Source organism: Alteromonas sp. CyTr2, assembly GCF_947311905.1.
GTDB lineage: Bacteria > Pseudomonadota > Gammaproteobacteria > Enterobacterales > Alteromonadaceae > Alteromonas > Alteromonas macleodii.
Window position 1 is genome coordinate 1 of sequence record NZ_CAMZMZ010000010.1, and the last position, 111486, is coordinate 111486.

The 111486-nt window shown below is 44.7% G+C and carries 97 protein-coding genes, 2 tRNA genes, 1 other RNA gene, 2 pseudogenes and 1 riboswitch; of the genes and pseudogenes, 58 read left to right on the top strand and 44 right to left on the bottom strand.

The genetic code is table 11. The features are described 5' to 3' along the window. Nucleotides 1-242: 242 nt before the first annotated feature. The gene (locus tag QME20_RS07625; protein ID WP_014948689.1) at nucleotides 243-710 is read right to left on the bottom strand and encodes an Lrp/AsnC family transcriptional regulator; all 468 of its coding nucleotides are present in this window, start codon (nucleotides 708-710) and stop codon (nucleotides 243-245) included. A 308-nt stretch (nucleotides 711-1018) separates the two neighbouring features. On the opposite strand from QME20_RS07625, the gene QME20_RS07630 reads away from it, so the two are divergent. Both QME20_RS07630 and ffs read left to right on the top strand, forming a co-directional pair. Beyond that, nucleotides 1019-2077 (top strand): Glu/Leu/Phe/Val dehydrogenase dimerization domain-containing protein, encoded by a 1059-nt coding sequence (locus QME20_RS07630; RefSeq protein ID WP_014948690.1) that lies wholly within the window; start codon nucleotides 1019-1021, stop codon nucleotides 2075-2077. An 86-nt stretch (nucleotides 2078-2163) separates the two neighbouring features. Beyond that, an RNA gene (gene ffs, locus QME20_RS07635) (signal recognition particle sRNA small type) lies at nucleotides 2164-2260 on the top strand. Nucleotides 2261-2275: 15 nt separating this feature from the next. Here ffs and QME20_RS07640 read toward each other — a convergent pair. Beyond that, on the bottom strand, nucleotides 2276-2557 hold the full coding sequence (locus tag QME20_RS07640; RefSeq protein WP_014948691.1) for a late competence development ComFB family protein: 282 nt from the start codon (nucleotides 2555-2557) through the stop codon (nucleotides 2276-2278). A gap of 236 nt (nucleotides 2558-2793) precedes the next feature. On the opposite strand from QME20_RS07640, the gene QME20_RS07645 reads away from it, so the two are divergent. The 6 genes from QME20_RS07645 (at nucleotide 2794) to QME20_RS07670 (ending at nucleotide 11579) form a co-directional block, all read left to right on the top strand. Next, a complete protein-coding gene (locus tag QME20_RS07645; protein ID WP_281715718.1) occupies nucleotides 2794-3882 on the top strand; it encodes a tryptophan 2,3-dioxygenase family protein in 1089 nt (362 codons plus the stop codon). A 452-nt stretch (nucleotides 3883-4334) separates the two neighbouring features. Next, nucleotides 4335-7229, top strand: coding sequence for a TonB-dependent receptor (locus QME20_RS07650; RefSeq protein ID WP_281715719.1), 2895 nt, complete (start codon nucleotides 4335-4337; stop codon nucleotides 7227-7229). 92 nt (nucleotides 7230-7321) lie between these two features. Continuing rightward, nucleotides 7322-8452: a 2OG-Fe(II) oxygenase gene (locus QME20_RS07655; RefSeq protein WP_281715720.1), complete on the top strand. Its 1131-nt coding sequence runs from the start codon at nucleotides 7322-7324 to the stop codon at nucleotides 8450-8452. 5 nt (nucleotides 8453-8457) lie between these two features. Continuing rightward, nucleotides 8458-8730 (top strand): hypothetical protein, encoded by a 273-nt coding sequence (locus tag QME20_RS07660; protein WP_281715721.1) that lies wholly within the window; start codon nucleotides 8458-8460, stop codon nucleotides 8728-8730. 51 nt (nucleotides 8731-8781) lie between these two features. After that, nucleotides 8782-9771, top strand: coding sequence for an aspartyl/asparaginyl beta-hydroxylase domain-containing protein (locus QME20_RS07665; RefSeq protein WP_281715722.1), 990 nt, complete (start codon nucleotides 8782-8784; stop codon nucleotides 9769-9771). After that, nucleotides 9771-11579, top strand: a complete 1809-nt coding sequence (locus QME20_RS07670) for a tetratricopeptide repeat protein (RefSeq protein WP_281715723.1) — start codon at nucleotides 9771-9773, stop codon at nucleotides 11577-11579. The genes QME20_RS07665 and QME20_RS07670 overlap by 1 nt, the downstream gene beginning before the upstream one ends. A gap of 9 nt (nucleotides 11580-11588) precedes the next feature. Here QME20_RS07670 and QME20_RS07675 read toward each other — a convergent pair whose 3' ends face one another. Beyond that, on the bottom strand, nucleotides 11589-12143 hold the full coding sequence (locus tag QME20_RS07675) for a 2OG-Fe(II) oxygenase (RefSeq protein ID WP_281715724.1): 555 nt from the start codon (nucleotides 12141-12143) through the stop codon (nucleotides 11589-11591). Nucleotides 12144-12697: 554 nt separating this feature from the next. Between QME20_RS07675 and QME20_RS07680 the strand changes: the two genes are divergently transcribed. From QME20_RS07680 to QME20_RS07705, 6 genes are read left to right on the top strand one after another with little or no spacing between them, the layout of a single operon-like run. Continuing rightward, nucleotides 12698-13459, top strand: coding sequence for a DUF3450 domain-containing protein (locus tag QME20_RS07680; protein WP_014948702.1), 762 nt, complete (start codon nucleotides 12698-12700; stop codon nucleotides 13457-13459). Nucleotides 13460-13465: 6 nt separating this feature from the next. Beyond that, nucleotides 13466-14824: a MotA/TolQ/ExbB proton channel family protein gene (locus QME20_RS07685; protein WP_014975938.1), complete on the top strand. Its 1359-nt coding sequence runs from the start codon at nucleotides 13466-13468 to the stop codon at nucleotides 14822-14824. A 1-nt stretch (nucleotide 14825) separates the two neighbouring features. Beyond that, on the top strand, nucleotides 14826-15350 hold the full coding sequence (locus tag QME20_RS07690) for a MotA/TolQ/ExbB proton channel family protein (RefSeq protein WP_012517736.1): 525 nt from the start codon (nucleotides 14826-14828) through the stop codon (nucleotides 15348-15350). Nucleotides 15351-15361: 11 nt separating this feature from the next. Next, nucleotides 15362-15760, top strand: coding sequence for a biopolymer transporter ExbD (locus QME20_RS07695; RefSeq protein ID WP_012517737.1), 399 nt, complete (start codon nucleotides 15362-15364; stop codon nucleotides 15758-15760). Nucleotide 15761: 1 nt separating this feature from the next. Continuing rightward, on the top strand, nucleotides 15762-16373 hold the full coding sequence (locus tag QME20_RS07700) for an energy transducer TonB (protein WP_014948704.1): 612 nt from the start codon (nucleotides 15762-15764) through the stop codon (nucleotides 16371-16373). Between the two features lie 2 nt (nucleotides 16374-16375). Beyond that, nucleotides 16376-17641, top strand: coding sequence for a tetratricopeptide repeat protein (locus QME20_RS07705; RefSeq protein ID WP_014975939.1), 1266 nt, complete (start codon nucleotides 16376-16378; stop codon nucleotides 17639-17641). A gap of 229 nt (nucleotides 17642-17870) precedes the next feature. Here the strand turns inward: QME20_RS07705 and QME20_RS07710 are convergent, their stop codons facing one another. Then, nucleotides 17871-20132 carry a GNAT family N-acetyltransferase gene (locus tag QME20_RS07710; RefSeq protein ID WP_281715725.1) on the bottom strand — a complete coding sequence of 754 codons (2262 nt, stop codon included), beginning with the start codon at nucleotides 20130-20132 and terminating at the stop codon, nucleotides 17871-17873. A 59-nt stretch (nucleotides 20133-20191) separates the two neighbouring features. On the opposite strand from QME20_RS07710, the gene QME20_RS07715 reads away from it, so the two are divergent. The 10 genes from QME20_RS07715 (at nucleotide 20192) to QME20_RS07760 (ending at nucleotide 28132) form a co-directional block, all read left to right on the top strand. Continuing rightward, nucleotides 20192-20617, top strand: coding sequence for a hotdog domain-containing protein (locus QME20_RS07715; protein WP_039233250.1), 426 nt, complete (start codon nucleotides 20192-20194; stop codon nucleotides 20615-20617). 130 nt (nucleotides 20618-20747) lie between these two features. After that, nucleotides 20748-20851: riboswitch (TPP riboswitch) on the top strand. A gap of 55 nt (nucleotides 20852-20906) precedes the next feature. Then, nucleotides 20907-22997: a TonB-dependent receptor gene (locus QME20_RS07720; RefSeq protein WP_187447333.1), complete on the top strand. Its 2091-nt coding sequence runs from the start codon at nucleotides 20907-20909 to the stop codon at nucleotides 22995-22997. A gap of 17 nt (nucleotides 22998-23014) precedes the next feature. Next, nucleotides 23015-23278, top strand: a complete 264-nt coding sequence (locus QME20_RS07725) for a hypothetical protein (RefSeq protein WP_281715726.1) — start codon at nucleotides 23015-23017, stop codon at nucleotides 23276-23278. Further along, nucleotides 23278-23922 carry a nicotinamide riboside transporter PnuC gene (gene pnuC / locus QME20_RS07730; RefSeq protein ID WP_014975944.1) on the top strand — a complete coding sequence of 215 codons (645 nt, stop codon included), beginning with the start codon at nucleotides 23278-23280 and terminating at the stop codon, nucleotides 23920-23922. The genes QME20_RS07725 and pnuC overlap by 1 nt, the downstream gene beginning before the upstream one ends. Continuing rightward, the gene (locus QME20_RS07735) at nucleotides 23879-24730 is read left to right on the top strand and encodes a phosphotransferase (protein WP_239238665.1); all 852 of its coding nucleotides are present in this window, start codon (nucleotides 23879-23881) and stop codon (nucleotides 24728-24730) included. The genes pnuC and QME20_RS07735 overlap by 44 nt, the downstream gene beginning before the upstream one ends. Before the next feature lie 211 nt (nucleotides 24731-24941). Next, nucleotides 24942-25018 (top strand) — tRNA-Trp (locus QME20_RS07740). A gap of 293 nt (nucleotides 25019-25311) precedes the next feature. Next, a complete protein-coding gene (locus tag QME20_RS07745; protein WP_187447335.1) occupies nucleotides 25312-26040 on the top strand; it encodes an alanine acetyltransferase in 729 nt (242 codons plus the stop codon). 8 nt (nucleotides 26041-26048) lie between these two features. After that, entirely contained in the window at nucleotides 26049-26549 is a 501-nt protein-coding gene (gene rimI, locus QME20_RS07750) for a ribosomal protein S18-alanine N-acetyltransferase (protein ID WP_281715727.1), read from the top strand. Between the two features lie 128 nt (nucleotides 26550-26677). Next, on the top strand, nucleotides 26678-26974 hold the full coding sequence (locus QME20_RS07755) for a hypothetical protein (protein ID WP_014975948.1): 297 nt from the start codon (nucleotides 26678-26680) through the stop codon (nucleotides 26972-26974). A gap of 228 nt (nucleotides 26975-27202) precedes the next feature. Then, nucleotides 27203-28132, top strand: coding sequence for a DMT family transporter (locus QME20_RS07760; protein ID WP_281715728.1), 930 nt, complete (start codon nucleotides 27203-27205; stop codon nucleotides 28130-28132). Between the two features lie 7 nt (nucleotides 28133-28139). Here the strand turns inward: QME20_RS07760 and QME20_RS07765 are convergent, their stop codons facing one another. Then, on the bottom strand, nucleotides 28140-29036 hold the full coding sequence (locus QME20_RS07765; protein ID WP_014948715.1) for a LysR family transcriptional regulator: 897 nt from the start codon (nucleotides 29034-29036) through the stop codon (nucleotides 28140-28142). A 192-nt stretch (nucleotides 29037-29228) separates the two neighbouring features. On the opposite strand from QME20_RS07765, the pseudogene QME20_RS07770 reads away from it, so the two are divergent. From QME20_RS07770 to QME20_RS07780, 4 genes and pseudogenes are all read left to right on the top strand, one after another. Further along, a pseudogene (locus QME20_RS07770) lies at nucleotides 29229-30427 on the top strand (MFS transporter). Between the two features lie 80 nt (nucleotides 30428-30507). Continuing rightward, a pseudogene (gene dkgB / locus QME20_RS19705) lies at nucleotides 30508-30645 on the top strand (2,5-didehydrogluconate reductase DkgB); the annotation flags it as partial. Between the two features lie 30 nt (nucleotides 30646-30675). Beyond that, nucleotides 30676-30891, top strand: a complete 216-nt coding sequence (locus QME20_RS07775; RefSeq protein WP_049587705.1) for a hypothetical protein — start codon at nucleotides 30676-30678, stop codon at nucleotides 30889-30891. Further along, nucleotides 30878-31069, top strand: coding sequence for a hypothetical protein (locus QME20_RS07780; RefSeq protein ID WP_231506428.1), 192 nt, complete (start codon nucleotides 30878-30880; stop codon nucleotides 31067-31069). Before QME20_RS07775 ends, QME20_RS07780 begins: the two co-directional genes overlap by 14 nt. A 193-nt stretch (nucleotides 31070-31262) precedes the next feature. Here the strand turns inward: QME20_RS07780 and QME20_RS07785 are convergent, their stop codons facing one another. The 6 genes from QME20_RS07785 to QME20_RS07810 all read right to left on the bottom strand — a co-directional run bounded on the left by QME20_RS07785 (nucleotide 31263) and on the right by QME20_RS07810 (nucleotide 38087). Continuing rightward, a complete protein-coding gene (locus QME20_RS07785; RefSeq protein WP_281715729.1) occupies nucleotides 31263-32294 on the bottom strand; it encodes a DUF2955 domain-containing protein in 1032 nt (343 codons plus the stop codon). 9 nt (nucleotides 32295-32303) lie between these two features. Beyond that, on the bottom strand, nucleotides 32304-33377 hold the full coding sequence (locus QME20_RS07790; RefSeq protein ID WP_101563754.1) for an HlyD family secretion protein: 1074 nt from the start codon (nucleotides 33375-33377) through the stop codon (nucleotides 32304-32306). Next, nucleotides 33374-33829 (bottom strand): MarR family transcriptional regulator, encoded by a 456-nt coding sequence (locus QME20_RS07795; protein WP_014948722.1) that lies wholly within the window; start codon nucleotides 33827-33829, stop codon nucleotides 33374-33376. The genes QME20_RS07790 and QME20_RS07795 overlap by 4 nt, the downstream gene beginning before the upstream one ends. A 219-nt stretch (nucleotides 33830-34048) precedes the next feature. Next, on the bottom strand, nucleotides 34049-34777 hold the full coding sequence (btsR, locus tag QME20_RS07800) for a two-component system response regulator BtsR (protein WP_156086087.1): 729 nt from the start codon (nucleotides 34775-34777) through the stop codon (nucleotides 34049-34051). Between the two features lie 2 nt (nucleotides 34778-34779). Continuing rightward, the gene (locus tag QME20_RS07805; protein WP_156086088.1) at nucleotides 34780-36471 is read right to left on the bottom strand and encodes a sensor histidine kinase; all 1692 of its coding nucleotides are present in this window, start codon (nucleotides 36469-36471) and stop codon (nucleotides 34780-34782) included. 122 nt (nucleotides 36472-36593) lie between these two features. Beyond that, nucleotides 36594-38087 (bottom strand): carbon starvation protein A, encoded by a 1494-nt coding sequence (locus QME20_RS07810; RefSeq protein WP_168463373.1) that lies wholly within the window; start codon nucleotides 38085-38087, stop codon nucleotides 36594-36596. Nucleotides 38088-38433: 346 nt separating this feature from the next. Here QME20_RS07810 and prfC point away from each other — a divergent pair, with 346 nt between their 5' ends. The 4 genes from prfC (at nucleotide 38434) to QME20_RS07830 (ending at nucleotide 44821) form a co-directional block, all read left to right on the top strand. Further along, the gene (gene prfC, locus QME20_RS07815) at nucleotides 38434-40023 is read left to right on the top strand and encodes a peptide chain release factor 3 (RefSeq protein WP_014948726.1); all 1590 of its coding nucleotides are present in this window, start codon (nucleotides 38434-38436) and stop codon (nucleotides 40021-40023) included. 33 nt (nucleotides 40024-40056) lie between these two features. Then, nucleotides 40057-41787: an arginine--tRNA ligase gene (gene argS / locus QME20_RS07820; RefSeq protein ID WP_281715730.1), complete on the top strand. Its 1731-nt coding sequence runs from the start codon at nucleotides 40057-40059 to the stop codon at nucleotides 41785-41787. 288 nt (nucleotides 41788-42075) lie between these two features. Then, entirely contained in the window at nucleotides 42076-42642 is a 567-nt protein-coding gene (locus QME20_RS07825) for an NAD(P)H-dependent oxidoreductase (RefSeq protein ID WP_014975958.1), read from the top strand. A 220-nt stretch (nucleotides 42643-42862) separates the two neighbouring features. After that, on the top strand, nucleotides 42863-44821 hold the full coding sequence (locus QME20_RS07830) for a tetratricopeptide repeat-containing sulfotransferase family protein (protein ID WP_281715731.1): 1959 nt from the start codon (nucleotides 42863-42865) through the stop codon (nucleotides 44819-44821). A gap of 86 nt (nucleotides 44822-44907) precedes the next feature. Here the strand turns inward: QME20_RS07830 and QME20_RS07835 are convergent, their stop codons facing one another. The 5 genes from QME20_RS07835 to QME20_RS07855 form a co-directional block, all read right to left on the bottom strand. Then, complete coding sequence (locus QME20_RS07835; RefSeq protein WP_014948730.1) at nucleotides 44908-45576, bottom strand: pentapeptide repeat-containing protein; 669 nt, start codon at nucleotides 45574-45576, stop codon at nucleotides 44908-44910. 65 nt (nucleotides 45577-45641) lie between these two features. Beyond that, nucleotides 45642-47492: a methanol/ethanol family PQQ-dependent dehydrogenase gene (locus QME20_RS07840; protein ID WP_014948731.1), complete on the bottom strand. Its 1851-nt coding sequence runs from the start codon at nucleotides 47490-47492 to the stop codon at nucleotides 45642-45644. A 243-nt stretch (nucleotides 47493-47735) separates the two neighbouring features. Continuing rightward, nucleotides 47736-48371, bottom strand: coding sequence for a response regulator transcription factor (locus QME20_RS07845; protein ID WP_049585783.1), 636 nt, complete (start codon nucleotides 48369-48371; stop codon nucleotides 47736-47738). 105 nt (nucleotides 48372-48476) lie between these two features. Next, nucleotides 48477-49733 (bottom strand): DUF2891 domain-containing protein, encoded by a 1257-nt coding sequence (locus tag QME20_RS07850; protein ID WP_168463369.1) that lies wholly within the window; start codon nucleotides 49731-49733, stop codon nucleotides 48477-48479. A 36-nt stretch (nucleotides 49734-49769) separates the two neighbouring features. Further along, nucleotides 49770-50819, bottom strand: coding sequence for a PLP-dependent cysteine synthase family protein (locus QME20_RS07855; protein WP_168463368.1), 1050 nt, complete (start codon nucleotides 50817-50819; stop codon nucleotides 49770-49772). Nucleotides 50820-51121: 302 nt separating this feature from the next. Here QME20_RS07855 and QME20_RS07860 point away from each other — a divergent pair, with 302 nt between their 5' ends. After that, complete coding sequence (locus QME20_RS07860; protein ID WP_281715732.1) at nucleotides 51122-52336, top strand: endonuclease/exonuclease/phosphatase family protein; 1215 nt, start codon at nucleotides 51122-51124, stop codon at nucleotides 52334-52336. Between the two features lie 102 nt (nucleotides 52337-52438). After that, a complete protein-coding gene (locus QME20_RS07865) occupies nucleotides 52439-55297 on the top strand; it encodes a diguanylate cyclase (RefSeq protein ID WP_348648754.1) in 2859 nt (952 codons plus the stop codon). A 61-nt stretch (nucleotides 55298-55358) separates the two neighbouring features. Here the strand turns inward: QME20_RS07865 and QME20_RS07870 are convergent, their stop codons facing one another. Next, nucleotides 55359-56237: a DUF417 family protein gene (locus QME20_RS07870; protein ID WP_168463366.1), complete on the bottom strand. Its 879-nt coding sequence runs from the start codon at nucleotides 56235-56237 to the stop codon at nucleotides 55359-55361. A gap of 246 nt (nucleotides 56238-56483) precedes the next feature. Here QME20_RS07870 and QME20_RS07875 point away from each other — a divergent pair, with 246 nt between their 5' ends. Further along, nucleotides 56484-56942, top strand: a complete 459-nt coding sequence (locus tag QME20_RS07875; protein WP_061094544.1) for a hypothetical protein — start codon at nucleotides 56484-56486, stop codon at nucleotides 56940-56942. Between the two features lie 70 nt (nucleotides 56943-57012). Here the strand turns inward: QME20_RS07875 and QME20_RS07880 are convergent, their stop codons facing one another. Both QME20_RS07880 and QME20_RS07885 read right to left on the bottom strand, forming a co-directional pair. Next, entirely contained in the window at nucleotides 57013-57384 is a 372-nt protein-coding gene (locus QME20_RS07880) for a hypothetical protein (protein WP_061094545.1), read from the bottom strand. Nucleotides 57385-57614: 230 nt separating this feature from the next. Further along, nucleotides 57615-58526: a LysR family transcriptional regulator gene (locus QME20_RS07885; RefSeq protein WP_101563783.1), complete on the bottom strand. Its 912-nt coding sequence runs from the start codon at nucleotides 58524-58526 to the stop codon at nucleotides 57615-57617. Nucleotides 58527-58633: 107 nt separating this feature from the next. Here QME20_RS07885 and QME20_RS07890 point away from each other — a divergent pair, with 107 nt between their 5' ends. Both QME20_RS07890 and QME20_RS07895 read left to right on the top strand, forming a co-directional pair. Continuing rightward, the gene (locus tag QME20_RS07890; RefSeq protein WP_281715734.1) at nucleotides 58634-59491 is read left to right on the top strand and encodes an SDR family oxidoreductase; all 858 of its coding nucleotides are present in this window, start codon (nucleotides 58634-58636) and stop codon (nucleotides 59489-59491) included. Nucleotides 59492-59634: 143 nt separating this feature from the next. Continuing rightward, nucleotides 59635-60072 (top strand): DUF2177 family protein, encoded by a 438-nt coding sequence (locus QME20_RS07895; protein WP_014948742.1) that lies wholly within the window; start codon nucleotides 59635-59637, stop codon nucleotides 60070-60072. Here the strand turns inward: QME20_RS07895 and QME20_RS07900 are convergent. Together QME20_RS07900 and QME20_RS07905 are read right to left on the bottom strand one after the other, a co-directional pair. Further along, nucleotides 60050-61204, bottom strand: a complete 1155-nt coding sequence (locus tag QME20_RS07900; RefSeq protein ID WP_081099348.1) for an acyl-CoA desaturase — start codon at nucleotides 61202-61204, stop codon at nucleotides 60050-60052. The two genes, QME20_RS07895 and QME20_RS07900, sit on opposite strands and share 23 nt — an antisense overlap. Then, nucleotides 61201-62259, bottom strand: coding sequence for an FAD-binding oxidoreductase (locus QME20_RS07905; RefSeq protein ID WP_281715735.1), 1059 nt, complete (start codon nucleotides 62257-62259; stop codon nucleotides 61201-61203). Before QME20_RS07905 ends, QME20_RS07900 begins: the two co-directional genes overlap by 4 nt. Before the next feature lie 289 nt (nucleotides 62260-62548). On the opposite strand from QME20_RS07905, the gene QME20_RS07910 reads away from it, so the two are divergent. Then, nucleotides 62549-63634 (top strand): alkene reductase, encoded by a 1086-nt coding sequence (locus QME20_RS07910; RefSeq protein ID WP_049585804.1) that lies wholly within the window; start codon nucleotides 62549-62551, stop codon nucleotides 63632-63634. Between the two features lie 225 nt (nucleotides 63635-63859). Here the strand turns inward: QME20_RS07910 and QME20_RS07915 are convergent, their stop codons facing one another. Next, a complete protein-coding gene (locus QME20_RS07915; RefSeq protein ID WP_014948746.1) occupies nucleotides 63860-64078 on the bottom strand; it encodes a hypothetical protein in 219 nt (72 codons plus the stop codon). Nucleotides 64079-64389: 311 nt separating this feature from the next. Here QME20_RS07915 and prfB point away from each other — a divergent pair. Together prfB and lysS are read left to right on the top strand one after the other, a co-directional pair. Continuing rightward, nucleotides 64390-65488 (top strand): peptide chain release factor 2 gene (prfB, locus tag QME20_RS07920; RefSeq protein ID WP_152910863.1). Its coding sequence is split into 2 segments (ribosomal slippage): nucleotides 64390-64464 and nucleotides 64466-65488, totalling 1098 coding nucleotides; the frame shifts between segments, so codons are not numbered across the junction. Nucleotides 65489-65511: 23 nt separating this feature from the next. Then, nucleotides 65512-67080, top strand: a complete 1569-nt coding sequence (gene lysS, locus QME20_RS07925) for a lysine--tRNA ligase (protein WP_281715736.1) — start codon at nucleotides 65512-65514, stop codon at nucleotides 67078-67080. Between the two features lie 40 nt (nucleotides 67081-67120). Here the strand turns inward: lysS and QME20_RS07930 are convergent, their stop codons facing one another. The 3 genes from QME20_RS07930 to QME20_RS07940 all read right to left on the bottom strand — a co-directional run bounded on the left by QME20_RS07930 (nucleotide 67121) and on the right by QME20_RS07940 (nucleotide 69473). After that, nucleotides 67121-68062: a 2-dehydropantoate 2-reductase gene (locus tag QME20_RS07930; protein WP_281715737.1), complete on the bottom strand. Its 942-nt coding sequence runs from the start codon at nucleotides 68060-68062 to the stop codon at nucleotides 67121-67123. Between the two features lie 92 nt (nucleotides 68063-68154). Beyond that, nucleotides 68155-68907 carry a pseudouridine synthase gene (locus QME20_RS07935; protein ID WP_239636093.1) on the bottom strand — a complete coding sequence of 251 codons (753 nt, stop codon included), beginning with the start codon at nucleotides 68905-68907 and terminating at the stop codon, nucleotides 68155-68157. After that, nucleotides 68907-69473 (bottom strand): Hpt domain-containing protein, encoded by a 567-nt coding sequence (locus QME20_RS07940; protein ID WP_014948751.1) that lies wholly within the window; start codon nucleotides 69471-69473, stop codon nucleotides 68907-68909. Before QME20_RS07940 ends, QME20_RS07935 begins: the two co-directional genes overlap by 1 nt. Before the next feature lie 337 nt (nucleotides 69474-69810). Here QME20_RS07940 and QME20_RS07945 point away from each other — a divergent pair, with 337 nt between their 5' ends. The 6 genes from QME20_RS07945 to QME20_RS07970 all read left to right on the top strand — a co-directional run bounded on the left by QME20_RS07945 (nucleotide 69811) and on the right by QME20_RS07970 (nucleotide 76632). Then, nucleotides 69811-72696, top strand: coding sequence for a pitrilysin family protein (locus QME20_RS07945; RefSeq protein ID WP_281715738.1), 2886 nt, complete (start codon nucleotides 69811-69813; stop codon nucleotides 72694-72696). 74 nt (nucleotides 72697-72770) lie between these two features. Next, a complete protein-coding gene (gene gshA / locus QME20_RS07950; RefSeq protein ID WP_239636095.1) occupies nucleotides 72771-74369 on the top strand; it encodes a glutamate--cysteine ligase in 1599 nt (532 codons plus the stop codon). A 67-nt stretch (nucleotides 74370-74436) separates the two neighbouring features. After that, a complete protein-coding gene (locus QME20_RS07955; protein ID WP_014948754.1) occupies nucleotides 74437-75075 on the top strand; it encodes a hypothetical protein in 639 nt (212 codons plus the stop codon). A gap of 282 nt (nucleotides 75076-75357) precedes the next feature. After that, nucleotides 75358-75816, top strand: coding sequence for a hypothetical protein (locus QME20_RS07960; protein WP_049585818.1), 459 nt, complete (start codon nucleotides 75358-75360; stop codon nucleotides 75814-75816). Between the two features lie 98 nt (nucleotides 75817-75914). After that, on the top strand, nucleotides 75915-76328 hold the full coding sequence (locus QME20_RS07965; protein WP_156078075.1) for a hypothetical protein: 414 nt from the start codon (nucleotides 75915-75917) through the stop codon (nucleotides 76326-76328). A gap of 178 nt (nucleotides 76329-76506) precedes the next feature. Continuing rightward, a complete protein-coding gene (locus tag QME20_RS07970; protein WP_012517787.1) occupies nucleotides 76507-76632 on the top strand; it encodes a hypothetical protein in 126 nt (41 codons plus the stop codon). Nucleotides 76633-76661: 29 nt separating this feature from the next. Here the strand turns inward: QME20_RS07970 and smrB are convergent, their stop codons facing one another. Further along, entirely contained in the window at nucleotides 76662-77312 is a 651-nt protein-coding gene (smrB, locus tag QME20_RS07975; RefSeq protein WP_014948757.1) for an endonuclease SmrB, read from the bottom strand. 152 nt (nucleotides 77313-77464) lie between these two features. Between smrB and prmB the strand changes: the two genes are divergently transcribed. The 3 genes from prmB to QME20_RS07990 all read left to right on the top strand — a co-directional run bounded on the left by prmB (nucleotide 77465) and on the right by QME20_RS07990 (nucleotide 80878). After that, nucleotides 77465-78400, top strand: coding sequence for a 50S ribosomal protein L3 N(5)-glutamine methyltransferase (prmB, locus tag QME20_RS07980; RefSeq protein ID WP_061094557.1), 936 nt, complete (start codon nucleotides 77465-77467; stop codon nucleotides 78398-78400). 9 nt (nucleotides 78401-78409) lie between these two features. Next, entirely contained in the window at nucleotides 78410-79507 is a 1098-nt protein-coding gene (aroC, locus tag QME20_RS07985; protein WP_156078076.1) for a chorismate synthase, read from the top strand. A 153-nt stretch (nucleotides 79508-79660) separates the two neighbouring features. Further along, complete coding sequence (locus QME20_RS07990; protein ID WP_202285452.1) at nucleotides 79661-80878, top strand: MFS transporter; 1218 nt, start codon at nucleotides 79661-79663, stop codon at nucleotides 80876-80878. A gap of 28 nt (nucleotides 80879-80906) precedes the next feature. Here the strand turns inward: QME20_RS07990 and QME20_RS07995 are convergent, their stop codons facing one another. The 4 genes from QME20_RS07995 to sodB form a co-directional block, all read right to left on the bottom strand. Continuing rightward, nucleotides 80907-82454 carry a SpoVR family protein gene (locus tag QME20_RS07995; protein WP_281715739.1) on the bottom strand — a complete coding sequence of 516 codons (1548 nt, stop codon included), beginning with the start codon at nucleotides 82452-82454 and terminating at the stop codon, nucleotides 80907-80909. 1 nt (nucleotide 82455) lies between these two features. Further along, nucleotides 82456-83742, bottom strand: a complete 1287-nt coding sequence (locus tag QME20_RS08000; RefSeq protein ID WP_281715740.1) for a YeaH/YhbH family protein — start codon at nucleotides 83740-83742, stop codon at nucleotides 82456-82458. Nucleotides 83743-83827: 85 nt separating this feature from the next. Further along, nucleotides 83828-85750: a PrkA family serine protein kinase gene (locus QME20_RS08005; protein WP_014975982.1), complete on the bottom strand. Its 1923-nt coding sequence runs from the start codon at nucleotides 85748-85750 to the stop codon at nucleotides 83828-83830. Between the two features lie 240 nt (nucleotides 85751-85990). Beyond that, nucleotides 85991-86572 (bottom strand): superoxide dismutase [Fe], encoded by a 582-nt coding sequence (sodB, locus tag QME20_RS08010; RefSeq protein WP_014948764.1) that lies wholly within the window; start codon nucleotides 86570-86572, stop codon nucleotides 85991-85993. Between the two features lie 349 nt (nucleotides 86573-86921). Here sodB and QME20_RS08015 point away from each other — a divergent pair, with 349 nt between their 5' ends. The 5 genes from QME20_RS08015 (at nucleotide 86922) to QME20_RS08035 (ending at nucleotide 95119) form a co-directional block, all read left to right on the top strand. Further along, on the top strand, nucleotides 86922-87272 hold the full coding sequence (locus QME20_RS08015; RefSeq protein ID WP_281715741.1) for a Grx4 family monothiol glutaredoxin: 351 nt from the start codon (nucleotides 86922-86924) through the stop codon (nucleotides 87270-87272). 333 nt (nucleotides 87273-87605) lie between these two features. Next, nucleotides 87606-90194 (top strand): TonB-dependent receptor, encoded by a 2589-nt coding sequence (locus QME20_RS08020; RefSeq protein WP_281715742.1) that lies wholly within the window; start codon nucleotides 87606-87608, stop codon nucleotides 90192-90194. An 82-nt stretch (nucleotides 90195-90276) separates the two neighbouring features. Next, nucleotides 90277-90909, top strand: coding sequence for an RNA polymerase sigma factor (locus QME20_RS08025; RefSeq protein ID WP_014948766.1), 633 nt, complete (start codon nucleotides 90277-90279; stop codon nucleotides 90907-90909). A gap of 1 nt (nucleotide 90910) precedes the next feature. Next, on the top strand, nucleotides 90911-91966 hold the full coding sequence (locus QME20_RS08030) for a FecR domain-containing protein (protein WP_014948767.1): 1056 nt from the start codon (nucleotides 90911-90913) through the stop codon (nucleotides 91964-91966). A 219-nt stretch (nucleotides 91967-92185) separates the two neighbouring features. After that, nucleotides 92186-95119 carry a TonB-dependent receptor gene (locus tag QME20_RS08035; RefSeq protein ID WP_281715746.1) on the top strand — a complete coding sequence of 978 codons (2934 nt, stop codon included), beginning with the start codon at nucleotides 92186-92188 and terminating at the stop codon, nucleotides 95117-95119. Between the two features lie 261 nt (nucleotides 95120-95380). Here the strand turns inward: QME20_RS08035 and QME20_RS08040 are convergent, their stop codons facing one another. Then, a complete protein-coding gene (locus tag QME20_RS08040) occupies nucleotides 95381-95575 on the bottom strand; it encodes a bacterioferritin-associated ferredoxin (RefSeq protein ID WP_014948769.1) in 195 nt (64 codons plus the stop codon). Nucleotides 95576-95850: 275 nt separating this feature from the next. Here QME20_RS08040 and QME20_RS08045 point away from each other — a divergent pair, with 275 nt between their 5' ends. Then, nucleotides 95851-96456, top strand: coding sequence for a peroxiredoxin C (locus tag QME20_RS08045; RefSeq protein WP_014948770.1), 606 nt, complete (start codon nucleotides 95851-95853; stop codon nucleotides 96454-96456). Nucleotides 96457-96529: 73 nt separating this feature from the next. On the opposite strand, the gene rnt is transcribed toward QME20_RS08045, so the two are convergent. After that, entirely contained in the window at nucleotides 96530-97165 is a 636-nt protein-coding gene (gene rnt / locus QME20_RS08050; protein ID WP_061485153.1) for a ribonuclease T, read from the bottom strand. A gap of 341 nt (nucleotides 97166-97506) precedes the next feature. On the opposite strand from rnt, the gene QME20_RS08055 reads away from it, so the two are divergent. After that, nucleotides 97507-98379 (top strand): OmpA family protein, encoded by an 873-nt coding sequence (locus QME20_RS08055; RefSeq protein WP_014975986.1) that lies wholly within the window; start codon nucleotides 97507-97509, stop codon nucleotides 98377-98379. A 37-nt stretch (nucleotides 98380-98416) separates the two neighbouring features. Here QME20_RS08055 and glpQ read toward each other — a convergent pair whose 3' ends face one another. From glpQ to QME20_RS08070, 3 genes are all read right to left on the bottom strand, one after another. Then, the gene (gene glpQ, locus QME20_RS08060) at nucleotides 98417-99613 is read right to left on the bottom strand and encodes a glycerophosphodiester phosphodiesterase (protein WP_281715743.1); all 1197 of its coding nucleotides are present in this window, start codon (nucleotides 99611-99613) and stop codon (nucleotides 98417-98419) included. 135 nt (nucleotides 99614-99748) lie between these two features. Next, nucleotides 99749-100144 (bottom strand): lactoylglutathione lyase, encoded by a 396-nt coding sequence (gene gloA / locus QME20_RS08065; RefSeq protein WP_014948774.1) that lies wholly within the window; start codon nucleotides 100142-100144, stop codon nucleotides 99749-99751. 266 nt (nucleotides 100145-100410) lie between these two features. Next, the gene (locus QME20_RS08070) at nucleotides 100411-101121 is read right to left on the bottom strand and encodes an SDR family oxidoreductase (protein ID WP_239218422.1); all 711 of its coding nucleotides are present in this window, start codon (nucleotides 101119-101121) and stop codon (nucleotides 100411-100413) included. A gap of 337 nt (nucleotides 101122-101458) precedes the next feature. Between QME20_RS08070 and QME20_RS08075 the strand changes: the two genes are divergently transcribed. After that, entirely contained in the window at nucleotides 101459-101671 is a 213-nt protein-coding gene (locus QME20_RS08075; RefSeq protein WP_014948776.1) for a cold-shock protein, read from the top strand. A gap of 168 nt (nucleotides 101672-101839) precedes the next feature. Then, nucleotides 101840-102019, top strand: a complete 180-nt coding sequence (locus tag QME20_RS08080) for a hypothetical protein (RefSeq protein ID WP_039233139.1) — start codon at nucleotides 101840-101842, stop codon at nucleotides 102017-102019. 105 nt (nucleotides 102020-102124) lie between these two features. Here the strand turns inward: QME20_RS08080 and QME20_RS08085 are convergent, their stop codons facing one another. The 9 genes from QME20_RS08085 to QME20_RS08125 all read right to left on the bottom strand — a co-directional run bounded on the left by QME20_RS08085 (nucleotide 102125) and on the right by QME20_RS08125 (nucleotide 111486). Beyond that, nucleotides 102125-103543 (bottom strand): M20/M25/M40 family metallo-hydrolase, encoded by a 1419-nt coding sequence (locus tag QME20_RS08085; RefSeq protein WP_014948778.1) that lies wholly within the window; start codon nucleotides 103541-103543, stop codon nucleotides 102125-102127. Between the two features lie 196 nt (nucleotides 103544-103739). After that, on the bottom strand, nucleotides 103740-104462 hold the full coding sequence (nth, locus tag QME20_RS08090; RefSeq protein ID WP_014975990.1) for an endonuclease III: 723 nt from the start codon (nucleotides 104460-104462) through the stop codon (nucleotides 103740-103742). Between the two features lie 34 nt (nucleotides 104463-104496). Continuing rightward, nucleotides 104497-105189 (bottom strand): electron transport complex subunit E, encoded by a 693-nt coding sequence (locus tag QME20_RS08095; RefSeq protein ID WP_281715744.1) that lies wholly within the window; start codon nucleotides 105187-105189, stop codon nucleotides 104497-104499. 1 nt (nucleotide 105190) lies between these two features. Beyond that, nucleotides 105191-106075, bottom strand: coding sequence for an RnfABCDGE type electron transport complex subunit G (locus QME20_RS08100; RefSeq protein WP_281715745.1), 885 nt, complete (start codon nucleotides 106073-106075; stop codon nucleotides 105191-105193). Beyond that, nucleotides 106075-107157 carry an electron transport complex subunit RsxD gene (rsxD, locus tag QME20_RS08105; RefSeq protein WP_061485157.1) on the bottom strand — a complete coding sequence of 361 codons (1083 nt, stop codon included), beginning with the start codon at nucleotides 107155-107157 and terminating at the stop codon, nucleotides 106075-106077. Before rsxD ends, QME20_RS08100 begins: the two co-directional genes overlap by 1 nt. Further along, nucleotides 107157-110048 carry an electron transport complex subunit RsxC gene (gene rsxC, locus QME20_RS08110; RefSeq protein WP_281715747.1) on the bottom strand — a complete coding sequence of 964 codons (2892 nt, stop codon included), beginning with the start codon at nucleotides 110046-110048 and terminating at the stop codon, nucleotides 107157-107159. Before rsxC ends, rsxD begins: the two co-directional genes overlap by 1 nt. Nucleotides 110049-110053: 5 nt before the next feature. Further along, complete coding sequence (gene rsxB / locus QME20_RS08115; RefSeq protein ID WP_014975992.1) at nucleotides 110054-110635, bottom strand: electron transport complex subunit RsxB; 582 nt, start codon at nucleotides 110633-110635, stop codon at nucleotides 110054-110056. Then, nucleotides 110635-111216 (bottom strand): electron transport complex subunit RsxA, encoded by a 582-nt coding sequence (rsxA, locus tag QME20_RS08120; protein ID WP_014975993.1) that lies wholly within the window; start codon nucleotides 111214-111216, stop codon nucleotides 110635-110637. Before rsxA ends, rsxB begins: the two co-directional genes overlap by 1 nt. Before the next feature lie 193 nt (nucleotides 111217-111409). Continuing rightward, nucleotides 111410-111486, bottom strand: a tRNA-Asn gene (locus QME20_RS08125).

Sequence of the window (111486 nt, forward strand, 5' to 3'; positions counted from 1 at the left end):
ATTGGGTATGGTAGTCGTCTCTTCGAATAAACATCGGCGCTTCCAAGCTAATACCGACACCAGAAGCGTGCTGTCATTCCACTATCTCGGTCTGAGAGCTGTTGCTTGCCGAATAAGATTCACTATGCGACAGTGGAAAACTGCACTCAAATGGTACAGCTCCATAGTCGACGGGGCCTGGACCGCAGGCACATGGAATTAAATTCGTGGGGATCCCTCAGACTCTGACCCCATTTTTTGAGTTATTGGCGTTTAATCGGTAGCTCGGTGGTGTTTTTCACCTGCTTTAAGGCGAAGGTTGAGCTTAAATGATCGACAAGAGGCAGGTGAGTTAATTTCGTTTTAAGTAAGAATTCGTACTCTTCAATACTTTCCACTATCACTTTTAGTAAATAGTCTTTTTCACCGCTGGTGGTATGACACTCCACGATTTCATCGATGTTTTGTACGGCATTTTCAAAATCGGTTAGCGAGTCACCGTCATGGTTTTTCAACGTGACATAGATAAAGACCGACACACCTAAATTCAGTTTTTTGCTGTTTAGCAATGTGACTTTACCAAGAATGATGCCGTCGGCTTCCATTCGCTTGACACGTCTCCAGCACGGAGTGTGCGACAATCCTACACGCTGGCTTAAATCTGCCATCGACACCGTGGCGTCTTGCTGAAGTACGCGCAAAATCTCACGGTCAAATTTATCCAATTTCATTAACACTGTTTCCGTCGTTTTTATGATGTTTATTATATATCAAAAAAAATTCTAGGATAGCTGTCCTAGAAAAATTGTAATCAATTCTATTGCGTTTCAGTTTGTAAATTTCATTAACAAACTTTGCAAGGCCTGTCCTCAAAACAATCGGATACACTTGGCAAAATGTTGCTGATCTTTGCGAGGCCGATAAGTGTACCGCAAATCATCTTCAGACTCTCACATCATCCCAAATGAGCGGCGTTTCGTTTTCGTGACAGCTAGACCTTGGGTAGGCTTTAATTCATCACAGTATTAATAGGGAAAATATGTCAGTTTTTGATCACCCGGAGTTCAATAATCACGAACACGTTGCGTTTTATCATGACGAGAAGGCGGGCTTGAGCGCCATTATTGCTGTACACAATACCAATCTGGGGCCAGCACTTGGCGGTTGTCGCATGTGGCCCTACGTAAATAGTGGTGAGGCATTGACCGATGTGTTGAGACTGTCAAAGGGGATGACGTATAAAGCAGCCATGGCTAACTTGGAGCTTGGCGGCGGTAAATCTGTGATCATCGGCGACCCTCGAAAGGCTAAATCGCCAGAAATGATGAAGGCAATGGGCAAGTTTGTTGAATCATTGGGCGGCAAGTATTTCACTGCTGAAGACTCTGGTATTTCAGTAACGGACTTGCAAACCATGGCAACCGAGTCGGATTACATCGCTGGTGTTAATGCTAAATACCACTATGCGGGCGAAGTACCTGACGGAAACCCGGCTCCGTCTACAGCATACGGTGTGTTTGTGGGATTAAAGGCGACGGTAGAGTACGGCTTGAAGCGCAGCCTTGATGGCGTCAGTGTTGCTATACAAGGTATGGGGCACGTTGGCTACCGTCTTGCAAAGCATTTGCATGAGCACGGTGCCAAGCTTTATGTTGCGGATATCTATCCTGAAGGTGTTGAAAAAGCAGTATCTGAATTTGGTGCGACAGCTGTAGCGCCGGAAGAAATACTGAGCTTAGATGTGGATGTGTTAGCGCCATGTGCGTTGGGTGCAGCCATTAACGATCTGTCATTGCCTGAAATCAAAGCCAAAGTAATTGCAGGCGCTGCAAATAACCAGCTTGCACGTGAAGATATTGGTGAATTGCTTCAACAACGCGGCATTCTGTATGCGCCAGATTACGTGATCAACGCGGGTGGCGTTATCGACATCTTCCATCAGCGTATGGAATCGAGTTCTAATGAAGCGCTTCGCGCACATATTGAGCAAATCGGCGAAACGCTAAAAGAAATTTATACCCGTGCAGAGCAAGAAGGGGCGGCGACAAACCGCGTTGCCAACCTTATTGCCGAAGAGAGATTTTCTTTAAAGGGTTGAAAACTCTCAACCAAATAGTCATAATGCGCCCCGCACTCAAGCAGGGGCGAATGACTTTGCTTTGAATGCGATTTTCTATGGTGGGCTTTTGGTCCTCCCGCAATGATACTCTGTGAACCCGGTCAGGCCTGGAAGGGAGCAGCCGCAGCAGACGACTCATGTGCCGGGATGTGGCTGGAGGCCCGCCACCCAAATTCTTTATTCGTCTTCTTTTTTAGTCTTTTCTATTTCATCTAAGTACTTGAGTGCTTTACTAATAGCATGCTCAACATTCATTTCCATTTGATTTCGTTCGCTCTGAGGCAGGTAAAACGCCATGTCTACTTCGTAGCGGATATAACGTGGTGGAACCTGATTTAAGGCAAGACAGCACAAGTCTGCTAAGTAATCAGGACTTTTCGTGGTATCGAGCCCCAGCTTACTGATTCTTTCTAAAACCAGGTGTTCATAATAGTTATGGATGTCGTCATCTAGTTTCATGTTCATTCCCCTTATAATTGTTGTTAGCGCCCTGCGTAAAAGTGCTGTGGTATGCAAATATGTTGTGCGGAAAATACAGCACTTGTCCAACTAATTGGACACATTTTTATACAAGCTAAATGGCACAACACGAACCTTGCCTATATATCCTTATAATGTATAGCTTGTATTCTGTGGATGTCGAGTCGACGGTGATAGAATTACGAAGTTAAACAAAGCAATAAGGCAAGAACGACATGAAAAAAAATATAGAGCCCTGCTACTACGGCGATTACCTACAGCTTGATAAGATTTTGGGGGCGCAGGACTTACAGAGTGAGAAGTACGGTGACGCGGCGCACGAAGAAATGCTGTTCATTATTGTTCACCAAGTTTATGAGCTTTGGTTCAAGCAGGTTCTTCATGAATTAAATGCAGTAATTGATACGTTTAATCAAGAAACAGTTAAAGATCAGCAGCTAACGCTAGTGGTGCATCGCTTACAGCGAGTCATACAAATTCAAAAGTTAATGAACGATCAAATTGCTATCATGGAAACCATGACGCCACAGCAGTTTTTGTCGTTTAGGGACTACCTGGTGCCCGCGTCGGGCTTCCAAAGTATACAGTTCAAGCGTTTAGAAATATCACTGGGCCTAAAGCGCGATTTCAGAATCGACTTTGATAAACAAAGCTTTTACAACCGTCTGACTGATAAAGATAGAGCGTTATTGGAAACCCTTGAAAGCAAACCCAGTTTGTTTGAGCTGGTCGACAAATGGCTTTCAAGAATGCCGCTTCTAAAAACGGAAGGTTTCGATTTTTGGCAATATTATAAAGATGCGGCAGACGAAATGTTGAAAGACGACCATCATACAATTTCAACCAGTGACATGCTGTCTGATACAGAGCGGCGACAAGAGCTAAAAGACTTACAAGCAACGATGGAGAACTTTGATGCGTTGTTTGATGATACGCAGTTTGAAAAGTTAAGAGGCGAGGGCAAATTCCGCTTAAGTCATAAAGCATTGCTTTCTGCATTATTTATAAAGCAGTATTCTGAAGAGCCTATCTTTAATCTGCCGTTCCAGCTTATTACCGCACTCACAGAGATAGACGAGCAACTCACTATATGGCGCTATCGTCACGCAATGATGGTTCAGCGCATGCTGGGCACTAAAATTGGCACTGGTGGATCGTCAGGACATCATTACCTCAAGAAAACCACTGAGTCTAATCGTATCTATTTAGACTTTTTTAACATGGCAACCTTTTTATTGCCTAAAAGTGCGTTGCCTGAGCTACCAGAGGCTGTGAGAAAGCAATTGGGGTTTTATTTGCAGTAGCTTTAAAGCAAATTAACACGCACAGATAGGCAAATTAACGACCGATGTATTCAGATTAATATTTAGGTCTGCCGACCGTATGAAAAACACCTAGATATGTTCGTTTCAGCGTAAATTACTCATTTTAGATAGCTGAAACAAGAAAGTTTGTAAGCGGGTGCGGCTTATACTTTAGGTGTAATTTGCGCTTTTTTACTACTCAGTATGAAAAGTGAACTGGGAAGTTCGTTTTTTGTGCTCTATTTGTAAAATGTAAGTTAATATTTACAGATTAGAGTTAAAAGATAAAAAAAATTGAACTTTTGTGAAGTACCTGTCTGATCCCAGTTGACCCTTCGCACAAGATGTGGTTATTATCGTAATGAGGCTTTGACCTTACTAATAATAATTCGTTATATAAACGATTTAAGAAACACACCCTAAGAATTTTTAGTGGTCCAGGGAGACAATACATGTTTATAAACTCTAAGCTGGCTAAGTCAGTGAAGTTGGCGTGCGCATTCGGTGCAGCATCATCTATCGGCTTCACTGGTGCAGTTAACGCACAGGAAACCGAAGAAGCAGCGGACACAGTAGAAAAAATCGAAGTAACAGGTTCTCGTATCCGTCGTACAGACATTGAAGGTGCAAACCCAGTTACAGTTATGTCACGTGTTGATATCGAAAAATTCGGTATCACTTCAATCGGTGACGTTCTTCAAGCAATTCCTTCTGCAGGTTCTGCTATCAACACCAACAACAACAACGGTGGTAATGGTACAACGACTATCAACATTCGTGGTATCGGTTCAAACCGTACGCTAGTTCTTGTTAACGGTAAGCGCTGGGCGCCAGGTCTAGGTGGTTCAGTTGACCTTAACAACATCCCAGCGTCTATCATTGAGCGTATCGAAGTGCTTAAAGATGGTGCTTCTGCGGTATACGGTTCTGACGCAGTAGCTGGTGTTGTAAACATCATCACTCGTCAAGATTTCGAAGGTGTTCACGCTTCTGGTTACTTCGGTGAGTATGATGAAGGCGATGGCGAGAAAGAACAATGGGACATTGGCTTTGGTACAGCTAACGACAAAGGTAATGTATACGTAAATATCAGTTACGTAGAAGAAGAAGCAACGCTAGCGGGTGACCGTGCTATCTCTGCGGTTCCTACCTACGGTGCGCCAGAAGGGTTCGGTGGTTCATCAGCTCCACCTCAAGGCCGCTTCCACGTTTTCGACCAAAATCCAAATTTTGATCCGCTAGACGAAGATTCATCTCAGTTCCTTTCTAACAACAACGAAGGTGATAGCAATGGTGGACTAGCACCGTGGGTTGAGCCAACAAGCCGTTTCAACTTTGCACCATTTAACTATCTATCTACGCCACAAGAACGTACTAACATCTACACTCAGGCACGCTATGAGCTTGCAGATAACTTGTCTGTTAACGTGACTGGCTTCTACGGTAACCGTAAATCAGAGCAGGCTCTAGCGCCTACTCCACTGTTTATTGGTACTGCATTTGGCGACTCCGGTTTCACACTAGCGGCTAACCACCCGTTTAACCCGTTTAATCGCAGAATTACCACGGATGCTTCGTATTTCACGAACCCAGAAACTACGCCAGATTACGACACACTAAATCTAGATCCAACGCTTTATGATCCAAATGCATCAGAGATGTTTTTGTTCGGTCGCCGTATGATGGAAGCGGGTTTCCGTAGCTTTAAACAAAACGTTGACCATTTCCAGTTTAACGGTGGTTTTGAAGGTGTTATCGAGTTCGCTGACAGAGAGTTTTTCTGGGACGCAAACTACACTTACGCAGATATCACTCAAAATACATCTACCGACGGTCTGCTTAATATGGATCGTGTAAGACGTGCGATTGGCGACCCTGCTAACTGTACAGGTGAATGTACGCCGCTTAACTTGTTCGGCGGTGCGCCAAACGTTATCGGTGAAGGAACAATCACGCAAGAAATGCTTGATTACATTACGTTTACAGCACAAGACGAGCTAAACTCTACGTTGGAAAGCTACTCTGCTAACATCTCTGGTGAAGTATTTGAATTACCAGCTGGTTATCTAGCATTCGCTGCAGGATACGAAAAGCGTTGGCAGTCTGGTTATGATCAGCCAGATGCGATCATTGCTGCTGGTATTACTTCAGGTAACGCTCGTCAGCCTACCGCTGGTGCGTTTGACGTTGAAGAAGTTTACCTAGAACTTGCTGTTCCACTACTTTCAGATATGCCTGGAGTAGAACAGCTAGACCTAGAACTTGCTACTCGTTATTCTGATTACAGCAACTTCGGAGACACCACTAACTCTAAAGTGGGTCTTAGGTGGCGCATCAATGAAGACCTACTCGTTCGTGGTACTTGGTCAGAAGCTTTCCGTGCTCCATCGCTTGACGAATTGTTCTCAGGTAACAGCGATAGCTTTGCACCACTAACTGACCCATGTAACGGCGGCGCGGCAGGTAACCCAGAACTTCCAGGTTGTGCTGGAATTCCTGCGACTTATGAACAGCCTAACACGCAGATCCGTACTACTGTCGGTGGTAACGCAAACCTAGAAGCTGAAGAAGCAGAAAGCTTTACGTACGGCTTCGTTTATTCTCCAGAAGCAGTTGAAGGCCTATCAATTACATTTGATATCTTCGATATCGAAGTTGATAACGCAGTATCATCTGTTGGCGCACAAACCATTCTTAATGCCTGTGCTCAAACTGGTGTAAACCTATGTTCGCTTATTGAGCGTGGTTCAGGTGGTAACGTAGTTGACTTGTTTAATGGCCAAGTAAACCTTGGTGGACAGACAACATCTGGTTTCGACTACAACGTAGCATATAACTTTGAAACAGAGTACGGTGACTTCCGTATTAACTGGGATGGTACTTATGTTGACGAGCGTACTACTATCGTAATCGACCCAGTAACAAATACATCTACTGAGTTTAACGATGCCGGTCGTGCAGGCGACCGTGACGTTGTTCCACGTCTACGTACTAACGTAGCGGTTACTTGGTCATATGACGATTGGACAGCTAACTGGTTAGTTCGATTCATCGGCCACACTACTGAGGAGTGTTCAATTGATGGCGATACACTTGATCAGCAACTATGTAGCGATCCAAGTGAAGAGCTTGGTGGCGATAGCTTCAACGAACTTGAAGATATGGCGTACCACGATGTATCACTAGGTTACGCAGTTAACGATAACCTACGCATCACTCTTGGTGTGAACAACTTGTTAGACACTGACCCAGAAGTTTCTTACTCGACGTTTGCTAACAGCTTCGACCCGTCTATGTATGAAATCCCTGGACAATTCTTCTACACACGTGTAAATCTTAACTTCTAATTGAAGTTGTAGTAGACAGAATGAAAAAAAGCCTCTTCGGAGGCTTTTTTGTTATGTGGAAGCCGTACTAAATAAAGTGTGGACAACAGGTAATGAATGTAGAGCAGTGTATTAAGAATGCTAATGAAGCCCATGCATCAGGCAACACTGATGAGGCAATGCAATGGTTAAAACAAGCTGGCGAATTTGGAGACGTTAATGCCGCGTTGGATTATGCCTATTTCAGCTCAAGGGAGAACCCAAGAAAATCAGTGGCATTCTTAGAAGGGGTAAAGTGTGCAGATAACCCCGTCGTTCAGTTCCATAAATTACAAATTGGCTATTATGGTGACGTAATAACGAATACGAAGTTAGTAGCCAAGACGCTCATCGCACTCGGGAACGAAGGTGTGATAGAGGCTTATTTAGTTGCGCTTTCTTACCTACCGGTAAATAGCACTACATTTTCTTATATTGCGAGTAGGGTGTGTCACCTAGCACCGAATATCAGCAAACAGCTTAATTTGCATTCAGCGTCACAAGTTACTAATGACGAAAGTCTGAATCAAGAAGTTATAGAAGAAATATCTGAATCGCTTGGTAGAGTATATGAACCCTCTAAAGTGTTAGATACATCTTTACCTATTAATGTGTACGAAAGCCTACTATCTGAATATGAATGCCATTACTTAATCACCAAATTTAGCTCACTCTTGCAACCCTCGATGATTGTTGACCCTAGGACTGGCGAGGGCATAATTGACAGTGTGCGAACAAGTTACGTTGCCGTTATAGAGCCTAGTCATTGCGATTGGATTACAAGAAAGCTGGACAAAGTAATATCACAAATTACGAATACGCCTAGACGTAACGGCGAGGCGTTAAATTTATTGCGATATGAACCAGGTCAGCAGTACAAACCCCACTATGACGGGCTAAACGAAATAAACGATGGATTAATGTTTAAAGATGGAAAACAGCGCACGAAGACTGCTCTTGTATACCTGAATACGGTTGATGAGGGAGGGGAGACTCTTTTTCCTAAGCTAAATATCCGTATTGTACCAAGATGCGGAACTGTCGTTGTTTTTTCCAACTCAGACAAAGACGGTAAGCTATTGTTAAATAGCTATCATTCTGGCGCGCCATCTATTTCACAAAATAAATGGATAGTTACAAAATGGATTAGAGAATGTACAACTATTTATGGTAACGTAGTCTACGGTACTTATACTAAGGGATAACACGGATGAAAAGAGTAACAAAAATAATTCTTGCATCAAGCCTAGCACTAGCATTGGGAGCATGTGGTTCAACTGACAATCAAAGTTCTGAGTATGCTAAGGCAAATACCAACGGCGGAGACGATGGTATGGTATGCAAAATGGAGAAAAAGATAGGTTCAAACCGCATGCAGCGCGTTTGTTACTCTGTGGAAGAAAGAGAGAACATGCGTGAAGCTGGCCGTGAAGGGTGGTTGCGTATGCAGCGTGGATCAGAAACCGGCGGCGGTGACCTGTAAATACACCGTAGGTTAGTTTAAGATGGGAGGCAAAACGCTTCCCATTTTTGTATGACTAAAGAAAACAATAATAGCCCTGACGATACGCTTGCTCAAATTACAGACGCAATAAATGCAGGCGATTACAATAAAGCTCTTTTTCATTACGGTGAAGTTTGCTCGCGATGGCCCGAGTATTTGTCGCCAGCGTCTGGCGTACAGCTTTCTAAATCTCAAGCTACACATATTCATAATGCAGCGAATTTAGCTCGGCGTGATTTATTTATAAAAACCCAGTCGATTGGTTCGAGTAAAAGAATTAAGCGCGCCATTTCAATGTTTTGCGGCGCTGAACAAAAGAAGTTCGATAAAGCACTTCAGTCTCCAAGCTTTCTATTTATCCCAAACCTTCCCTCTACTCCGTTTTCAGATGTCAGTGCAGTGGAAGGGCTTGATACATTTATCAATACGCTTAGTGCCCATAAAGACGTGTTCATATCTCGTTTGTCAGGTGCAAACGAGCGCTATATTCACGATATAGGTGCAGTGCCAGACACCGAAGATTGGGCACAGCTAGCCCAAAAATGGAACTCACTTCACCTAATGAAAGGCGGCAAGTTTACTGATAATGGTGATAACCTTCCTGACGAAGTAAAGACGTTATTCAATTCGCCAATCCTGGCCCATTGTCCAGTACACGCACCTGAGGTAGTCATTTCTGTACTGCAGCCACGTACAAAAATCCCACCTCATTTCGGAATTTCTAATCTAAAGTGGACGTTGCACATCCCACTGATTATTAATGATAAGTCGTATTTGCATGTTGCTAATGAGCGATGCTATTGGAGTGAAGGGAAGACCGCTATTTTGTTTGACGACAGCTATCAGCATAGCGCGGAGAATGAGGACGAAACGGCCAGAGCAGTTTTAATAATTGATATTTGGAACCCGCATTTAACGCTTACTGAGCGGGAGGATGTTGCACAGTTTATTTCCAAATATGGCGAGTGGTCTTTGCAGTATGGGGCACTAGCTTCATTGGATAGAAGGTTATATAAATAATGCAATCGCAACCAAATATTGTTATCCCAAACCTCATTAATGCATTCAACAGAGGTGATTTCCTTTTTGTCATCAATACAGTAAAAAAAAGTGGGGCGTTAAATCGTGTTGATCCTGTAGTCTCGCAATTACATGGTAGTGCGTTAAGAAAAATAGGTAAGCTTGATGACGCCGTGAAGGTCTTTGAGAAAGGTTTAAAGCTGTTCCCTCAATCTACCGACCTAATGAATAGCTATGGAAATCTGTTTCTTGACAAAATGCAAAGTGATAAAGCGATTTTATGGTTTTCAAAAGCCCTAAAAATCAAGCCGAATGCCTTTGATTATAAGTATAACTTAGCAAGAGCCTTCTATGATGCTAAGCGCTTTAGCGAGGCTGAAAAGCAATGTCTTCAGTTACTAACAACACAGCCAAACAAAAACACAGTCTTGCTGTTAATGGCATCAATTTTAGTAGAGGACCATCGCGATGATGTGGCTGAACGCTATTTGAAGCGATTATTAGACAGCGAACCACAAAATAAAAAAGCGCTTAATAACTTAGGAAATATCAAACGCAGAAATAACCAGTTCGATGAAGCAATATCACTCTACAAACAAGCGCTATCGGGGGGAAGTTCTACCGCAGAGCTTTATCAAAATCTAGCTGCAGTCTTTGCTCTAAACGGTTCGTTAAATGAGGCCTTTGCTACTTATAAAGAAGGGATAAGGGTCTTTCCTGATAGCGTAAATTTGCACAAAGAATATGCTCATTTAGCCTGGGTTCAAAACCTTGAAGCACCGTTTTCTCTTTTAGAGGCAAACTTATCAATTGATAATCCGGATTTAATTTTGGCTTACACGGAATTGATGATTAGGGTAGAGGAATTTGAAAAAGCTAAGTTTTGGTTAGAAAAGCTCCTCGAAACTAAGTTACCCACCTATCAAATTGCTGCAGCGGCCAGTTTATCTCACACATTAAGAGAGCTTGGAGAATTTGAAAAAGCACTGGCAACCGTAAGTGTTAAAGCGTCTAATCCCACTCTAGAGACGCTCCCGTTAATAATTGAGAAAAGCTATTCTTTATTAAGTCTCAAAAGGTATAAAGAAGCGATAAAAGCACTAGAGTTGGTGTGCCGAATTGCGCCGCTTAATCAGGGTTATTGGACATTATTATCCACCGCGTACAAAGCTCATGGCGATGAGGCTAAGTATAATCAGTTATGTGATTATCAAAGTTTTGTGAGCGTACAGTCTTTGTTAGGAAACGAAGACGCAAACACAAAATTTATAAACCTACTTAGAGCACATCTTATTACGCTTCACAACAACGAAAGACACCCAATTGGGCAGTCGCTTCGCAACGGCTCTCAAACATTTGAAAACCTTTTCGATTCGACCCACCCAGTAATTAAAGAGTTAAGGTGGGCTATTGAGGCAAGAGCCAAAGAGTTTTTATCAACGCTTACTCGTGTGAAGAAGCATCCATTCTTATCTCGCCTAAGCCAAGATATCGATTTTATAGGCAGCTGGTCGGTAAGGTTGCGCCAGAAAGGATTTCACAAATCTCACTATCATTCAGAAGGATGGCTTAGCGGCGTGCTGTATGTAGATGTGCCCGCTGAAGTTAAAATTAACGGGCATGGCTGGCTAGTTTTTGGACGGCCGGATATTAGTGGCGTCGATATGACAGAAGACTATGCTGTTAAGCCCCAAGAGGGAAGTGTTGTTTTCTTCCCTTCGTATATGTGGCACGGTACAAATCCAATTTTGTCTAATCAACAACGTCTGACGGTCGCTTTTGACATTGTGCCTAATCCTACCATCTAGGTGTCCGCATTAAGCTAGCTCTAATTTAAAAGCCAGGGTATATCGGGGCGTGTAGCAAATACGGTTGGGCGGCCTTCCTACATGCTTGATTGCCCCGTGAAAAATCACAGTCCTACCCGGCTTTGGCGTGCAGGCGAAAACGCAATCGTTTTTGCTATTATAAAAAAGCGTTTCACCGCCCCATTCAATATCCCACTCGGGGCACAGATACACCAATACAGTAAGTTCATTAGCTTCTGGCAGACAGTCTGTATGTGTAAAAAGCATGTCGCCGTACGATGCATAATTCACATAGCCACGATATGCTCTGTAATGTTTACCTGTGGTACTAAAGATTTCCTTAATAGCATGTTGATAAACGGCCAGTGCTCGCACTTGCGTATCGCTAAGTTCGACTGCCCAATGTTTGTATTGAGCGGTGTCGGGACGCGCGACTTCAGTATGTTTGAATGCGCTTAGTTCTAAACCTTTAAATATACCCGTTGCTTCTTCAAGGGAGCATAAATCATCGAATACCCAGACAGGTTTGTCATCAATTGTGTAGCTATATGCAGGTGCGCTCATGGTTTAATCATTCTTGTTATGTATAGATGCGGTATAAATAACAAATTGTGCATAGCAAGCCAATGTTAATTTTCAATGTTGTTTTTTACATTTTTAGATTTGAATAAAAGCAACAACAAATAATCTAAGAGCAATAATTGTTTAGACAAGTCGCCTCATATTGTAACTATGAAGGCCTCGGTTGGGCTATATCAGTGCAAGGCAAAGCACACTTTTACACCTAACTTCTGGTTTTGTGCATTTAATTAGTGCAATTTTGGGTGAATATTAATCGATTAAGAAGTGGCCAGAATTATGCAGGAGAATTTCGAACGCTTATTCAAGCTAACTGAACGCAAAACGAGCAGTTGATCGAAAATCTACTAGGTGTAAACAGTGTGTTACTTGACTAAACGTAACATTCCATGTGAGTATAATAAGTTCGTAGTACTGACAATTGACGTCGGCGCTACATTCCTGAAACAAAATTGTGAAAGTTTTATACGCCCCTTGCCCGAATATTTTCCTATCGGCGAGGATTCAAATAAGAAATTTGGTTGGGAACTATGTCCAAAATGAGCAAGAGAACTCTTATTGCTTCTACTGTTATGGGTGCATTCGCACTAACAGGTAGCGCAGTCTCTGCAGATACGCTTGAAGATCTTCATAAAGAAGAAGCGAAAATCCACGCGGCTGCAGCGAAATCTCAAGAAAAAATCAATACGTTGTTTGAACAATCTCAAGAACTACTTGTTGAGTATCGTCAAACAGTAGATGAGACAGAAAACCTTAAAATCTACAACGATTACATCGCAAGCCTAGTTGCAGATCAGCAGCGCGGTATCGATTCGTTGCAACGTCAAATCGACAGCATCGAACAAACTAAGCAGGGCATCGTTCCTCTTATGTTCCGCATGATCGATAGCCTTGAGCAATTCATCAAGCTAGACCGTCCAATTCACCTAGACGAGCGTCTTCAGCGCGTTGAGCGTCTTCGTGACCTTATGGCTAACTCTAACGTAACTGTTTCAGAGCAGTTCCGTCAGGTATTAGAAGCTTACCTAGTAGAAGTTGAATACGGTACTAAGATCAACTCTTACCAAGGTACTATCGACGACGCAGGCACAGAAGTTACTGTTGACTTCTTTAACCTAGGTCGTACGGCGCTAGTTGCACTTTCTCTAGACCAAACTCACGCATGGGTATGGAACAACGAAAGCCGCGCATGGGAAAAACTGGGTGACGAGTATCTGTCTTCAGTTGTTGACGCAGTTAAAATGGCTAACAACGTCATTCCTGCGGATCTGATTAAACTACCAATTAGCGCAGCGGAGTAATTGTTAATGAAACCAGTATTCAAATCTCTTTTAGCCGCTGCGACAGTTGCAGTTGCAGCAACCGGAGCGCAGGCTCAGGAAGCAAAGAGCCTGAAAGACCTTCTAGACCAGGTTCAACAGAACCGCGTTTCTGAAGCTCGCCTAGATAAGCAACGCGAAGCTGAGTTCCAATCAGCACGTGCTGACAAGCAAGCACTTCTTCGCAAAGCACAAGCAGATCTTAAAGCTGAACAAGCTCGTGGTGACCGTCTACAGAAGCAATTCTCAGACAACGAAGTTACATTAAACGAGAAAGCTGCTGAGCTAGACCAAGCTACAGGTACACTTGGTGAAATGTTCGGTGTGGTACGTCAAGCATCTTCTGAAGCTTACGGCCGTATCTCTACATCAATCGTAAGTGCACAATTCCCTGGCCGTGGTCAGTTCCTTGCTGAAATGTCAGAAGACTCTAAAGGTCTTCCAAACATTAAAGAACTTGAAGACCTATGGTTTGCTCTTCAGAAAGAAATGACTGAAGGCGGTGAAGTAGTTAAGTTCACTACAGAAGTTGTTAACCTTGACGGCGGTTCTTCACAGCAAGAAGTTGTTCGTGTTGGTACTTTCAACCTTGTTGGTGAAGCTGGTTACCTAGCGTATGACGCTGAAGCTGAAGTTGTTCAGCCTCTTGGTCGTCAACCAGATGGTCACTTTGTAGCTTCTGCTGACGAACTAATCGGCGCTAGTTCTGGTTTTGTTCCTTTCTTTGCTGACCCTTCTCAAGGTGCAATCCTTGGTCTATTGAAGCAAAAAGCGACAATGTCTGAGCGTTATCATGCTGGTGGTCCAGTTGGTTACACAATCACAATTATGCTTGCGATTGGCCTACTAATTGGTATCTACAAAATGATCACACTAACGATAACTGGTGGAAAAATGCGTTCACAGCTTAAGAACGTAAACAATCCTTCAGAAGGTAACCCACTAGGTCGTATCCTTAAAGTTTACCAAGAGAACAAGACTGCTGATGCAGAAAACCTTGAGCTTAAACTTGATGAAGCGATTCTTCGCGAGCTTCCAAAAATTGAAAGCGGCATCAACGTTATCAAGATCTTCGCAGCGATTGCTCCTCTACTAGGTCTACTAGGTACAGTACTAGGTATGATCGAGACATTCCAAACCATCACACTATTCGGTACAGGTGACCCACGTATGATGGCAGGAAGTATCTCTATGGCTCTTGTAACTACTGCTCAAGGTATTATCGCGGCTCTGCCTCTAATCCTTACTCACAGCATCGTAGCTTCTCGTAGCAAGTCAATCATCCACATTCTTGATGAGCAAACTGCGGGTATCGTAGCTGCTCACTCAGAGTCGGAGAAAGCGTAATATGAATTACCTGATTGGATTATTCGAATCGGTCAGGGACTTTATCGCTACCGGCGGTGACGTACTATACTTCGTTGCTGCCGCGCTCTTTCTCATGTGGGTTTTAATGATTGAGCGTTACTGGTATTTAACCTCGGTCTTCCCAAAGGTGAAGAAAAACATCATCGCGAATTGGGATGCCCGAGCAGATACCACATCATGGTATGCGCATAGAATCCGTGACGCGTGGATTTCTCAAGCGTCAGACGACCTTAACGCTAGAATGCTGATTATCAGAACCATTATTGCAATGTGTCCACTAATCGGTCTACTTGGAACAGTAACCGGTATGATCAGTGTTTTCGAGACAATGGCAACACAGGGCACCAGCAACGCTCGTCTAATGGCAGCTGGTATCTCTATGGCAACGATCCCGACAATGGCGGGAATGGTAGCCGCGCTATCTGGACTGTTCATCAGTTCACGTCTTGAAGCGAAAGTGAAGCTGGCAAGAGAAGGGCTAGTTGATAGCCTGCCACATCATTAGAGAGAGAGATTATGGCTCGAAAAGTCAGAACCGAGGAAGAAGATGCACAGATCGACATGACGCCCATGTTGGATATCGTGTTTATCATGCTGATCTTCTTTATCGTTACCACTGTTTTCGTTAAAGAAGCAGGGATCGAAGTCAACAAGCCAGATGCGAGCCAGGCGATTCTTCACAAAAATGCAAACATTTTCATCGCCGTAACTGAAGACGGAAATGTATGGCTAGATAAGCGTGAAGTTGCGCCGGACAGCGTAAGAGCGAATATTGAAAGACTGCTTACCGAGCAGCCTACTGACTACGTAATCATTCAAGCTGACGTAAAAGCGAAGCATGGTTTAGTAGTTGAGATTATGGATCAGGTTAAAGCCGCTGGCGTTAACCGAGTCTCGGTAGCGGCAAGGGGATAAGATGTTACGTATAATTGTATCTATACTTTTAGGTGCTGGTGTTGCATTTGCCCTTTTCGTTCTAATGGCCAAGTTGATTGAAAATTCATCTAGACCAGCAGACGAAGTACCGCCTGCACCGGTTATCGATATTGTAATGCAGGAACCAGACGACCAGACGCAGACGCGTACTCGTGTTCCACCACCACCGCCACCTCCGCCTCCACAGCCTCCTAAAATGGAGCAAGTAGAGCCGGAAACAGCGGAACCTGATGCAGATGGCTTTAGCTTAGCTATTCCAGCTATCGACACAGGTGGTGTTGGTGTAAACATCGGTGGTGTTGGTGCAATGCAGCGTGATGGTGAAGCAACACCTATCGTTCGTATCGACCCGAAATATCCACCTGATGCAGCCCGTGACGGCCGTGAAGGTTGGGTAAGACTGTCTTTCACCATCAACGAAGTTGGTGGTGTTGAAGATATCGAAGTTATCGAAGCTGAACCTAAGCGCGTATTCGACCGTGAAGCACGTCGTGCTCTACGTAAGTGGAAATACAAGCCTAAGATCGTTGATGGCAAGCCAGTTAAACAACCTGGCATGTTCGTACAGCTAGACTTTAAACTGGAGCAATGATCATGATGAAACGTACATTCAAAATGTCAGCCGTTGCTTTAGTGCTAGGCGCAGGTGCGGTGCTTTCAGCACCCGCTGCCCTAGCGCAGTCAGCACCTGTTGTTTGTCCTGGATATGAGAAAGGAAAAACAACGCTTGTAGGTGAGCGTACCGGTAAAAAAGTTCAGAAAGCTTTTGAGTTCTACAATGAAGACCAAGTTAATGAAGCACTAAACGTACTTTACGAAATCGACGCATCTGACGATTTCGATAGAGCTTACGTAAAGCGTTTTATTGGTAACTTACTTGCTGCGCAAGAAGGTCAAGGTGGTAAAGCTTTAGGGTATTTGGTTGAATCAGTTGAACCAAAAGTTCTAAATGACCTTGAACACTCTCAAACACTTAAATTACTAGGTGATTTGAGCATGCAGGAAGAGAAGTACACTGATGCCATTAAATGGTATAACAAGTGGATGGACTTCACGTGTAAAGAAGACGCAGACGTATATACGCGTTTGGCACAGGCTTACTTTGAATCTAAGCAACTAGCGAAGATGGTTGAGCCAGCAGACAAAGCGATTGCTTTGTATGAAGAGCCAAACAAAAACCCGTATGTATTAAAGCTAACTTCTTACTACGAGCGTAAGATGTACCCTGAAACGGTTGCTGTGGCGGAAGATCTTGTTAGAACTTTCCCTCAGGAAAAAACTTGGTGGTCACGTCTTGGCTTTTTCTACATCTTAGTTGAAGACTATAAGAAAGGTCTTTCAACGCTAGAACTTGCTTATATGCAGGGCTATCTAGAGAAAGAGTCAGAAATAAAGACGCTTGCTCAGCTTTATCAAAGTAACGGTATGCCTTACAAGGCGGCCAAGTTGCTTGAAAAGCACGTGAAAGAAGGCTTGCTAAAAAATGATGCCGATATGTTAGCAAACGTAGCTAATGCTTATCACCAGGCAAAGAACTTCAAAACAGCTGCCGACTTGTATGCACAAGCTGCTGCTAAGAGTTCAGACCCTGAGCATTATCGTAAGCAAGGTACACTTTTACTTGTAGCGGAAGACTACAAAGGCGCTATTAAAGCACTAGAGAATGCTCTAGAGCGTGGTGCTGAAGACCCTGAGAAGATTCACTTCACGTTAATGGAAGCGAACTTCTACGCAGGTAACTTCAAGTCTGCTTACAAGCACGTACAAGAAGCTAAGAAAGATCGCTCTCTACGCCGCAACGCTGCAGCGTGGGAACCTTATATCAAGGAAAAAGCGAAGAACCGCGGTATTAGTATCTAATATGTGGTTTTAGCAAAAAAGCCTCCCTTTGGGAGGCTTTTTTTTGCCCTTAATTTAGTAAGTGAACTTTTCTCGAATGGGATTTTATTTATAGGGCTTTAACACCAGTCCGCATTGGTCATTAGACACTCAACGAGATTTAAAATGTTCGTAATCGCGACTTGTTAACGCAGGTATAGTGGCTCTACGCCAAGCTGATTATTTGTATTTTCAGGCTACAGACTTTCTATTATTTGAAAGCAGGCAGAAGTGCTTCTCTTATAACAATAGTGACTTCTTTTAACCCACTTGCTTTTAGGTTTTCTTTGTTAAATTTAGAAACAAGTTGCTTCGCATTCATATCTGAATGTGTAAGTACTTTTCTGAGAAAGCGCTTCGTGTTAATGATTTCAACAAGACGCCATAGCGTATACAGTATTGTGTTATTTGGCTTGTTCAGTTGAGTATTTGCGCTTGGTGTAGGGTGAGTCTCCGCATAACGCGCAATTTTATGTAATATCGGCCAAACATCATCTAAAGTGCGTGTGCCTTGGGTAAAATGTACTAACTTTTCTACATAGATTGTCAGTATGCTAATGGGCACGTTGTCTAACTGGTTATCGAATTTAAAGCTCTCTTTTAGCGCTACCAATTCAGAAAGCAGTTTTTTTGCTCTGTTGGAATGAGGATATAACGCTAGTGCACTGGTTTCGCCACTGGCTTTATTAGGCTTTCGCCCATAGTCTACAATCTCAAATCCATTTCTTGTCCAAAAACTGTCTAACTTTTGTGTCGTTCCATAAGAAGTACAGATAGCGTCAATACTTTGCTTCTTGGCTTCATCACTAACTCTTTGTAGCAAGTAACTGCCCATACCCTTACTCTGCGCAAGCGTATCGACGGCAATACGGTTAATACGCCAATATCTAAACGTTGCTGTTTTTGCATCAGCAGACAACAGAGCAAGTCGCTGTGCACCTAAATGCCCTTTAGGACGACGCTTTCCAGACGCAATCCCCAATGCGCTATCGTTCAGGTAGTCGCTACCTTCAGCGTTTATGATTGCAGCACCTATCACGTTGTCGTTGAATTTAAGTATGGCAACAAGTACATCCGGGCTATCCATCAAGCGCATAAAATCATCGGGCGTAGTTTGATAATGGGCTAATGAAAGTAGCGACATTATTTGCTGAAGCGCGTCTTCGGAAATGCTTTTAAACGAACTTATGGAAAAATCGTAATCTATCGGTGGGTTAATACTGTTTTTGAAATTAATCTCGCCAATATTGCGCGCCGCATCTCTGTCCTCAAATAAACAAGTCGTATTGAAAAAGGCTTCAATGGGATCATGTTCGAACCATCGTAACGGCGTTGATAGTCTTAAATGGATAGCTGATGGCGGTAAACTAGGGATGAGTTTGTGAATAAAACCACTGCCTGAACCTTCATAACCCAAAAGCGTAGTACTAAGCACCCACTGCTTGTGGTTGGCTATGATCCGGTATACATCCGGGAGGGGGATTGAAGCCGCTTCATCAACAATTACAACGTCGTACTTTTCATCTTCTGTGGTATATAACAAGGCACTGTCAGGGGGCACCCATTTTACACTGCCAAACGTCGCTGCCTCATTCTTATCACCAAGGATTAGTTGGGTTTGAATGTTAGCGGTGGATTGTTGTTGTGTTCTGACACCTGCTATTTCGTACTGTTGAATACGTGAAAGCACGTTCTTCACATTATCAAAGCGTTCACTGGTTAATAGTACATTTTTACCCTGTCTGATTAGGCTTTCAATGAATATACCTAATAATGATGACTTGCCTCTGCCTCTTGGGGCAGTAATTAGCGCGTTTAGTTTATTAAGTGAGTGTGCTTGATATAAACGACTGTATGCCTGCTCTTGCTCTTCTGATTTAAATAGTGAGCCTCTATAGACGTTTGATGTTACGCCTTGGCTAATGCGGTACATAGCCGTATCTGGAAGCGTGGTTTTTTCTTCAGTGTGAAATGCCACGTAGTCGTTGTTGCGCAGGTGCTTTATAAAACGTTCGAGGTATCGACTCTGTTTAAGCGTAAACCCCTCCGACAGGAACGAGACCGAAATATTGTTAACCCATTCACTCAATACAGGGCAAATAAGTATTAAACAACCACTGCGTTTAACGATACCCGCCACTGCCATCACGTCGCCAGGTTTGAATGAATCGCGACAGTCTAATGTGGCAATGTCACATTCGCTCCCCAGCACTTGTTTGCGGTTCTTTCCCTTAAGTGTATCGCCAGCAAAATTCACAACGCTTATAGATGAGACTTCATCTACAAAGGCTTGAACGCTACGTATGGCAGCTTCACAAAAATCATCATTGCCAGATATTACAAGCATTCTCCGGTGAAGCGGGCAAGTCACGTTTGATAAGTGCGAAGCGTGAGAGCTTTTTTTGCAGCCATTTTCGCCGCTATTTTCAAAGTAGGGGGCTAATAGCCATTCGCGTAATTGAGTTAGCGCCATGAATCAGTTTTTTCGGTATAATCTAACGCTATAGTAGCGATTTATTATGAGGAATTCGAATGCGCTTTCTTTCTCGGCGTCTAGTTATGCCAAACGACCTTAATTACGCCAATTCTTTGTTCGGTGGCCGCGCGTTAGAATGGATAGACGAAGAAGCTGCAATTTGGGCTATTTGTCAGCTAGAAACTAATTGCTTGGTAACTAAGCATATTGGTGAAATTAGTTTCGAATCACCGGCTATGCAGGGTGATATCGTAGAGTTTGGTCTAGAAACTAAAGCTGTAGGCCGTACGTCTATTACCGTAAGCTGCTTGGTACGCAACAAAGCAACCAAGAAAACCATCTGTTTTGCAGACGATATCGTTTTCGTAAAGGTTGACCCTGATACGCGTCAACCGACGGCACACGGCAAAACGTTGGAAGTTTTAAAAGCACAAACTGACGATGAAGTACGTCGCCTAAATATGAATATTGACGCTGAATAGCCCTCAGCTTTCAACGCCTTATATCATATATAAAACCTTACGTTAGCTTAACGTCTTATCTGCTTGACGGCGTGTATCGAACTGGTAGACTCCGTCGCAGAAGTTGAGTTTGCTAGTTTGAGCAGCGCAACACTATACCAAGGGGTGTCCGTTTTCGGTCTGAGATCCACATTCGTGGGAACCCTTAAACCTGATCCGGATAATACCGGCGTAGGGATGGTTCACAATATAGCCTTATCACCTGCCGTTAGACCCGGATCTTTTTTCTTAAATAAGAATAAGAGATCCCATGTATAAAACACTTTTCACACTTTCACTGCTTGCTAGTTCCGTTGCGGCCTATGCGCAACAAACCAATGTAAGTAACACTTCAGATAGCACGCCATCAGATATTGAGCGCGTCATCGTATCTGGTGATTTTCGTCAAACTACACTCGACCAGTTAAGTGCTAGCGCGACCATTTTAGATCAAGAGCGTCTTCGCAGTAGACAGCCGAGCCATATCGACAGTGTGCTAAACAGTATTCCAAACGTAAACTTTGCAGCTGGTGCGTCTCGCGGCCGCTTCGTGCAAATTCGCGGTATTGGAGAGCGTAGTCAGTTCGCCGAGCCTATCAATCCTTCTGTAAGCTTTATCGTCGATGAATTTGATTTTTCAGGCCTTGCTGCGGCAGGTCTTATTTTTGATACTAAACAACTAGAGGTATATCGCGGACCTCAGGCTACCTTATACGGCACAGGTGCATTGGCCGGAGCGGTTAAACTCTCCAGTAATGACGTGGGTAGCGACGCCCCAGACTACGTTGAAGCCCGCATTGGGAACAAAGAGAGTTACCGTATTGAAGGCGCCACTGGTGATGATATCAACACGGATTGGGGCTATCGTGTTGCGCTGGTTCATAATCGCAGTGATGGCTTTGTAGAAAATACGTTCTTAAATAGAAGCGATACCGCGAATATCGATGAAACCGCACTGCGCTTTGCCGTTGAAGGCAGCGTAGATGAGCGAACCACACTTGCACTTACTTATCGCTGGTACGATATCGATAACGGTTACGATGCATTCTCGCTAGACAATGACAACAAAACGCTGTCTGATGAACCAGGATTTGACGAACACCAAACCCACGCTGTTAGCGCGCGCTCTACAACCAATACAGCAGCGGGCGACTTTATTCTAATTGCCACCCATGCTTCTCACAATATTGCTTATGGCTACGATGAAGACTGGACATTCACAGGGTTTCACCCGTGGGGTTATACGTCTTTTGACGCCTATTTTCGTGATGTAGAAACACAGACCGGCGAGATGCGTTTCGTGTCCTCTGACAGTGCCGCACTTTTTGATGGTATGACTGACTGGACAATAGGCGTATTTTATAAAAGCACGGAAGAAAAGCTGCTACGTCAGTACACTTATTTGGATAGTGACTTTGCCAGTGAATACACGCCTACGACGACCGCTATCTATGCTCAGACTGAAAGTCGTTTGAACGAAAATTTAGTACTTGTAGCAGGGTTAAGAGTAGAAAACTACGATTTTGATTACGCTGATAACAACCAGCTTACTCGCGCGTTCGACACCACCATGGTAGGCGGGAAAATCGCGCTTCAGTATACACAGGGCGATCACTTCTATTACGGCAGTATTTCACGCGGATATAAAGGTGCAGGTTTTAACCCCGACAGCCGCGTGAATGACAATCAGCGATTCTTCGACGAAGAGTATAACTGGAACTACGAAGTAGGCGTTAAGGGCCCATTATTTACACCTGACCTAATTGCTCGCGCTGCAATTTTCTATATGGATAGAAAAGATACTCAGGTGAGCGATTTTGACGTTATCACTCGTGATGACGGTACGGCAGGGTTCGTAGATATTATTGATAATGCTGATTTAGGAACAAACAAAGGAGCCGAGCTAGAGCTTAGCTGGATTGCTAGTGATGCATGGCAGCTTGATGCAAGTGTTGGTTACCTAAGCGCTACCTTTGAAGGGTATACGCTTGCAGACGGTACTGAAGTGTCTGAGCAAAGACAGGCTCAATCACCTAAGTGGACCGCAAACCTGTATAGTGAGTACGCACTTACAGATAACATGCTTTGGCGTGTAGATGTAGATTACAAAAGCGAATACCGTTTTTCTGACGGCCATGATGTAACCTCGCCAAGTACTACGCTGGTTAATTCGGAGATTGTGGTGCTACACGGTGATTGGCAGACATCACTGTGGGTACAAAATGCGTTTGATCGTGAGTACTACACCCGTGGGTTCGGTGGTTTCAGCAACGACCCTCGCGATGAGTATGCTTTCGATGAGCCATATTACCAAATAGGTAACGGTCGTCAGTTTGGCGTTACTGTTAAGTACGCGTTTTAAAATAAAAGGAAACAGACATGCAAGTTATGGTTGAACTGTCGTTGTACCCATTGGTTAACGAATACATTCCACCTATTCAAGATTTCATTGATAGGTTAAATAGCTATAGTGATATTGCAGTTTCAACAAGTTCAACCAGCACGCAGGTTACAGGTGACTATGGTGTGGTTATGAAAGTACTTGGTGAAGAAATACAAAGAACCCATGAAGAAGTGGGGCAAGCTATTTTCGTGGCCAAGTTCTTAAACTTCGATGCCATGCAATCTAGAAAATCATCTTAATGGCTAGCTTTTTTTCTGAGTTTACCTCACAAATTGCCGCTACTTCGCTTTTAGAGTGGGTAGCGGTTGTCCTCGCTATTGCCTATGTGCTGTTAGCCGCAAAACAGAACAGCTGGTGTTGGCTGTGCGCTTTTGTGAGTACCGCAATTTACACCTGGCTATTTTGGCAGGTGACTTTGCCATTTCAGTCTGCGCTTAACTTCTTTTATATGATAATGGCGGGATACGGTTATTATCAGTGGTCGAAAGGAGCGGAAGATGGCGATGTTAAGCCAGTGCTTCATTGGCCGTTCTGGGCTCATTTGCTCATTGTGCCGAGTATGTTATTGCTCGCTTGGGTTCTGTCTGAGGTGGCAGGCTCACAGTTCAATAGTGAGTACCTACTATTAGATGCGAGCATTAATTTATTGAGTGTAGTCACAACATTTATGGTGGCGCATAAAATCCTGCAAAACTGGGTTTATTGGTTTTTCATCAATTTAGCGTCCGCCTATTTATACCTGCAAGTGGGTTATGCATTATCTGCTTGCCTGTTCTTAGGCTATGTTGGTTTTGCGGTATTTGGGTATTACCAGTGGCTAGTACAATATAAAAAACAAGGTGAACAGGTTGGATATCATCGCCACGCTGCAAAAGGCGCTTAATCTTAGCGACAGTGCGAAAATTTCGTCACACCCTGCTGGAGCGGTAAATCACGTTTACCGCGTTCAAGAGCTCGCAGATAGTCAGTTAGCCTTGATAGCAAATAATCTTCAAAGTAGTGGGCAACTAAAGTCGGCTCATAACCCTGTCGACTTAGCGGTGAAATGGATGGGCGATGATGACTTTAGTGGGGTTAATCGTGCGCACCAATTTGCTTTGCAGCAACAGCTTTATAGGTTGGGAGTAGCGCCGCAACCTATATGGTTAAGCGATGATGAAACCATCTGGGTTGAGCAGTGGCTAGAGCACAGTGACAGTGCGACGCTTTCAATGCTTGAGCTGGCCAACACCCTCGCTCGTATTCATTCTTTGCCCATTACCGCTAGGCCATTAGATTTAGCATCAAGATGGCAGCATTATATTAATGTTGCACAGCTCGATATGAGCAGTGAGCTTTATCTAAAAGCCCAATCATTGCGGAAACAAGTAATAAAAAGTGAACAAGACGATGACGACTATGTGTTATGTCATAATGACTTGCTAACAAATCACTTATTACTGAGCGCAGATAACTCACTCAAAATTATTGATTGGGAATATGCCGCCATGGGAAACCGCTACTTCGATTTAGCAAGTTGCTGCCTTATCAATAAACTTGAAATCAATGAAAGTAGAGAGCTCGTTAAACATTACGCCAAGCTAATGAATATCGATGAGCACGACGCGATAGCGAAATTTGATCTGCACACCGAGATTGTCGCTATCACTAATGACCTGTGGTTTGCTGCGCTTAACGCCAATAAGGTCTAATTGTCATAAACTGCTCCGCATTTAAAAGTGACGCTGCATAGAAGTCGGTTTAACAGCGAGCAATAAGACAAAACACAGGTGATGGATAAAGCCTATTTGGTGTTATTCGATTGAAAAAACAGCGCATTGCGTGTTAATTAAGCATGCAGTGCATGGTAGTGATAAAAAGGCTTTACCTTTTTAATGTCATCCGTATAATGCACAGCGCGCTAGGGGTGTAGTTCGAATTGGTAGAACAGCGGTCTCCAAAACCGATGGTTGGGGGTTCGAGTCCCTCCACCCCTGCCACTTTCTCTTCTTGTGAACGTTTACGTTCAAATCCTAAATCGTTTCTTTGTTAAATTCTTCTTAAATTTTATTGGTTTCTGTTGCTAGTGCTTAATTTGCTGCAGCTGTTTTATTTCCTCTTATACCAAGGGCTAGGCATTATAAATTCGCGAATAATACTTAAGAATCAACGCTTGAGCATCAAAGAGCAAGTACAATCCAAGCAAAAGAACGCGATAGTTATTCAACCAAGCCTGCAACTTTAGTAAACTAAACAAATATAATGAACTATTCACGTTAGGTGTTTTTACGCAATGTCTCTTACTTCATATCAGCAGGCGGTTTTACAGGAAATGGGGATCCCTGTTTGGATCACCAAAGACGCCTACACTGAGCTAAAGCAGGAAGACCAAGCGAAACAAAACAACGCCAATGCAGCACAACGCAACGTCGGCAGTACAAATAGTTCATCGACACAGTTACCCTACAGCCAAAACGCTCAAACCAATAAGCCGCCTTCAAAGCCAATATCTCAAGAAGAAAAGCAATCACGGCTTGCTCAGTTGAGAGCAAATGTTGGCAGTAGCGCGAAAGATAAGGCTAAGCCTAAAGACGGCGGGGCAGCAAAACTTTCCCCACCTGGCGGGTCGCACAATGACGGGAAAGCAGGGCAAAGCGAAACAGGTGCTTCACAGTCACACAACATTTCGCCGTCTTTCGACAATGCGGTTACCTCGCAAGAGTCTTTAACAAAGTCTATTGGCGCAAAAGGGCCGGTATCGCCTGAAGGTATCCCGTTAAGTGCCGAACAGAAAGCTAAATCACAGCAATGGCTGAAGGACTTGCAGCTAGCCTGTGTTCAGTTGGGTATACCGTCACAGTGGGCTAACACCATAATGATTGGCCGTGCGCTATCGGTAACCGAAACGGCCATTGTATTGCCAGCCACACCGCTAAAACTCTCAACTGTGCAGAAACGGGAACTGTGGGCGCAGCTTATCAGCGCAGCACGCGAATTAAACCACTCCGCTAACGGCCAGTAGTCGCGTCGATGAATTTAACAATCGTACCGCCACAAGGCTTTAACGAGCACATTGAACTTGCGCATGCTATCCATCAAGAGGCACAAGTGTCGCCTTGGAAACTAAGTACCTTCGCGGATTGTTTCACCAAACCCTATTATGGGGTGTTTGCCTTTGAAAATGACAAGATTGTTGGCTATGCCATCATGCTTGAAGTCGTTGATGAAGCTACGCTGATGGATATTGCGGTAGACAGTGGCGCAAGAGGCAAGGGGGTAGGTCGCGCTTTAGTTGATTTTGTCATTGAGACATCGGTAAAAAATGCAATGCGTGAAATGTGGCTAGAAGTGCGTGAAAGTAACCATACTGCTATTGCGCTTTATGAGAGCTCGGGGTTTCAGCATATAGAAACCCGCAAAAATTATTACACCGTAAAAAATAATGATAACGGGCATGACAAGAGTAATGGAAACAGCGCACAAAAAGAAAACGCTAAAATCATGAAGTGGACAAATCCCACCTTAGCCTAGTGTTTGTAATCCTAGGCATATACGTTTCGCGTATATCAAAGCATTATCTGAACTCAGCATACGCTTCCAGACCATAGCCGTGCGTGTTTAAATTAGAACACGTCCCCATCAATCAAGGTAGAAATAGCATGGCTAAAGTGCTCAACAAGGCTTTAATCTCATCAAAACGATTTGCTATAAATGTGGTTACCTACAAAGAGGGTCATAGCGTGTTAGAACATAATGACCCTATGGGCAGCGGGCGTTACTTTAAATTTAATGTAGTACTAAAAAAGCCGAAGCGCGGCGGTCAATTTTGGGCAGAGAAAGTCATCTTTAATCTCTTTAACCGCATTTACTTTTTTCGGCCAGATAAGTACATGCACAGCGTTAGCAAAATAGAAAAAGGGGAGCGGAAGCTGCTGTCTGTTGCATTGTACCTATAAGTCATAGTGTTTATCAGTGATTAACCACCCGTATAGCAAAGTTTCCACAAGGTTTTAAAAAGTTGACCATTTGGTCGATAAATTGGCGTCTTTGCACGGTCAGGAAGGTTTTAATCCCTTGCTAATTCACTTATATTTGCGCCCTCAAAATTCTCCGCCTACATTCAGCTTACCAGGCGGTAGAAACTTCTCTTAACGCAGTTCGTGTAATTGGATTTTTTAAAACGCATGTCTTCATCATCGGTGGCGGAAAAAGAGCAATCAAAAGGCATTAAAATGCTTTTGGTTGCGGTGTTGTGTTTAGGACTTAACTGGCCAGGCATGAAATTAGGGCTTGAGATTGTAGGGCCTGTATGGATGGTGTGCTTGCGCTTCTTGTTAAGCCTTCCCGTACTCGCGCTGTTTGTACTTATCACCAAAAAACGTTTACCGGTGCTCAATCGTAAAGATCGCTCGGTGGTGTTTGTCGTTGCCTTTTTCCAGTTTATCCTATCAATGGGGCTTATTACTGTCTCACTGCAGTTTATTCCTGCCGGCACGGCCAGTATTCTTATTTACACTACACCGCTTTGGATGCTGCTTATCGACACTCTATGGTATCGGCAACGTCCGCCTTCTAAGCGATTAATTCTAACCGGTATATCTACCATTGGCTGTGCAATGATTTTATTTGCTTCGGGACAACCGGGCGCATGGCTACCGCTCTTTAGTATGTTGCTGGCATCTGCATTGTGGGCGGTCGCTATTCGAAGAGTGTCTTTTCATAAGTGGAAGGGAAGCGTCATTGAAGCTGTCTTCTGGCAGTTTACCATCGCAGGTTTCGCCATGCTTGCTATTGCACTGATAGTTGAACCAACACCTAATTTTGGGGCTTACGATATAAGCGATTGGTTACTATTGGCGTACATTGGGCCAGTGGCAACGGGTCTCGGTTTTGGCCTCATGGTAGCGGCGGGGCCTAAATTACCCCCAGATAAAATTGTTCTTATTAGTACACTCACGCCGATAGTGGGTTATGTAAGCTCTGTGATATTGCTTAAAGAAACGCTGCTGCCTATGGTTATGGCCGGTGCAATATTGATGATAGCTGCGCTAATAGTAAATGGCCTTCCTCAAAGCACACTTAAAAAGATATTAGGTAAAGGCCACGCGAAATAAAGGTAAGTTAAAGAGTTAGTCGAGGCTGTATAAAATCTAAAAACGCAGAGATACGAGACGATACTGCACTATTTTTATAGTATACCGCTTGTACCGACTCTCTGCGGTTTGGACTGACGATATCGTCGCGAAATAGCGCTACCAGCGAGCCTGCACTGATATCTTTGTGTACCATAAAGTGAGAAAGTAACGCGATACCTTGACCTGCCAAGCACAGCTGGCGAATAGTTTCGCCGCTTGACGCACGAAGACTGTACTGCAAGTTAATATCTTGCTTGAGCGGCCATTTATTTAGACTTGGTGAGTCGCTAAAACCAATCAGTTTGTGTTTGTTTAGCGTGCTAATTCCATCCTCACCTTCAGATATGGGATATTTTTCAAGATACTGTGGGCTTGCCACAATATGCAGCTTACTTTTTCCTAAACGTCGAGCGTGCAAGTTAGAGTCGCTTAAATCACCAATACGTATTGCGATATCGGTTTTATGTTCCAACAGGTCGATAATGCTGTCGTGACTGGTGATATCGAGTGTTATGTCAGGAAATGCTTCTCGAAATTCACCCACTAACGGCGCTAGCTGGTGGAACACAAAGGGGCTCGCAGCATCAACCCGAAGTTTTCCAGAAGGGGCGCGTTTTAATAGCCGTAATGCTTCTTCACCTTTTTCTAATATATTTAGCCCGTCTCTGGCATATTGCAGGAAAAGCTCACCTTCTTCTGTTAATTCCAGCCTTCTGGTAGTGCGATTCAATAGGGTTACATCTAAGCCATCTTCAAGACGGGTAACTGCTCTACTCACTTTTGCAACCTGCTGATTGAGTAGATTGGCAGCACTGGAAAAACTACCTGTATCCACAACGGTTAGGAACGCTTCTAAATCTTCAGTTTTTGATGAGACTGGCATCGCACACCTTATATTTTCAAATATCGCAAAAGTATTTTGTCATTAGTGCTGTTTTTTGCAAATAAATTTATCGTCAAACTGTACGCACTTTATTAATGGCTTTCAAAAAACGGTGTAGTTGTTCGTTCTAGAAGCCAATGGTGGCGTTGTTAATCAAGCCATCTCGTTAATTACTTTTTGAGGATAATTGAAATGCCTATTGCATTATTTGCGTTAACGTTAAGTGCGTTTGCTATTGGCACAACAGAGTTCGTGATAGTGGGGCTTGTCCCCACCATTGCTACTGATCTTGGCGTTACGTTACCGAGCGCAGGCTTACTTGTAAGCGTGTACGCCGTTGGTGTTGCCGTTGGCGCACCGGTTCTTACCGCCCTTACGGGAAAGTGGAATAGAAAGCATGTTCTGCTTAGCTTAATGGCGCTATTTGTGGCTGGTAATATTCTTGCTTGGCAAGCGCCTAGCTACGAGAGCTAAATTTAGCTCGCATTTTGACAGGCTTAGCGCACGGTGTGTTCTTTTCCATAGGGTCAACTATTGCTACAGGGCTAGTGGCGAAAGAAAAAGAAGCCAGTGCTATTGCCATTATGTTTACGGGCTTAACTGTAGCCTTGGTTACTGGCGTACCTTTGGGTACCTGGATTGGTCAAAACTTCGGTTGGAGAGCAACCTTCCTTGTGGTTTCCGCGCTTGGCACACTTGCGCTAATAGGCAGTGCGTTGCTGGTACCGAACAATCTTAAACAAAGTAAACCGGCCACCTTGAGTGAACAAATGAAAGTGTTGGTTCAGCCTCGTCTGGTATTAGTGTATCTAATGACGATATTGGGCTATGGCGGCACATTTACGGCATTCACCTATCTCGCTTCTATATTGCAGGAAGAGGCGGGGTTTGCGCCCTCAGCCATCAGCTTAATTATGCTGGTTTACGGTGTATCTGTCGCGGTAGGCAATATTTATGGCGGCAAGCTTGCTGACAAAAAAGGCCCAATCCGCGCGTTAACTATCATCTTTTCAGCCCTTGCAGTCATCTTGTTTGCCCTGACGTTTACCATGGGCAGTAAAGTTGCCGCAGTGATCACCGTTTTAGTGTGGGGCGCCTTTGCCTTTGGCAATGTTCCGGGACTTCAGGTGTACGTTGTTCAATTAGCAGAGAAGTTTACCCCTAATGCTGTTGATGTCGCTTCAGGTTTAAATATCGCGGCATTTAACATTGGCATAGCAGTGGGTTCAATTCTGGGCGGTGCAATTGTAGACGGCATGCAGTTATCTGATACCGCATGGATTGGCGCAATCATTTCTGTTGCAGCGTTACTTGTTACACGTTACAGCGGCTACTTAGACAAGCGCGCACTCAGTACTGCGAATACGGCGAATAACACAACGAGCGCGTAGGGAGGTCATAATGACGACAAATACCTTTGATAAGCTTGCACAACACACGTTCTCAGTAGGTGTAGAGCTTCCGCTAGATAACGACTAAGCGCAAGAACCTGGAAACCAATTTCAAAGCGCTTGAACTTACCTTAGGCGCTGACGATATCGCAAAGATTGACGCGCTAGATTGTGGCGACCGTCAAGCTAACCCAGATTTTTCACCTGCGTGGGACTAATCGGAAAAATCACTGTGTTAAGGAGCGTTTATGCAAGCTAACGTTTGGCAATTTGAGCAAGCTGGCGCATCACTGGTACAGCAGGTACGCGAGTTTTCTGAGCCAAAGGCAGGGCGTATTGTCGTGCGCAACTATGCTATTGGCATTAACCCAGTTGACTGGAAGTTTATCGATGATAACCCGCGCGACTGGGAAAAAGGGTATATTCCCGGTGTGGACGGTGCGGGTGTTGTTGTCGCTGCATGATTATGGCGATTTGTCACAGTGGCAGCGTTTGGTGAAAGACGGTGAGGCTCTACTTGAGCAAGTTGCTGCGCAAACGTTGGTTGTCGAAATACCTAACGTGTTTGAATTCGATAATTTGAACAACGCGCTGCAATTTTCAAAAGAAGACAAACGAAAGGCAGTGGTTGCGGTTTCATAAAGCCGGAATGATTAAGGTCCTTCTCTATCCTTAGCGATCTAAAGGGCTTCCTCTGCTCGCCTAAAGGCTTCGACGATATCGTCGAAGCCTTTTTTATTGGGTCAGTACATTTCAAGGTCAACAGGCCCTAGAAGTAGCAAATCAACTTTTCGTCCACAAATTTTAACCGGTAAGCGTTATAACTACAGGTCTTTTAAGTAAACGTGTGGTGTCGTGTAGGCTGGAATTTGTTAAGTAGACTGTGTACTACATAAATAACGCACAGGCTAAGTGCAATAGCTACGACTACCGATGAAAAGCGATACAGCGCACTATAAAAAATATCCTGTTGTGGAGAGAGTGACTGGCCGTACAAAATGCCAAATGTGGTAAGTACGCCAAAGCCCGTGCCAGCACCACCACCGCTAAGTACATGCTGGCGGCTGATGAAAAATACCAATATCCATAAGCTGAAACTTGCGAAAAACAACGTGTCACTGTAGTTGAGCAAAATGAGCTGGGCGAGCAGGGCAAGATTACATCCAATTAGCGTGCCCAGCGCTCGCTGCCAGCCACTCAATGTGGCTCCTTTCCAACACAGTGGAAAAAGAATCAATACACTTGCTGCTTGTGCTGATATCGAATCTACTAAGTCGAAGGTTTGAAATACAGCAAACGATAGCGTGGCGACAGTGGTGCATAATATGACTTCGTGGCGAATACTTGCTTTATCTTTTGCCGCTTTGGGTAAAGGCGTGCGCGGCTCCTCATCGGGAAAAACAATATGCAAAGCGAATGCAATTATTAATGCCAACAGAATTGCACTGATGTTTGATATCACTAATGCGTAGATATCTATTCCATCGCTGCTGTAGCTGGCAAAGTGTAGCTGCAGCGAAAGTCCTACAAGGGAAAACGCACCGAATAAATACAGCGTACCTTTACTCATTTGCCAAAACAGAAAAGCGAAAGTGATGGCGATTAGCGGCGTGATCAGCAATGGGTGGCTTCCGAACAAGCCGTATACCACTAAAACAGCCGCCGCCGGAAAGATAGTTGCGGCAAGAAATTGTCGAATAATGTGACCATTTAAAACGGCTACCAGTCCAAGCAACAAAATAGGGTACAAGGTAAAAAATATCGGATTAGGCCAATCCAGCGCTTTCGATATAGCAAAGCCCAACGTGGCGCCGGAGGCGATCCTAAGCATCTGCTGGACATCATTTTTACTTAGCTGTGAATCCATAATTTAAGTCTAATAAATGAAGTGCAGCAGGCTTATAAAGTGAATTTGAATGTTCGCTGCCACACTTTCAATAGGGTTGTCTGGAACTATCTGCACGGTAGCGCGAGCGCCACTGGTGAGGTGGCTTAACGATATTTCTTGTTCTTCAAGCTTAATGTGGACACGTTGGCGCTGTGCATCTCGTACCCATCGATTCGACTTTTCAACGCTTGCAAGGGTGCCGTTGGCGGCAAGTTGGCCGTCGCTTACACCAGCTTCAAATTCTTCCACTTTAGCTTCAAATACTTTACCCGGTAGTGCATCAAAAACGACGTTAGCGCGAATGCCTTCTTTTACATTGGCGAGTGATTTCTCTCGAAAATCTGCAACCACATCTAGCGTGTTATCGACAACTGAGGCAAGGGGCGTACTTTGTTTAGCATAAGTGCCTTGAGTTACCTGCATGTTTGCCATTATGCCGTCATGCGGTGCTTTAATTTTGGTATAGGCTAAGTTCAACTCTGCCCGTTTAACCGCATTTACCGCTTCTAGATATTTTAGATTTTTGTCACCTTGCTTACCTCTTGCAACAACTTGCTGGTTTAGATCGGCTTCAAGCGCACTAATTTCGGCTTCAGCGCTTTTAAGTTGCGCGTACGCTTTGTCCACGTTTTGTTGAGATACCGCTCTAGTTTGAACTAAGGAATTAAGTCGTTGAAATTCACTGTTGCGTTCGTCGTAAACCGCCGATGCAGCCTCTATCTTTGCTCTAATCGCTTCCGCTTTCGCATCTATCTGAGCATTCTCTAACTCCACATTTGCCAAATCAATTTGCGCCTTTTCAAGGGCAATTAGGTAAGGTGTCTCATCTATAACAAATAAAACCTGCCCTTCCTTGACGGTTTGGTTATTTTTGACAAGCACCTCGTTTATCGGCCCATTTATCTGAGGAGAGATTTGCGTGACCTGATGATAGACTCTCGCCTGTGGTGTCATTGGCATGCGTATATCTGCAATAATAAAGTAGATAAAACAGATGGCAAAAGCGACTAAAGCCAGCTTTATGTACCTAGCAAATTCCTGATCTGGGGTTCGTTGACTCACTTAAGTGACTCCAATAATTTTGCGGCATTAACTTCAATTTTTTGAACACATTTAGCCATAATGCGTAACTCTTCTTCAGATACTCCTGCGTACACTTCATCTCGCAGCGCCATCAATGTACTTTCGATATCATTCATTCGACCTTTGCCCATATCTGTGAAGTAAAGTAAGCGACTTCGTTTGTCGTTAGTATCTGTAACGCGTTTGATTAACCCGGTAGTTTCGAGCTGTTTAATTGTGCGAGTTAAGCTAGGCATTTCTATTTCCAAGCTTTCAGCCACCATCTGTTGCGTACAGCCCTCACCAAGTAATGACATATGAATCATTACGCGCCATCTTGACTCTGTAAGGTCGAGATGAGCGACCGATTCAGTGACAGTTCTTCTGCACTTTTGCGCAGTGCGGGCAAAAAGCGCAATAAGTTGAAGTGGCATAGGTTCTGAAAATGACATGTAAAAACCGTTAATTTAATTAGCATGCTAACTATTTTATTTGTTTAGCATGCTAAGTAAATGGCATTGAGATGAGAAAGAGATTTTGCAAGTTGAGCGTGAATTGAACGGGGGAAGGCTCTCCATTGAGCAGGAAAATGGGGAAATTTCCTTACGGTGCCCGAAAATCAGGCATACTCTCTCAGTCCTTTTTAAGTTAATGCAGCCTTTGTGGAGTGATTAAAGCGTTAATAACGACTTTAGCTTTTTGAGATATCGACGGCTCACGGGAACTGAATCTCCCGTCTTCATTAGAAGCGTAGCAAGGCCATTATCCAGGAGTTTAATTTCCGCAACGCATGATAACCTCACCAAGTATTGACGGTGACATCGAACAAGCGCGGTTCTCTCTTCTAAGGTTTTCAATGTGAGCTGCGTGTCTGCTTGTTGTTCTAGCGATCTAACATGTACGCCCGCCACATCGCTGTAAGCAAAATGAATATCAGATTCGGGTAGCAGTAATATGCGCTGATGACCTACGCAAGGAATATGTACTAACGTGGGGGAGGCAATAGCGTCAATGTCAGTTTGGGGCTGAGTTCTCTTTTTAAGCCTGGCAACTGTTTTATCAAGCCGCTCTGGTTCCACAGGTTTGAGCAAGTAATCAAACGCGTTATCTTCAAATGCCTGAAGGGCATACTGTTCAAATGCGGTGACCAGCACAACATAAGGCATGGTGTCTAAATCAAGCATAGCCAGCATATCGAGTCCAGAGAGCTGGGGCATTTCTATATCAAGAAATATAACATCCGGACGGTGTTGTTTAATTAATGCCAACCCCTCTATGGCGTTCGCGGCTTCCCCTAAGACATGTACTTCATTGGTTTCGTTGAGTAACTGGCAAAGCTCCTCTCTGGCGAGCGGTTCATCGTCAATAACAAGCGCGCGAAATGCTGAGTTCTTAGTCATTGTTAGCCCTGATGAGAATGATAGTGAGTGTGTGGAATGGAAAAGGACATCCGAGTGAACTGGTTAGTTCGACACTCGATCACCAGGCCTGCTCGTTGACCAAACTGATGAATAAGCCGTTTATCTACAATATCCATCCCTAAACCTGCGTGTTGTTTTTTTGTAGGTTTGTACAAGCCAGCATTATCTTCAACGAGAATGTGAATGTGGTTATCTGTTGTACATCGTACATTCAAAGTTAAATGCCCACCCTCTATTCGTTGGGCGATACCGTGTTTAACCGCGTTCTCAACCAGTGGCTGTAACGTAAAACTTGGTAGAAGCGCTGACATGGCAGCATCGTCACACTTGATGGTAACCTGTAGGCGTTCGGCAAAACGCGCCTTCTCGATTGCCAGATAAGCATTAACGTGGTCAATCTCTTCTTTTAGTGTCACCACCGCGGTGTTTAGCTTTAAGTTTATTCTAAAAAAGCGTGACAAGCTTAGCACGAGCTCTCTGGCCCTTTTGGGATCGCGACGAATAATAGCGCTAATCGTATTGAGCGCGTTAAATAGGAAATGAGGGTTGACCTGTGCATGCAGCAGCTTGATTTCAGACTGTGAGAGCAGATCTTTTTGCTGCTGATACGCGCCGTAAACAATCTGACTTGACAGTAATTGAGCGATACCTTCTGCCATTGACAGGGTAACCGTCGACATAAACTTCCGTTTGGGTTCGTAAAGCTTAATGGTACCTACCACCTCAGAGCCTGAGTGAAGTGGAATAATCAACACTGAACCCAGCGGACAACTTTTGTTTAATGTGCACTGATAAGGGCGCTCAGCGCCATCTAAATGGACTATTTTGTTATTGTTCAGTGACTCCATTGTACTTGATGACGATATGGGGGTGTTTGGTAGGTGATGATCGGCACCCGTTCCGATAAACGCCAGAATCTTTTCTTTATCAGTAATCGCTACCGCACCCACATTCGTTTCTTCATAGATAATACGTGCTACTTTTTCTGCATTAACTGGGGTGAATCCAGATGTGAGCACGCCCACTGAGCGATCTGCTATGGATAGTGCACGTCGTGAAAAAGTGGCAGAGTACTTTTCAAAAATCGTTTTTTTGTCAGATAAGATACTGATAAAAAGTGCGGCCCCCACAGAATTTGCAATGACCATAGGTGCGGCTATAGCGCTGACCAGTGCGTAAGACTTTTCAAAAGGCTCGGCAACGGTAAGCAGTATAGCCATCTGAAACAACTCTGCTATGAAGGTAATGACACCAACTTTCCATGGGTTGAAAAGATCTAGACTTTTGTTCTGGCGAACATAGTAAACGTGCATGAGGCCGCCAATAAGACCTTCCAGCGTGGTGGAAATAGCGCAGGCAACATCAGTAAAACCACCCAATGAATAACGATGGAGGCCGCCGGTCAATCCTACGGCAAACCCAACTACTGGACCGCCTAGTAATCCTCCTATAACTGCCCCAATGGCTCTGGTATTGGCAATGGCGTCGTCTATTTGCAGACCAAAATACGTGCCCAGAATACAAAAGGAAGAAAAAACTACATACACCAAGTAGCGGTGTTTGCGATGAGAAGAAATGCTGAGAATAGGAAGAAAAAGCGGTGTTTTACTCAGCATATATGCGAGCACAAGATACACACACATTTGTTGAAGTAGCGAAAGTATGAGTTCCATGCTTGCCAATATTACCGCCGGTTAAAAATGAGCCTCATTATAACCCATGTCAAAAGTACAAATTAAATAGCCGCCCTATATAAAGGGCGGCTCATCATATTACACGTGTTTAGTGTAGGTAGTTACGCGTCTACCGGTTGGGAGGGCTTTTCAACATTCACAGATGATGGCTCAAGCGGCGCTTCACCTTTCCCCTTGGAAATTCGAATGAGGTAAACCGTGGTTATTAGCGATGCGATAAGCCCGATGGTTGTCGATACATTCATCGCCATACCGAAACCCAAGGTGTCGTTGTTTAGAATAAAGGTAACGCAAACGGCCGTCATAAATATTGCTGGTACCGTAGTTATCCAGTGCAGTTTATTATGTCTTAGTAAGTATGCAGATGCGGTCCACAGCATCATGACGGCTGTTGCTTGGTTGGCAAATCCGAAGTAGCGCCAAATAACGCCGAAATCGACTTGGGTAAGAATACCGCCAAGCACAAACAATGGGGCGGCCATGAACAAGCGGTTACGTATACCTTTTTGTTCAACGTTAAAGTACTCGGCCATGATAAGACGACTTGAGCGAAATGCGGTGTCGCCAGACGTAATAGGAAGAATAACCACGCCAAGAAAAGCCAGTACGCCACCAACAACACCTAAAAGACCGAATGATGAGGCATAGACAACGTTTCCAGGGCCACCATTGGTAATAGCTGCCGATAGTCCTTCTAAATTGTCGAAGTAAGAAAGGGCAATGGCACACCAGATAAGGGCAATCACACCTTCACCTATCATTGCACCAAAAAACACAAAACGTCCGTTCTTCTCGTTCTCCATACAGCGAGCCATAAGCGGGGACTGGGTGGCATGAAATCCAGAGATAGCGCCACAAGCGATAGTGATAAAGAGCGCTGGCCAAAGAGGCATATCGTTAGGATTTAAATTCGTCAGCATATCACTTGCCGTGAATTGGCTAAGTATCGAGTGCTGGTCAGAATAGCTGGCCGCGGCTAATAATCCCACCGACATGAAAATAAGAAGGGCTCCGAAAAACGGATAAAAACGACCAATAATTTTATCTACGGGAACAATGGTAGCCAAAATATAGTAGGCAAAAATAATGGCGACCATAGTGCCAACTTCAACATGCCATGATGTCTGATCATTAACGAGATTTGTGATCATGCCTGCGGGCGCTGAGACAAAAACTACACCTACCAGTAGAAGCAGCACAATAGCGAACAAGTTCATAAAGTGCTTAGCGCCTCGGCCCAAATAACGGCCAGATAAGCTAGGCACAGATTCGCCATTGTTGCGAACTGACAGCATGCCTGAGAAATAGTCGTGAACAGCGCCGGCAAAAATGCACCCTAATACAATCCAAAGCATGGCAGCTGGGCCATACAGTGCACCCATAATAGGACCAAATATAGGGCCTACGCCAGCAATGTTCAGAAGCTGAACGAGATACACCTTCGGTGTAGACATGGGAACAAAGTCTACGCCGTCTTTTTGGCTATGTGCAGGAGTGGGGCGTGCTGGTGTGACGCCAAATACCTTCTCAACAAAGGCGCCATATATAAAGTAGCCAGCAATAAGCGCGGCTACGCAAGTTAGAAACAATATCACAGGGCGTTGTCCTTATTTTTATAAATAGGGTTTATAAAAAGGGTCTGTCACTTGTGTTGTAAACGGTGTGTACAACAATGTTTGAAATAGGTTAACGATGTGAAAGTGTGTATGCATGAAAAAAAGCAGTGAGTGGTCGCATAGCAAATTAAGCGGTAGGGAGTATGTAATTTCGCTCTACTGTTACGTGCAGTAAAATGCTAAAATCCGCGCAATTAATTACCAAGCCGTATCAAGCGTTTTACCGCAATACTGAATTTGCGCGGAAAAGCATTGCTTATCCGTTATGAAACGCGCCTGTAAGTAATTGATTTACAGGGATAATAGATAACGAAGATAAGTATTGATGTCAGATAAGAAGCTTCTAGAAGAGATTAAAAAGCGACGTACGTTCGCAATCATATCGCACCCGGATGCGGGTAAAACCACGATTACCGAAAAAGTATTGTTATTCGGACGCGCCCTGCAAACTGCCGGTACCGTTAAAGGTAAAAAGTCAGGTCAGCATGCTAAATCTGACTGGATGGAAATGGAAAAAGAGCGTGGTATCTCGGTAACCACCTCGGTCATGCAGTTTCCATATAGCGATCACTTAGTAAACCTGCTGGATACTCCGGGGCACGAAGACTTTTCTGAAGATACCTATCGAACACTGACGGCGGTTGACTCATGCCTTATGGTTATCGACGCAGCGAAAGGTGTAGAAGACCGAACCCGTAAACTTATGGAAGTCACCCGTTTGCGCGATACGCCGATTGTGACTTTCATGAACAAGCTTGACCGTGATATTCGCGATCCTATGGAACTGCTCGATGAAGTAGAAACCGAGCTTGATATCCTGTGTGCACCAATTACTTGGCCAATTGGCTGTGGTAAGAGCTTTAAAGGTGTATATCACCTTCACCGCGACGAAACTATTTTGTATCAAAGCGGCCAGGGTCACACTATCCAAGACGTGCGCATCATCAAAGGGTTAGATAACCCTGAGTTAGATACTGCAGTAGGAAGTGACCTCGCTGAAACCTTGCGTGACGAGCTTGAGCTTGTACGCGGTGCATCTAACGAATTTGAACAAGAGCTTTTCTTGGAAGGCCAGTTAACGCCAGTATTTTTCGGTACAGCATTAGGTAACTTCGGTGTTGATCATATGCTTGACGGTTTGGTTGAGTGGGCACCTGCGCCACTTGGACGCGAAACCGAAGAGGGGACTATCGAAAGTACCGACGGTAAGTTCAGTGGCTTCGTATTTAAAATTCAGGCCAACATGGACCCGAAACACCGTGACCGCATCGCGTTTTGTCGTATTGTGTCGGGCAAGTACGAAAAAGGCATGAAAATGCGCAACAGCCGTTTAGGTAAAGATGTGCGTATTTCTGATGCATTAACCTTCTTGGCTGGTGACCGTTCATTGCTAGAAGAAGCCTATGCCGGCGATATCATCGGCTTGCACAACCACGGTACCATTCGCATAGGGGACACCTTCACGTCAGGCGATAACTACCGCTTTACGGGTATTCCAAACTTTGCGCCTGAGCTATTTAAACGCATCCGCTTGAAAGATCCGCTTAAGCAAAAGCAACTGCTGAAAGGGCTGATCCAGCTTTCTGAGGAAGGGGCGGTACAGGTGTTTAGACCGCTTGCCAACAACGATTTGATTGTGGGCGCAGTAGGTGTGCTTCAGTTTGACGTAGTTGTCGCTCGCTTGAAAGCCGAATACAACGTAGACGCGCTTTATGAGCATATTAACGTGAGCACTGCCCGCTGGGTTTACTCTGACAATGAGAAGAAGCTTGATGAATTCCGCCGTAAAGGTGAGCAAAACCTTGCACTAGATGGCGGCGATAACTTGACGTACATCGCACCTACTATGGTGAATTTACAGCTAGCGCAAGAGCGCTACCCTGATATTCAGTTCAAGAACACGCGCGAAAATTAAGCTAATAAAGATTAAACAAAGACACAATATATTATGAATATACATGCACTATTAGTTAACCGTTTCACTGAAGCTCTACAAGAAATGGGCGTAGAAAATGCGCCAGTGCCAGTTTCGCGCAGCGCTCGACCTGAATTTGGTGAATATCAGTTTAACGGCGCGATGGCGCTAGCCAAGCAGCTTAAGCAAAAGCCGCGCGATATTGCAGAGAAAATTGTTGAGACTGTAAAGCTCGACGATATTGCCAGCAAGCTAGATGTGGCGGGCCCTGGTTTTATCAACGTTCATTTAAGTGACGAATGGCTGTCTAATCAGTGTGAGCTGTCGCTAACCGACCCGCGTTTAGGCATTGCGAAGTCAAAAGAACAGAACATTGTTGTTGATTACTCTTCTCCAAACCTAGCCAAAGAGATGCACGTGGGACACCTGCGTACTACCATCATCGGCGACGCTGTGGTTAAAGTACTGGAGTTCTTGGGCCATAACGTTATTCGTCAAAACCACATGGGCGACTGGGGTACTCAGTTCGGCATGTTGCTTGCGCACCTGTCAGACAAGCTTCAAGACGAAGTAGCTGAAACAGCGCTCTCTGATCTTGAAGACTTTTACCGCGAAGCCAAAGTACGCTTTGACGAAGAAGAAGGTTTTGCCGACCGCGCCCGTGAATACGTAGTTAAACTGCAAGGCGGCGACGCTCAGTGTTTGGCGCTGTGGGAAAAGTTCATTGACGTGTCTATCGCTCATTCTGAAGAAGTGTACGACAAACTAAACGTAAGCCTGACCCGTAAAGATATTATGGGTGAATCGGCTTACAACGACGATTTACCCAACGTAATCAGTGACCTTAAAGCGAAAGGCCTTGCAGTAGAAGACCAAGGTGCGCAGGTAGTATTTATACCTGAGCTTGCTGATAAAGAAGGTAACCCTGCGGTTTACATCGTTCAAAAGTCGGGCGGCGGCTATCTTTACGCAACGACAGACCTTGCAGCCATGCGCTATCGCAGCGGCAAGTTGAATGCTGACCGTACGCTGATTCTTACCGATGCTCGCCAAGCACTACACTTCAAGCAAACTGAAATTGTGGGCCGTAAAGCGGGCTTTATGAAAGAAGTACAAACTTACGAGCATTGCCCATTTGGAATGATGCTAGGCAGTGACGGTAAGCCATTTAAAACGCGTACTGGTGGTACGGTTAAACTGGTCGAATTGCTTGATGAAGCCGTTGAGCGTGCGGGTAAGCTTATCGCAGAGCGCGACAACGATTTAAGTGAAGACGAGCTTAAAGAAGTCGCTCACAAGGTGGGTATTGGCGCTGTGAAATACGCTGACCTATCTAAAAACCGCACAACTGATTACATGTTTAATTGGGACTCCATGCTAAGCTTTGAAGGTAACACCGCGCCTTACCTTCAGTACGCCTATACCCGTGTGAAAAGCTTGTTCAGAAAAGCGGGTGTGGATATGGCCACCATGCCAGTAGATATCAATATTGCTGAGAAACAAGAGCACGCGCTAGCTGTATTACTTATGCAGTTTGAAGAGGTGATTGGTACAGTATCTCGTGAAGCCACGCCTCATGTACTGTGTACTTACCTCTATGATGTGGCTTCAGCATTTATGTCATTCTACGAAGCGTGCCCGATGTTAAAAGACGGTATTGAGCCAGCTGTACGCGATAGCCGTTTAGCGTTGTCAGCTCTGGTTGCCAAGACGCTAGAGCAAGGATTAACCCTACTTGGCATCGAAACACTAGAAAAAATGTAGTGTTCGCGGTACAACATACATATTGATAACAAAGAGGCTGACATTGATTGTCAGCCTTTTTTTATGCGAAACATAAGCGTCAACCCTACAACGCTCGTTAGCGCTAATCGTGATCGTTATACCAGTGGGCATAGATTATTGCGTACTCAGCGAGACTTAAAATGTTCGTAATCGCGGCGTGTAACCGCAGGTACAGTGGTATGACATTTCGATTAGAACCGATAGGGCGATAGCTTCCTATAAATCAGACAACTAGAACACTACTTAAATTAACGACAGGAAACTCAAATGACTAAGATCCTTGCATTTGCAGGTAGTACCCGTAAAGGTTCATTCAACCAAGCTATTATGAAAGTTGCCGCAGAGGGCGCACGTGAGGCTGGCGCAGAGGTTACCGTTATAGACCTCGCTGACTTTCAAATGCCGTTGTTTAATGAAGATGAGGAAGCCGAGTTTGGTATGCCTGAAAAAGCACAGGCGTTCAAAGAATTGCTAATGAGCCATGATGGTTTTCTTATTGCTTCACCAGAATACAACTCAAGCTATCCCGCACTGCTAAAGAATGCCATCGACTGGGCATCGCGCATGGGAGAAGGCGAAAAGCCATTACAAGCATATCGCGGTAAGGTGGCTGGAATTATGGCAGCGTCTGCTGGTGGGCTAGGCGGCATGCGCGTGCTGGTGGTACTGAGAATGTTACTTGAAAATCTAGGTACTATGGTGCTGCCGAACCAAAAGGCTATTGCGAAGGTAAATACGCTTATGGAAGATGGCGCAATTACGGATGAAAAGACGATTAAGCAGCTTAAAAATTTGGGTAAAGAAACTGCCGAGCTTGCCGCCAAAGTAAAATAGCTGAAAGTAGGTAATCAAATTTGAAGCCTACTAAATAAAGACTGGCCACCTTGTAATTGCAGTATCTACACGTGGCTAGTCTTCGGTGAATGTTCGAGGTTTTAGTTTTGTGCACGGTTAGTTGAGAGTGCTTAAATTCAACTTTTAGCGTGTTACTATAAAACAAATCATTACTGCAAAATCTTCTACAGACGCACATATCTCCAAAAATAAAATATCCATGAAACTTACTCAAGAAATAATAAATCAAGCAATGCAGGCGTTCGGTGCCGGTGAATTTAGCCGAGTCATATCGACGCTTTCTCCTGTCTATGAGCAGCATCCAATGGCAAAAATGGTATATGCTACGGCACTAGGAAAGGTTGCTGAATTTACTACGTCGTTTGAAATATTTGAAAGCCTTCAGTCTGATTATCCTCAAAATACTGATGTGGCGTATAATTATGGGCTATTGCTAAAAGAAGCTGAGCGGTTTGATGACGCACAAAAGCAGCTTTCAAAAGCGATAGCAATTAACCCAAACTACCACGTTGCTTTTCATGCACTTGGAAATTTAATGTCTGAGCTTGGCCGAAATGAAGAAGCACAGTTAGCATATGAAAAAGCGATAGCAAAAAATCCTAAAAATATTCAGTACGGACAAAGCCTGAGTAAGTGTCTTTATCAGCAGGAAAAATGGTCTCAGTTGGTCGCGCATATTAAAAGAGAGGATCTTCATCTAAGCGATAAACTTAGCGCTGAACTGTATACAGAAGCATGTTACAGAATTCATTCGAGAGGAGAATTAGCTAAGCAGAGTAATATGCTAAGTTCAACGTACTCAGATTCTTATTCGATCCACTATTTTTTGGCGTTGTCAGCATTGGAGTCGAAGCGTTACGTTCATGCAAAGCGTCATCTTGAAAAATCACTTTCCCTCGCTGATTCATCGGATAAAGAAGAGTTACTGACGTATTTAGACTATGTTTCTTGGCTACTCAATGCCACTAAAGACAACCTTGATGTCCTCAATAGAAAGTTTGAAAACACCGATAACATTCAGTTACTAGAGCTGGCCTTTAACATTAACGAAAACAGGCGTGAGCTAGCTGAAGCTGAGAAGTTTCTTGGCAAAATTCAATTAATTCAAGCTGAAGGCGACAAGGAGCAACACGAGTTAAAACGTTCGCTGTTGGCTTTCGCAAAAGGAGAGTTTGAAGAGGGGCTGCGAATTAACGAGCACTTCTTAGTAAAACAACCCAAAAGCCTTCCTCATCTTTACCAGAAGATTAGAACCCTTGAAAAGCTTAAGCGTTTTAGCGATGCCGAAGAGGTCATCAGGTTTATCGCACATAACGTGAATAACCTTCATTCCAGTAAATTCGCAGATTTGTTCTCTGGCGTCATGCTCAATGGTTTTGATGTATCACCTTCTCCTATCGTTAACACGTCAAGTAACAGCACAAACATTCTCTTTATTGTTGGATTTCCTCGTTCGGGAACGACATTGATAGAAAGTTTGTTACTTAAAAATGCGAATGTTGAGTTATTAGAAGAAACAGATGCTGTCGAAACCTTTTATAACCAGATGGTTGAACGCGAGATTGTTGACCCTGAGACGGGTGATATAAAGCGTACAAACCAAAGTGAACTAGACGCTTTGGCAAATGACTATCTTGAGCATTTAACGGCTTATTCTCCTAGTGTTGACAGCAATAAACTCATCGTAGATAAGATGCCGCTTAACTTCCCTTATTTACCTGCAATGTTGACCTTATTTCCTAACGCAAAAGTACTTTGTTGCCTACGTAACCCGAAGGCAGTTGCGTTGAGTTGTTTACAGTTCGAGGAAATAAACTTGTACACCGTTGAGCAATTCGCTGAGGCTTATAATAAAGTCTTCACGTGCTGGGAAAAAATGGAACCAATTTTAAGGGACAGAGCAATAAGCATTAAATATGAAGATGTTGTTGCTGACCCTGAATCATCTATAGCGTCCATATATCAGTTTTCAGGGCTGACAGAAGGGGAGACTAAGACCTTAGAAAGTAATAGTTCGCCTTTGTTCCAAACACCGAGCTACTATCAAGTTAGTCAACCAGTGTATAAGTCTTCAATGCAAAAGTATGAGAACTATCCAACGCTTTTCTCTGAATGTCCCCCTCTTTTAGATGAATGGGAGCAAAAGTGGGGATATTAAGAAAGTAAGTATGAATGGGTGTTAGCGAAGGTAATGGGCGCTGGCTATATCGAACGGCTCAATGTTTTCTTTCCACCCAATTACAGTTACCAGTTAATAGGACAGTTTATACATTCGTCCATGAAAGTGCCCTGAAATGTTGCGTAGTGGATGCGCGTGCCGGTTAGGTTTGCTCGATACAAACTTGCATCGTTCAGTTTTGCTTCCTGAATATTGGCGTTAATCAGTGAAGCACCTTCAAAGTTTGCTTTGTTCATCCAAACCCGCTCTAAGCGTGCGGCACGTAAGTTGGTGTTTACCATTGTCGCACCTGATAAACGCGCTTGGTCCAGGTTAGCACCTGAAAAGTTGGAGTTAGTGAAATCAACCCCTTGACCGAAAAGCGCCCAGCCATCTACGCCTTCTAAGTTAGCGTTGCGAACTTTTGAGCTGCGTAAATCTGCGTGTTTTAAGTTGGCGGTAGCTAAATCAGCGTGATCTAGGTTACTTTTCTTAAACGTCGCATAGCTTAAGTTGGCGTGCCTTAAATCTGTTTTGTTGAACTTAACGTTGGTGAATACTGCCCCGTGCAAATTTGCATGGCTCAAATCAGCACCGCTTAAGTCTGTATCGCTACACACTGTCTTTGGTTTTATTTCACATCCGTTAATAATTTTCACGTCATCTTCGAAATCGGGAATGGCACTGGCAGTTGCTGAATATAGGACAACTAATAATATGGGGAGTTGTTTGGTTGCTTGAAAACGTAAGCGCATGAGAGCTCCTTAATGCCGAGAGGCGTTTTCACCGCCTCTCGGTTTGGTTTGTTGCAAAGATAAAGCTATTGTTTAGCGACGTTTTGCTTTTTATTGTGATTAGGAAGTTTAAATACCCAGAACGAACCACCTTGCGCGACAGGTTTGGTGAGTTCGGCCATATCTCCACCCCATAGAGGTACTGCACCACCATACCCTGACGCTAAGCCAATGTATTGCTCACCATCTTCTTCCCAGGTTATAGGGCATGAAATGATGCCCGAGCCCGTTTGGAACTTCCAAAGTTCTTCACCGGTTTCTTCGTCGAAAGCTTTGACATAGCCATCGCCCGTTCCGGTAATAATGAGTCCGCCTTTCGTCGCCAGTACCCCAGCCCACATAGGAAGTTTCTCTTTGTGTGTCCATTTAATTTCACCTGAAATGGGGTCTACGGCACGAAGTACGCCCACGTGGTCGTCATACATGCGCTTAATTCTAAAACCCTGTCCTAGGTAAGCGGCACCTTTTTTATAGGTCACTTCTTCCGTCCAGTAGTCTTCTTTCCAGTGGTTTGCGCCCATATAGAACCAGCCGGTATTCTGGCTGTAGGCCATCGGGTTCCAGTTCTTTCCGCCCAAGAATGGAGGCGATACCTCTATTGACTTTCCTCGTTTTTCACCCGGCTCAGGCAGTGGCGGGCGCTGTCCGTCTACTTCAACTGGGCGACCCGTGTCAGGGTCAATGTGTGTGGCCCACGTAATGTTATCTACAAAGGGAAATCCTCTGATGAATTCACCGTTTTGTCTGTTAACTACATAGAAAAAGCCATTTCTGTCTGCATGAGCCGTCGCTTTTATGAGCTTTCCATTATCGTAATAGTCGAATAGAACAAGTTCATTGTTGCCAGAGAAATCCCATGCGTCGTTAGGTGTATGTTGATAGAACCATTTAACCTCACCAGTGGTTGCATCTACACCCACTTGTCCGGAAGTATAAAGGTTATCCCAATCTCGCGGATCTCCACCTTTGGCGGTGCGTTTCCATGTATTCCAAGGAGCGGGGTTACCTGCACCTATGATGATAGTGTTAGTTTCAACATCGAAGCTTGCACTCTGCCATGGTGCGCCACCACCGTGGTGCCAAGCCTCAACCATTTCGCCGTTTTCATCCTTTGGCCACGTTGTCACTTCGTATGAACCACCCGTGGGTGTGCTGTCTTTTCCATTTAATCTGCCCATGTGCCCTTCAACAAATGGACGCATCCAAATCTCTTCACCGGTTTCAGGATCGCGTGCAAACAGTTTTCCTACAACACCAAACTCATCACCTGATGAACCGTGAATAAGCATGACCTTTCCTGACTTTTGGTCTTTAACAATCGTAGGTGCCCCCGTCATGGTGTAGCCTGCACGATAGTCTTCAAAGCGCTTCTTCCATTTTACTTTGCCCGTTAGCCGGTCAAGGGCAACAACGCCAGCATCCAGCGTACCGAAAAAGACTAAGTCACCATAAATTGCTGCGCCGCGATTTACCACGTCACAACACGGTCGAATCCCTTCTGGAAGGCGGTGGGCGTAGTCCCACAACTTCTTACCTGTTTTTGCCTCATAGGCGTAGATACGGGAGTAGCTACCGGTTACATAGACAATACCGTCGTACACGATTGCTTGGGACTCTTGACCCCGTTGCTTTTCATCACCAAAACTCATCACCCAAGCCGGAGATAGCATGTGTACATTTTCTTTGTTGATTTGATCAAGTCCGCTGTAACGCTGAGCTTCTGGACCCATACCATACATCAGCACGTTCTCAGGCGTCTTGGCATCATTTTCAATGTCTGCCCATGTCACGCCATCGTCCGCATATAAATGTGAACTCGTACCTAAACCAATAATTACGCTTAAGGCCAATGAAGCCTTTGAATAGAACTTAGCCATAGTTTTATTTCCACTGTTACCTTGATGTTGTGTTAACAGTATGTAACTAAGTAGAGTCCCTGATAAACGGATTCCGTCCTTCAAAATACGGGAAAAATTCCCTTAGATTGAAGTGTAATGAAAACGCTAATATATTGATTTACATGAGGTATCTTTATCATGAGACAAAGTTAGTACCAAAGGGGTATAAAAAAGATACGAAAGTACAGGGAAGTTTTCCCGACCTTGTTTAGTGGCGCTTGTTTAGCTGGCAATTTTGATATAACCCTGCTTTATGGCAAGGTGAACAAACTCGGCATTTGTCTGTAGCTCAAGTTTTCGCTTGAGCTGGGTGATAACGTTTGAGACCGTCTTTTCAGAAATGTTGAGGCTTTCAGCGACCTGTTTTCGGCAAAGCCCGTTCGCTATACCAAGGAATATATCCAACTCTCTTTGTGTCAGATCTGTTAAGTTGCCTCCGGAATGTGACAGGTTGAATGTAGCGAGCTCAATGGCAGTATTGTGTTCTAAATAACGGCGGCCTTTAATGATAGATGTCACCGCGCTTATCAGTACATCAGGTTCACTTTGTTTACTAACATACCCCATTGCCCCTAGTTTCATAGCTCTATCGATGATGGAAATATCATCGAACATGCTGAACATAAGTACTTTTGCGTGCTCCCAGCGCTGAACAATATATTCCGCTAGCGTGAGTCCGCTAGTGGCTCCTAAATTAATGTCTAAAATAATGAGGTCGAAGTGGTTCGCACGAAGTGCATTTGTGGCTTGCTGCGCATTTTTTGCATTGGTGACGACAGCGCCTTCGAGTACCGAAGATAACAGCGTAGAAAAGCCTTCTCTCACTATTGCGTGATCATCAACAAGTAAAATTTTCATAGCTGCGCTTTATTCATATCACCATAGAATGAGCATGCCACGGTAGGCGTGTGAGACGAATAGCACTTTAGTGCTCATTCATCTCACACTTTAGTAGGATATAAGTTAATTCAAACCGCGCTGTGTTTCTAAGTAGCTGGCAAAGCTGCCAAGCCAATGGCTGCCCATATAGTGCATGTCACCAAACACCGCGTTGAGCCCGGCCTCACGATGTGAACTTAATGCTTTCTTAAGCACAGGTAAGCGTTTGTCACCTTCAGGCAAAGCTTGCATTATGCCTTCTATCATCCACGCTCGGCTGATGTTCAGCCCGTCTAGGTGAGCGAGTTTACCATCCGTCTTGTCAGTCACTGTAGCGGGAGCTAGCCAATTTGATGTTCTAGCTGTGAGGCTTGGAAAGAACGCTGAAAGCCATTGGCTATAGTCCTTTTTAGACATTACTCTTCGCATTAAATCAGCTTCGGCCAAACACGGTGATAAGAAATCTTGTCCCGAAGGCTCGTAGGCAAGAGGGCACTGTGTATCGTCTTGATAGTAGTCTTGCACCCTGGACGTTAACAGCGCTTCAAACTCCTTATTACCTGCTGTTTTCGCCCAATCCAACATTAAGCCAAAAGCAAAGGCGGTTTGGCTATGCTCACCCGTTCGGATTGGGTAAGCTAATTTGGGTAACCATGCGCTTACTCTGGCTACAATTTCGTCCTCGAGAGGACGTAAAGTATTTAGCCATTTTGTTGCTTCAGGAAGGGAAGATTGACGTAGTTCAGCGGTTAGCTGCAGGAACCAAGCAAGACCATAGGGGCGTTCAAATGAGGCATTGTTTTCACGCTTAAGGCTCGTCAATTCACCTTGGATATTTTTAGGCGTAAAGCTGATGTTGAGCTTTTCAATGATCTCATCCTTATCCACTGCATCTTGCGCAGTGTTTAGCATTCTTACTAAAAGCCAATGGCCATGAACCGACGAGTGCCAGTCTAAACAACCATAAAATGAAGGGTAGAGTTGATTGGGTGCCTTAACGTCATCGCCGTTATTCATCATGTGTTTCACTACATTTGGAAACTCTTGATGAATACAATGAAGCGCGAGGTTAGCAAAAACGCTTTCGTAATTGTTGTTAGGAATGTCAGTGTTGGCGGTCGCGTCTGCGGCTCGGTTAATACTAGTGTTGCTTGTGTTCGCAGTTTCAACAGTCGACGTACTGGTAGCAAAGGCAGTGTGTGCAGCAAACGCTGTGGCAAATGCAACTGTACAGCTAACAACGTTTTTTATTTTGATCATAATTTTGCGCGCTTTATCAATGAGAAGTATATCGCCAATGTATAGAGATAAACGCTTTGAATAAAGTGCTGCGCGATACATAACGCCCCAGCACTTTAAACAGCAGAAACAGGCTATTTAAACAGGGGCTCCGATGGCCTCTAGTTTGGTGGTGTATTCAGCGAATGAGCCAATGGTCTTTTCTACCCAACCAGCATTATAGTAAGTTTCACCATACCGCTCTCCGCTGTCGCACATAAGCGTTACGATCGATCCCACTTTTCCTCGCTGCTTCATTTGTTCAGCAGTACTTAATGCGCCCCATAGGTTAGTGCCAGTAGACGGGCCGGCTTTAATTCCCATGGTGTTGTTTAACCAATGCATGGTTGCAATACTGGCGGCATCGGGAACGGTAATCATGTCATCTATAACGTCATGTTGAAAAGAGGCTTCCACTTTAGGGCGTCCTATCCCTTCTATGCGGCTTCCACGGGTAGCAGTAAGTGTACGATCGTTGTTTTTGAAGCTATCAAAAAACACACTGAATTCTGGATCTACCACGACAAGCTGAGAAGAGAGACCTTTGTAGCGAATGTAGCGCCCAATGGTGGCTGATGTTCCACCTGTACCTGCACTCATAACCACGGTGTGTGGAATAGGGTGGGGCTCGGCTTTCATTTGCTCAAAGATACTCTCAGCAATATTGTTATTGCCTCGCCAGTCTGTAGCGCGCTCTGCGAAAAGGAACTGATCCATAAAATAACCATTAAGCTCGTGAGCTACTTTGGTTGCTTCGCTGTGCATTTGCGTAGGGCAATCTACAAAGTGACACTGCCCGCCATATCGCTCAATAAGCGCGATTTTACTTTGGGCGGTAGATTTAGGCATAACCGCAACAAACGGAACGCCAATCATTTTAGCAAAATAAGCTTCAGACACCGCTGTGCTGCCTGACGAGGCTTCAACCACAGTAGTTCCTTCTACAATTTTTCCATTACAAAGGGCGTACAGAAAAAGGGACCGGGCTAGACGGTGCTTTAGGCTGCCTGTTGGATGGGTGCTTTCATCTTTAAGGTAGATATCAATATCTCTAAAAGCGATCTGCTCTAATTTGATTAAGTGCGTATCAGCCGAACGTTGATAATCTGCATTGATAATATTGATCGCTTTTGAAACCCAGCTTTTCATAACTTTCTCTCATTCACCCAAAATGTGAAACGTTAAGCGTAGTTCGCTTGACGCTAGCTGTATAAAACAAAATTAGAATATCAGTTAAGAACGAGTATTTGATTCTATTATTTTAGTATTAGTGCTTTATAGTAAAAAATATTTCTTTAATGGGTCTCATTTATGAAAATAAATTCCGTTTTTATGTAAGGGCGAGAGCATGACCATCTTGTTGATACAACGGTCTTTAATAAAACAAAAAAGTTCAGATAAGCCGCTAAAGTTGCTATCTTTGCATTTCGCTTTTACTTACAGATAACAACATGAAAAATAGGGCGCTTTTCTATGCGATAGCTCTTCTACCCGCATTATTCGTATCTACGCTAGCTAGCTCGCAAGAAGAGCAAATGCTTAAAGTTGCAACGTTTAATGTAAGTATGGAAGCCACTAACTACAAAGCGTTGGGTATGAAGCCGAGCGATCAGGTACTTCAATACGTTCTTTCAACGGGTGAGCATAGCCAAGTTAAAAACATTGCTGAAATTATTCAACGCGTTAACCCCGATATCTTGATGTTGAATGAATTTGACTACATTGCAGATAAGCGTAAAGGGGTAGATGCATTTGTTAAGAACTACCTGAATGTTTCACAAGGCGGCCTTGAGCCTGTGGATTACCCATATACGTATGTGGCCACAGTCAACACAGGGGAGCCCACGAAATTCGACTTAGATAACAATGGCAAAGCAGAAGGTTTTGGTGGCGATGCATATGGCTTTGGGCTTTATCCCGGGCAATATGGCATGGCGCTTTTGTCGAAATACCCTATTGATGTTGATGGTATTCGCACCTTTCAGACGTTTAAATGGCATCACATGCCTCATCCACAGGTTCCTATTATTCCCGATGAGAGCGGAAGTACTGATAAGGGCAAGCCATGGTACGACGTAGAAGAGTGGGCCGCGCTAAGGTTGAGTTCTAAGTCTCACTGGGATGTGCCGGTGAAAGTAGGAGGTAAAACCGTACACATACTTGCTATGCATCCAACACCACCTAATTTCGATGGGAGCGAGGACCGCAACGGCAAGCGCAACTTTGACGAAATTAGGCTTATGGCAGATTACCTTTCTCCGGATAAAGGAGCCTACATCTACGATGATAATGGCGAGAAAGTCAGCCTGTCAGAGAACGCGCGTTTTGTACTTGTTGGTGATTTTAACGCGGCGGATATTGGAGATAAACATCGCGAGGGTGTTATTGAACAGTTGACCGAGCACCCGTTAGTTAATAACGACATCATTCCAACAAGCGCAGGCGGTGCAGGCGCGTCAGGTGCAGAGTTTAGTAACCGCTTTACTGCCTATTGGGGAGCCAGAGCTGACTATGTTTTGCCATCTCGATTTGGCTTCGATGTGAACGATGCTGGCGTTTTCTGGCCTGCAAAAACCAGTGACCTATATCAATTAGTTAAAGACCGTGAAGCCAGCTCAGATCACAGGTTAGTCTGGATTAGCTTGTCGTTGACCGAAGATAACTAAAAACCACAATTTTTGTGTTAGTTAATAGATAGAGGTATTATTACACTGTCTATCTAATAACGTACCGAGAAGCCATTGAAGTTTGTGTCTCGCACTTTTGTGATGTGTTTGCTGTGGGTGATACCCATAGATGGCTTTTCGGTAGAGTCTTCTCAGCTCATGCCGCTCAATCGGTATTTCCCTCAATCGTGGGGAACGAAAGACGGGCTTCCTCACAATAGTATTCACGCATTAGCACAAACGTCCAATGGGTATCTATGGGCGGGTACCTGGGAAGGTGTAGCTCGGTTTAATGGTCAGCAGTTCACTGTATTTACCCGCGGCGCGCAAACAGGATTACCAGACTCCGGCATTCGAAGCTTGTATTACAACAAGCCCCGCGACGAGCTACTGGTGGCAGGAAACCGAGGCGGTGTAACGTCGCTTATCGCAGAGCAGTGGCATGCTCAAGCACCTCTGTCTTCAATGGTTAATCATGCATTCAGAGACAGTAATAACGTGTTGTGGTTTGCGCTGGAAGACACGGGGATTGCAATGAGAACGCCTGACGGCACGCAAAAAGAATACATTGTAAATTCGAGTGCTTACCGCATAATCGAAGACGGATTTGGCGTAATCTGGTTTGCAACAAATCAAGGCTTGTTCAAATACATAAACGATAAATTTCAGCTAGCTGTACCCGACCACAACATACTCTCTGGTCCATCATTTACTCTCGCTCTTGATAGCAAAAAACGTGTTTTAGTTGGCACAGAACACGGTGTTTGGCAGCAAAAAAACGGTACCTTTGCGCTACTTCACAGCTCACTTGCCGACAAATCAATTAGTAGTATTTTGCTTGATCATCAAAATAGCATTTGGGTAGGCACCATCAATCATGGCCTTTATCGTCTAAGTGACTTAGGCCTAGAAAAACTGGATGCGACAGCAGGTCTTCCCAATAACCGCGTTTTTTCACTGCTTGAAGATTTGGAAAAAAATATCTGGATTGGCACTAATGGTGGTTTGTTTAGGCTGCGTCGTGCGCTATTTACCACATTCTCGCAAAGCCAAGGAATGAGTGGAGACTTTTTGCGAACTGTTTTGCAAACGTCTGATGGCAAACTTTTATCAGGTGGAAGTGCTGGATTAGATATATTTTCCAATGATGCGTTTTCCAGCGCATCGCTCACTACAGGTGAAGCTTTCTCTGTACTCAGTTTGGCAGCGGTAACTGAAGAGGTAACGTTAGTCGGCACCTACACAAAAGGTGTGCTGCGATATGAAAATGACCAACTTACTCCGTACCTCAATAGACATTTAGGGTTACCGAGTAATGAAGTAAGGGCCATTCTTTTAGCGAGTGATAACAGTGTTTGGTATGCCACGGCGCAAGGTGTAGTTCAACAAACACCAGATGGAAAGCTAAGCCATTTTAATGAACAAAATGGGCTACCTGCCCATTTTTCGATGGGCTTGGCAGAAGATCGTGAAGGACGAATCTGGATTGCTACAGGGATAGGGCTCGCCTATATCCAACAGGGTATTGTGCACGTAGTTTCGTTTCCTGAACATTCAGATGCGCAGCACGCGTTCAGTTTTAGCGTTGTTGAAAAGGGAACTTGGATTACAACCGATCGAGGACTTGCGTATTTTGACAATGCTACTCAGGCACTTAGTGTAATCGAAAAGTCGCAGGGGCTTCCCGTAGATAAACTGTTTTCAATCGGTATAGATCACAACAGCGGTGTATGGCTAAGTTCAAACCAAGGGGTCATTCTCACTTCACTATCAAGTCTTAAGGAGTGTCTGACATATCCAAGTGCATTATTGGAATTTGAACATTTTAAGGAAGAAAATGGCCTGGCGAGTATTCAAATCAATGGTGGATCACAGCCATCTCAGATTGTCGATGTAGACGGAAATGTTTGGCTTCCTACTGCGAAAGGGCTCGCTACAGTGACGCCTGCAAACCTTGCCATGTTGAGTGAATTCCCTATTCCGGTAAGTATAGAGGCGGTACTACTGGACGGTGCTGACCAGCAATTTGATACGGATAAAAGGGAAGTAGACGTAACGCCGTTAACCACGCGAGTTGCGTTTCAGTATGCAGGGTTGGGTTTCGCTATGCCTTCGCGTATAGAGTATCAGGCTATGTTAGTAGGATATGACCAAGATTGGGTTAACCGTCATCAATTTAGAATGACTGAATACACTAATTTAGCACCTGGTCGTTATCAGTTTAAAGTACGTGCTCGTTATATTGGTGGTCCCTGGCAAGAGATTACGTCACCATTTTCTATTCGCGTGTTACCCAGTATTTATCAGACATTTGCTTTTAAATTCTCGGTTTTTCTTTTCTTCTGTTTTGTTATCTATGCACTTTATAAAGTACGTTTTCATCACTTGAAAAAATCAGAAATGATTTTAAAACAAAGGGTCGATGAACAAACCAGATCACTAGAATTACAAACCAAGCGGTTCGAGTTCCAAGCAACTCACGATGATCTAACCGGTATTGCAAATAGACGAGCATTCGACCGCTGGCTTGTACAATATTTTGAAGAGGCTAAAGCGAAACAATCTCCTCTATGTCTTGCCGTTATCGATATTGACCATTTCAAACAGGTAAATGATCAGTACTCTCACTTAGTAGGGGATAAAGTCATTACTGAGGTGGCCCGTATATTAAATCGCGAAGTTCCGCATTATGCTAAATGTGCAAGGTGGGGCGGCGAAGAGTTTACTGTGTTGTTACCTGAATATGACTTGGTAAATGCAAGGGTAGCTATGGATCATGTTCGAAAAATCGTGGCAGCACATGATTTCAGTTTTATAGCGCAAACGCTGAAAGTCACAATCAGTATTGGTGTAGCAAGTGCAGATGGCGCGAGAGATCACGACAGAATGTTAACCCATGCCGACCAAGCACTTTACACTGCAAAAGAAAATGGCCGCAACCAAGTGACCATTTTCGAATAAAAGATAAGTGGGGTAGTGGTTAATTACTACAACATCTTTAACCTGACTTTGCCGTAAAGCCTTACTGTGGCGATTGGCCCAACTGCGCTTCCTCGCGTTCTCGTGAAACTGCCTCGAACAGCGTAAAGTAAGCCACCACAGCAAGATTAGCGACAAACCAAAGGTCTTTAATAACGAACTGACCTAGGCGGTTGACGATAGTCGTGCTGTTAAAGGTATCCGGTACAGTAAACAAAAACGTTTGTGTCATCAGAAAAACCGATAAACAAGCCAGTCCGCTCGCAATGATCACCGGCTTGTTCTTAGAAAAGATGCCCGCGCCCAATAGCAATGCAAAGAGGACATCAAATCCACCAATTACATTCGATGCCCCCTGTACGCTAAACACAGCATATAGCCACGACATAAACGGTGATGTTTCAACTAGCCCCACAATTGCATTAGCTTCAAACTCGAAAAACTTCATGCCTCCTATCCATAATAAGACCATGGCTACAGGAGCAAAGTTGAGGTATGTCAGTTGCTTGTGCGAAAATTTTTCGCGATAAAACAAGAATAGGAAAAGCGGTAATACTGCGAAGTACTTGATGATGCCTTGACCGCTGCCAATAATCGGGAAGCCCCCTAAATCGGCCATCCATCTTGTTGGTGATAATAACGTCAGCAATGGAATGGCAGTTACAAAAGCGGCATATAGTGTTACTGCTTTTGCTGATACAAGGTCAAAACGTGCTGCAATGGTCATTAACGGTAGTAACAGCAATGCGATACCTGAAAAAGCACCAAGGGCACTCTCGCTCAACACAGTGTCTAACGAGTAGAAATTAAATGTAGCGATAAGTGCATTGGGGTTTGCACCCAATAAAAATGTTAGGCCAAGAACTGCGAAGCTAAAAGTGAGCAATGCGGTGACCATGTTTTCGGTTTGGTTTAGTGTCATAAAGCGTCCGTAAATACTGCTAGTTTTGCGAAGTGTATGTAGAGACCCGTCGAGGTAGCACTAAAATTTCATAGGTTTGATAATTTATTAGGCATAGCGCAATAAGCAAATAAGGATTTATCGACAAAATAAGAACTTATCTAATAGCGGTTGTCATAAGTAGCAGCGGTCTTAATAAATTAGGTCTTAAGTAATGTGGGGCTTAAATAGTAGTGGTTTAAAAAGTAAAATAAATTGAGAGAAAAAATGAAACAAGCAAGCAGTAGAGCACAGAAGCGTTTTAGGATCTGGTTAATAGCAGGCGTGTGTGCAGCGTTGTCTGCTTGTGGCGCTCAGCCCCCAGAACCTATTGATGAGCCAATCGCGAGTGTTGAAGACGTCGAAAGATTAGAGCAAGTTGTTGATACCTCATTGCCTTTGGTACAGCAGGCCTATTCCATTGAGTCCGAAAAAGTGTGCGATAAACACGGTGGTAACTGGAAGAAAGTAGGCCGACAGCAGGCGCATGCTTGTGTGCTACCAGCAAACGATGCTGATAATGCGTGTAATGACAGCAGCGAGTGCGAAGTGGCTTGTGTTACGGAAAACAATAACATGGAAGCGGGAGAAAAGGCGCGCGGCGTGTGTTTAGAAAGTACGGACTTATTCGGCTGTAGAGCCTATGTGTCTAACGGCGTTGTGGAGCATACCTTGTGTGTTGACTAAGAGGTTGTTTAGCAAACGAACGTTGAATGAAGCGCACGCCATCGGCAATGCGCTTCACAACAACGCGGGGTTAATTAACGTTGGGGAACTCGATTTTGTCCAGTTCGCTCGCCGTTTCATTGCACTCACCTAATAGGTGAAGCCTATCTTCGGTTTGGTGTGTATCTATTTCTAGAAAGCCCGTTTGGCAGTAACCGGTCTCATCCAGTTTCTCATCTAGAGATGTATAAAGTTGCTCAGTCATTCTATCGCTGCTATGTGACGAGCCTTCCCGACTTTCCTGTCCTTGGCGACCGCCACGTCCATTTCGTTCGCCTCCCTGACCACGGCCGCCTTTACCGCCACCTTTGGCACCGTCACGATGCTGCATTAACGGAATGCTAAACGCGAAGAGCTTGGTACCGTCTTGCTTGATCTTCGTTTCAAAAAATATTTCATCCATGTCTAGAGGTGGTGGCCTATGAGCGCACGCACTGACAATCAAAGAGGTCGTTATTACTAATAGTGTTTTATTCATTTTATTTAACGCTTATTTGAACCACGTCACTTTGAGATTCAAACGCCTCTTTAGTTGCAGCACCCAGTGTAAGTTTTAAGTAAAGCATTTCGGTATGCAAACTTCATAACGAGCGTATCGTTACAAGCAACACTCATTACGTTATGCATTTTACGTCAAAAAGAAGCGGCATTGCCGAAGCGACAAGTCTCAACCAGATAGTCAATAAGTGCTCGGGTACGGCTTGGCACATGCTTACGAGAAGGATAAACCAAGGTAAACAACAATGTTTCACTTCCAAGTGAAGGGAAAATTCGTACCAGTTCGTTAGATGCGACTTCTTTTTGCACAGTTGAAGGTAGCAGCGTAGATATTCCCAACCCTGCTTTGACCATTTCTTGAACAAGGTGAGGAGAATTACACAGCTCGTAATGTTTGGGTGTAATGTCGATTGGTGTGTTGTCCAGCATTAGGTAATGCATGATTCGTGAATTTAACTGAGATAGCAAAATCCAGGTATGATTATTCAGTTCTGCAATAGTCTTAGGTTCACCATATTTCTTGAGATAATCAGGGCTAGCATATAAGGCGAATTGTTCTTGATATAAGACCCTACCGACGAGCGAGTCGTCTCGTGGCAAACCAATTCGAAGTCCTACATCAATATTCTGAGCGATAAGGTCGAGCTTATCGTCACTGCTCACTATGTGTAAATCTATTTCAGGATAGCGGCGCTTGAACTCAGGCAGCAACGGTAATAAAAACTTGTGTGCAATGTCGTTGGTGACTGTTATTGATACTCTTCCTTTTGGCGCTGTTTGACGCAGCTCTTCATCAATACCATGCAAAATCTCGTGGCACTTTTTCGCATGGGAAAATACAGCATTTCCCTCGTCAGTAAGCATGAGCTGTCGAGTAGTTCTTTGCAGTAATCGCACGTCAAGAGATGCTTCTAAACCTGCCACTTGCTCGCTAACTCTAGATCGACTGGTGCCTAAACGGCGGGCAGCTTCCGCAAAGCTTCCACATTCTACTACGCTGGCAAATATGGCGAGTGCCTTAAGATGTGAATAGTTAATTGTACTCATATTCGTGACAATTTGTTCTGTATATGTCTACTTATCATAACAGTGTTTCACGCACATAATCACCTCTGTGTTCAACCAGTACTCATTTAATTGATAGAGGATAGATTATGATTGCAGTAACCGGCTCTAACGGACAATTAGGTCAAAAAGTTATTCAAACACTGCTTAATACAGAGAAGGCAAACACAATTGTTGCACTAGTGCGCAACCCTGATAACGCACACGTATTAAAGCAGTTGGGAGTAGTAGTACGGCAGGCCGACTATAATAACCCGGAAACGCTTAAGTCAGCTTTTGAGGGTGTTGAGAAGTTGTTGCTAATATCAGGTACAGAGTTTGGGAAACGCTTTGAGCAGCACAAAGCGGTAATAGATGCAGCTATGGCACAAAACGTTAGCCTCATTGCTTATACCAGTTTGTTGAAAGCAGATACGTCTCCTTTGCTGTTAGCGCAAGAACATAAACAAACCGAGGCTTACTTTAAAAATGTGTCAGCGCCTTTCGTGTTTCTTCGAAATGGGTGGTACACGGAAAATTACACCGATAATGTAGACAGCGTACTGCAGATGGGAGCGGTGGCAGGCGCTGCAAAGCAGGGAGTTTTGTCTACCGCTAGCCGACAAGATTATGCAGACGCCGCAGTGGCCGTTCTTCTATCATCGCAAAATCAAACAGGCAAAATTTATGAGCTTGCTGGCGACACGGGCTTTACGCTAATGGAGTATGCTTCCACCCTATCTGAAATTACCGGCGAAGATATTGGTTTTTTAGACATGGATGAGAGCGCTTATAGAGAAGCACTCATTAAAGCTGGGCTGCCTGAAGGTATGGCAGCAGCGTTAGCAGATTCAGAGCATTACGCCGCCTCGGGGTGGCTCCAAGATAACAGCGGCACCTTATCATCACTACTTGGTCGTCCAACTGCAACTCTGCGTGCAACACTTGCTGCGAAAATGAAAAGCTGAGTATTTAAAAGCTAAGTGAATTACCACCCCATGCGCATTACCTTGAATTATCATTCAAGTGATGCGCTTATTGTGCAACACTTGCGTATTCATATTTTAAATCACTTGCATCCGCAATTTGCTTATTTACAGGGATAGGTTCCATGCTTTCCAACATCATTCGCTTTGCGAAAAACATCGTCGTGTCGTTAATTGCAATCTTTGTGTGTTTTGGTGTGCTCGACTTCTTGTGGCTTGGCGTTATTGCGGATGGCTGGTATCAAAGTGAAATGGCTCCTCTGCTTAGAAGTCAATTTATCACGTGGCCTTGGGTGGTTTTTTACCTCATGTATGGATGTGTGGTGTTTGTACTTGCTGTGGTGGCGAACAGAGATAAGTCGTTACTTTATGCAGGGATCGATGGCGCGCTTCTAGGGTTGGCCAGTTATGGCGCCTACAATTTAACGGCGTACAGCATTATTGAAGGTTTTACTTTGTTTATTATGTTAATTGACTGGGCGTGGGGCACGTGCCTAACCAGCGCAAGCGCCATGGCCGGCTGGTTAGGGTTTCAACTGGTTAAGGGAAAGAGTAGCGAATAATGCGTTTTAACACGCTGGCGTATTGTTTTAAAAAGCTGCCAGTGTTGTAGTGCATGCCGTGTTCTTCGAATACGGCTTTTACCTTGGGGGCCATCTCTCGGTAGCGTCTGGCTGGGATATCTGGAAACAGGTGGTGCTCAATTTGAAAGCTTAAATGCCCAGTAAGCACGTGAAACAGGTTTCCGCCCTTTATGTTCGACGAGCCCAGCGCTTGTCGGTAGTACCATTGCCCTCGGGTTTCATTAACACAATCTTCTTGTTTAAATGTTTCCACGTCGCCAGTGAAATGGCCGCAAAAGATAATAGTAGATGTCCATAAATTGCGTAGTAAATTGGCGATAAGGTTGCCGGTAAATACCCATAAAAATAACGGCCCAGCTAACAAAGGAAATAGTACATAATCTTTTACTAACTGACGTGCGCCTTTACTAAAAAAGCGTTTCTTAAGTTCATTATGGGTAACCTGATTCTTACGGTTGTCCTTCTTTTTTCCAAAAAAGACCCGCTCAGCGGCCATTTCGTGATACGACACACCCCACTGAAATAAAACACTAAGTACGATGTAAGTCGCAAACTGCCATAGGTTTTTTACACGCCATCTAAAATCGTTAGACAGGCGAAGCAAGCCGTAGCCAAAGTCTCTGTCTTTCCCAATAATATTGGTATACGTGTGATGCTCGTAATTATGAACGCGATTCCAGCTCGCACCATCGCAGGCAATATCCCACTCATAGCCTTTCGAATTAATGTGTTTGTCGTTCATCCAATCGTACTGGCCGTGCATTACGTTGTGGCCTATTTCCATATTATCGAGAATTTTTGCTGTAGCTAAACTCAATACGCCGGCAACCCAGAGCAGCGGTTGAATGAACCCCAACATTAAAAGTATCCGTCCGCTCCACTCGCAAATTCGCTGAACAAGAATAATACGTCGGATATAGGCCGCATCTTCAGCGCCCACTTTTCGTTTAATGTCAGCTTTAATTTCATCAAGCTGAGCGGCAAGTAACTCGTAGTTCGGTTTCTCTTTAGTGCTCGTTGACCGAATAGCTTTGGTTTCACTTATCGGAGAATGCGCCTGTTCGATGGCTTCTTCACGGTGTTGGTTGTCTATTGCAACGCTGGTGTTCATAGTTGAATCTCCAAATCAGTAACGGCTTGTGATACACACAGCTGAATAAGTTGCTCTGCGCTATCTGAAAGCTCACCCGTGCGGGTATCTCTCACTACGCCCCGTTTCTTAACACATTGGCATTGATGACAAATTCCCATGCCACAGCCATAAGTCACAGGTTGTTCTGCTTGCTGAAGTTGTATAAGTAGGGTTTGCTGATTGTCGACAGTTAAAGATTGGCCGTTGTGTACCAAGGAAAAGGTTTCACTTTGGCTAAGACTAGAACTGCTTAGGACAGGAAGCGCAGCGAAGTGCTCGCTCGAAACAGGGACGTTGATCGTATTTGCATAACTTTCAACTTGCTCGAACATGGCATGTGGACCACACACTAACCAGTGTGCATTGGCAAAGTTACACAGATGCGCTTCTACGTCTCCGTCTTTTTGCTTGCTCAAAATATCATAGGTGAAGTGCTCACAGCGCTGACTGAACGCTGATAATTCATTGAGTAATACATGCTCGTCCGGCTTAGCAAAATAAAGTAAGTGTACCGGTGTATGGTTTAGCTGCGCGTTGTTGACGGCATCGTCAAGCATGGCAATGAAAGGAGTTATACCCGAGCCGCCCGCTATCATAAGTAGGGTCTTTTCAACCTTCGGCCAGATAAATTCCCCCATAGGGGCTGAGATATTTACCCATTGATTAGGCACACAAGAGTGAAGATAAGGTGTTAATGCGCCCTGAGCTTTAACCTTGGTTACAAGACGAATCTGCTTTTCTTTTTGTCGGGTGTTAGCACCACTCGCTATGGTAAACACGCGAGTGGTGAGCCTGCCATTAATTTCTATGGTTAATGCGATATGTTGCCCTGCAACATGCGTTGGCCAAGACCTCTCTGGTATAAGTAACACCTCGAGCATATCCGTGCTCAGTTTTTTTACGGTCACGACCCTAGCTCTGAAATACCCATCGCGCCACGCGGGTCTAACTTGCTGCATCAGCACTTCCCAGTAGCCCTTCCAAGAGGCATGGTGAAAAATGCGATCAGTGAATTTATCTAGTAATAGTCTCAATGTAGAAATCACACCTGTATTTCGTCGGAATATCTTAAATACAAAAAGGATGAAAATATTTTAGCTTACACTTGTACGCTAATTCAGCGCACAAGTGTAAGCTTAATTTTTTCTGCGTCAAGAGGAGATGCATGAAATTTGGGATAACGTCGTCGAAATACACCGGTACTTTTGTGAAAAATGCAAAAGTGCTTTGTTAAAAGTACGGGTTCTAAGCCAGCTATAGGGCCTTATATTTACCGTTATCTAAACGTGTAAATTGCAAGAATAAAGTTTAAAGGACTGTATTATGAAATTATTCGAAACCCTATCGCTGGCTGGAAAAACGCTGAACAATCGGGTTGTTATGCCGCCAATGACCCGCTCCCGCTCAACACAGCCGGGAGATGTGCCCAACACCCTTATGGCTGAATATTACGCTCAGCGCGCAAGTGCAGGGCTTATTGTGAGTGAAGGCACACAAATTTCGGCACTCGGCAAGGGTTATGCGTGGACGCCGGGTATTTATACCAAGGCGCAAATCGATGGCTGGAAGTTGGTAACAGATAAAGTCCATGAAGCGGGTGGTGTGATGTTTGCGCAACTTTGGCACGTGGGCCGCGTATCCCATCCTTCAAATACAGAGGGGCAGCAGCCAATTAGCGCATCGGCGATTCAAGCAAAAGGCGTAAAAGTATTTGTTGATGAAGGCGGCAACCCTGGCTTTGTTGAGTCGGTCATGCCCCGAGAAATGAGCATTGAAGATATAAAAGCCGTGGTGGAAGAGTATCGCGTTGCGGCGCGCAATGCCGTAGATGCCGGATTTGATGGCATTGAGTTGCATTCGGCTAATGGTTACTTGCTTAACCAGTTTATTGATTCTCAAAGTAATACAAGAACTGATGAATACGGCGGAAGTGTACAGAACCGTATTCGATTCTTGAAAGAAGTGGTGCAGGCTGTGTCTGAGGAAATTGGCGCTGATAAAGTAGGTGTACGTTTGGCGCCCCTAACAACATTAAACGGGACGGTCGACGACAATCCCGAAGAGACCTATCTTGCTATTGCTTCCATGCTTAATAGTTTCAAGATTGGCTATATGCATATTGCTGAAGCCGACTGGGATGATGCGCCGCAAATGCCAATATCATTCAAGATGGCTATTCGGGAAGCCTATAGCGGTCTGCTCATTTATGCCGGAAAGTACGACACAGAGCGTGCCGAACAAGCTCTAACTGAAGGGTGGGCAGATATGATTGGTTTTGGTCGACCTTTCGTGGCGAACCCAGATTTACCCTACAGACTAGCGAATAATGTACCCCTGAATGAGCACAACCCCGATACGTTATTTGGCGGTGGTGAGAAGGGCTACACAGATTATTCTTTTGCTAAATAGCCGGAAATTCCAGCGGGTGTGTAAAAAACACTTTGCTCAGGAAAAAGGGGCAATCCATTAAAAGTGAGCATGGCTCTTTTTTACCAGAACGAACAGCACTTAAAACATGTTGTTCGTTCTAAATCTTACTTTCGTCAGTCAGCAGTTAGACTCATTACGTAACAGTTATACGCAGTGATGTGTTAACACCGTTGATACTCAACGAGTCATTTCTGCACTTTACGGTTAATATTTACGATTGCGATATAGCCAAGTGAAAATTCCGCTTCCCGCTATTAACATTGACGTGGCAAGCCACAATTTAGAAATGGGCGTGCCGTTGGGGCACTGCAACGCCATCGTTGCCCCCGCAAGGTTCTGGCAATCGACGAGTTGACCCAAGGCCAATACAAAAAGACCGAGAAGTACGCCGATAACGGCATAAGACAAATTATTGAACGACATACTTTTCCTAAAAGATTTTCCAATCAATTCGCACACTAAACGCACGCGACAATAAGCAATAATGCTCCAAACTAGTGCAGCTGAAGGCTGCTTTTTCAAACATTTACTCTATTTGTATGGGCTAAGACAGCCTACCCTACAGTATGTGCGCGCCATTGAACGGTGAAAATACTCGCTTCAACGAAGGTGCTTAAAATCCATACGAAAATTAGCACAAGCTCAGTGTCGCAATATTTGCGCCACCCCCTATCAAAATTCCTTCAAATTCGGTACTATCCGCGGTCTTAAATTTTTAACGAAATAAGCGGACTATGTTTGAAATAAACCCCGTTATGAATGCGATAAAAGATATCCGCGAGCGCACTGAAGCGCTTAGGGGGTATCTTTGACTTTGATGCAAAGTCAGAGCGTTTAGAAGAAGTTAGCCGAGAGTTAGAAAGTCCTGACGTTTGGAATGAGCCAGACAGAGCGCAGGCCCTCGGCAAAGAAAAAGTCACCCTAGAGCAAATCGTAGAGACGATCCACAAGCTCGATCAGGGAACTGAAGACGTTGAAGGTCTTGTTGAATTGGCTGTTGAAGCCGAAGATGAAGATACCTTCGTTGAGGCCCAAAGTGAGCTTGAAGGCTTAATTGAGCAGCTAGAAGTGCTTGAGTTTCGCCGCATGTTTTCTGGCCCTAACGACGAAAACGACTGCTATATTGATATTCAGTCGGGCTCTGGTGGTACAGAAGCGCAAGATTGGGCCAATATGCTGCTGCGCATGTATTTGCGTTGGGGCGAAGCGCATGGTTTTAAAACGGAACTTATTGAAGTGTCGGAAGGCGAAGTCGCGGGCATTAAAAGCGCGACGCTGCGCGTTCAGGGCGAATATGCGTTTGGCTGGCTACGTACAGAAACAGGCGTGCACCGCTTAGTACGTAAATCGCCGTTTGACTCGGGCAACCGCCGTCATACGTCGTTTTCATCTGCGTTTGTATATCCTGAGATTGATGACGATATCGATATTGAAATTAACCCGTCTGATTTACGTATAGACACCTATCGCGCATCGGGCGCGGGTGGCCAGCACGTAAACAGAACAGATTCAGCGGTACGTATTACCCATGAACCTACGGGCATTGTGGTGCAGTGTCAGAACGACCGCTCGCAGCACAAAAACAAAGATCAGGCGATGAAGCAGTTAAAAGCCAAACTTTATGAGTTTGAACTGCAAAAACAAAACGCTGAAAAACAAGCGATGGAAGACAGCAAGTCTGATATCGGCTGGGGAAGCCAAATACGCTCTTACGTTTTGGACGACTCCCGCATTAAAGATTTGCGTACTGGCGTGGAAACACGCAACACTCAAGCCGTGCTGGATGGCGACTTGGACAAATTTATTGAAGCCAGCCTGAAATCCGGGCTGTAAACCGAACAACGAAGTGAAAGGTTATGACTGACCAACAAACAGACGATAACAAATTGATTGCAGAGCGCCGTGCTAAGCTAAGCGCTATTCGCGAGCAGTGCCGTGCAAACGGTTTCCCAAACAGCTTCCGTCGCGAAAACTATGCGGATGAGCTTCAAGCTAAGTTCGGTGAATTCGACAAAGAAACGCTACAAGAGCAGGGTAACAAAGTAAGCATCGCTGGCCGTATTATGGCAAAGCGTGGTCCTTTCATGTTGCTTCAAGATATGACTGGCCGTATTCAGGCATATGCAGATAAAGACACGCAAAAAGCCCTTAAAGCAAAATATGGCGCACTAGATATTGGCGACATTATTGGCGTGGCGGGTGACCTGCATAAGTCAGGTAAAGGCGATCTTTACGTGAACATGGAGCAATACGAGTTGCTAACCAAAGCACTTCGTCCATTGCCAGAAAAATTCCACGGTTTGAGTGACCAAGAAACGAAATATCGCCAGCGCTACGTTGATTTGATCACAAGTGAACAAACGCGCAAAACGTTCATGATCCGTAGCAAGATCGTAAACGGTATTCGCAATTATCTTACCGAACGTGACTACCTTGAAGTAGAAACACCGATGCTTCAGGTTATTCCTGGCGGCGCGACGGCGAAGCCGTTTGTGACTCACCACAATGCGTTAGACATCGATATGTACCTGCGTATTGCACCAGAGCTTTATCTTAAGCGCCTAGTGGTTGGTGGTTTTGAGCGTGTGTTCGAAATTAACCGTAACTTCCGTAATGAAGGCTTATCAACCCGTCACAACCCAGAGTTTACTATGCTTGAGTTCTATCAAGCGTATGCAGACTACAACGACCTGATGAACCTTACCGAAGATATGCTGCGCACGCTGGCAGAAGATATTCTTGGTACAAGCATTATCAAAAACACAACTAAAGACGCTGAAGGCAACGTAACGTTTGAAGTTGAATACGATTTTGGTAAGCCGTTTGACCGCTTAAGTATGGGCGAAGCTATTCTTAAGTACTGGCCAGAAGCTAACGAAGAAGCTATTCGCGACCCAGAGGCGAACCTTGACGCGCTTAAAGCAATGGCAAAACAGCTTCACATTAAAGAGCCTGAAGTTGACGGCATTTGGGGTGCGGGTAAGTACCTTTGCGAAATCTTCGAAGCAACAGCAGAAGAGAAGCTTATCCAACCTACGTTTATTACAGAATATCCGTGGGAAGTATCGCCGCTTGCGCGCCGTAACGACAACAACCCATTCATTACAGACCGCTTCGAGTTCTTTGTAGGTGGACGCGAATTAGCGAATGGCTTTAGCGAGCTTAACGACCCGGAAGATCAGGCGGAACGTTTTGCAAAGCAGGTTGAAGAGAAAGACGCTGGCGACGATGAAGCCATGCACTTTGACGATGACTACATCCGCGCCCTTGAATATGGCTTGCCGCCAACGGCGGGTGAAGGTATCGGGATTGACCGTCTAGCTATGCTATTTACTGATAGCTCAACAATTAAAGATGTTATCTTGTTCCCACACATGAAGCCTCAGGCGCCAAAAGACGCGCAAGAAGCGGGTGAACAAGAATAATCTTAACCCTTAAATAGGGTGATTTAGGTGCTCGGCGCTGTTAAAGCTTCAGCGCCTTAACACGCTCTACTAAAAGGGTATTCTCGGGAACGGGAATACCCTTTTTTGTTGCCATATCTACAATGTAACCGTTGATGGCGTCTATTTCTGTTTGTCTACCGTGAGCAACATCCTGATGCATACTTGAGTAGTTTTCTCCGGTCGCCTTGGCTACAGACAGCACATTTTCATGAACTGACAGTGCATCAAAATCTAGCCCGTAAGCATCCGCTACCTGAGTAAACTCATTGCAAATTGAAATACGGCTTTGTTCAAATTCAGGCTTAGCAATGTGCTTATTTTGGATATTGTGAAGCGCCGTTAGTGGGTTAATCACAACATTAACGGAAAGCTTCGTCCATAGTGCTTTTAGAATATTACTTTGGTATTGCACCGGCGGAAGTGCGTTATCTAACGTCGCAATTGCGCTGGCTAGCTGTGGCGCTATTTGTGAGAGGGCGGCCAATGTTTGAGGTGATGGCTTATCTACATTAGGCGCGCCAATTTGCGTTGCGCCAACGCCAGTATACTTAACATGAAAATCGCCGCTCGACGCGCTTACTTTTAACGCGCCATGACTGGTTGTAGCAAGAAGCAACGGATAATCGCCGCCTAGTAAATCTCTTGCGATCTCAAGTCCGCCCATACCGTTGTGAAGCAGCACAACGGTAGGTTGTTGTGTGAGATAGGGAAGCCATTGCAATAGGGCTGCTTTAAGTTGATATACTTTCAAGGGGATTATCAGCACATCACTTTTAGGTAACACGATAGGTGAAGGCTTCGCAGGTTTTAGCGCAGTGGTTTGGCCGTTTTGCCAGTGTGCGCAAGAGGGCATGGTTTTCATGTCTCTGGGGTAGCAGTCATACGGCACGCCATTTTTCTGGGAGCTCGCAGCAATCAGGCTTCCTATGGCACCGCCGCCAACTATATGTAGTTTACCCATTAGCACCTATTAAACATTCAAAGTAGCTTCTATTTTCTTATGACTATTAGCACCTATTAGGTTAGCACCTATTAGGCCGTTCGCGTTTTCCCCTAGCACGCCGGCAAAAAGCGTGCGGGCAGGGAAGGCCATGGATAAGTCTCAGGCGCATTAAGCCCGTTGTACCAAGTCTGCACATCGGCTTCGTTTATGACTTCACCTGTATCGAAAGGTGCAGTAACCGATAATTCACCAGAAGACAAAGGTAGGCGCAAATGCCATGCATGAAGATACAGCCTGTCTGATGTCTCACCCCCATAAAGTGTATCACCCAAAATAGGTGCGCCAATACTTTTAAGCGCCACACGAATTTGATGGGTTTTCCCCGAGTGAGGCTTAACGATAAACCCTCGGGTACCGGGCTTAGCCGCGCTACTGAAAAACTGAGTGATAGCCGGGTTTTCTGTGGTTTTTAGCAAAATCCGCTGGCCGCCTCGACGATTTTTCATATCGCCCATTATCATGCCTTGTTTCTTTTTAGGCTTGTGATCACTTAGCGCCAAGTAGTATTTGCTCACACGTCGTGATGAGAAAAGCTCGCCAATTTCTCCGGCTACAGCTGCATTTTTAGCAAGACACAAGCAGCCCGACGTGCCCGTATCTAAGCGGTGGCATAGATGCAGTTCTGTTACGGCTAACTGCTTTTTTAATCGGGTGACAATGCCGTCTATTTTTTCTGGTTCGCCGTTTTCGGCAATATTTTCTCTAACATCTGCCTCATTAGTGGCATCGTGCATAGCAATGCCAATAGGCTTGTTAACAATAATGAGGTCTGTATTTTCAAAGAGAACGGGGATCGGCTGCACTAGCTATTTTCTAACTCTGAAATGGCTTCTTCATAGTCAAGTTCGTCTACCGCATCGATAATAGCCGAGCGCTTTTCTTGTGGTAGGGCAAGGGCATCTAGCCATTCATCCAGTTTGTCCTGGGCGATAAACTCGCTCGCTTTCAGCGCTGTCATTAACTGTTTTCGCGCTTGCTCAGCTGCTGCTCCATTCGCCGGTGCCGGGGCAGAAGCTGTGACTTCTGGCTCTTTGATCAACGCATCAACCGCAGCAATGGTTTCATCAAGTACTGCGATAAAAGCAGGGTATTGTTCAGCAACGCGTTTGTCGTTTCTAAAGCCGCTTTCTACAGGCTTGCTCGCATTGTGCAAAGCAAAAAGCCCTAGGTTTCCTGTCACGCCTTTTAGTGTGTGAACAAGAGAGTAAGCCTCATTAAAATCACCCTTAGCAACATGCGCCTGCAAGTCAGCATCAAGAGAACGGTATTCGTCCGTAAACTTACCAAGTAGGGTGAACAACAGTTTTTTGTTACCACTTAGCTGTGACATTCCAAAATCAATATCGACTACTGTTGTTGACTGATCCATGCAACTATCCTTTTTATTTCGCAACTTCTATTGGGCTATTTCTATTCCAAATGGAAACCGTTTGTCAGTTCATTCGTACCACTTAGCGAATTCAACTGGCTAAAGCCTATTTTACAAAAGACTATGAAGTGTAAGTGTATTTCAGAAATACACAAATTAATACAATCATAGCAAAGTCGAAGCAAGTAAAGCGCTAAAAAGTCTGGTAGTCTTCGAAAATTCGCTTGCGCTATAGAGATAGCAACCTCTGTTTTCACCCAATAAGCCAAGTACCACTCAGTGAATATAGAGTGAAAAGGCAGAGTGAAGAATGTGTAGTAATTTAAAAGGAATCATCATGTCAGGAAAACTGACCCTACGTACCTTCGTTATGACCATAGGCGTCATTGCAGTAACAGCGTGTCAGCACGTACAGGAAGAGAAGACGAATAACCAACTAAACACAGTAGCTGATTCGTCGAACACCGTGTCTATTCCTTACGAAAAGTACACATTAGAAAACGGACTTACCGTCATTCTCCACGAAGACCATTCTGATCCACTGGTTCATGTTGACGTTACCTATCACGTTGGCTCTGCGCGAGAAGAGGTAGGTAAATCGGGTTTTGCTCACTTTTTTGAGCACATGATGTTTCAAGGCTCAAAACACGTTGCCGATGAGCAGCATTTTAAGGTTATTACGGAATCGGGCGGTAACTTAAACGGCACAACCAATACCGATCGCACAAACTATTTTGAAACCGTACCGGCTAACCAATTGGAGAAAGTCCTTTGGCTAGAATCTGACAGAATGGGCTATCTGTTAGAAGCCGTAGACCAAACTAAGTTTGAAAACCAAAGAGAAACGGTTAAAAACGAGCGTGCGCAGCGTGTGGACAATCAGCCGTATGGATTGCGTTTCGAGCTTAATGGTGAAGCGCTATATCCTGAAGGGCATCCATACTCGTGGATGACTATCGGCTATGTAGAAGATTTAGACCGCGTTGACGTCAATGACCTAAAAGCCTTTTTTAAGCGCTGGTATGGCCCGAACAATGCGGTCCTAACTATTGGTGGCGATATCGACGTAGCCAAAACCAAAGCGTGGGTGAACAAGTACTTTGGGGAAATCCCAACAGGACCTAAAGTAGAAGAGCCCGAGCCTCAGCCAGTAACGTTAGACGAAACCCGTTATGTAACGTTAGAAGATAAAGTTCATCTTCCGCTTCTGCAAATAACTTATCCTACTGTGTATGGTCGCCATGAAGACGAAGCGCCACTGGACGTGTTGGCCGATATTTTAGGCGGTGGAAAAACCTCACTGTTTTACAAAAATCTAGTGAAAGAGGGCATGGCTGTACAAGCTGTGGTGTCCCACCCTTGCCGCGAACTTGCCTGTGAATTCCAGCTACTCGCTTTGGCTAACCCTGCAAAAATTACCTCACTTTCTACTCTCCAGAACGTACTGAATGAAACCCTAAAAGAGTTTGAGACACGTGGTGTAACGGCAGATGATTTAGCGCGTACAAAAGGACAAATTGAAGCGCGTACGGTATTTGGCTTACAAAGTGTGTCTGGCAAAGTGTCAGCCCTCGCTGCTAACGAAACCTTTTACCAAACGCCAGATTTGATTGCCGAAGATATTGCGCGTTATAACGCCGTAACTGCTGAAGACGTTATGCGTGTTTACAATAAATACATTAAAGACGCCAATAGCGTTGTATTAAGCGTGGTGCCCAAAGGGCAGGTTCAGCTCGCTGCGGCTAAGCAGACCTTTGAACGTCCGGTGAGAAATATTGAAATCGATACGGTAGATGTGTCTGATGACGAAGCCTTTTCCAGTGCCCTATCTACCAATACCGCCCCTAGCTTTGATAGAAGCGTAATGCCGAAAGCCGGTGAGGCACCGGTTGTGGAAGTTCCTGATTATTGGGAATCTGAACTTGCTAACGGCATTGAAATACTTGGCGTAATGAGCACCGAAACGCCAACGGTAACACTTACATTAGGTATGGATGGCGGCATGTTGCTAGACCCTGAAGGTAAAGCGGGTACGGCCTACTTAACCGCGTTACTTATGAATGAAACTACAAAGCATTACAGCAATGAAGAATTAGCTAGCGAACTTGCAAAACTGGGTAGCGCTATCCGATTTAGTACTGCAGGTAGATACTCACAAGTTTACGTGTCTACTTTAACCAAGCATTTAGATGAAACCCTAGCGCTGTTAAAAGAAAAGCTGTTCAAACCTGCGTTCACTCAAGAAGATTTCGACCGCATGAAAGAGCGTGTTGTACAAGGCTTGCAGCAACAAGCGAAAACGCCGTCTAGCTTAGCTCGCCGCGCGCGTGACCTCGTTCTTTTTGGTGAAGATAACCGCGTGAGCCTGCCGGATGAAGGCACGCTGCAAACTGTGCAGAATATCACGTTGGAAGATGTTAAAACGTTTTATGCCAATTACTATTCGCCAGATAAAGCGAGTATCGTCGTTGTTGGTAACTTACCGAAAAAAGACATGGTGAATACACTAGACTTTATTGGTCAGTGGAAGGGGAATACCTATGAATTTGCTGATTACAGCGACTTTCCCAAGTACGAAGAAAACCAAATTTTCCTAGTGGATAGCCCAGAAGCGGTTCAGTCGGTAGTATTTATTGTTGATAGAAGTTTACCTTTTGATGCGACAGGCGATCACTTTAAGTCTCGCCTTATGAACTTCCCATTAGGGGGAGCATTTAATAGCCGCATAAATCTGAACCTTCGAGAAGATAAAGGCTACACCTATGGAGCAAATAGTGGTTTCGTTGGTGGCAAAACCCTTGGCTGGTTTGAAGCAAGTACCGATCTCACTGCTGCTAACACAGGTGAAGGTATCGCTGAAATTTTAAAAGAGATTAATCGCTACCGCACTGAAGGTGTAACCGAGGAAGAAATTGCGTTCATGCGCAATGCCTTTACGTTAAGCGACGCACTTGAATTTGAAACACCTACCAGTAAAGCGCGCTTTTTAAGGCAATTGCTTAGCTATGGTCTTGATAAAGGCTATCGTGAAGAGCAGCTTGCTATTATCAACAATATTGATAAGAAAACGATGGATACCTTGGCAAAGCAATATTTGAATCTTGATAAGATGCAAATTATTGTAGTAGGCGATAAAGCTAAAATTTTGCCTCAGTTAAACGCGCTATCGATGCCAATTATCGAGTTATCAGTAGAGAGTAATACCCGAGAAACGTTAAACTGATAGATTGATTTTTGTTGAATTTACATTATTGCCCCCCATAACAGGGGGCTATATTGACATAACGGACCACCATTTTGACTGTAGACTCATCCCGTTTTGAAGCGCGCATTGCTGCGCTTAAGTCACCCGAATTTCTCGCTGCGCTAAAAGATATTAAGCGCGGCGTTGAGCGCGAAGCCCTTCGTATAAACCCGAACGGTACGTTGGCACAAACACCCCATCCTAAACCGCTGGGATCTGCGCTAACCCATGATTCAATCACCACAGACTTTTCTGAATCGTTGCTTGAATTCATTACGCCGCCAGAAAACAGTGCTGCCAAAACGATTTCTCAGTTAAAAGATATCCATAAATTCGTTATTGATAATATTGGTGAAGAGCAAATATGGCCGCTAAGTATGCCATGCTTTATAGATGATGAAGCGCACATTCCCATCGCCTATTTTGGTGAGTCAAATGTGGGCAAGATGAAGCGTGTATATCGCATTGGTCTGAAAAACCGCTACGGCAGTATGATGCAGGCAATTGCCGGCGTGCATTTCAACTTTTCTCTTCCCGAAACGTTTTGGAAGCTATGGGCTGAACTGAACGGAAAAGAACATTCTCAAGAGCAGACTTCAGCCGATTATTTTGGGCTTATCCGCAACTACCGCAGGTTGTGTTGGCTTATTCCTTATTTGTACGGTGCATCCCCTGCATTATGTGGATCGTTTTTAAAAGGAAAGCAGCATGCGTTACCTTTTAAAAAGGTAGGTAAGGGCACGGTATACATGCCATACGCGACATCACTTCGCATGAGTGATTTAGGCTACACAAGTGCAGAGCAATCGTCGCTTAAGATTTGTTACAACAAGCTAGACAACTATGTCACCTTGCTGCGCGATGCGATGAATACGCCGTCATCCCGGTTCAGCCAGTTTGCTGCAGGCGAAGAGGGCAATTATCAACAGTTAAGTCGCAACATCATTCAAATTGAAAATGAACTGTACTCGCCTATACGCCCTAAGCAGCCCACTCAGTCAATGGAAAAGCCAACAGACGCTTTGGTTAGACGCGGTATCAGCTACATTGAAGTGCGCGCTCTAGATGTAAATCCATTTTCGGCAATTGGTATTTCACAGACGCAATTCGATTTCTTAGATGTTTTTTTAGTGGCGTGCTTACTAATGCCAAGTGCAGAACTTGACGAAGCGCAGCTTAAAGAAGCTAAAGAGAATATGAATAAAGTGGTGTTAGAAGGGCGAAACCCTGATTTGCTCCTGCAAAATGGCGGAGAAAATATTTCACTACCTAACTGGTGTGCCTCGCTGTTTAAGTCCTTCGAGCAAGCGGCCGAATTACTCGACTTGGCCAATGATACGTCGCGTTACACACAAGCGGTGAACCTCGAGGCTGAAAAAGTGGCGGATCCGGCGCTAACGCCGTCAGGTAAACTACTTGCTACTTTGCTAGAAAGCGACAAAGATAATGGCGTGTTGGGCTTAGAACTGGCACAAGCTTATCAAGCTGAGATGAAGTCTTTTGAATACACGGATACGGATGCTGCTGGTTTTGCTGCCCAAGCTGACGTGTCGTTTGCTGCTCAAAAAGAAATAGAAGCTACTGATGTTAAAGACTTTGATACATTTATTCGTGATTATTTCGCTGAGGCCCCAGCAAAAAAAAATGCCTGACATAGGTCAGGCATCGAAGGGTTCCAGGGAAACACACATTTTACTAGAACATTAGTTAAGACAAGCTATGAACCAAAAGTTCAAAAAATTGGTTGTTTTTTTATCAACTCTCATCGTTCTTTTTCCGCTGTTTATCGCTGGGTGTGCAACTACGCCTCCTAAAGACATCAGTAATTTGTGCGAAATATTCTACGAAAAGGACGATTGGTATGATGCAGCTGCTGATGCCCGCGATAAATGGGGTGTGCCTATACATGTTCCAATGGCCATGATGTATCAAGAAAGTTCCTTCCGCCACGATGCGCTTCCACCGCGTGATTACGTTTTCTTCGGGCTTATTCCTTGGGGGCGTGTTAGTTCGGCTTATGGCTATTCACAAGCGAAAACACCTACCTGGTCTGACTATATGAGAGAAACAGATAACAGTGGTGCGGATCGTGATGATTTCGAGGACGCTATCGACTTTATGGGATGGTTTATTTACAAGTCGCAAAAAGTGAACGGTATTTCTAAATGGGACGCCTACGCGCAATACCTTAACTATCACGAAGGATGGGGCGGGTACAAACGCAGAAGCTATGATAGAAAGCCGTGGCTGAAGAAAGTGGCGTCAAAAGTTAAAGCGCGCTCGCTGCGCTATGCTACGCAACTTAAAACCTGCGAGGAAGATCTTCAAAAAGGTTGGTTTATGAAGCTGTTTAGCTAAATTAAAGAAGCGACGTTATCGTCGCTTTTTTTATGCGTCTATGAACGTTGATTAAAATAAGTAGAAAACTATATTGAAGAAAAAATTGAGGGATAGACGGGCGTCTATCCCTCAGCGACGCTAAGCCAAGACCGTTTTTTACCCAACGTCGAACAGGCATTTACAAGATAGTGTAAATGAGAATGATTTGCAATACCTTTTTGTAAATTAATTTTATCCCTCAATATGCAACAAATTTATCTGGCCCTGATCTTGTTCTATACTTTTCGAGTGGAGGAACGTATGGATATAGACAAGTTTAGTGCGCATGGAGAGGTTCACGCTCATTTTCAAGCAGAGCAAAATATTCTACATATAAACTTAGTAGGTCCGTTTAATCTTGAGTTCATGCAAAAGTATGAGCGTGTGGTTGGCGCACAAAGAAAGAATATTGATACACCGTGTTGGGGAAGCTTAGTAAATGTGCATGGTCTAGCGCTTGCGCCCATGGAGGCTACTAACGCTGGGCAAGAAATTGTTAGTAAAGCCGTAGCATTGGGACTAATCGCCACGGCAGTGGTGCTTCATGAAACAGAAGGTGTGGCAATGCAAAAGAAGTTTTGGTCTCGTGTTTATGAATCTTCAACACTAGCATTCGAATACTTTGACGACACTGCTCAGGCAACACTGTGGTTGAGTGAAAAAGTACTTGCTTGTCTGCAGGCCCACAATGTTAATCAGTTCAATAATGCCAGACGATAGCCATAACAGCCCTAACTAGGCGAATTCGCCCTGTTAAAACTGATCTTTGCTCAGTGCTCCACTCTATCAATTGAATGAAGGCATAACAGGAGGTAGCCATGGTAGGTAGTCAGCATCAATACCGTTTTTTCAACGTCAACAATGTGCTATTCGATATACCAAGCAATGTATACGACGATAGCGTTGTCGACGGGTGGTTTAGGAATATCGCAAGAGAGGGTCAGAAACTTGATAAGTGGGTAATTCTATCTATACCCGATAAAAGTTTAACGATTACACATACTGCCGCATCTCAACTTTGCTCACGACTTCCCTTTCTGCGAACGTATGGATGTTTGGGGTTTCTTTTGCTTGCGAACCATGTAAACGCCAAAATCTTTCAACACAGTCTTCGAGCAACACCCCCCAATTTTGATATACAAGTTAGTGAGTCGATGGAGCAGCTGTGCCGTAATGCGGAGGCGTTGCTTGGTTATGAGGGAGACCTGAACATATTCAATCGTTACAACTAAGTATGGCAAAGCCCCAATTGTGATGGCGCGACAAATATGCGGATTGGTATTAACTGTATGTTGACCTGGATCAAATAATTAGGCCGACAGCTAACGACTAGAAATCGAATTTGATCTGGATCATATCCTCTATCTAACGCCTCTTCTACTATTTACTTAGTTGAAGAGGAGATTACTTATGTTGTGGACTATGATGAAAGACCCCGTAGTATGGGGCTCACTACTCGGTATAGGCATTATTGTAGCGATGATGATGTATTACACTTATTTGTTTATGCACAACAGTGCAGATGAAGACAAATAAGTCACCATGCATGGCTGTCCAGGCGCAAATTAACGCTTGTTGTTTTGAAGCGGTATGTCGATGAGTACCAGTAGTGCTGCTTGTCCACCGTATTCGAGGGGCGCTTGATGAAATGCACGTACGTGTGGGTGCTGAACTAAGTAATGGGGCAGGGCGGCTTTTAGCACGCCCTGACCAAAACCATGCATTACACACACGCAATCTATCAGTTCTTTTCTTGCCGTGTGAATAAGTGCGGCAAGCTCGGCTTTTGCCATCTCTCGGGTAAGGCCATGTAAATCTAAAGTCATTTCTGGCGAGTAGTCGCCACGGCGCAGCTGCTTCAAAATATGCGTAGACTCACCTTCTTGGCAAAAGCGCATGGGTCCTTCTTGCGGCAACGCTGCCTGGTACATATCAGAAAAGTCGAAGCTTGCCGCTAATTGCTTGCTGTGTTTTAGGTGTTTACCTTTTACCTGCTGTGACTTCTTAAATAACTCAACTTGCTTATCAGGCTCAACTTTATCTTGTGATAAAGGCGTCACTCCCTGCATTGCATCGGCAAATGAAAAGGTCTCTTCCTCGGTATTCGTAGACATATTTCCATTACGGGCGCCTTCCTGTCTCGCCTGACTTTTATGGCGATGAGGTTCAGAAAGTTGCTTCTTTAATGCTTTGAGTTCTTTTTTAAAGGTTTTCATCAACAACAGCTTGGGTAAATACACTCGAGTTTAACGATTCAAAACGCCTAAATTATAACGAATAGAAAGATTCGGTACGTAGTTAATTATGTGAATCGGTATGAAGTTTGGGTATGATACCAGCTTTAAAATTTTTGATGTACCCAAACGCCATGACCGATAAGTTTTACCTTGAAGAAGCCATTGAAGATCTGCATACCCTGTTAGATATGACACGATGGGCAACCAGCCGTTTTAACGATGCGGCCTTGTACTTTGGTCATGGTACTGACAATGCATGGGATGAAGCGACAAGCCTAGTTATGCAAGCCTTACATTTGCCTCATCCTATATTGGAGCAAGTTGGGGACAGCGTAATGACGTCTCGCTTAACGAAAAGCGAGCGAGAGAAGATTGCAGAGCTTGTTTTAAAGCGCGTGCAAACTCGCATGCCATTGCCTTATATCACAAACGAAGCCTGGTTCTGCGGTATGCCGTTCTACGTAGACGAGCGAGTGCTCATTCCTCGCTCTCCATTTGCTGAACTTATTCAAAAAGAGTTTGCGCCATTTGTAGAATCTACGCCTAACAGTATTCTTGATATGTGCACGGGCGGCGCGTGTATTGCTATTGCGCTTGCTCATGCATACCCAGAGGCGCAGGTAGATGCCGTTGATATCAGCACAGATGCATTGGAAGTGGCCGATATCAATATTCAGGAGCATGGTCTTAGTCACCGTGTTTATCCCATTCAGTCTAACCTGTTTTCAAGTTTAGAAGGGCAGAAATACGACCTTATCGTGTCTAATCCGCCTTATGTTGACGCAGAGGACATGGCTGACTTGCCTGAAGAGTATCACCACGAGCCTGAGCTTGCCCTTGCCGCAGGTGAAGACGGTCTGGAACTGGTTGATATCATGCTTAAAGAGGCGCCAACTTACCTTAATGACGGTGGCTGGTTATTCGTTGAAGTTGGAAATAGCGAAGTGCACATGAGCGAAAGGTTCCCTGGCTTAGAAGTCATTTGGCTTGAGTTCGAAAATGGCGGTTCAGGTATTTTCGCAATTCAGAAAAACACATTAGTACAGTATTTTAGTAGTAAGGATTAACAGTTAATTATGTCAGGTAACAGCTTCGGAAAACTTTTCACTGTAACCACGTTTGGTGAAAGCCACGGCATTGCAATTGGCGGTGTGGTAGACGGTTGCCCTCCAGGACTTGAGATCACAGAAGAAGATCTTCAGGTTGATTTAGACAGACGTAAGCCCGGCACCTCTCGTTATACTACGGCGCGAAGAGAAGACGATGAAGTACAAATTTTATCTGGCGTATTTGAAGGTAAAACTACTGGCACCAGTATTGGTTTATTGATTAAAAATAAAGATCAGCGAAGCCAAGATTACGGCAATATCAAGGACCGCTTTCGTCCAGGCCACGCTGACTATACCTACGATCAAAAGTACGGAAGCCGTGACTACCGCGGTGGTGGGCGTTCGTCTGCACGTGAAACGGCTATTCGCGTAGCTGCAGGTGGTATTGCGAAAAAGTACCTTAAAGAAGTGCACGGTATTGAGGTATTAGGCTATTTGTCTCAGCTTGGGCCGGTAACGGTAGATAAGGTTGATCACAATGTAACCAACACTAACCCGTTTTTCTGCCCTGATGAGTCTAAGCTTGACGCGCTGGACGAGTACATGCGAGACCTTAAAAAGTCAGGCGACAGCATTGGCGCGAAAGTATCGGTTGTTGCGAAGAATGTGCCTGTAGGCCTAGGCGAGCCTGTTTTCGATAGGCTAGATGCTGAAATCGCCCACGCCATGATGGGAATTAACGCAGTGAAAGGCGTGGAAATTGGTGATGGTTTTGATGTTATTAATCAAAAAGGCAGTGAACACCGCGATACGCTTACTCCCGAAGGATTCACATCTAATCATGCAGGTGGCGTGCTAGGCGGCATCTCTACCGGTCAGGATATTGAAGTACACATGGCGCTTAAGCCGACCTCAAGTATTTCGGTTCCCGGTAAAACTATCAATAAAGACAATGAGGAAATCGATATCGTCACCAAAGGTCGTCACGACCCGTGTGTGGGTATCCGTGCTGTACCTATTGCCGAAGCCATGCTGGCGCTGGTATTGATGGATCATCTGCTGCGCCACCGCGCGCAAAATGCCGGTGTGCAGTCGACCACGAAACCAATTGCGGGTCAGGCATAGCTGTTTTTTAAATCGCAAGACCGCAATGCCAAGACTGCGACGTTAACGCGGATTAAAGATACACGCTGCATGAGCGCATGTTGCGCTAATTAATTTTATCATTCGCCACTGCCGGTTCTGCGCTAGTGGCGTTTTTGCATATGGAGATGTGAATTGTCACCAAATGGCCTAAACGATGCCAACAATACTGCGGCGAGCCCAGCAAGCAGCAAAACCGGCCTCTTTATTCTTGCTATCACCTACTGGCTTTACTTCGGTCAGCTTGGCGTGCTTGTGCCTTATTTAGGTATCTTCCTTGATGGGCGGGGATTTTCCTCTGCCGAAATCGGTGAACTTTTTGCTGTTATAACGCTAGCGCGTATTTTAGGGCCAGGCCTGTGGGCTGGCGTGGCCGATAAAACGGGTAATGCCATTGGCGTAATGCGTTTAGGCTGCTTGCTCACCGTACTAACTTTCAGTTCGGTGTTTTACTTCACCAGTTTTTGGGGGCTTACGTTGGCTTTCGGGTTGATGATGATGTTCTGGACAGCGGTGTTGCCTCAACTTGAAGTTATCACGATGAACACGGTGGCGAAAACCAATGCCACGTATGGGCAGGTAAGGCTATGGGGGAGCGTTGGCTTTATTTGTTTGACGGTAGGTGTGGGTAAAGCCCTAGATATTTTTTCTACCGACACGCCAGTGCACGCCAGTATTGGCGTACTCGCGTTACTGTTCATCAGTACCTTGTTCATACGTGCGCCCAAAGAAGCTGCACCTGAAACGTCTACGGCGGGAAGTATTTGGAAATACGCCAAACAAAAACCTTTCGCCATCTTTATATTCGCTTCAGCGTGCTTGCAAATTAGCTTTGGTGCGTATTACGGATTTTTCGCACTTTACATGCGCGACCTTGATTACAGCGGCCAACAAACTGGCATCTTTATCGCGCTTGGGGTACTTGCCGAGGTGGGGATATTTCTTATTGCCCGCCGTCTGATTAGCCAGTTTGGCGTGTGGAATTTATTGTTTGTGAGCATCGCACTGACAGGGCTTCGCTGGTATGTCATGGCGGCATTCGCTGATACCTTTATGGTGATTGTGTTGAGTCAGCTTATTCATGCGTTAAGCTTTGGTTTAACGCATGCAGTATCGGTGCATTTTATCCACCAGTTCCTGCCGAAGGCGTATCAAAGCCGAGGGCAAGCGGTATACATCAGTATAGCGTTTGGATTAGGTGGCGCATTTGGAAACTACTTGGCAGGGCAGCAGTGGCAGCAAGGCACTAACGCCTATGAGACGTTCGTTACCGCAGCCGTTTTTGCAGCAATAGGCGCACTGTCATTGTTACTGTGTTCCAGAAAAGAAATGGAAAGTGCAAAGGCGGCTTAAAATCTTGTTCTGAGGGCTGACCGCAGGCTTACGCCTGCGGTGCACGTTTACACTCTGATATCACGTCAATACCATCATCACCATTGTCTTGCTCTAAACGTACATCAAATTTCCACAGCCTGTGCAGGTGGCGCATAACTTCATCTTTTGAATCGCCTAGCGGAATTCCTCGTTGAGGAATATAGCGAAGAGTAAGCGAACGATCGCCCCTCACATCAACGTTATGTACCTGAATGTTGGGTTCTAAATTACTCAAATTGTATTGAGCAGACAGCTTCTCTTTAATAATTTGATAACCCATTTCGTCATGAATAGCGCTCACCGCAATAAAGGGCTTGGTGGTGTCATCTTCAAGGGCGAATAACTTAAAGTCGCGAATAACTTTAGGCGATAAAAACTGACTGATAAAACTTTCGTCTTTAAAGTTTTCCATGGCGAAATGCACGGTCTCAAGCCAGTCTTTTCCTGCGATACTTGGAAGATATTTATAGTCTTCTTCAGTGGGGGACTGACATACCCGTTTAATATCCATGAACATGGAAAAGCCTAACGCATACGGATTGATGCCAGAGTAATAAGGGCTGTTGTACTCTGGCTGCATTACGACGCTTGAATGACTGTGCAAAAACTCCATCATGAAGCGGTCGCTGACCAAACCCTCGTCATACATCTCATTTAGAATGTGATAGTGCCAAAAACAGGCCCATCCTTCATTCATTACTTGGGTTTGTTTTTGCGGATAAAAATACTGCGAAACTTTCCGTACAATACGCACAATTTCACGTTGCCAAGGTTCAAGTAAAGGTGCGTTTTTTTCAATAAAATAAAGCAGGTTTTCTTGCGGTTCTTGTGGAAAACGAATTTTTTCTTTGTGTTTGCTATGCGGGCTATTTGGCAGGGTGCGCCAAAGCTCGTTCACTTGCGATTGCAGGTAGGCCTCGCGCTCTTCTTGTCTGTTTTTCTCTTCTTGTAACGAAATTTTCTGCGGGCGTTTGTATCGGTCAACGCCGTAATTCATTAGCGCGTGGCACGAGTCGAGCATATTTTCGACTTCATCAAATCCATATTTTTGTTCGCATTTAGCAATGTAGTTTTTAGCAAAGACCAGGTAGTCGATGATAGAGCTGGCATCGGTCCAGGTTTTAAATAAGTAGTTGCCTTTGAAGAATGAGTTGTGACCGTAGCAAGCATGAGCCATAACGAGCGCTTGCATGGTAATGGTGTTCTCTTCCATTAAATACGCAATGCAGGGGTCAGAGTTAATGACGATTTCGTAAGCCAGCCCCATTTGTCCACGACGGTATTGTTGCTCAGTTTGAATAAACTTTTTGCCAAAGCTCCAGTGCGTGTAGTTAAGCGGCATGCCGATGCTGGCGTAGGCATCCATCATCTGCTCTGCGGTGATCACCTCAATTTGATTGGGATAGGTGTCTAACTTAAATTTTTTGGCGATGCGATCGATATGTTGCTCATACTCTTCGATAAGTGGAAACGTCCAGTCGGGCCCATCGCTTAATAAGTGGCGTTTTGATGTTTCTGGCTTGCTGCTTTCTTTTGCCATAGCGTCGGTTGTCATATTAGGCTCCTTGCTGCGCATCTTGTTCAGAGCGTTTGAATAGCTCTCTGAACACAGGATAGATGTCGGCCTGTGTTTGTATGTGCTTACATACAAAGTTGTCGTGAGTGGCGGCCACTTTCTCGTATTCTCGCCACAAACTTTGGTGCTGCCTCTCGGTTATTTCAATATAGGCATAGTAACGGGTTGCGGGTAGCAGTTTAGCGGTAAGCAAGTCACGACACTGCGGCGAGTCATCAGCCCAATTATCGCCATCTGACGCTTGTGCTGCATAGATATTCCAATTTCCATCGCTGTAGCGCTCGCGAACGACTTCATCCATTAGCTTCAATGCACTTGAAACAATAGTGCCGCCGGTTTCTTGAGAGTAGAAAAACTCGTGCTCGTCTACTTCTTTCGCTTGCGTGTGATGACGAATGTACACCACGTCTACGTTTTCGTAGGTTCGCGTCAAAAAGAGATACAGCAAGATATAAAACCGTTTAGCCATATCTTTGGTGGCTTGGTCCATAGAGCCAGATACATCCATTAAACAAAACATTACGGCTTTGCTTGAGGGAAGCGGGCGTTTGTCATAGTTCTTAAAGCGCAAATCGAAAGTATCAATAAAAGGCACTCGGGCTATTTTGGCTTTAAGTGCTTCAATTTCTTCTTTTAATGCATTTATGGCTAACGTATTGTCGTGCTTGTCTTCTACAAGCAGGGCAAGTTTTTTTTCAAGTTCTCTTAGTTTCTTTCTATCACTTCCGCTTAAGGCAATACGCCTTGCCACAGAGCCTTTGAGTGAGCGAACAATATCTAAATTACTTGGCACGCCATCGGTCTGATAACCTGCGCGATAAGTTTCGTATTGGGTGACTTTATCGAATTGATTTTTCTTTAGGTTGGGAAGCGCTAAATCTTCAAAAAGTAGGTCTAAATATTCGTCTTTGGATATAGAAAATACGAACTCATCTTGGCCTTCGCCTTCATTGCTAGCGTCGCCTTCGCCTGCGCCCTTGCCACCGCCACCTGGCGGTCTATCAATTTTATCACCCGCTGTGAACTGGTCGTTGCCGGGGTGGACAATATCTCTGCTGCCGCCGCGGCCGGTATGAAAAATAGGTTCAGAGATATCTCTGGCTGGAATGCTAATTTGCTCGCCAGAATCTAAATCGGTAACAGAACGTTTACCCACTGCATCAGAAACAGCGCGCTTTATCTGCTGTTTGTAACGCTTAATAAAGCGCTGGCGGTTTACCGTACTCTTACCTTTGCTGTTTAACCTTCGGTCAATAAAATGCGCCATACACACCTGCTTGTCTTGTTGTGAACTACAAATACCCGTGCTGAAGCACGCATTACACGCGCTTCAGCACCACATGCGTATAGCGCTAAGACGCTTTACGTACGCGCAGGTACCATTCACACAGCAACCGAACTTGTTTTTGCGTATATCCCTTCTCGGTCATACGATTTACAAAGTCGTCGTGTTTTTTCTGCTCCTCTGCAGAACCTTTGGTGTTGAAAGAAATAACCGGCAGTAAGTCTTCCGTGTTAGAGAACATTTTCTTCTCAATCACGGTGCGAAGTTTCTCGTAACTGGTCCATGCTGGGTTTTTGCCGCCGTTATTTGCACGGGCTCTCAAAACAAAGTTAACGATTTCGTTACGGAAGTCTTTCGGATTACTTATTCCCGCAGGCTTCTCTGTTTTTTCTAACTCAGCATTCAGTGACGCTCTGTCGAACAGCTGTCCGGTTTCTGGGTCGCGATACTCTTGGTCTTGGATCCAGAAATCAGCATAGGTTACATAGCGGTCAAACAGGTTTTGCCCATATTCAGAATACGATTCTAAGTAAGCCGTTTGAATCTCTTTACCAATGAATTCAACGTAGCGAGGAATGAGGTAGCCTTTCAAAAACTCCAAATACTTATCAGCGGTTTCTTGAGGGAACTGCTCCCGTTCAATTTGACGCTCCAGTACATAAAACAAATGGACTGGGTTTGCCGCCACTTCTTGGTGATCGAAGTTAAAAACCCGAGAGAGAATCTTAAATGCAAAGCGGGTGGATAACCCCTCCATGCCTTCATCGACACCGGCGTAGTCGCGGTACTCTTGATAAGACTTGGCTTTCGGATCGGTGTCTTTCAGGCTCTCGCCATCATACACGCGCATTTTAGAAAATAGACTGGAGTTCTCTGGCTCTTTCAAGCGCGATAACACAGTAAACTGCGCTAAACACTCTAGCGTGTCTGGCGCACAGGGCGCGCCGTTAAGCTCGCTGCTGTCTAGTAACTTTTTGTAGATCTTAATTTCTTCACGTACTCGCAAACAGTACGGTACTTTTACTATATAGACACGGTCTAGGAAGGCTTCGTTATTCTTATTGTTTCTAAACGATTGCCACTCAGATTCGTTTGAATGCGCAAGTATAAGCCCATCGAAGGGAAGGGCAGAGAAGCCCTCTGTTGGGTTGTAGTTACCCTCTTGTGTTGCGGTTAATAGTGGATGCAGCACTTTAATCGGTGCTTTGAACATCTCCACAAATTCCATTAAGCCCTGATTGGCCTTACATAGTGAACCTGAATAACTGTAAGCATCAGGGTCGTTTTGTGCATATTGTTCTAAGCGGCGAATATCAACTTTACCCACCAAAGATGAAATATCTTGGTTGTTTTCATCACCGGGTTCGGTTTTAGCGATACCCACCTGATCGAGTACTGAAGGGTAAACCCGAACCACCTTGAACTGGGTAATATCGCCATTGAATTCATGCAGGCGTTTGCGTGCCCACGGCGACATAATGGTTTTTAAGTAGCGCTTAGGAATGCCGTACTCTTTTTGTAAAATGTCGCCATCTTCTTTGACATCAAACAGACAGAATGGATGGTCGTTAACAGGCGAGCCTTTCAGCATGTAAATAGGTACGTGCTGCATCAGTTCTTTAAGTCTCTCTGCCAGAGACGATTTACCGCCACCCACTGGGCCGAGCAAATAGAGAATTTGTTTCTTCTCTTCAAGACCTTGTGCGGCGTGTTTAAGGTAAGAAACGATTTGTTCTATGGCCTCTTCCATGCCATAGAATTCTGAAAAAGCTGGATAACGAGAAATAACGCGGTTTGAGAAAATGCGGCTAAGTGCCGGGTCGTTGGCAGTGTCGATTAATTCAGGCTCACCAATAGCTTGTAGCAAACGTTCTGCTGCATTTGCATAAGCGGTTTGATCCTCTTTACAAATTTCAAGGAACTCCCCAATGGTGAACTCTTCCTGTTTTCGCTCTTCATAGCGACTTTGATAGTGTTCAAAAATACCCATGAATACCCCTTAAATACGGAACCCCGTAATTTCAGCTTAGTAGGTATTTGGGAAAACGATAGTAATTATTGTGTATAGTTTTTAATCTTTTCGTCTAATGAAAAATGCAACTTTAATAAGAATTTAGTGTCACTTAATGAACAATAGTGCATAAAAAAGCCCCGCTTGGAAGCGGGGCTTTTTACAACTGATACTTTATGCTGTTAAGAGCGCAAGGCGCTTAACGCTTCAGTCTTTGGCTTATGCAAAGTTGCTGCTTGCGAATTCCCAGTTAACCAGCGCCCAGAAGTTTTCTAGGTACTTAGGACGCGCATTGCGGTAGTCGATGTAGTAAGCGTGTTCCCAAAGGTCAACAGTAAGCACTGGCGTAAGGTCGTCGCCAGAAATAGGCGTTTGCGCGTTGCTTGTGTTAACGATATCTAGGCTGCCGTCTGCAGTTTTAACTAACCACGTCCAGCTTGAACCGAAGTTGTTAACCGCTTTATCGTTAAATGCTGCTTGGAAGTCTGCGAATGAGCCCCACTTCGCGTTGATAGCTTCTGCTAGCGCGCCTGTTGGCTCACCGCCGCCATTCGGGCTTAGACAGTGCCAGTAGAACGTGTGGTTCCATACCTGCGCTGCGTTATTGAAAACACCGCCGTCAGAAGATTTGATGATTTCTTCTAGGCTTTTGTTTTCCATGTCAGTACCTTCAACTAGGCCGTTAAGCTTAGTTACATAAGTAGCGTGGTGCTTGCCATAGTGGTACTCAAGCGTTTCAGCAGAAATATGCGGTTCTAGTGCATTTTGTTCGTATGGTAATGCTGGTAATTCAAAAGCCATGACGGTCTCCATGTTGGTTTAGTATTGTAGTCTAAAGCCCACTTATCTTCGCCTGTTCAATAAGTGCATATCAATTCTATGCTCAATATACTGCTTTAGACGCTAAAGCATATCCCAAATGTGGGGATAAAGTCCTATAACTCAATGACAAAAATGTGAATTTTTTTTCAAAAGTTAAAATGTGACACTAATTTGTATTGCAATGTATGGGTAGATAACGATCCAGAGGTTGAAAAGATCAATTCAGCTATGGGTAATTAAACATAAAATTATGATACCCTTTCCCTTGATAAATCATTCATGCATTCCCATCTAACTGGGAATACACTTTTGTGCTCAGAGGAATCAAATGGATAATACTGAAAATCAATCAACGCTAGATAGAATTAAGCAGCAAATCGAAGAAAACCCAATTTTGTTGTATATGAAGGGTTCTCCTAAACTACCTAGCTGTGGCTTTTCTTCACAAGCATCGCAAGCGTTGATGTCATGTGGCGAACCATTTGCTTATGTAGATATTCTTCAAAACCCAGACATCCGCGCAGAACTACCAAAATATGCAAACTGGCCGACATTCCCGCAACTATGGGTTGAAGGTGAGCTTGTAGGCGGTTGCGATATCATTATTGAAATGTTCCAACAAAACGAGCTTCAACCGCTCATTAAAGAAACGGCTGAAAAGTACAAAGAAGCAGAGTAAATCTTGTTTCCATGTACAAACCTTTAGGTTTGTAAAAAACGATTTAAAAGCCGGCTTATAGTCGGCTTTTTTTATTAAATCCCGCCAAAAATCCCGTACTTTTATTCCCGTAAAAGTTATATAGACAGGTCAGAAATTAAAATCCTCTACGGTGTGAAAAAATATTTTTATTTTGTCGAAAAAGGTTTGTTTTTTAACATCTTGCGTTCTATAAAAAACGTCATCTGACCGCAAATGAGTCAGTGTTGAAGGTAAAAAATAACAACTACTCTGAGCATTTTTTAATGTGTTTAAAACGCTGAAGGTGTCTTAGAGAAACTCCGGGAAACCACCATGAATACAACCTTGTCTTTATTGACCAAAAACGTGCGTGGCGTATTAGCTGCATCAGCTGCGTTTTCAGTAATGGCCGCTGCACCTGTTTATGCGCAAGAAGCTGAAGAGAGTGCTAAGGCCGAAGATTTTGAACAAATTGCGGTAGTTGGTTCACGTGCAGCGCCTCGCTCGGTCGCTGACTCAGCGGTGCCAATTGATATTATTTCTGACGAAGAGTTTAAGCAGCAGGGTGCCACTGATATGGTATCTATGATGCAGACTGTTGTTCCGTCTTTTAACGTAAACGACCAGCCGATCAACGATGCTTCAACGCTTGTTCGTCCTGCTAACCTTCGCGGTATGGCATCAGACCACACGCTTGTGCTTGTAAATGGTAAACGTCGTCACCGTTCTGCGGTTATCACTTTCCTTGGTGGTGGTCTTTCTGACGGTGCACAAGGTCCTGATATTTCTGTTATCCCTGCAGCGGCATTAAAGCAGGTGGAAGTACTTCGTGATGGTGCAGCAGCACAATACGGTTCTGATGCGATTGCGGGTGTAATTAACTTCGTACTTAACGATGCATCAGAAGGCGGTTCGTTTGAAGCCCGTTACGGCTCTTACTACGAAGGCGACGGCGACATGATTCAAATGTCGGGTAACGTAGGTCTTCCTCTATCTGATAAAGGCTTTATTAACCTTTCAGCTGAATACCGCACTGCAGATGACACATCTCGAAGTGTACAGCGTGCCGACGCAGCTGCATTGATAGCGGCAGGGAACACCTTTGTAGCAGATCCTGCGCAAATTTGGGGCTCACCTGAGATCAAACACGACATCAAACTTTTCGCTAATGCAGGTATAGAGCTTTCTGATACCTCAGAAGCTTATATGTTTGGTAACTACGCCGAGCGTGAGGTTGAAGGTGGTTTCTACTTCCGTAACCCACACAATCGTGGTGGTGTGAACGATGGCGGTACAAATGACGATGGCGAGCAACTACTGCTTGTTGGTGATTTAACCGGTGATATGTCAGGTAACTGTCCAACCGACATCGTAGTTGGTGATAACGTACTAGAGAACCCGCGTTATATTAACGAAGTTCAGAACAACCCTGACTGTTGGGCGTTCAACGAAATGCTGCCAGGTGGTTTCACGCCTCGTTTCGGTGGTACGGTTACAGATATGTCGCTTGTCTTTGGTACGAAAGGCGAACTTGACCACGATATTACTTATGACGTGAGCTTGAACCTTGGCCAAAACGAAGTTGACTTTGCTATTAGCAACACCATCAACCCGTCTTTAGGTCCAGAAACACCTACAGAATTTAGCCCAGGTCGCTATACGCAGTCTGAGCAAACCCTTGATATTGATTTCACTAAGCCGTTCGATGTTGGTTTATATGAACCACTATTCGTGGCAACTGGTTTCCAATATCGCAACGAAAGTTATGAGAGCTTTGCAGGTGATACTGCCTCTTATGAAATAGGTCCGCTGGCGACACAAGGCTTTGGCATTGGCTCAAATGGTTTCCCTGGCTTGGCGGCCAATAGCCAAGGTCGTGTGTCCCGCAACAACATCGCACTGTACATTGACGCAGAAGCGTATATCACTGAAAACTTCATGTTAGCCGGTGCGCTACGTTATGAAGACTTCTCTGATTTCGGTGACACAACGAAAGGTAAGATTGCTTTCCGTTGGCAAGCACTTGAGAACATCGCTTTCCGTGGTGCGTTCTCAACAGGCTTTAAAGCACCTACCCTTGGTCAAAGCAACGTGCGTAACGTAACTACCGCGTTTGGTACAGGTGGTGAACTTATTGACCGTGCAACACTGCCTCCGACAGATCCAGTGTCTCAACTTAAAGGTGGTGAGCAGTTAACGCCTGAAGAGTCAGAAAGTATCACGTTTGGTGTGGTAGCCGATTTCGATAATGGTCTATTCATTACCGCAGACTACTACAACATCGAACTGACTGACCGTATCAGTACTGCCTCTGGTATTGCGCTGACTGAAGAAGACATTGCCACGCTGCTTGAGCAAGGTATTAACGATGCGTCTAGCTTCTCTGAAATCAGCTTCTTTACTAACGACTTCGACACCACCACCGAAGGTGTAGACGTAGTAGCGAACTATTCGATGGATATGATGGGCGGTGAAACTAAGTTCTCACTTGCATATAACTGGACTTCTACAGAAGTTGACCGCGCGTCGGACAATATCTCTGATTTCCGTATTCGCATGCTAGAAGATAACCTTCCAGCGGTACGTTACAGTGCAACAGCTAACCACACTAATGGCGACTGGCGCTTCCTTGCGAGAATGAACTACTACGGTAGCATCTTCGAAGATCACCTAGACTCTGCATTGCCGATTGACAAAGTAGGTTCTGAAATTACGTTCGACTTTGAAGTGGCATATAACTTCACTGAAGATTTCACAGTAACTGTTGGTGCTAAGAACGCGTTTGATGAATACCCTGACGAAAACAATACTGATGCAGGTGGTATCACCTACGCACAGATTGCCGGTTCAGCGTATCCGACAACATCTCCAATTGGTATTAACGGTGGCTTCTACTACCTAAGAGGTGTTTACACTTTTTAATAGGTAAGCAATTACCTATAAACCAAACTTTCACTTAATGTTTCAAAGTTAAGGGGGCATTAGCCCCCTTTTATTTTATTAGGTGAAAAAGAACGAAAAAGCAGGCATTATTGATGCCAATGTAAGCAAATCGAAACACACAACATTTAATATTATGACGAGAAAGTCGACAGTAGCTGAAACCTTTTTAAAATACCGCTCAAAGCTAATGCGTGCGGTAGGTTCTATTGTTGGCGCCGACGACATTGAAGACATCGTGCAAGAAGCTTTTATTAAAAGCTACGAAGCAGAGTTAAAACAAGAAATACAGTATGAGCGTACCTATATGCTCAAGACAGCGCGTAATCTAGCGCTGAACCATGTTGCGAAAGCTGAAAACAAAAATAAGCAGCAGCTCGATGACATGGATATTTTGCCTTATGAACTTGTAGGGCACAGTTTAGAAAAAAATGTAGAAAGCAAAGAGCGTTTTATTCATTTTTGCCGAGCGACAGATACATTGTCTGCTGATGTAAAACGCGTATTTTTGCTGAAAAAAGTATATGGCATGCGACAAAAAGAGATTGCAGAGCTTGTGGGGCTAAGCGAAAGCACCGTTGAGAAGCATGTCGCCAAAGGTTTAATGATGTGCTCTAGGTACTTAGCCGAGCTGTCAAAGGACAGTGCATCCCCCCGTGCCACTGCTAACGCGACTCAGGACATAAGCCGTAGTTAACATGAATAATATTCGCCAGTTTTCAAGCAAAGAAGATATCCAAGAGCAAGCATGCTTATGGATAAGCCGTCTCGATCGCGGCTTAAACAGTGACGAAAAGACGGAGCTAGATGCTTGGTTGTCGGAAAGTAATGCGCATCGTCAAGCTTTGCTCGACGCCGCTAGCTTGTGGGACGACATGTCGGTATTAAATGAATTGAGCGGTTTATTCCCGCAGCCTACCTCACGTCAGTCGTCGAAAAAACGCAATATGCCTAAAACAGCGGTTTGGGGCATTGCGGCCACATTTTTAGTGATGGCAATTGCTGTTGGGGTAGTGGTTCAGCGCACGTGGCTAAATAGCACCCCTGAATTCGCAGCGGTAACACAAAAGGTACAAACCGGTGTTGGCGAACAGAAAAACGTGACGCTAGCCGATGGCTCTAAACTTCATCTAAATACAAACTCTGTCGTTACCGTAGATTTCTCATCAACGGCGCGCAATATCGTTTTATTGAAAGGGGAGGCACACTTTGAAGTGGCTCACGACACGTCTCGCCCTTTCTCTGTGACCGCAGGCAACAACACCGTTACCGCTGTTGGAACTGCCTTTAATATGCAATATGTGGATGATAATGCGTTTGAGTTAGTGGTTACCGACGGAAAGGTATTGGTGAAAGACCGCTTTAAGGCTTCATCCTCAAATGAATCGCTCTTCACTAAACGTCCTGTTGCTGAAGAAGGGCTTCTTATGTTCGCGGGTGAAAAAGCCACTGTACAAGGTAAAGTGGAAGCCCGTGAAAGCATGTCTCAAAATGACATTGATGACGATTTAGCGTGGCAACAAGGTATGATTGTATTTAAAGGTGAACCGCTAGAGGCCGTATTAGCTGAGATTGGCCGCTATACACCCGTTCGCTTTAACATTTCGGACGAAAGTCTGCGCAAGCGACGTGTAGCGGGCTACTTTAAGGTAGGCGATATAGACGGTTTGTTGTCTGCACTTAAGAGCAGCTTTAACATCAACTACGAGAAAGTCACAGAAACAAGTATTGAGCTTAAGCTAGCGAAAAGTTAAATATTTCTGAAAGATAGGTGCTTTCTACTATTCGTAGTTGGCATCAATTTCTTTAATGTGACAATATAATTAAAATAATAAGCACATCGATTTTATATCTTGCAATACAGCAATTTTGCGATAAGCAGGCAAACCAAAAAGGCAATAGAAAAGCTGCATGCCCTCGCGTGTTCGGCCCAATGCCTTTCGCAAAAAAGAATGTGCAAATTCTCCCGTATTTTGTCCCTCTCGGCACTACACATAGCGTCCGGCTTTTTTCTTTTCATAGCACCAGCGCCAACGCTTCATGCACAAACAGACAGCCCTTCGCAATCACCCGACCAAACCGAACCAAAATTGGGTGCTTACAGCTTTTCAATACCCGCACAAAATGCTAATGAAGCGCTAACCGAACTAGCTAAACAGGCAAATACCACATTGCTTTTTCCTTTTGATTTAGCAAAAAAAGTGAAAACAAACGCATTGGAAGGTACGTTCACACTGAATGAAGCGCTGGCACAGCTTCTTGAAGGAACAGAATTGGCGGTAGTGACTGATGAAAGCGGTGCGGTAAGTATTCGTTCTCGTTCATCGTTAGTGGCGAAGGAAACACAGACACAAGATACCGAAAAGAAAACAGATGAGGGAGGCAATGGACTTGAAAAAATTGCGGTCGTCGGTACTCGTAACTCGCCTCGAAGTGCTGTTGACTCACCAGTTCCTTTGGATGTGATTGGTTCTGAAACCCTTAACTCACAGGGAAATTCAGACGTGCTTTCTATGTTAAGCGTGATGGTTCCTTCGTTAAACGTAAACGATCAGCCCATCAATGATGCCAGTAGCCTGGTAAGGCCGGCGAACCTTAGAGGCATGTCCTCGGATCACACGCTTTTGCTGCTTAACGGAAAGCGACGCCATCGCTCTGCGGTAATCACGTTTTTAGGCGGAGGTTTATCTGACGGTGCACAAGGGCCTGATATATCGGTTATTCCTGCCTATGCGTTAAAGCAAGTCGAAGTATTGCGAGATGGTGCAGCAGCCCAGTATGGCTCAGACGCCATTGCAGGCGTGATTAACTTCGTACTTAAGGATGCTCGTGAAGGAGGGCATGTTGCGCTGAAAGTGGGCGGATACAGTGAAGGTGACGGCGAACTGTTTCAAGTGCAGTTGAATAAGGGCTTTGCTATTGGAGAAGACGGCTTTTTAAATGCAACGGCAGAGTATCGTCAGCAAAATGGCACGTCGCGCTCTGTACAGCGTATTGATGCGCAGAACTTGATTGACCAAGGGAATGTGTTCATCGCGTCACCGTCCCAAGTATGGGGAGCGCTTGATGTTAACGAAGATATTAAACTTGCGCTAAATGCGGGCGCAGACATTTCGTCTAAATCACAATTTTACAGCTTTGCCACTGCAGCAAGAAGAGAAATAAACGGTGGTTTTTACTTTCGAAATCCGCAAACCCGAGAAGGGGTGTTCAGCCGTACCGACCCAAATACAGCGGAAAGTCGTCTGATTGTAGCCGATCTCGATGGATTGGAAAGTGGAATTGCTTGCCCTTCTATAACCTTGTCCAGCAATAGTGTATTGCTGGACCCCACGTATCAACTTATTGCAGATAACACAACGGCGCTTGGTGCCAACTGTTTTGCTTTCAACGAGTGGTTCCCTGGCGGTTTCACACCAAAATTTGGGGGGACGATAACGGACGCTTCTGTTGCGATGGGCGTTAAACATGAGTTACCTAATGGCTGGGCGATGGATGCCAGTGCGACATTGGGCTACAGTGACATTGAGTACACCATCTCAAATACAGTTAATCCATCGTTAGGGCCACAAACGCCAACGTCGTTTTCGCCCGGTGGTGTGTCGCAAGTAGAGCGAACGCTTAACTTAGATTTTAACAAACTCATTCAAACTATTTTCGACGATCCGGTTAGCATTGCCGTGGGCTTAGAATGGCGTAAAGAAACCTATTTTCAAAAGTCCGGCGATGAAGCGTCATATATTGCAGGCCCTTTCGCTCTAGAGCCGCCACTTGGGTTGAACCAAGGCTTTTCCATCGGTTCCAACGGTTTTCCGGGGTATCAGCCTCAAAGTGCTGGGCACTGGAGCAGAAGCAATTGGGCTGTGTACGCTGATTTGGAATTTTATGTTACCGAAGCATGGCAGTTTGGCGTGGCCACACGTGTAGAGCATTTCAGTGATTTCGGCTCGACATTTGATGGCAAATTGAGTACTCGCTATAAATTAAATGATATTTTTGCATTACGCGGATCTGTAAACACCGGTTTTAAGGCGCCAACAGTGGGGCAGAGTAATGTTATCAACGTAACTACCGCCTACGGTGTTAACGGTTTGGAAGACCAAGCAACGCTGCCTCCAACTGATCTTATCTCACTGCAACTAGGCGCAACTCCGCTTACGCCTGAAGAATCGGTGAACTTTAGCCTTGGGCTTGTTATGCAGGCAAGCGAGAACTTTTTTGCAACGCTCGACTATTTCAATATTCGCCTTTCTGATCGCATTAGTACGACATCTGCAATTCCGTTGACCGACGACGACATTAGTGCGCTGATTGCCCAAGGGCGTCCAGATGCGGCGAAATATAATGCTGCAAAGTATTTTACTAATGACTTTGACACAAAAACTCAGGGTGTTGATTTAGTTGTGAACTACAATTTTGCGCTAGCTGATTGGTCAAATTCTTTACTTCTTGCCTTCAACTGGACAGACACACAAGTAGAGCGGGTTACACTTTATCCTGCGCAAGTGGGGGACGAAATACGGCTTCTACCTAATCTAACACAGGCAAGAATTCGTATGCTGGAAGATAACTTGCCTGCTCATCGAGGCAGTATCACGCTCGAGCAATCGAAAGGAAATTGGGCATTTACTTGGCGACTTAACTATTACGGTGAGTTTTATGAAGACCATCTTGATGCGTCCGCAGGCATGGACATATACGGCAATGCGTTAACCACATTCGATGCCCAAGTTGCATGGAAAGTACTGCCTCAAACACAAGTTACCCTCGGCGCCCAAAATCTGTTTGATTCGCTGCCTAATGAAAATCCTTTTCAAGGTGAAGTTGGCGCACTCTACCCACCTACATCGCCTAGCGGTATCAATGGAGCTTTCTATTATGCAGGCATTGAGTACACCTTTAACTAGGGCATGCTTCAGCAAAGCTACGTAGTTAAATGGCGCGCTGCACTCATTGAAAGTAAGGAAATGAGCCTAGCTCTGAGTTTGAAAGGACAACAACCTATCGTTTTAGGTGACGATGTGAATGTTACTTAGGTAATTAAACTAGAATATGACTTAGGTCACTTAAAGGAATAATCGTGATAATAAATATGGTGTTTTAAGTCTAGCCAAGGATGCTAAGAGCGATGACGTTGCGTGTTAAGAATACGCGGGTTGGCTAATTGCCTAGCCAACGTCTTTGAATAGGGACTCATCGACGATAGTTTGGTCAATGATCTGTTGAGCCATGTTGATGCACTTACCGCATTGTGAGCCAAGCTCTAAATGTTGACGTAACTCTCGCATATTTCCCACACCGTTTTCTTCAACCGCTGCGCGAATGCTTTTATCAGTTACCCCATAGCACATGCAAACAAACATTAAACGTACTCCAAATGAATCTGTAAATGATAATAATTGTTATTCTTTGCTTTAGCAAGTGGATAATGACAAATTTAATACAAGGTAATTGAAGAAAGACTGAACAGTGTGGGGGGATGTTAAGCGGTTATTGGTATGATCAGTAAAAAAACTCGTTGTTTAATATTGTTATTTCCATATTCGTACCTATTTTCTTTGAAAGAAATTTCTTATCAAAGTGGTTACGCAACGTAATCACTTCTATTATTACAATCCAAATATAAATGGAGAGACTCATGAGTGTATTAGTTGGCCGTCCAGCACCTGACTTTACTGCAGCAGCGGTACTTGGTAGTGGTGAAATTGTTGACACTTTCACACTAAGTGAAGCAATCAAGGGCAAGAAAGCTGTTGTATTCTTCTACCCACTAGATTTTACGTTTGTTTGCCCGTCAGAGCTTATCGCCTTTGACAAGCGTTTCGACGAGTTCAAAAAGCGTGGTGTTGAAGTGATCGGTGTTTCAATCGACTCTCAGTTCTCACACAATGCGTGGAGAAACACTCCGGTAAATCAAGGTGGTATTGGTCCGGTTAAGTACACCCTTGTTGCTGACGTTAAGCACGACATCTGCCAGGCATACGATGTTGAGCACCCAGAAGATGGCGTTGCGTTCCGTGGTTCATTCCTAATCGACGAAGAAGGTATGGTACGTCATCAGGTAATCAATGACCTTCCACTTGGCCGTAACGTTGATGAAATGCTACGCATGGTTGATGCACTAGCATTCCACCAAGAGCATGGTGAAGTTTGCCCAGCGGGTTGGACTGAAGGTAAAGCTGGTATGGATGCGTCGCCTGAAGGTGTTGCTAAGTACCTATCTGAAGAAGCAGACAAGCTATAAGCTAAACTGTTTAAAGATTATAAAAAAACAGCGCCTTTTGGCGCTGTTTTTGTTTATATCAGTTTGAATAAAACTACTCTTTATTTTCTACAGGCCATCCGCCTAGCGCTTTATAGCGATTTACCATATAGCAAAATAGCTCGGTGGTCTTTTGGGCGTCATACAGCGCACTGTGCGCTTCACTTTGGTCAAATGCGATCCCCGCTGCACGGCATGCTTTTACCAAAACCGTTTGGCCTAAGGCCAATCCAGCAAGGCTGGTGGTGTCAAATGAAACAAACGGATGGAACGGCGTGCGTTTTATATTGCAGCGTTCTATCGCGGCATTGACGAAACTCTGATCGAACGTTGCATTGTGAGCAACAATAACTGAACGTTGGCAGTCTGCATTTTTTTGCGCCTTGCGGATGCCTTTACATAAGTCCTTCATGGCTTCGCTTTCTTCAATAGCCCCTCGCAATGCACAACTAGGATCGATGCCATTAAATTCTAAGGCTGCTGGCTCTAGGTTAGCGCCCTCAAAGGGGTCAATGTGATAATGAAAAGTTTGATCAGGATGAAGTATACCGTTTTCATCCATTTTCACCGTTACCGCGGCTAATTCTAACAGGGCGTCAGTGCCTGCATTAAATCCGGCTGTTTCAACGTCGATAACAACGGGAAAGTAACCTCGAAAGCGCTGGGAGAGAAGGGGCGGGTTGGCAGACATAAACACTCTTGTAAGACTCGATTGCGTTAATTGGTTGGTGACTAAAATGCGTACCAACCTGCGAAGCATATTGCGTAAAAGAATTATCGCAAGGATACTCTCGAGTTGCCAGTTGCAATTTATAAACTGTTAAATCAGGGGGCTAGCAAAAGTACAAAACGCGAATGGTATTAAACGCTAAACTTTTCTACAATTTGGACGATAATCAAATTAAGCGTGAAAAAATCATTAGGCACATTTCTTCTTTTTGTGTGAGCTAATTTGATTCATTATGTTCGGTAATTTGTGCACGAAGTGTTGTCTTTTACCTGTGTTAGTCTGATTTTCGTTATGGTGTCGAAATGGTGTCGAAATTAAAATACATCGCTTTATTGGGGATGCTGGGGTCATTGTCTTCCCACGCTGCCATGCGGCAATATTCTGCAACCATAGAAAGCTCCAACTGGCGAATAGACAAAGACACGCGACTTCAGTGTACCTTGAACCACGAGCTACCCGGTTATGGCGAAGCCATGTTCACGAGCTCAGCGTCGAAGCAGCTTAATATGGAATTCGAACTGGACATGTATTTGCTGCCAAGCAAATTTGATATGGCCGCTGTTTATTCTGTACCACCTAAATGGATGCCAGGCGTTGCGCCTAAAACCATTGCCGACATGTCTATTCGTAAACAGTACAATGGCGACCTTCCGCAGGATGCGGCTTGGACTATGTTGTCTGAATTAGAAAAAGGCTTTTGGCCCACAATCTATTACCAAGACTGGTATAACAAATACGACCAAGTGAGTGTGGCATTAAACGCTAGCAACTTCTCTGGTGTGTATCGTGAATTTGTGAAGTGTGTATCGAACTTATTGCCCTTCGGTTTTGATGACATTGCCTACACGGTATTGTCGTATCAAAACAACAGTACAGAGCTAACCAAATATTCGCAGAAGCGCTTAACCATGATAGGTGAATACTTAAAAGAAGACAGCGAGCTTGAGCTTGTGCTTCTTGATGGTTACACCGATAGCTACGGCGGTCGCTATAATAATGAACAGTTGTCTATTCGACGTGCTAACGAAGTAAAAAGCTATTTGACTACGCTAGGTGTACCTGAAGATCGAATTCAGTTGACAGGCCACGGTGAGAAACGCCATATTGCGCCAAACGATACGCGAGAAAGCCGCGCCCAAAACAGACGCGTGGTGGTGCGACTTTCAAAATCCTAGGCGCTAATTATCGCGCCTACACTCGCTTTAAAATGCGTTAGTTTAATTTTTCTCGCCACCTTAATACCGGTACTAAATGATCGGTGAAAACACCGTCAGCACCTACAACCTTGTCTAAAACTTCCAAGACTTGTTCTGAACTCATACCTGCTGGTAGTGCATCATGTCGGTAGGTGTAGGGGTGGATTGTCAGGTTATTTTCGTGGGCGTAGGCAATCCATGCCACGGCTTCTATTTTTCCTTGAGTCATCGCTTCATTATCGAGTAAATGGCCTAACCAAGGGCCTATGCCATCGGTATACAACGCAACCTGCTGCATGCCTTCCTGAGTGCGCAGCCAGTTATAATCTGTGTCGCTTTCGCCCCAGTCGTTTTCGCCAATCAGCATCACAACTTTGCCTTTATAGCCCAGGGTTTCACGAATGCGTTTAACTTCGTTAAAATCGAAGCATTGCAGGTAGCTATTACCGCTCTCTCCACCAAACCCGTAAGCATTTAAAGCATCTACAACGATTTTACTGGCATCAACGCCTTCTTTAATGTGAAAGGCAGGGGACTTTACTTCAGGATAAACCCCTACAGACGTTCCAAATTGGCGATTTAGCTCGCTGATTAGCTCAAAGTGTTCATTTAACGTGGCAACTTTAAAATTAGCATGCGTGCCGCGGTACCTATCTTTAAAAACTTGCTTCCCGTCACTGTTAGCGCGCTCGTGTACCTGCAGTTGTCGCAGTTCTTCAAGAGTAAAATCACGCGCGTAATAGCGTCCGTCATCGCGGTGGCGTGCAGGAAACACATCTTCTACATTGGTGACCGTTTCTAAGTGGATGTCGTGTAGCACAACGGGTATGTCGTCTTTGGTGATAACAACATCTTGCTCAATAAAATCAGGGCCCAGAGAAAAGGCGAGGGTAGCAGCTTCGAGGGTATGCTCAGGTAAATAGCCCGACGCGCCGCGATGGGCTATCACGGTAAAGTGCGTTTCAACATTTTCTTTTGTGTCAGCGTGTGTTTGCGCACTCTCGTTATTTGCAGCCATGGCCGAAAACGCACTGCCAGCAGCAACTGCACCGGTAAAAGCGATAAACAACGCTGGCAGAATAGCGGCCAGTTTTGCTTTTGGCTGACTGCGCAAGCCTATATTGTGCGCTGCTCGAGGCTTCCGACATATCGCTGTTCTAGCTTGGCTTTTGTTTTTATCATCTTGCGAAAATAATAAGCGGTTACGTAGCATGTCGTGTCACTCCATGTGGTTTTTCATCGTTTTTTTCCAGTGCCGCACGTTTTTAAATTGATAGTTTGGCGACTTAAGCGTTCAAATCGCTTTGACTACGCTGGCTGCTTCTTCAGTTCTTGTTTTTGAGCCATTTCATAGCGAAATGGATTTATTTTGTATGAGTTCTATTGCATACCCATCGGGGTCGCGAACAAAAGCAATAACTGTGGAACCGCCTTTTACTGGCCCCGGTTTACGATATACATCAGCGCCGTTTGTTTCTAAGTTTTCACAAAACTGATAGATATCATCGACCTCAATCGCAATATGACCATACGCGTTACCTTTATCGTAGGTGTTGTCGCCCCAGTTATAGGTAAGCTCTAAAACGGTACTCTCGGTTTCATCGCCATATCCCACGAAAGCTAGCGTGTATTCATACTCTTTGTTTTCAGACTGGCGAAGAAGGCGCATGCCCATGAGTGAGGTATAAAAGTGAAGAGAGGCCTCTAAGTTTTCAACTCGAAGCATGGTGTGAAGCATTCGCATAAGAGATTCCTATTTTGAGCCATCGGAATTACTCGATGGCACACTGCACTGTGATTGCGTGTTGGCTGTTACTTTTTGTACACATAAATACGATGAGTACTTTATTTGAGTAAACGCAAACAACACGCTTTTATGTTAATCAGGAAATGTTAACGCTTTAAGACAATATTACAATTCTAGTTAACCGTACTATACCTGCGGTAACACGCCGCGATTACGAACATTTTAAGTCTCGCTGAGTGGGTAATTATCTATGCGGACTGGTATTAATAGCCCCATAGGCCGATATTATCAATTTTAAGACGGCGAGGTTGGCTCAATAGGTAAACCACCATGTTGCCTAAGTCTTCATTTTGAATTAGGCCATCGTCCACTTTCTCTGTTTCTGCTTTCTGCGACTGTATCAGTGCAGGGTTTAGGGAATGGACGTGAATACCGTAGGGGCGAACCTCTTCTTGCAACGCTTTTCCAAGCCCCACCATCGCAAATTTTGATGCACAGTAAACGCCTGCATTGGCATAGCCGTTCAATGCCGCCTGAGAAGCGATATTGATAATGTAGCCTTCCTTGTTGTTAATCATGTGAGGCACGACCTCTTTACACATGAGAAAGGTCCCTTTTACGTTAGTATCCATTACTTCGTCCCACGCTTTCTCTGAGGTTTCCCAAATAAGGGTCTCCTTACCAAAGCCACTGTTATTAATTAGGACGTGTAGCTCGCCAAATGTATCTTTGACCTTTCTAACAAAACTGGCAACATCAGCGCTTTTCGATACATCACAAACTTGGCCAATGATATTACCTGGGAATAAGGCGTCGAACTGCTCTACAGTCTGCTTAACCGCAGTTTCAGTGCGCCCACAAATGGCCACGTTCATTCCTGCTTCTAGTAGAAATCGAGCGAGAGTTTTACCTAGTCCTTTTCCGCCTCCAGTAACAATGGCTGTTTTACCTGCTAACGCATACGTGTCTGTCATAATTTAAACCTATAGCAAAAAAGCAAGGTTAACCTAGCTTTCAACTGCCTTGAACAAACATACGTATTCAGCTTTCTAAAAAACATTTTTGTAAAAAAGTTGTGTTTTGGTTAAAAAATAAACGGAAAACTAGTAGACATTGCTCGCAATAACCTGTACCTTTCGCATCGCTCTAGATATGTTATTTGCTTTACCTAATACTGCGCTGTACCTCTTTTTTAAATCCTTCAAATTGAAGTTTTATATAGATATACAACTGCTTTACTAGCTTGGAGATGTCTATAGCTATTCGGTGGTTTGCCACCATCACATCAATTTTTTTTAAAAGGTTTTTATTATGTCTAATTCTGTAAACGGTACAGTTAAGTGGTTCAACGAAGAAAAAGGTTTTGGTTTCATCACTCCTGAAGCTGGCGGCAAAGACGTATTCGTACATTTCCGTTCAATTGCTTCTGACGGTTTCAAAACGTTGAAAGAAGGCCAAGAAGTTAGCTTCGAAGTTGAACAAGGCCAAAAAGGTCCACAAGCTGCTAACGTAGTAGTTCGATAAGACCTCTATGCTTATCTAAGGTCATTTCTCTTTTCTGAAGTGACCTCAAAAAAGTGGGCTCTTTCTGAAACGCTATGTTCACGCTAGAGCCTAATTATCGTTTTTCGATTTCTTTACCCAACCTGCGAGGAATTCAAAACAAACAACATTAATAAAGAAGTATTTACTATGCAATTTCAAGATTCTATCTCTACCTTTAATAGCGCCATGTCAGGTGCGTTAATCTCAAATATCTCCATAAATAAAACAACCGTTGCTTTTAAACATGCGAATACGTATCGGCATGTAGAGCTGCCATCAAGGCAAGAGGCGAAGCGATTTGTTGCCCAGCTTATTCAAGCGCAATAAAACGTAAGCATTTCGGACTAGCAGAGGCGAGGGTAAGCAGAGTACTGGTAAGCAATGGCCAGCACGAGATGCACTGACCAATGTTTGATGATTACTAACGTGAAACTACTGTTTAGCTTTTAAGTCAACGTCCGAATCGGCTAACAAGTATATACTTGCTGCGTAGGCTGCAATGTTTTGCGCAAGCTCATCGGGGTCAATTTTATCTAAGGTATCATCTGGCGTATGGTGAAGATCAAAGTAATCTCTACCGTTTTGATTTAACCTAATCGTTGGTACGCCTTTCGCTGCTAGCGGAATGATGTCAGGGCCGCCGCCAGCAATGTCTGAACCGCCACGCACTATACCTAGCGGTGATAAAATCTTCGCGATTTCATCGACTAGCACAGTCGCTTCGGGATTCACATTTGACACTACTTGCCAGATAGTTTGCGCACCAAAGTCAGACTCTGTGGCCAGAACGTGATTTTCAAGGTTCTTTTCGTGTTGTTTAGCGTAAGCAAAGGCACCTAATAAGCCCACTTCCTCAGCGCCAAACATGACCACACGAATGGTGCGTTTGGGGCGCTCTGGTAAAGAAGCAATTAACGCAGCAGCTGCCGTGGTAATAGCAACGCCTGCGCCGTCATCAACTGCACCCGTTCCTAAATCCCAGCTGTCTAGGTGGCCGCCAATAAGGATAATTTCTTCGGGCTTCTCACTGCCCACTAAATCCAGTATTACGTTGCCGCTGTTTACTTCGCCTTTCCATTTCGATTCAGAGTGAAGCGACAATGACAGCGGTTTACCTAAGTTATGTAAACGTCGTAAATGGTCTGCGTCAGGGTTTGAGATAGCGACTACGGGGATATCTGCCCAATTATCGCCGTCTGAGCTCATCATGCCTGAGTGAGGAAAACGATGAGAGTCAGATCCTACTGAGCGCACGACCAGCGCTTCAGCGCCGCCGCGTTGAGCATGTTGCCAACCAATTCGGCGACGTTGGTTCGCTTGACCATAGCCTGCACCTGTTTGGCTTTTTACCATGGCGTCGCCGTCTACAAATGCAATTTTGCCTTTAAGGGCACCATCTTTAACTGCGGTTAGCGCGTGAATATCTCTGAAATAAACGATGTCTGCATTGATCTCGCTTTCAGAAGGCGCTGCGCCGCCAAGGGCTGTGCCGTAAAGCGGTTGGGCATAAGGCGCCGTGAGTGAAATGTGTAGGTGGCCTCTATCCCAAAATGGCATAGTGAATTCTTCTATGCTGACTTTATCAAAACCTAGACGCTCTCCTACCACCACGCCCCAATCTCTAGCTCGCTTTTCTGCTTCAGAGCCGCCCAGGCGAGGGCCAATCTCAGTGGTTAGTGATTCAACAATGCTATAGCCTAAATCACTTTTCAGGGCTTTTTGAATTAATGCTTCCGCATTTTTCTTTTGCTCGTCAGTAATGGGGGAAGTTTCTGCAAAAACACCAAAACTGCATGCACTTACTAATGCACCAAACGCTAGCCTTCTAGCGATAGTATTCAATCGAGACATGTGTTCTCCATGGATTTATTTTTATATTTCTTTTTTTATTTGCGCGAGCAAAACTCTAACCCATCCATCATAGCCAATTTGGTAGTCCCTTTCGAGGCAAACCACAAGCGTAAGTCGTGTGTTAGTCGCAAAATTTCTTTTAAGAGAAAATAAATGGAGAATAAAAAAGGAGCCTAAGGCTCCTCTCTGAAAGTTTCTATTTACGCTTCTTCTTAAGCGCCAATTTTTGTTTCTTCTCTTGTTCTTTCAGCACTTCGTTAATAAAACTCTTTCTGCCGAACTCACGTGTGATAACACACTTGTTTAAGTCGAAACCGCGGGCAGGGCAGTATTCTCTGCCATATAGAATGATTTGCAGATGCAAATCGTTCCACCTTTCTTTTGGAAACAAGCGTTTTGCGTCACGCTCTGTCTGCTCAACACTCTTTCCGTTCGACAAACCCCAGCGATACATTAATCGGTGGATATGAGTATCTACGGGAAAAGCAGGAATGCCAAAGCCTTGAGACATAACCACAGCGGCAGTCTTGTGACCCACTGCGGGCATGGCTTCCAGCGCTTCAAAGTTTGCAGGCACTTCACCGTTGTGCTGCTTGATGATCATGTCAGACAAATGCCAAATGCCCTTGGACTTCATGGGAGATAAACCACAAGGACGGATAATGTCTTGAATTTCTTCAATACTCATCAATACCATGTCGTAAGGATTATCTGCCCGAGCAAAGAGCTTCGGAGTAATTTGGTTAACGCGCTCGTCTGTACATTGTGCCGATAGGAGAACCGCAATGAGTAACGTATATGGGTCTTTATGATCTAAAAAGATAGGAATTTCCGGATAAAGGTCATCCAGTATTCGCATGATTTCTTTTACTTTTTCCTGCTTAGAAAGCGGCTTGGCCGGCTTAACTACATCATTCATTTCTAAATACTTTTTTGTTTTTGATTTTTAGCGTTTAGCTTTCAGCTGTAACGCGTACCCGTTCAGCCTTCACTGCAGGCGATGTTTGCTTAGCGGCTAACTTTGCATCAATACTGTTTTTGATAGCAATGAGAAGACCCATACCTAAAAAGGCACCAGGCGGCAGTATCGCAAGCAAAAACGGATTTTCAGTGTTGAAAAGCGTTATGGTCCAGTTCTCAGCAATTGAGCCAAACAGTCTGTCTGCACCTGCTAGCAATGTACCTGCACCCAATATCTCACGCATACCACCTAAAATGACCAGCACTGCGGTAAAACCCAGACCCATCATGAATCCGTCGTAGGCAGAGGCGAGCGGCCCGTTTTTCGACGCAAAGGCTTCTGCGCGGCCTATGATGGCGCAGTTAGTTACAATCAGCGGAATGAAAATACCTAGCGCTAGGTAAAGGTCATAGGTGTATGCATTCATTAATAGCTGAACAATGGTAACGAACGCAGCAATGATCATAACAAAAACGGGAATGCGGATTTCGTTTCTTACCACATTACGAACGAGTGAAACGGTAACGTTACTGCCAATGAGTACTAACATGGTAGCAATGCCTAACCCGAGACCATTGATAAACGTCGCGGTAACGGCCAATAGCGGGCACAAACCTAACAGTTGTACCAGCGCAGGATTGTTCTTCCAAAGCCCTTGTAAAGACAGGTCGCGAAAATCAGTCACGTTATAGCTCCTCTACACTATGAGGTTGAGCCTCATTCACGTTAATCGCATCAATTGTTTCAACGGAATCTGTAATTGCGCAGGTGTTAGGGGCGTTGAAAAGTGCAGATTGGTTGGCCTGTGCATAAAGCAAGGCTTCGCGTACTGCTCTTACTACTGCTCTCGGCGTGATGGTAGCGCCAGTGAACTGATCGAACTCACCACCGTCCTTTTTGACCTGCCAAGGCGCCAAATTGTCGGGTGAAAAGGGCTTGTCACTGAACGTCGTTATCCAGTTGCTAACGGCAAGCTCTATTTTATCGCCAAGCCCAGGGGTTTCTTTGTGTTCGATAACGCGCACGCCAAGCACCCTCATACTGATTCTATTAGTGTTGGGCGCAGAAATATCGGACGCATTCTCGTCTTGCTCTGATGGGCTCTGAGGTGTTGAATCAAGCTCGGCCAACTCCGAGAGCGCTAACGCGGTGATATTGAGATTTTCGCTCTCATCGTCGAGCGAGTCAGTACTCGAGCTGCCTTGTGTGTTTCCACCAACGTGTGCATCCACTTTTACACCAACTACGATATCGATATCTCCACTGTATCCGTCTGGAGCAGTGGCTTCTAATACTAATGCGCTAGGTTGGCCATTTAACGTCGCACGATATATTTTGCGGGCTTTTTTGTTGCCAAGTTCAGGTGCATTGACCTCTGTGCAGTTGGCGTAAAGGGCATTGTCGTGGAATTCGCTAGGCACGACTTCATTAAGTACGCTTAGCAGTTTTTGCTGCTTTTGTTGCTCAATTTTATCTTGGGTGCCAAAAAAAGTGAGTGCTATTAATGCTGTGGTAACAACGGCAAACGCACCTAACATAAGGCCGTTTTTGGCCAGGCTTTCTTTCATCATTAGTGTTTACCTCGACCTTTTACGTTTTTGCCGTATACGCGAGGACGGGTATAGTAATCAATTAAAGGCACCGCCATGTTCATAATAATAACCGCAAACGCTACAGCATCAGGGTAACCACCAAAAGTACGGATTATTACCACCCAAAAGCCAATTGCTGCACCAAATATAATGCGGCCTCTTGGTGTTGTTGACGCTGAAACCGGGTCGGTGGCGATAAAGAAGGCGCCTACCATTACTGCACCGTTAAACAGGTGAAATAGCGGTGAAGCGTAGTAATCGGCGTTTGCTAAATGAAGCAGCGATGCACAAACAAACACGCTTAGCAGCATACCTCCCGGGATATGCCAGCTGATAACGCGGGTCTTCCAAAGGTAGAGGCCACCAAGTAAATACGCAAGACTCACCATTCCCCACCCAGCACCAGCAGCTTCGAATACCCCGCCATCGAAGATTGGCTTCGCTAATGATTCTGAGTATGTTACGCCTTGCGTTAGGTCGGTTTTCAATGTGTCTAACGGTGTAGCCATGGTTACACCATCGGCAATGGTTTTGAGTTGAGTGACATCGTATCCGCTAGTAGTAAAACCAGTAAATATGAGTGATACCGAATCAAAGAAACTTGGCGTAATGCCAGCGTGAGTCGCAGGAGGCAGCCATAGGCTCATAGCCGCAGGGAATGAAATAAGCAGCACCACATACGCTATCATGGCAGGGTTGAAAATATTAAAGCCAAGCCCGCCGTAAACCTGTTTAGCCACCGCAATAGCGAAGAAAACACCCGTTACCGTCATCCACCAAGGTAGGGTAGGAGGAATACTAATTGCGATGAGTAAGCCGGTTAATACTGCGCTGTAATCTGTTAATGTGCGCTCGATGGGGCGATTTCTTAAAAATAAAATCACGCCTTCAATGACCAGTGCACTCACTACTGCAATGATGGCTTGAATGAGCATTCCCCAGCCAAAAAAGAAGGATTGTGCAATCATGCCAGGGAGCATGGCATAAATAACCATACGCATGACTTGGCCAGTATCGCGTTTAACCCGTTGGTGTGGTGAACTCGATAAACTTAACTTCATTATGATTCTTTCTCTTGTTCAGCTGCTGCTTTTTTTGCTTTAGCCTTTGCTACTGCAGCTGCAATGCGCGCTTTTTTTTCATCTTGTGCCGTCGGTTGAGAAGGCGCTTGCGTGCTTGTTGCTTGACCTACACGGCTAGACGATTCGCTCTGCTCATGTGCTTTACTACTTTCCTGTTCAGCAGTATTTGATGAGGTCGCTAAATTGCCATTACTGTCTTGAGCAAGTTTCTTTGCTTTGGCCTTTGCCACTGCGGCAGCAATGCGCGCCTTTTTCTCGTCAGCTTCATTTGTCGAGGCAGCGTGGTTAGCATCAGTTTGCTCGCTTCCTTGATGTTCTTCCTGCTTAGCCGCTTTTTTGGCTTTCGCTTTCGCCACTGCAGCAGCAATGCGCGCTTTTTTTTCATCCGCTTCGCTCAAGTTGTTAGCAGGATCTGATGCGCTATCACTCTGAGCACTACTGTTTTGATCGCTGACGCTTTGAAAACTGGCTTCTTCTGGCGAGTTAACGTCTTGATTCTCAATACCAGCCTCGCCATCAGGGCCAGATGCTTGCGTTTTTTGCGAAGCGGCCTTTTTAGCTTTCGCTTTCGCTACCGCCGCTGCGATCCTAGCCTGCTTTTCATCTAGCTGTTCATTGGAGTGACTGTCTGTTTGCTCATCTAATTGAGTTGGCGCACCTTGCTCTAAAACTGACTTATCAGGCTGCCCGTTTTCGCTATTTTTAGAAGCTTTTTGCGCTTTAGCTTTAGCGATTGCCGCGGCAATACGCGCTTTTTTCTGCGCTTCAGCGTTTAGCTCTGAATTAGCTTCAGTATCGGAAAGTTCAGTATGCTTTTCGCCTTGAGAGCCCGCAGGTTCTTCTGCTGAAGACGCTTCAGACTGACTGGCTTGCGCGGCCTTTTTTGCTTTTGCTCTAGCGATAGCGGCAGCAACTTTAGCTTTTTTCTCATCTTCTGGTGATGATGACTGGTTACTTGGCCGTTCTGTGGTTGATGGTTCGACAGCACTTTCATCTTGCGTTTCGTTTTGAGCTTGTGCGGCTTTTTTCGCTTTTGCTCTGGCGATTGCTGCAGCAACCTTTGCCTTTTTATCATCTTCTGGCGATGACGCCTGTTCACCTTGCTTATCCGCGCTTTCAAGTTGAGCTTCATTCTGGGCTTGTGCAGCTTTTTTCGCCTTAGCTCTGGCAATAGCTGCTGCTACCTGTGCTTTTTTATCGTCTGCCGCAGTGCTTGGTTCGTTGGTATTTGTTGTATTACTTTCATCCTTTGCGTTGGCCTGCATAGCCGCTTTCTTTGCTTTCGCACGCGCAAGCGCCGCCGCTACTTTGTCCTTGGCCTCAGTTGCGCCAGCATCAACAGCGCTATTCGCATTATCGGCTACTGCACTTTCTTCTTTGGCTTTGTTGGCGGCTAATCGTGCTTCTTTTGCTTTTCTATGTTTTTCTTCGCGCTCAAGTTTTTCGCGCTCTAAACGTTCTTTACGTGCTTCAAAACGCTGTTTAGCTTTCTCGGCCTTGTTCTTTTCATCACGCTGAATGCGTATTTCGGATTTAGCCTGGCGGTAGTAATGCACCAGTGGGATTTCACTGGGGCAAACGTAAGCACATGCGCCGCACTCTATACAGTCGAAAAGGTCGTATTCTTCGGCTTTATCGTATTCTTTTGCTTTGGCGTGCCAAAACATTTGTTGGGGGAGCAACGACGCAGGGCATGCGTCGGCGCATGCGCTACAGCGAATACAGGGGCGCTCTGCATTGTCGTCTACCAGCTCTTTTTTTGCAGGAACCAGCAAACAGTTTGTGGTTTTAACCACGGGGATCGTAGCGTCTGATAAGGTAAAGCCCATCATAGGCCCGCCCATAATCACTTTAGGTGCTTTCTGTTTTTTCGGGTTGTAGTTTGCTTCATCCAATAGATGAGAGACGGGCGTACCCAACAACGCTCTAAAATTGCTTGGTGATTCAACGGCTTCACCGGTTACGGTAACAATGCGTTCTATGAGTGGCTTTCCATGTAATATGGCATCTGCAATAGCGTAGCAGGTACCCACGTTGAACATCATCACGCCTACGTCGGCAGGCAATCCATTTCTTGGAACTTCTCGGCCAGTTAGAACCTGAATCAGCTGTTTTTCGCCGCCGGCAGGGTATTTAGTTTCAACGCTAACAACGCGGTAATCTTTCTTATCCTGACAGGCAATATTGAGTGCCTCGAAAGCTTCGGGCTTGTTGTCTTCAACCGCAACTACTATGGCTTTCGGCCCAATAAGGTGAGTAAGAATATCTAGACCCTGGCGTATTTGCCAGGCGTGCTCACGCATCAATCGATCATCGGAAGTAATGTAAGGCTCGCACTCAATCCCATTTAAAATAAGAAACTCAACAGGTTTAGACGTTGAGGTTTTTATATGGGTAGGGAAGCCGGCACCACCCATTCCTGAAATTCCTGCTTGGCAAATAGCTTCTATAAGCTTGTTCTTATCTATGTCGCTATAATTTGCTATTGGAGATAGGTCGCACCATGTGTCTTTACCGTCAGGACGTATCGAAATACACATTTCTGTTAGGCCGCTAGGGTGCGCTACAACATGCGGAGCAATCGCAACAACCTCGCCCGAGGTTGGCGCATGAACTGGCACAGAAAAAGGCGATGAGCTTTGCGAAAGAATTTGGCCTTTCAATACGGTATCGCCAACTTCTACGCAGCAGATACCGTCTGAGCCAATGTGCTGCCTTAAAGGAACAATCAATAATTCAGGTAACGACGGTTTCTTTATTACTGATGTATTAGATAGAGATTTCTTATCGTCGGGATGTACGCCACCTGGAAATGAGTACATCTTTCCCGCTTCAAGGGTTTCTATAATTGAATCAAAACTTGGGTACATCACAATTACGACACCATTTTGATGGGGATATCACCTTTAGGCGATGATTCAAAATCCCACTTCCATGTAGAAGTTGTTTGAGCAATTGGCACCATGTCGATACAGTCGACAGGGCAGGGATCTACACATAGGTCACACCCTGTACATTCATCAGTAATAACCGTGTGCATGTGTTTGGCGGCACCTAAAATGGCGTCGACAGGGCAGGCCTGAATACATTTGGTACAGCCGATACATTCGTCTTCGCGTATAAACGCGACTTTTTTAACGTCTTCTTCGCCATGAGCTGCATCAAGGGGTTTAGGTTCAACTCCCATCAAGTCTGCGAGCTTTTTAATCGTTGCCTCGCCACCAGGTGGGCACTTATTAATATCATCACCTTCAGCAATTGCCTCAGCATAAGGCTTGCAGCCCGGATATCCGCATTGGCCACACTGAGTTTGTGGTAGTACGGCATCTATTTGCTCAACAAGCGGGTCGCCCTCAACTTTAAAGCGGATGCTCGCGTAGCCCAGAACTAAGCCAAAAATAAGCGCAAGGACGCCAATGGCAACAACGGCGAATATAATAGCGGTAGATATCGTCATTACACTTTCACCAGTCCACTAAAGCCCATAAATGCTAGGGACATAAGACCCGCGGTTATCATAGCGATTGAGGCACCTTTAAAAGATACAGGTACATCAGCAGCAGCTAAACGCTCACGCATGGCCGCAAATAACACCAGTACAAGAGAGAACCCCACAGCAGCGCCGAAACCATAAATAAGACTCTGCATGAAATTATGCTGTTCGGTAAGGTTTAATAGCGCTACACCAAGCACGGCACAGTTGGTTGTGATAAGAGGAAGGAATATACCTAATAATCTATATAAGGTAGGGCTGGTTTTGTGCACGACCATTTCTGTGAACTGAACCACCACCGCGATAACAAGAATAAAGGCAAGCGTTCTAAGGTAACCGATGCCCAATGGTGCAAGTAAATAGGTTTCCACTAGGTAGCTCGACGCAGAGGCAAGGGTGAGAACAAATGTTGTGGCCATAGACATGCCCATGGCAGTTTCAAGTTTGCCAGACACACCCATAAACGGGCATAAGCCGAGAAACTTAACCAACACAAAATTGTTAACCAGTACTGTACCAATCAATAGCAGTAAAAATTCAGTCATGAATAACGCAATTCCTTCGAGGAATTTTGACGGACAATGCCCGCGAATTAAAAAGAAAAACAGATTAGGTCTATTATCCCTTTTTAGAACGGGTTTAACAACTTGATTGAATTAGGGTTATTTAATGTCTAAACGCGTTGTTTTAGGAATTAAAATAGAATGAAGTGGGTGAGGCGATTAAGAGCCAACTAAGTGGCTCCCCCTCCCCGACTCGAACGGGGGACCTGCGGATTAACAGTCCGTCGCTCTAACCAACTGAGCTAAGGGGGA

Excerpts from the sequence above, each read along its gene's own strand:
- QME20_RS07625 (WP_014948689.1), bottom strand. The coding sequence starts at position 710 with ATGAAATTGGATAAATTTGACCGTGAGATTTTGCGCGTACTTCAGCAA.
- QME20_RS07630 (WP_014948690.1), top strand. The coding sequence starts at position 1,019 with ATGTCAGTTTTTGATCACCCGGAGTTCAATAATCACGAACACGTTGCG.
- QME20_RS07640 (WP_014948691.1), bottom strand. The coding sequence starts at position 2,557 with ATGAAACTAGATGACGACATCCATAACTATTATGAACACCTGGTTTTA.
- QME20_RS07645 (WP_281715718.1), top strand. The coding sequence starts at position 2,794 with ATGAAAAAAAATATAGAGCCCTGCTACTACGGCGATTACCTACAGCTT.
- QME20_RS07650 (WP_281715719.1), top strand. The coding sequence starts at position 4,335 with ATGTTTATAAACTCTAAGCTGGCTAAGTCAGTGAAGTTGGCGTGCGCA.
- QME20_RS07655 (WP_281715720.1), top strand. The coding sequence starts at position 7,322 with ATGAATGTAGAGCAGTGTATTAAGAATGCTAATGAAGCCCATGCATCA.
- QME20_RS07660 (WP_281715721.1), top strand. The coding sequence starts at position 8,458 with ATGAAAAGAGTAACAAAAATAATTCTTGCATCAAGCCTAGCACTAGCA.
- QME20_RS07665 (WP_281715722.1), top strand. The coding sequence starts at position 8,782 with ATGACTAAAGAAAACAATAATAGCCCTGACGATACGCTTGCTCAAATT.
- QME20_RS07670 (WP_281715723.1), top strand. The coding sequence starts at position 9,771 with ATGCAATCGCAACCAAATATTGTTATCCCAAACCTCATTAATGCATTC.
- QME20_RS07675 (WP_281715724.1), bottom strand. The coding sequence starts at position 12,143 with ATGAGCGCACCTGCATATAGCTACACAATTGATGACAAACCTGTCTGG.
- QME20_RS07680 (WP_014948702.1), top strand. The coding sequence starts at position 12,698 with ATGAGCAAGAGAACTCTTATTGCTTCTACTGTTATGGGTGCATTCGCA.
- QME20_RS07685 (WP_014975938.1), top strand. The coding sequence starts at position 13,466 with ATGAAACCAGTATTCAAATCTCTTTTAGCCGCTGCGACAGTTGCAGTT.
- QME20_RS07690 (WP_012517736.1), top strand. The coding sequence starts at position 14,826 with ATGAATTACCTGATTGGATTATTCGAATCGGTCAGGGACTTTATCGCT.
- QME20_RS07695 (WP_012517737.1), top strand. The coding sequence starts at position 15,362 with ATGGCTCGAAAAGTCAGAACCGAGGAAGAAGATGCACAGATCGACATG.
- QME20_RS07700 (WP_014948704.1), top strand. The coding sequence starts at position 15,762 with ATGTTACGTATAATTGTATCTATACTTTTAGGTGCTGGTGTTGCATTT.
- QME20_RS07705 (WP_014975939.1), top strand. The coding sequence starts at position 16,376 with ATGATGAAACGTACATTCAAAATGTCAGCCGTTGCTTTAGTGCTAGGC.
- QME20_RS07710 (WP_281715725.1), bottom strand. The coding sequence starts at position 20,132 with ATGGCGCTAACTCAATTACGCGAATGGCTATTAGCCCCCTACTTTGAA.
- QME20_RS07715 (WP_039233250.1), top strand. The coding sequence starts at position 20,192 with ATGCGCTTTCTTTCTCGGCGTCTAGTTATGCCAAACGACCTTAATTAC.
- QME20_RS07720 (WP_187447333.1), top strand. The coding sequence starts at position 20,907 with ATGTATAAAACACTTTTCACACTTTCACTGCTTGCTAGTTCCGTTGCG.
- QME20_RS07725 (WP_281715726.1), top strand. The coding sequence starts at position 23,015 with ATGCAAGTTATGGTTGAACTGTCGTTGTACCCATTGGTTAACGAATAC.
- pnuC (WP_014975944.1), top strand. The coding sequence starts at position 23,278 with ATGGCTAGCTTTTTTTCTGAGTTTACCTCACAAATTGCCGCTACTTCG.
- QME20_RS07745 (WP_187447335.1), top strand. The coding sequence starts at position 25,312 with ATGTCTCTTACTTCATATCAGCAGGCGGTTTTACAGGAAATGGGGATC.
- rimI (WP_281715727.1), top strand. The coding sequence starts at position 26,049 with ATGAATTTAACAATCGTACCGCCACAAGGCTTTAACGAGCACATTGAA.
- QME20_RS07755 (WP_014975948.1), top strand. The coding sequence starts at position 26,678 with ATGGCTAAAGTGCTCAACAAGGCTTTAATCTCATCAAAACGATTTGCT.
- QME20_RS07760 (WP_281715728.1), top strand. The coding sequence starts at position 27,203 with ATGTCTTCATCATCGGTGGCGGAAAAAGAGCAATCAAAAGGCATTAAA.
- QME20_RS07765 (WP_014948715.1), bottom strand. The coding sequence starts at position 29,036 with ATGCCAGTCTCATCAAAAACTGAAGATTTAGAAGCGTTCCTAACCGTT.
- QME20_RS07775 (WP_049587705.1), top strand. The coding sequence starts at position 30,676 with ATGCAAGCTAACGTTTGGCAATTTGAGCAAGCTGGCGCATCACTGGTA.
- QME20_RS07785 (WP_281715729.1), bottom strand. The coding sequence starts at position 32,294 with ATGGATTCACAGCTAAGTAAAAATGATGTCCAGCAGATGCTTAGGATC.
- QME20_RS07795 (WP_014948722.1), bottom strand. The coding sequence starts at position 33,829 with ATGTCATTTTCAGAACCTATGCCACTTCAACTTATTGCGCTTTTTGCC.
- btsR (WP_156086087.1), bottom strand. The coding sequence starts at position 34,777 with ATGACTAAGAACTCAGCATTTCGCGCGCTTGTTATTGACGATGAACCG.
- QME20_RS07805 (WP_156086088.1), bottom strand. The coding sequence starts at position 36,471 with ATGGAACTCATACTTTCGCTACTTCAACAAATGTGTGTGTATCTTGTG.
- prfC (WP_014948726.1), top strand. The coding sequence starts at position 38,434 with ATGTCAGATAAGAAGCTTCTAGAAGAGATTAAAAAGCGACGTACGTTC.
- argS (WP_281715730.1), top strand. The coding sequence starts at position 40,057 with ATGAATATACATGCACTATTAGTTAACCGTTTCACTGAAGCTCTACAA.
- QME20_RS07825 (WP_014975958.1), top strand. The coding sequence starts at position 42,076 with ATGACTAAGATCCTTGCATTTGCAGGTAGTACCCGTAAAGGTTCATTC.
- QME20_RS07830 (WP_281715731.1), top strand. The coding sequence starts at position 42,863 with ATGAAACTTACTCAAGAAATAATAAATCAAGCAATGCAGGCGTTCGGT.
- QME20_RS07835 (WP_014948730.1), bottom strand. The coding sequence starts at position 45,576 with ATGCGCTTACGTTTTCAAGCAACCAAACAACTCCCCATATTATTAGTT.
- QME20_RS07840 (WP_014948731.1), bottom strand. The coding sequence starts at position 47,492 with ATGGCTAAGTTCTATTCAAAGGCTTCATTGGCCTTAAGCGTAATTATT.
- QME20_RS07845 (WP_049585783.1), bottom strand. The coding sequence starts at position 48,371 with ATGAAAATTTTACTTGTTGATGATCACGCAATAGTGAGAGAAGGCTTT.
- QME20_RS07850 (WP_168463369.1), bottom strand. The coding sequence starts at position 49,733 with ATGTATCGCGCAGCACTTTATTCAAAGCGTTTATCTCTATACATTGGC.
- QME20_RS07855 (WP_168463368.1), bottom strand. The coding sequence starts at position 50,819 with ATGAAAAGCTGGGTTTCAAAAGCGATCAATATTATCAATGCAGATTAT.
- QME20_RS07860 (WP_281715732.1), top strand. The coding sequence starts at position 51,122 with ATGAAAAATAGGGCGCTTTTCTATGCGATAGCTCTTCTACCCGCATTA.
- QME20_RS07865 (WP_348648754.1), top strand. The coding sequence starts at position 52,439 with ATGTGTTTGCTGTGGGTGATACCCATAGATGGCTTTTCGGTAGAGTCT.
- QME20_RS07870 (WP_168463366.1), bottom strand. The coding sequence starts at position 56,237 with ATGACACTAAACCAAACCGAAAACATGGTCACCGCATTGCTCACTTTT.
- QME20_RS07875 (WP_061094544.1), top strand. The coding sequence starts at position 56,484 with ATGAAACAAGCAAGCAGTAGAGCACAGAAGCGTTTTAGGATCTGGTTA.
- QME20_RS07880 (WP_061094545.1), bottom strand. The coding sequence starts at position 57,384 with ATGGATGAAATATTTTTTGAAACGAAGATCAAGCAAGACGGTACCAAG.
- QME20_RS07885 (WP_101563783.1), bottom strand. The coding sequence starts at position 58,526 with ATGAGTACAATTAACTATTCACATCTTAAGGCACTCGCCATATTTGCC.
- QME20_RS07890 (WP_281715734.1), top strand. The coding sequence starts at position 58,634 with ATGATTGCAGTAACCGGCTCTAACGGACAATTAGGTCAAAAAGTTATT.
- QME20_RS07895 (WP_014948742.1), top strand. The coding sequence starts at position 59,635 with ATGCTTTCCAACATCATTCGCTTTGCGAAAAACATCGTCGTGTCGTTA.
- QME20_RS07900 (WP_081099348.1), bottom strand. The coding sequence starts at position 61,204 with ATGAACACCAGCGTTGCAATAGACAACCAACACCGTGAAGAAGCCATC.
- QME20_RS07910 (WP_049585804.1), top strand. The coding sequence starts at position 62,549 with ATGAAATTATTCGAAACCCTATCGCTGGCTGGAAAAACGCTGAACAAT.
- QME20_RS07915 (WP_014948746.1), bottom strand. The coding sequence starts at position 64,078 with ATGTCGTTCAATAATTTGTCTTATGCCGTTATCGGCGTACTTCTCGGT.
- lysS (WP_281715736.1), top strand. The coding sequence starts at position 65,512 with ATGACTGACCAACAAACAGACGATAACAAATTGATTGCAGAGCGCCGT.
- QME20_RS07930 (WP_281715737.1), bottom strand. The coding sequence starts at position 68,062 with ATGGGTAAACTACATATAGTTGGCGGCGGTGCCATAGGAAGCCTGATT.
- QME20_RS07940 (WP_014948751.1), bottom strand. The coding sequence starts at position 69,473 with ATGGATCAGTCAACAACAGTAGTCGATATTGATTTTGGAATGTCACAG.
- QME20_RS07945 (WP_281715738.1), top strand. The coding sequence starts at position 69,811 with ATGTCAGGAAAACTGACCCTACGTACCTTCGTTATGACCATAGGCGTC.
- QME20_RS07955 (WP_014948754.1), top strand. The coding sequence starts at position 74,437 with ATGAACCAAAAGTTCAAAAAATTGGTTGTTTTTTTATCAACTCTCATC.
- QME20_RS07960 (WP_049585818.1), top strand. The coding sequence starts at position 75,358 with ATGGATATAGACAAGTTTAGTGCGCATGGAGAGGTTCACGCTCATTTT.
- QME20_RS07965 (WP_156078075.1), top strand. The coding sequence starts at position 75,915 with ATGGTAGGTAGTCAGCATCAATACCGTTTTTTCAACGTCAACAATGTG.
- QME20_RS07970 (WP_012517787.1), top strand. The coding sequence starts at position 76,507 with ATGTTGTGGACTATGATGAAAGACCCCGTAGTATGGGGCTCACTACTC.
- smrB (WP_014948757.1), bottom strand. The coding sequence starts at position 77,312 with ATGAAAACCTTTAAAAAAGAACTCAAAGCATTAAAGAAGCAACTTTCT.
- prmB (WP_061094557.1), top strand. The coding sequence starts at position 77,465 with ATGACCGATAAGTTTTACCTTGAAGAAGCCATTGAAGATCTGCATACC.
- aroC (WP_156078076.1), top strand. The coding sequence starts at position 78,410 with ATGTCAGGTAACAGCTTCGGAAAACTTTTCACTGTAACCACGTTTGGT.
- QME20_RS07995 (WP_281715739.1), bottom strand. The coding sequence starts at position 82,454 with ATGACAACCGACGCTATGGCAAAAGAAAGCAGCAAGCCAGAAACATCA.
- QME20_RS08000 (WP_281715740.1), bottom strand. The coding sequence starts at position 83,742 with ATGGCGCATTTTATTGACCGAAGGTTAAACAGCAAAGGTAAGAGTACG.
- QME20_RS08005 (WP_014975982.1), bottom strand. The coding sequence starts at position 85,750 with ATGGGTATTTTTGAACACTATCAAAGTCGCTATGAAGAGCGAAAACAG.
- sodB (WP_014948764.1), bottom strand. The coding sequence starts at position 86,572 with ATGGCTTTTGAATTACCAGCATTACCATACGAACAAAATGCACTAGAA.
- QME20_RS08015 (WP_281715741.1), top strand. The coding sequence starts at position 86,922 with ATGGATAATACTGAAAATCAATCAACGCTAGATAGAATTAAGCAGCAA.
- QME20_RS08020 (WP_281715742.1), top strand. The coding sequence starts at position 87,606 with ATGAATACAACCTTGTCTTTATTGACCAAAAACGTGCGTGGCGTATTA.
- QME20_RS08030 (WP_014948767.1), top strand. The coding sequence starts at position 90,911 with ATGAATAATATTCGCCAGTTTTCAAGCAAAGAAGATATCCAAGAGCAA.
- QME20_RS08040 (WP_014948769.1), bottom strand. The coding sequence starts at position 95,575 with ATGTTTGTTTGCATGTGCTATGGGGTAACTGATAAAAGCATTCGCGCA.
- QME20_RS08045 (WP_014948770.1), top strand. The coding sequence starts at position 95,851 with ATGAGTGTATTAGTTGGCCGTCCAGCACCTGACTTTACTGCAGCAGCG.
- rnt (WP_061485153.1), bottom strand. The coding sequence starts at position 97,165 with ATGTCTGCCAACCCGCCCCTTCTCTCCCAGCGCTTTCGAGGTTACTTT.
- QME20_RS08055 (WP_014975986.1), top strand. The coding sequence starts at position 97,507 with ATGGTGTCGAAATTAAAATACATCGCTTTATTGGGGATGCTGGGGTCA.
- glpQ (WP_281715743.1), bottom strand. The coding sequence starts at position 99,613 with ATGCTACGTAACCGCTTATTATTTTCGCAAGATGATAAAAACAAAAGC.
- gloA (WP_014948774.1), bottom strand. The coding sequence starts at position 100,144 with ATGCGAATGCTTCACACCATGCTTCGAGTTGAAAACTTAGAGGCCTCT.
- QME20_RS08070 (WP_239218422.1), bottom strand. The coding sequence starts at position 101,121 with ATGACAGACACGTATGCGTTAGCAGGTAAAACAGCCATTGTTACTGGA.
- QME20_RS08075 (WP_014948776.1), top strand. The coding sequence starts at position 101,459 with ATGTCTAATTCTGTAAACGGTACAGTTAAGTGGTTCAACGAAGAAAAA.
- QME20_RS08080 (WP_039233139.1), top strand. The coding sequence starts at position 101,840 with ATGCAATTTCAAGATTCTATCTCTACCTTTAATAGCGCCATGTCAGGT.
- QME20_RS08085 (WP_014948778.1), bottom strand. The coding sequence starts at position 103,543 with ATGTCTCGATTGAATACTATCGCTAGAAGGCTAGCGTTTGGTGCATTA.
- nth (WP_014975990.1), bottom strand. The coding sequence starts at position 104,462 with ATGAATGATGTAGTTAAGCCGGCCAAGCCGCTTTCTAAGCAGGAAAAA.
- QME20_RS08100 (WP_281715745.1), bottom strand. The coding sequence starts at position 106,075 with ATGATGAAAGAAAGCCTGGCCAAAAACGGCCTTATGTTAGGTGCGTTT.
- rsxD (WP_061485157.1), bottom strand. The coding sequence starts at position 107,157 with ATGAAGTTAAGTTTATCGAGTTCACCACACCAACGGGTTAAACGCGAT.
- rsxC (WP_281715747.1), bottom strand. The coding sequence starts at position 110,048 with ATGTACCCAAGTTTTGATTCAATTATAGAAACCCTTGAAGCGGGAAAG.
- rsxB (WP_014975992.1), bottom strand. The coding sequence starts at position 110,635 with ATGACGATATCTACCGCTATTATATTCGCCGTTGTTGCCATTGGCGTC.
- rsxA (WP_014975993.1), bottom strand. The coding sequence starts at position 111,216 with ATGACTGAATTTTTACTGCTATTGATTGGTACAGTACTGGTTAACAAT.